The 115,343-nt window shown below is 68.6% G+C and carries 93 protein-coding genes, 1 tRNA gene and 1 pseudogene (2 of these 95 running past the window's edge); 39 read left to right on the top strand and 56 right to left on the bottom strand.

The annotated features are described in order from the left end of the window. On the bottom strand, positions 1-473 hold the 5' portion of the coding sequence (locus tag ACXYX3_RS07130) for a hypothetical protein (RefSeq protein ID WP_458610980.1). 376 nt of this gene lie to the left of the window's left edge; only the first 473 of its 849 coding nucleotides appear in the window; its start codon is at positions 471-473; its stop codon lies beyond the left edge, outside the window. A gap of 227 nt (positions 474-700) precedes the next feature. On the opposite strand from ACXYX3_RS07130, the gene ACXYX3_RS07135 reads away from it, so the two are divergent. Continuing rightward, on the top strand, positions 701-961 hold the full coding sequence (locus tag ACXYX3_RS07135; RefSeq protein ID WP_221355681.1) for a DUF3107 domain-containing protein: 261 nt from the start codon (positions 701-703) through the stop codon (positions 959-961). A 13-nt stretch (positions 962-974) separates the two neighbouring features. Here the strand turns inward: ACXYX3_RS07135 and ACXYX3_RS07140 are convergent, their stop codons facing one another. Then, positions 975-1,655: a TetR/AcrR family transcriptional regulator gene (locus ACXYX3_RS07140; RefSeq protein ID WP_111512423.1), complete on the bottom strand. Its 681-nt coding sequence runs from the start codon at positions 1,653-1,655 to the stop codon at positions 975-977. Positions 1,656-1,807: 152 nt separating this feature from the next. Between ACXYX3_RS07140 and ACXYX3_RS07145 the strand changes: the two genes are divergently transcribed. The 3 genes from ACXYX3_RS07145 (at position 1,808) to ACXYX3_RS07155 (ending at position 5,070) form a co-directional block, all read left to right on the top strand. Then, entirely contained in the window at positions 1,808-2,842 is a 1,035-nt protein-coding gene (locus ACXYX3_RS07145; RefSeq protein ID WP_458610982.1) for a DUF3152 domain-containing protein, read from the top strand. A gap of 158 nt (positions 2,843-3,000) precedes the next feature. Beyond that, positions 3,001-4,179, top strand: a complete 1,179-nt coding sequence (moeZ, locus tag ACXYX3_RS07150) for an adenylyltransferase/sulfurtransferase MoeZ (RefSeq protein WP_458610984.1) — start codon at positions 3,001-3,003, stop codon at positions 4,177-4,179. Between the two features lie 36 nt (positions 4,180-4,215). Then, entirely contained in the window at positions 4,216-5,070 is an 855-nt protein-coding gene (locus tag ACXYX3_RS07155; RefSeq protein ID WP_241202849.1) for a TIGR02569 family protein, read from the top strand. A 73-nt stretch (positions 5,071-5,143) separates the two neighbouring features. On the opposite strand, the gene ACXYX3_RS07160 is transcribed toward ACXYX3_RS07155, so the two are convergent. Next, complete coding sequence (locus ACXYX3_RS07160) at positions 5,144-5,440, bottom strand: MGMT family protein (protein WP_458610986.1); 297 nt, start codon at positions 5,438-5,440, stop codon at positions 5,144-5,146. A 1-nt stretch (position 5,441) separates the two neighbouring features. Further along, the gene (locus ACXYX3_RS07165; RefSeq protein ID WP_458610988.1) at positions 5,442-6,224 is read right to left on the bottom strand and encodes an alpha/beta fold hydrolase; all 783 of its coding nucleotides are present in this window, start codon (positions 6,222-6,224) and stop codon (positions 5,442-5,444) included. Between the two features lie 76 nt (positions 6,225-6,300). Here ACXYX3_RS07165 and ACXYX3_RS07170 point away from each other — a divergent pair, with 76 nt between their 5' ends. Together ACXYX3_RS07170 and ACXYX3_RS07175 are read left to right on the top strand one after the other, a co-directional pair. Further along, a complete protein-coding gene (locus tag ACXYX3_RS07170) occupies positions 6,301-9,441 on the top strand; it encodes an ATP-dependent helicase (RefSeq protein WP_458610990.1) in 3,141 nt (1,046 codons plus the stop codon). Continuing rightward, positions 9,438-12,704, top strand: a complete 3,267-nt coding sequence (locus ACXYX3_RS07175; protein ID WP_458610992.1) for an ATP-dependent helicase — start codon at positions 9,438-9,440, stop codon at positions 12,702-12,704. Before ACXYX3_RS07170 ends, ACXYX3_RS07175 begins: the two co-directional genes overlap by 4 nt. A gap of 2 nt (positions 12,705-12,706) precedes the next feature. Here ACXYX3_RS07175 and ACXYX3_RS07180 read toward each other — a convergent pair whose 3' ends face one another. Further along, positions 12,707-13,111: a DoxX family protein gene (locus ACXYX3_RS07180; RefSeq protein WP_241202844.1), complete on the bottom strand. Its 405-nt coding sequence runs from the start codon at positions 13,109-13,111 to the stop codon at positions 12,707-12,709. 46 nt (positions 13,112-13,157) lie between these two features. Here ACXYX3_RS07180 and ACXYX3_RS07185 point away from each other — a divergent pair, with 46 nt between their 5' ends. Both ACXYX3_RS07185 and nudC read left to right on the top strand, forming a co-directional pair. Further along, the gene (locus tag ACXYX3_RS07185) at positions 13,158-14,237 is read left to right on the top strand and encodes a potassium channel family protein (RefSeq protein ID WP_241202843.1); all 1,080 of its coding nucleotides are present in this window, start codon (positions 13,158-13,160) and stop codon (positions 14,235-14,237) included. A gap of 82 nt (positions 14,238-14,319) precedes the next feature. Then, on the top strand, positions 14,320-15,246 hold the full coding sequence (gene nudC, locus ACXYX3_RS07190; RefSeq protein ID WP_458610995.1) for an NAD(+) diphosphatase: 927 nt from the start codon (positions 14,320-14,322) through the stop codon (positions 15,244-15,246). A gap of 9 nt (positions 15,247-15,255) precedes the next feature. Here the strand turns inward: nudC and mrx1 are convergent, their stop codons facing one another. Then, a complete protein-coding gene (gene mrx1, locus ACXYX3_RS07195; RefSeq protein ID WP_458610997.1) occupies positions 15,256-15,510 on the bottom strand; it encodes a mycoredoxin Mrx1 in 255 nt (84 codons plus the stop codon). Between the two features lie 81 nt (positions 15,511-15,591). Between mrx1 and ACXYX3_RS07200 the strand changes: the two genes are divergently transcribed. Both ACXYX3_RS07200 and ACXYX3_RS07205 read left to right on the top strand, forming a co-directional pair. Beyond that, positions 15,592-17,694, top strand: coding sequence for an ATP-dependent DNA helicase UvrD2 (locus ACXYX3_RS07200; protein WP_458610998.1), 2,103 nt, complete (start codon positions 15,592-15,594; stop codon positions 17,692-17,694). 407 nt (positions 17,695-18,101) lie between these two features. Next, entirely contained in the window at positions 18,102-18,377 is a 276-nt protein-coding gene (locus tag ACXYX3_RS07205; protein ID WP_241202839.1) for a WhiB family transcriptional regulator, read from the top strand. Positions 18,378-18,392: 15 nt separating this feature from the next. Here ACXYX3_RS07205 and ACXYX3_RS07210 read toward each other — a convergent pair whose 3' ends face one another. The 3 genes from ACXYX3_RS07210 to ACXYX3_RS07220 are packed head-to-tail and all read right to left on the bottom strand — an operon-like array spanning position 18,393 to position 22,002. Then, positions 18,393-19,730 (bottom strand): macrolide-binding ATPase MABP-1, encoded by a 1,338-nt coding sequence (locus ACXYX3_RS07210; protein ID WP_458611000.1) that lies wholly within the window; start codon positions 19,728-19,730, stop codon positions 18,393-18,395. Positions 19,731-19,776: 46 nt separating this feature from the next. After that, positions 19,777-20,607: a cyclodehydratase gene (locus ACXYX3_RS07215; RefSeq protein ID WP_458611002.1), complete on the bottom strand. Its 831-nt coding sequence runs from the start codon at positions 20,605-20,607 to the stop codon at positions 19,777-19,779. A 51-nt stretch (positions 20,608-20,658) separates the two neighbouring features. Continuing rightward, the gene (locus tag ACXYX3_RS07220) at positions 20,659-22,002 is read right to left on the bottom strand and encodes a zinc-dependent metalloprotease (RefSeq protein WP_458611004.1); all 1,344 of its coding nucleotides are present in this window, start codon (positions 22,000-22,002) and stop codon (positions 20,659-20,661) included. Between the two features lie 89 nt (positions 22,003-22,091). On the opposite strand from ACXYX3_RS07220, the gene ACXYX3_RS07225 reads away from it, so the two are divergent. The 5 genes from ACXYX3_RS07225 (at position 22,092) to ACXYX3_RS07245 (ending at position 31,464) form a co-directional block, all read left to right on the top strand. Then, a complete protein-coding gene (locus ACXYX3_RS07225; RefSeq protein WP_458611005.1) occupies positions 22,092-23,114 on the top strand; it encodes a YlbL family protein in 1,023 nt (340 codons plus the stop codon). Between the two features lie 71 nt (positions 23,115-23,185). After that, entirely contained in the window at positions 23,186-26,200 is a 3,015-nt protein-coding gene (locus ACXYX3_RS07230) for a UPF0182 family protein (protein WP_458611007.1), read from the top strand. Between the two features lie 13 nt (positions 26,201-26,213). Next, positions 26,214-29,654, top strand: a complete 3,441-nt coding sequence (locus tag ACXYX3_RS07235) for a BTAD domain-containing putative transcriptional regulator (protein WP_458611009.1) — start codon at positions 26,214-26,216, stop codon at positions 29,652-29,654. 201 nt (positions 29,655-29,855) lie between these two features. Then, on the top strand, positions 29,856-31,247 hold the full coding sequence (locus tag ACXYX3_RS07240; protein WP_241202832.1) for an FAD-binding oxidoreductase: 1,392 nt from the start codon (positions 29,856-29,858) through the stop codon (positions 31,245-31,247). 143 nt (positions 31,248-31,390) lie between these two features. Beyond that, a tRNA-Met gene (locus tag ACXYX3_RS07245) sits at positions 31,391-31,464 on the top strand. A gap of 403 nt (positions 31,465-31,867) precedes the next feature. Here the strand turns inward: ACXYX3_RS07245 and ACXYX3_RS07250 are convergent. From ACXYX3_RS07250 to glnT, 4 genes are all read right to left on the bottom strand, one after another. Continuing rightward, positions 31,868-32,902 carry a zinc-dependent alcohol dehydrogenase family protein gene (locus ACXYX3_RS07250; RefSeq protein WP_458611011.1) on the bottom strand — a complete coding sequence of 345 codons (1,035 nt, stop codon included), beginning with the start codon at positions 32,900-32,902 and terminating at the stop codon, positions 31,868-31,870. Positions 32,903-33,223: 321 nt separating this feature from the next. Continuing rightward, positions 33,224-33,961 carry a TetR/AcrR family transcriptional regulator gene (locus ACXYX3_RS07255; RefSeq protein WP_458611013.1) on the bottom strand — a complete coding sequence of 246 codons (738 nt, stop codon included), beginning with the start codon at positions 33,959-33,961 and terminating at the stop codon, positions 33,224-33,226. Positions 33,962-33,980: 19 nt separating this feature from the next. Beyond that, positions 33,981-34,724 (bottom strand): creatininase family protein, encoded by a 744-nt coding sequence (locus ACXYX3_RS07260; RefSeq protein WP_458611015.1) that lies wholly within the window; start codon positions 34,722-34,724, stop codon positions 33,981-33,983. Next, entirely contained in the window at positions 34,721-36,103 is a 1,383-nt protein-coding gene (gene glnT / locus ACXYX3_RS07265; protein ID WP_458611016.1) for a type III glutamate--ammonia ligase, read from the bottom strand. Before glnT ends, ACXYX3_RS07260 begins: the two co-directional genes overlap by 4 nt. Before the next feature lie 585 nt (positions 36,104-36,688). Between glnT and ACXYX3_RS07270 the strand changes: the two genes are divergently transcribed. From ACXYX3_RS07270 to ACXYX3_RS07280, 3 genes are read left to right on the top strand one after another with little or no spacing between them, the layout of a single operon-like run. After that, the gene (locus tag ACXYX3_RS07270) at positions 36,689-37,579 is read left to right on the top strand and encodes a universal stress protein (RefSeq protein WP_458611018.1); all 891 of its coding nucleotides are present in this window, start codon (positions 36,689-36,691) and stop codon (positions 37,577-37,579) included. A gap of 22 nt (positions 37,580-37,601) precedes the next feature. Then, complete coding sequence (locus tag ACXYX3_RS07275; protein WP_458611020.1) at positions 37,602-38,174, top strand: Rv1733c family protein; 573 nt, start codon at positions 37,602-37,604, stop codon at positions 38,172-38,174. Next, positions 38,171-38,914 (top strand): universal stress protein, encoded by a 744-nt coding sequence (locus ACXYX3_RS07280; protein WP_458611022.1) that lies wholly within the window; start codon positions 38,171-38,173, stop codon positions 38,912-38,914. Before ACXYX3_RS07275 ends, ACXYX3_RS07280 begins: the two co-directional genes overlap by 4 nt. Here the strand turns inward: ACXYX3_RS07280 and ACXYX3_RS07285 are convergent. Further along, positions 38,878-39,759, bottom strand: a complete 882-nt coding sequence (locus ACXYX3_RS07285; protein WP_458611024.1) for a universal stress protein — start codon at positions 39,757-39,759, stop codon at positions 38,878-38,880. The genes ACXYX3_RS07280 and ACXYX3_RS07285 overlap by 37 nt on opposite strands. A gap of 6 nt (positions 39,760-39,765) precedes the next feature. Beyond that, positions 39,766-40,758 carry an Acg family FMN-binding oxidoreductase gene (locus ACXYX3_RS07290; protein ID WP_458611026.1) on the bottom strand — a complete coding sequence of 331 codons (993 nt, stop codon included), beginning with the start codon at positions 40,756-40,758 and terminating at the stop codon, positions 39,766-39,768. Between the two features lie 129 nt (positions 40,759-40,887). On the opposite strand from ACXYX3_RS07290, the gene ACXYX3_RS07295 reads away from it, so the two are divergent. Then, positions 40,888-42,420, top strand: coding sequence for a bifunctional aminoglycoside phosphotransferase/ATP-binding protein (locus ACXYX3_RS07295; RefSeq protein ID WP_458611028.1), 1,533 nt, complete (start codon positions 40,888-40,890; stop codon positions 42,418-42,420). Here the strand turns inward: ACXYX3_RS07295 and ACXYX3_RS07300 are convergent. From ACXYX3_RS07300 to ppsA, 4 genes are read right to left on the bottom strand one after another with little or no spacing between them, the layout of a single operon-like run. After that, a complete protein-coding gene (locus ACXYX3_RS07300; RefSeq protein WP_458611030.1) occupies positions 42,362-44,695 on the bottom strand; it encodes a heavy metal translocating P-type ATPase in 2,334 nt (777 codons plus the stop codon). The two genes, ACXYX3_RS07295 and ACXYX3_RS07300, sit on opposite strands and share 59 nt — an antisense overlap. Continuing rightward, positions 44,688-45,590: a universal stress protein gene (locus ACXYX3_RS07305; protein WP_458611032.1), complete on the bottom strand. Its 903-nt coding sequence runs from the start codon at positions 45,588-45,590 to the stop codon at positions 44,688-44,690. Before ACXYX3_RS07305 ends, ACXYX3_RS07300 begins: the two co-directional genes overlap by 8 nt. 13 nt (positions 45,591-45,603) lie before the next feature. Next, the gene (gene mgtA / locus ACXYX3_RS07310; protein WP_458611034.1) at positions 45,604-48,267 is read right to left on the bottom strand and encodes a magnesium-translocating P-type ATPase; all 2,664 of its coding nucleotides are present in this window, start codon (positions 48,265-48,267) and stop codon (positions 45,604-45,606) included. Continuing rightward, a complete protein-coding gene (gene ppsA / locus ACXYX3_RS07315) occupies positions 48,264-50,537 on the bottom strand; it encodes a phosphoenolpyruvate synthase (protein WP_458611036.1) in 2,274 nt (757 codons plus the stop codon). The genes mgtA and ppsA overlap by 4 nt, the downstream gene beginning before the upstream one ends. A gap of 180 nt (positions 50,538-50,717) precedes the next feature. Between ppsA and otsB the strand changes: the two genes are divergently transcribed. Continuing rightward, entirely contained in the window at positions 50,718-54,392 is a 3,675-nt protein-coding gene (gene otsB / locus ACXYX3_RS07320; RefSeq protein ID WP_458611038.1) for a trehalose-phosphatase, read from the top strand. 192 nt (positions 54,393-54,584) lie between these two features. Continuing rightward, positions 54,585-55,571, top strand: coding sequence for a 1-phosphofructokinase family hexose kinase (locus tag ACXYX3_RS07325; RefSeq protein ID WP_458611040.1), 987 nt, complete (start codon positions 54,585-54,587; stop codon positions 55,569-55,571). On the opposite strand, the gene ACXYX3_RS07330 is transcribed toward ACXYX3_RS07325, so the two are convergent. Further along, positions 55,507-55,908 carry a GlcG/HbpS family heme-binding protein gene (locus tag ACXYX3_RS07330; protein ID WP_458611042.1) on the bottom strand — a complete coding sequence of 134 codons (402 nt, stop codon included), beginning with the start codon at positions 55,906-55,908 and terminating at the stop codon, positions 55,507-55,509. The two genes, ACXYX3_RS07325 and ACXYX3_RS07330, sit on opposite strands and share 65 nt — an antisense overlap. A 118-nt stretch (positions 55,909-56,026) precedes the next feature. On the opposite strand from ACXYX3_RS07330, the gene ACXYX3_RS07335 reads away from it, so the two are divergent. The 7 genes from ACXYX3_RS07335 to ACXYX3_RS07365 all read left to right on the top strand — a co-directional run bounded on the left by ACXYX3_RS07335 (position 56,027) and on the right by ACXYX3_RS07365 (position 64,295). After that, positions 56,027-58,525 carry a SpoIIE family protein phosphatase gene (locus ACXYX3_RS07335; RefSeq protein WP_458611044.1) on the top strand — a complete coding sequence of 833 codons (2,499 nt, stop codon included), beginning with the start codon at positions 56,027-56,029 and terminating at the stop codon, positions 58,523-58,525. Further along, complete coding sequence (locus ACXYX3_RS07340; RefSeq protein WP_241202814.1) at positions 58,525-58,860, top strand: STAS domain-containing protein; 336 nt, start codon at positions 58,525-58,527, stop codon at positions 58,858-58,860. The genes ACXYX3_RS07335 and ACXYX3_RS07340 overlap by 1 nt, the downstream gene beginning before the upstream one ends. 119 nt (positions 58,861-58,979) lie before the next feature. Beyond that, entirely contained in the window at positions 58,980-60,251 is a 1,272-nt protein-coding gene (locus ACXYX3_RS07345; protein WP_458612006.1) for a serine hydrolase domain-containing protein, read from the top strand. A gap of 65 nt (positions 60,252-60,316) precedes the next feature. After that, entirely contained in the window at positions 60,317-61,144 is an 828-nt protein-coding gene (locus ACXYX3_RS07350) for a ribosome hibernation promotion factor (protein WP_458611046.1), read from the top strand. Between the two features lie 83 nt (positions 61,145-61,227). Beyond that, positions 61,228-62,220 carry an Acg family FMN-binding oxidoreductase gene (locus tag ACXYX3_RS07355; protein WP_458611048.1) on the top strand — a complete coding sequence of 331 codons (993 nt, stop codon included), beginning with the start codon at positions 61,228-61,230 and terminating at the stop codon, positions 62,218-62,220. A 16-nt stretch (positions 62,221-62,236) separates the two neighbouring features. Next, on the top strand, positions 62,237-62,836 hold the full coding sequence (locus ACXYX3_RS07360) for an Rv1733c family protein (RefSeq protein WP_458611050.1): 600 nt from the start codon (positions 62,237-62,239) through the stop codon (positions 62,834-62,836). Positions 62,837-62,933: 97 nt separating this feature from the next. Beyond that, positions 62,934-64,295, top strand: a complete 1,362-nt coding sequence (locus ACXYX3_RS07365; protein ID WP_458611052.1) for a WS/DGAT/MGAT family O-acyltransferase — start codon at positions 62,934-62,936, stop codon at positions 64,293-64,295. A 36-nt stretch (positions 64,296-64,331) separates the two neighbouring features. Here the strand turns inward: ACXYX3_RS07365 and ACXYX3_RS07370 are convergent, their stop codons facing one another. The 5 genes from ACXYX3_RS07370 to ACXYX3_RS07390 are packed head-to-tail and all read right to left on the bottom strand — an operon-like array spanning position 64,332 to position 68,818. Continuing rightward, complete coding sequence (locus ACXYX3_RS07370; protein WP_458611053.1) at positions 64,332-64,802, bottom strand: hydrogenase maturation protease; 471 nt, start codon at positions 64,800-64,802, stop codon at positions 64,332-64,334. Beyond that, positions 64,799-66,103 carry a Ni/Fe hydrogenase subunit alpha gene (locus ACXYX3_RS07375; protein ID WP_458611055.1) on the bottom strand — a complete coding sequence of 435 codons (1,305 nt, stop codon included), beginning with the start codon at positions 66,101-66,103 and terminating at the stop codon, positions 64,799-64,801. Before ACXYX3_RS07375 ends, ACXYX3_RS07370 begins: the two co-directional genes overlap by 4 nt. After that, entirely contained in the window at positions 66,100-66,858 is a 759-nt protein-coding gene (locus tag ACXYX3_RS07380) for an NADH-quinone oxidoreductase subunit B family protein (protein ID WP_241202807.1), read from the bottom strand. The genes ACXYX3_RS07375 and ACXYX3_RS07380 overlap by 4 nt, the downstream gene beginning before the upstream one ends. Further along, on the bottom strand, positions 66,859-67,722 hold the full coding sequence (locus tag ACXYX3_RS07385) for an FAD/NAD(P)-binding protein (RefSeq protein WP_458611058.1): 864 nt from the start codon (positions 67,720-67,722) through the stop codon (positions 66,859-66,861). Then, positions 67,715-68,818 carry a 4Fe-4S dicluster domain-containing protein gene (locus ACXYX3_RS07390; protein ID WP_458611060.1) on the bottom strand — a complete coding sequence of 368 codons (1,104 nt, stop codon included), beginning with the start codon at positions 68,816-68,818 and terminating at the stop codon, positions 67,715-67,717. The genes ACXYX3_RS07385 and ACXYX3_RS07390 overlap by 8 nt, the downstream gene beginning before the upstream one ends. 106 nt (positions 68,819-68,924) lie before the next feature. Between ACXYX3_RS07390 and ACXYX3_RS07395 the strand changes: the two genes are divergently transcribed. Then, positions 68,925-69,341, top strand: a complete 417-nt coding sequence (locus tag ACXYX3_RS07395) for a pyridoxamine 5'-phosphate oxidase family protein (protein ID WP_458611062.1) — start codon at positions 68,925-68,927, stop codon at positions 69,339-69,341. Between the two features lie 31 nt (positions 69,342-69,372). Further along, entirely contained in the window at positions 69,373-71,088 is a 1,716-nt protein-coding gene (locus ACXYX3_RS07400; protein WP_458611064.1) for a sensor histidine kinase, read from the top strand. 6 nt (positions 71,089-71,094) lie between these two features. On the opposite strand, the gene ACXYX3_RS07405 is transcribed toward ACXYX3_RS07400, so the two are convergent. Continuing rightward, positions 71,095-72,120, bottom strand: coding sequence for an alcohol dehydrogenase catalytic domain-containing protein (locus tag ACXYX3_RS07405; protein ID WP_458611066.1), 1,026 nt, complete (start codon positions 72,118-72,120; stop codon positions 71,095-71,097). Position 72,121: 1 nt separating this feature from the next. After that, complete coding sequence (locus ACXYX3_RS07410) at positions 72,122-74,071, bottom strand: flavin-containing monooxygenase (protein ID WP_458611068.1); 1,950 nt, start codon at positions 74,069-74,071, stop codon at positions 72,122-72,124. A gap of 169 nt (positions 74,072-74,240) precedes the next feature. On the opposite strand from ACXYX3_RS07410, the gene ACXYX3_RS07415 reads away from it, so the two are divergent. Further along, positions 74,241-75,497, top strand: a complete 1,257-nt coding sequence (locus ACXYX3_RS07415) for an integrase catalytic domain-containing protein (protein ID WP_176215952.1) — start codon at positions 74,241-74,243, stop codon at positions 75,495-75,497. 97 nt (positions 75,498-75,594) lie between these two features. Here the strand turns inward: ACXYX3_RS07415 and ACXYX3_RS07420 are convergent, their stop codons facing one another. Next, positions 75,595-76,668 (bottom strand): GGDEF domain-containing protein, encoded by a 1,074-nt coding sequence (locus ACXYX3_RS07420; protein WP_241202800.1) that lies wholly within the window; start codon positions 76,666-76,668, stop codon positions 75,595-75,597. A 234-nt stretch (positions 76,669-76,902) separates the two neighbouring features. On the opposite strand from ACXYX3_RS07420, the gene ACXYX3_RS07425 reads away from it, so the two are divergent. Both ACXYX3_RS07425 and ACXYX3_RS07430 read left to right on the top strand, forming a co-directional pair. Then, a complete protein-coding gene (locus ACXYX3_RS07425; protein ID WP_374238289.1) occupies positions 76,903-77,151 on the top strand; it encodes a CDGP domain-containing protein in 249 nt (82 codons plus the stop codon). Between the two features lie 40 nt (positions 77,152-77,191). Continuing rightward, positions 77,192-77,545 (top strand): Fe-S protein, encoded by a 354-nt coding sequence (locus ACXYX3_RS07430; protein WP_458611070.1) that lies wholly within the window; start codon positions 77,192-77,194, stop codon positions 77,543-77,545. Positions 77,546-77,555: 10 nt separating this feature from the next. On the opposite strand, the gene ACXYX3_RS07435 is transcribed toward ACXYX3_RS07430, so the two are convergent. Next, entirely contained in the window at positions 77,556-78,341 is a 786-nt protein-coding gene (locus tag ACXYX3_RS07435; RefSeq protein WP_458611072.1) for an SDR family NAD(P)-dependent oxidoreductase, read from the bottom strand. A gap of 128 nt (positions 78,342-78,469) precedes the next feature. Here ACXYX3_RS07435 and ACXYX3_RS07440 point away from each other — a divergent pair, with 128 nt between their 5' ends. After that, complete coding sequence (locus ACXYX3_RS07440; RefSeq protein WP_458611074.1) at positions 78,470-79,252, top strand: glucose 1-dehydrogenase; 783 nt, start codon at positions 78,470-78,472, stop codon at positions 79,250-79,252. Here ACXYX3_RS07440 and ACXYX3_RS07445 read toward each other — a convergent pair. Together ACXYX3_RS07445 and ACXYX3_RS07450 are read right to left on the bottom strand one after the other, a co-directional pair. Then, entirely contained in the window at positions 79,249-82,005 is a 2,757-nt protein-coding gene (locus tag ACXYX3_RS07445; RefSeq protein ID WP_458611076.1) for an AAA family ATPase, read from the bottom strand. The two genes, ACXYX3_RS07440 and ACXYX3_RS07445, sit on opposite strands and share 4 nt — an antisense overlap. 74 nt (positions 82,006-82,079) lie before the next feature. Beyond that, the gene (locus ACXYX3_RS07450; RefSeq protein WP_458611078.1) at positions 82,080-83,054 is read right to left on the bottom strand and encodes an NADPH:quinone oxidoreductase family protein; all 975 of its coding nucleotides are present in this window, start codon (positions 83,052-83,054) and stop codon (positions 82,080-82,082) included. 109 nt (positions 83,055-83,163) lie between these two features. On the opposite strand from ACXYX3_RS07450, the gene ACXYX3_RS07455 reads away from it, so the two are divergent. After that, on the top strand, positions 83,164-84,123 hold the full coding sequence (locus ACXYX3_RS07455; protein ID WP_458611080.1) for an alpha/beta fold hydrolase: 960 nt from the start codon (positions 83,164-83,166) through the stop codon (positions 84,121-84,123). On the opposite strand, the gene ACXYX3_RS07460 is transcribed toward ACXYX3_RS07455, so the two are convergent. After that, on the bottom strand, positions 84,099-85,439 hold the full coding sequence (locus ACXYX3_RS07460; RefSeq protein ID WP_458611082.1) for a flavin monoamine oxidase family protein: 1,341 nt from the start codon (positions 85,437-85,439) through the stop codon (positions 84,099-84,101). The two genes, ACXYX3_RS07455 and ACXYX3_RS07460, sit on opposite strands and share 25 nt — an antisense overlap. A gap of 78 nt (positions 85,440-85,517) precedes the next feature. Between ACXYX3_RS07460 and ACXYX3_RS07465 the strand changes: the two are divergent. After that, positions 85,518-87,016: pseudogene (locus ACXYX3_RS07465) on the top strand (PucR family transcriptional regulator). Here the strand turns inward: ACXYX3_RS07465 and ACXYX3_RS07470 are convergent. Genes ACXYX3_RS07470 through ACXYX3_RS07480 form a run of 3 tightly spaced genes read right to left on the bottom strand, consistent with a single transcriptional unit; the run spans position 86,983 to position 90,736 of the window. Then, a complete protein-coding gene (locus ACXYX3_RS07470) occupies positions 86,983-88,089 on the bottom strand; it encodes a CaiB/BaiF CoA transferase family protein (RefSeq protein WP_458611084.1) in 1,107 nt (368 codons plus the stop codon). The pseudogene ACXYX3_RS07465 and the gene ACXYX3_RS07470 sit on opposite strands and share 34 nt — an antisense overlap. Beyond that, entirely contained in the window at positions 88,086-89,543 is a 1,458-nt protein-coding gene (locus tag ACXYX3_RS07475; protein ID WP_458611085.1) for an aldehyde dehydrogenase family protein, read from the bottom strand. Before ACXYX3_RS07475 ends, ACXYX3_RS07470 begins: the two co-directional genes overlap by 4 nt. After that, positions 89,540-90,736, bottom strand: a complete 1,197-nt coding sequence (locus tag ACXYX3_RS07480; protein ID WP_241202789.1) for an acyl-CoA dehydrogenase family protein — start codon at positions 90,734-90,736, stop codon at positions 89,540-89,542. The genes ACXYX3_RS07475 and ACXYX3_RS07480 overlap by 4 nt, the downstream gene beginning before the upstream one ends. A gap of 207 nt (positions 90,737-90,943) precedes the next feature. Between ACXYX3_RS07480 and ACXYX3_RS07485 the strand changes: the two genes are divergently transcribed. Next, a complete protein-coding gene (locus ACXYX3_RS07485) occupies positions 90,944-92,413 on the top strand; it encodes a flavin-containing monooxygenase (RefSeq protein WP_458611087.1) in 1,470 nt (489 codons plus the stop codon). Between the two features lie 9 nt (positions 92,414-92,422). Here the strand turns inward: ACXYX3_RS07485 and ACXYX3_RS07490 are convergent, their stop codons facing one another. Then, on the bottom strand, positions 92,423-93,538 hold the full coding sequence (locus ACXYX3_RS07490; RefSeq protein ID WP_458611089.1) for an Rv3169 family protein: 1,116 nt from the start codon (positions 93,536-93,538) through the stop codon (positions 92,423-92,425). Beyond that, a complete protein-coding gene (locus ACXYX3_RS07495) occupies positions 93,538-94,617 on the bottom strand; it encodes a phosphotransferase family protein (RefSeq protein ID WP_241203182.1) in 1,080 nt (359 codons plus the stop codon). The genes ACXYX3_RS07490 and ACXYX3_RS07495 overlap by 1 nt, the downstream gene beginning before the upstream one ends. Before the next feature lie 147 nt (positions 94,618-94,764). On the opposite strand from ACXYX3_RS07495, the gene ACXYX3_RS07500 reads away from it, so the two are divergent. Beyond that, positions 94,765-95,367 (top strand): TetR/AcrR family transcriptional regulator, encoded by a 603-nt coding sequence (locus tag ACXYX3_RS07500; RefSeq protein ID WP_241202787.1) that lies wholly within the window; start codon positions 94,765-94,767, stop codon positions 95,365-95,367. Between the two features lie 71 nt (positions 95,368-95,438). Here the strand turns inward: ACXYX3_RS07500 and nuoN are convergent, their stop codons facing one another. The 15 genes from nuoN to ACXYX3_RS07575 all read right to left on the bottom strand — a co-directional run bounded on the left by nuoN (position 95,439) and on the right by ACXYX3_RS07575 (position 111,485). Then, positions 95,439-97,013 carry an NADH-quinone oxidoreductase subunit NuoN gene (nuoN, locus tag ACXYX3_RS07505; protein WP_458611091.1) on the bottom strand — a complete coding sequence of 525 codons (1,575 nt, stop codon included), beginning with the start codon at positions 97,011-97,013 and terminating at the stop codon, positions 95,439-95,441. Then, positions 97,010-98,596 carry an NADH-quinone oxidoreductase subunit M gene (locus ACXYX3_RS07510; protein ID WP_458611092.1) on the bottom strand — a complete coding sequence of 529 codons (1,587 nt, stop codon included), beginning with the start codon at positions 98,594-98,596 and terminating at the stop codon, positions 97,010-97,012. The genes nuoN and ACXYX3_RS07510 overlap by 4 nt, the downstream gene beginning before the upstream one ends. After that, positions 98,590-100,470 (bottom strand): NADH-quinone oxidoreductase subunit L, encoded by a 1,881-nt coding sequence (gene nuoL / locus ACXYX3_RS07515; protein ID WP_458611094.1) that lies wholly within the window; start codon positions 100,468-100,470, stop codon positions 98,590-98,592. The genes ACXYX3_RS07510 and nuoL overlap by 7 nt, the downstream gene beginning before the upstream one ends. A gap of 7 nt (positions 100,471-100,477) precedes the next feature. Further along, positions 100,478-100,777 (bottom strand): NADH-quinone oxidoreductase subunit NuoK, encoded by a 300-nt coding sequence (gene nuoK, locus ACXYX3_RS07520; RefSeq protein WP_241202783.1) that lies wholly within the window; start codon positions 100,775-100,777, stop codon positions 100,478-100,480. Further along, a complete protein-coding gene (locus tag ACXYX3_RS07525) occupies positions 100,774-101,553 on the bottom strand; it encodes an NADH-quinone oxidoreductase subunit J (protein ID WP_458611096.1) in 780 nt (259 codons plus the stop codon). Before ACXYX3_RS07525 ends, nuoK begins: the two co-directional genes overlap by 4 nt. A gap of 3 nt (positions 101,554-101,556) precedes the next feature. Then, positions 101,557-102,075 carry an NADH-quinone oxidoreductase subunit NuoI gene (gene nuoI, locus ACXYX3_RS07530; protein ID WP_241202781.1) on the bottom strand — a complete coding sequence of 173 codons (519 nt, stop codon included), beginning with the start codon at positions 102,073-102,075 and terminating at the stop codon, positions 101,557-101,559. Next, entirely contained in the window at positions 102,068-103,315 is a 1,248-nt protein-coding gene (gene nuoH / locus ACXYX3_RS07535) for an NADH-quinone oxidoreductase subunit NuoH (protein WP_458611098.1), read from the bottom strand. Before nuoH ends, nuoI begins: the two co-directional genes overlap by 8 nt. Continuing rightward, positions 103,312-105,699 (bottom strand): NADH-quinone oxidoreductase subunit G, encoded by a 2,388-nt coding sequence (locus ACXYX3_RS07540; RefSeq protein ID WP_458611100.1) that lies wholly within the window; start codon positions 105,697-105,699, stop codon positions 103,312-103,314. Before ACXYX3_RS07540 ends, nuoH begins: the two co-directional genes overlap by 4 nt. A 96-nt stretch (positions 105,700-105,795) precedes the next feature. Next, entirely contained in the window at positions 105,796-107,115 is a 1,320-nt protein-coding gene (gene nuoF, locus ACXYX3_RS07545) for an NADH-quinone oxidoreductase subunit NuoF (protein ID WP_458611102.1), read from the bottom strand. Then, positions 107,112-107,987, bottom strand: a complete 876-nt coding sequence (gene nuoE, locus ACXYX3_RS07550; RefSeq protein WP_458611104.1) for an NADH-quinone oxidoreductase subunit NuoE — start codon at positions 107,985-107,987, stop codon at positions 107,112-107,114. The genes nuoF and nuoE overlap by 4 nt, the downstream gene beginning before the upstream one ends. Continuing rightward, complete coding sequence (nuoD, locus tag ACXYX3_RS07555) at positions 107,984-109,312, bottom strand: NADH dehydrogenase (quinone) subunit D (protein ID WP_241202776.1); 1,329 nt, start codon at positions 109,310-109,312, stop codon at positions 107,984-107,986. The genes nuoE and nuoD overlap by 4 nt, the downstream gene beginning before the upstream one ends. Then, entirely contained in the window at positions 109,312-109,989 is a 678-nt protein-coding gene (locus ACXYX3_RS07560) for an NADH-quinone oxidoreductase subunit C (RefSeq protein WP_458611106.1), read from the bottom strand. The genes nuoD and ACXYX3_RS07560 overlap by 1 nt, the downstream gene beginning before the upstream one ends. After that, entirely contained in the window at positions 109,986-110,540 is a 555-nt protein-coding gene (locus tag ACXYX3_RS07565) for a NuoB/complex I 20 kDa subunit family protein (RefSeq protein WP_458611108.1), read from the bottom strand. The genes ACXYX3_RS07560 and ACXYX3_RS07565 overlap by 4 nt, the downstream gene beginning before the upstream one ends. Next, a complete protein-coding gene (locus tag ACXYX3_RS07570; RefSeq protein WP_241202773.1) occupies positions 110,531-110,905 on the bottom strand; it encodes an NADH-quinone oxidoreductase subunit A in 375 nt (124 codons plus the stop codon). Before ACXYX3_RS07570 ends, ACXYX3_RS07565 begins: the two co-directional genes overlap by 10 nt. A gap of 166 nt (positions 110,906-111,071) precedes the next feature. Further along, positions 111,072-111,485: an Rv3143 family two-component system response regulator gene (locus ACXYX3_RS07575; RefSeq protein ID WP_241202772.1), complete on the bottom strand. Its 414-nt coding sequence runs from the start codon at positions 111,483-111,485 to the stop codon at positions 111,072-111,074. A gap of 92 nt (positions 111,486-111,577) precedes the next feature. Here ACXYX3_RS07575 and ACXYX3_RS07580 point away from each other — a divergent pair, with 92 nt between their 5' ends. Then, positions 111,578-112,207 carry a class I SAM-dependent methyltransferase gene (locus ACXYX3_RS07580; RefSeq protein ID WP_458611111.1) on the top strand — a complete coding sequence of 210 codons (630 nt, stop codon included), beginning with the start codon at positions 111,578-111,580 and terminating at the stop codon, positions 112,205-112,207. An 11-nt stretch (positions 112,208-112,218) separates the two neighbouring features. On the opposite strand, the gene ACXYX3_RS07585 is transcribed toward ACXYX3_RS07580, so the two are convergent. The 4 genes in view from ACXYX3_RS07585 to ACXYX3_RS07600 are tightly spaced (at most 20 nt apart) and all read right to left on the bottom strand, a layout consistent with a single transcriptional unit that may run on beyond the window. Further along, the gene (locus tag ACXYX3_RS07585) at positions 112,219-112,548 is read right to left on the bottom strand and encodes a DUF6285 domain-containing protein (RefSeq protein WP_458611113.1); all 330 of its coding nucleotides are present in this window, start codon (positions 112,546-112,548) and stop codon (positions 112,219-112,221) included. Continuing rightward, on the bottom strand, positions 112,545-113,507 hold the full coding sequence (locus tag ACXYX3_RS07590; RefSeq protein WP_458611115.1) for a phosphotransferase family protein: 963 nt from the start codon (positions 113,505-113,507) through the stop codon (positions 112,545-112,547). The genes ACXYX3_RS07585 and ACXYX3_RS07590 overlap by 4 nt, the downstream gene beginning before the upstream one ends. Then, positions 113,504-114,742: an acyl-CoA dehydrogenase family protein gene (locus ACXYX3_RS07595; protein ID WP_458611117.1), complete on the bottom strand. Its 1,239-nt coding sequence runs from the start codon at positions 114,740-114,742 to the stop codon at positions 113,504-113,506. The genes ACXYX3_RS07590 and ACXYX3_RS07595 overlap by 4 nt, the downstream gene beginning before the upstream one ends. A gap of 20 nt (positions 114,743-114,762) precedes the next feature. After that, on the bottom strand, positions 114,763-115,343 hold the 3' portion of the coding sequence (locus tag ACXYX3_RS07600) for a TetR/AcrR family transcriptional regulator (RefSeq protein WP_458611119.1). Its footprint extends 43 nt past the window's final position; only the last 581 of its 624 coding nucleotides appear in the window; its start codon lies beyond the right edge, outside the window — the gene reads right to left on this strand; it ends in the stop codon at positions 114,763-114,765.

Below are 115,343 nucleotides of genomic sequence, written 5' to 3' on the forward strand. Positions count from 1 at the left end.
GTCTCGGCCGGTAGCGAGGGCTGCAGCGACGGCTGCAGGGGTCGTGCCGGTGCAGCGATACGTGGCGTGGTCGACGGAGAGGGGGCCGACGTGGTGGCGGTGGTGTCCTGAGGGCTGTCCGACGCGACGGTCGCCGACACCGACCCGCTGTCTCCGCCGCCGAGGATCATGCTGGCCATGATCACGGCGATGAACAGGACTGCTCCGGCCGTACCGGCGATCCACATCCAGCGCCGGTCGATGTGCGCCTCGTCGAGGTAGTCCTCGTAATCGGCGTCGTAGTCCTGGTCGTAGTCGGCGTCGTAGTCCTGGCCGAAGTCACCGTCGCGGTGGTCGCGCGGATACACATCGGTGTCGAGGTCGGCGCCGTAGCCGTCGTGGTCCCGGTCGTAGCGGCTGCGCGTGCGCGGGCTACGGGTGCGCTCGGTCGGCGTCAGGGCGTACGGCGATGGTGCGGTGTATGGCCTGTTCATCCCAGCTGTCCCAGTCGTTGCTTGCGTTGCGGGGCCGATGCTACGAAGGCACGAGTGACGGGTGGGGCTGACGCGCCTGCTGTGGCGGTCACGGTCGGGACTCGGTTCGGTCGCTGCACCGTTGTAGAACGGCCGCGTTCGCTGACCGCGTAGGTCCCGGGCACGCACATCGAACGCGTCGTCCACTAGCCTCCTGGGGAGAGATTCGACGACAGAAGGGTTCCACTGTGGAGGTCAAGATCGGTGTCACCGACAGCCCGCGCGAGCTGATCGTCAACAGCGCGCAGACGCCGGCCGAGGTGGAGAAACTGGTCACCGACGCGCTGGAGTCGGGATCGGGCGTGCTGGCCCTCACCGACGAGAAGGGGCGGCGCTACCTGGTGCAGGCAGCGCGCATCGCCTACGTCGAGATCGGTGCCGCGGACGCGCGCCGGGTCGGATTCGGTGTGGGCGCGGTCGGCGCAGAGGTGACACGGACCGCCGGCTGACGCCGGGCGGCGGTCAGGAGCGCGTCAAAGGGACGTGCGACAGGCCGCCCCAGATGAATGCGACGGTGCCTTCGACGGCATCGTCCTTCGCGATCGGACGCTCGTTGTTGAGCCAGTAGCGCGCCGAATCGACGCTGATGCTCACGAGGCCGACGGCGATCATCCGCGCGCGGTGCGGCTCGAGCCCGGAATCGTGGCTGATCAGGTCGAACACCGCGTCGGTGCACGCCTCGGTGGCCACCTTCACCTGAGCCGCGACCTGCGGCTCGGTGACATAGTCGTTCTCGAAGATCAGCCGGTATCCCTGGCTGTCGTGCTCGATGAAGTCGAAGAACGCCTCCACTGCCGCGCGCACCCGCTGCCGGTTGTCGGTCGTGGTGCGCAGGGCCTGCCGCACCCCGGAGACGAGATTGTCGACGTGTCGCTGCAGCACCGCGAGGTACAGCTCCACCTTCGACGTGAAGTGCTGGTAGAGCACGGGTTTGCTGACGCCGGCCCGCTCGGCGATTTCGTCCATCCCCGCCGCGTGGTAGCCACGGTCGACGAAGACTTCGCTCGCCGCGATCAGCAGCTGCCCGCGACGCTCGTCGCGGGGCAGGCGATTGCCACGTTTGGCTGTGCCGGCGCTGGACGGCCCCGTACTGCTGGCCGGCTGCCCACCGCGCCGCTGCGCCGTTCGGGCGAGTTCGCTCATCAGACCCTCGAGTTCTACTGCCGGCGAATGTGCCGTCGTGAGTTCGGTTCCGACGACATTACTACCGTTAGCTGCTCCCAGTCGGGAGGACATCGACCCGGCGACAGGCGCGCCGAAGGCGCCTGTCAGGCAACCTGTGTCATCCTGTGTCGGTGACCTACGACCCGGGGCATCGCGGGAACGGTCGCGCTCCCGTGCTCCGCGACGAATGGCGCGAACCGCTGCGCGCGCAGCGTGATCCGCTGGCCGAAGACTCCGGACGGGCCCGGTCCAATCGCGACGACCACCAGCGCTGGCGCAAGCAGACCTGGCTGGGACGGTTCGTCTCCACATACGGGTGGCGTGCCTACGCGCTACCGCTGCTCATCGCACTGACGGCCGTCGTCGTCTATCAGACCATCACCGGCGCCAGCGTGGCTCCGCCGGTGGCCGAGGACGACGGCCCGGTGCAGGGGCCGCCGACGATCGGCATGGCCAGTACCGCGATCGTCGGGGCCCCGCCCAAGGGGCTCACGCAGTTCGACGCCAATCTGCCGACCGGCATCCTGCCCCAGGGCGGCCCGTTCACCGAGGCCGGTGCGCGCACCTGGCATGTCGTGCCCGGTACCACTCCGCAGGTCGGCGAGGGCACCAGCAAGGTGTTCAGCTACACCGTCGAGGTCGAAGACGGCGTCGACACCACGTCCTTCGGCGGCGACGACGGCTTCGCCCGGATGGTCAGCGAAACGCTGGCCAATCCGAAGAGTTGGACGCACAACCCCCAGTTCGGGTTCGTTCGCGTCGACGACACCTCCGGTGTGCAGCCGGACTTTCGGGTGTCGCTGACCTCTCCGATGACCGTGCGGGAAGGCTGCGGGTACGACATCCAGCTCGAGGCGTCCTGCTACAACCCGGCCTATGAGGGCCAGCCGCGGGTCTTCATCAACGAGGCGCGCTGGGTGCGCGGTGCGGTGCCGTTCCAGGGCGACATCGGCTCCTACCGGCAGTACGTCATCAACCACGAGGTCGGTCATGCGATCGGCTATCCGCGCCACGAGCAGTGCGCGGTCAGTGGCGAACTCGCGCCGGTGATGATGCAGCAGACCTTCTCGACCAGCAACGACGATGCCGCGCGCTTCGACCCCGGTACCGTCACCCCCGACGGGAAGACCTGCCGGTTCAACCCGTGGCCCTATCCGATCGCCTAGGCACCGCGAGCGCGCGCGTCTGTACGCCGACGCGCCGGGAAAACCGTCCCTGGGCGCGCGCTCATCGGCGCTGACCGCGCGGGAAGCGTCGGGGCCTCGTTGCTGTTGCACCCTCTACCTGTTTCGATGGGTCTTGCAAGCCAACCAAGGAGAGTCCGGTGTCCTCACCGCTGCCACCGCTGGTCGAGCCAGCCGCTGAACTGACCCGTGACGAGGTCGCTCGCTACAGCCGCCACCTGATCATTCCCGACCTAGGCCTGGACGGTCAGAAGAGGCTGAAGAACGCGCGGGTGCTGGTGATCGGCGCCGGTGGTCTCGGCTCGCCGACGCTGCTGTACCTCGCCGCCGCCGGGGTGGGCACGATCGGCATCGTCGAGTTCGATGTCGTCGACGAGTCCAACCTGCAGCGCCAGATCATCCACGGCCAGTCCGACATCGGCCGGTCCAAGGCCGAGAGCGCCAAGGACTCGATCCTCGAGGTGAACCCGCTGGTCGACGTCATCCTGCACGAGGTCCGCCTGGAACCGGAGAACGCCGTCGAGATCTTCAGCGACTACGACCTCATCCTCGACGGCACCGACAACTTCGCGACCCGCTACCTGGTCAACGACGCCGCCGTGCTCGCCGGCAAGCCGTACGTGTGGGGATCGATCTACCGCTTCGAAGGCCAGGTGTCGGTGTTCTGGGAGGATGCCCCCGACGGTCTGGGCCTCAACTACCGCGATCTCTATCCCGAGCCCCCGCCACCGGGGATGGTCCCGTCGTGTGCCGAGGGTGGGGTGCTGGGCATCCTGTGCGCCTCGATCGCCTCGGTCATGGGCACCGAAGCGATCAAGCTGATCACGGGAATCGGTGAGCCCCTGCTGGGCCGGCTGATGGTCTACGACGCGCTGGACATGACCTATCGGACGATCAAGATCCGCAAGGATCCCGCGACGCCGAAGATCACCGAGCTGATCGACTACGAGGAGTTCTGCGGCGTGGTCTCCGATGCGGCCGCCGAGGCTGCTGCGGAGTCGACGATCACCCCGCGTGAACTGGCCGAGCTGCTCGACTCCGGGAAGCCGTTGGCGCTGATCGACGTTCGCGAGCCGGTCGAGTGGGACATCAACCACATCGACGGCGCGCAGCTGATCCCCAAGGGCGCCTTCGAGTCCGGTGAGGCGCTGTCGAGGCTGACCGTCGACCGCACACCGGTGTTCTACTGCAAGACCGGGGTGCGCTCGGCGGAGGTCCTGGCGATCGTCAAGAAGGCCGGTTTCTCGGATGCGATGCATGTCCAGGGCGGAATCGTGGCCTGGGGCAAGCAACTCGAACCCGACATGGTGATGTACTAACGCAGGGTTGGCGGCCGCGGCAATTACGCTGATGCGGTGACCTTCGAGCGCCCACCCGAGCATGTCCTCACGGCCTTCGGGCTGTCCGGAGTGCAGCCGGTGCCGCTCGGGTCCAGCTGGGAGGGCGGCTGGCGCTGCGGCGAAGTGGTGCTGTCGATGGTGGCCGACCATGCCCGCGCCGCCTGGTCGGCGAAGGTGCGGGAGACCTTGTTCGTCGACGGCATCCGGCTCGCGCGGCCGGTGCGCTCCACCGATGGGCGCTACGTCGTCGCCGGGTGGCGCGCCGACACCTACGTCGCGGGCACGCCGGAGCCGCGCCACGACGAGGTGGTGTCGGCCGCGGTCCGGCTGCACGAGGCCACCGCGACGCTGGAGCGGCCGCGCTTCCTGACGCAGCCGCCCGTGGCGCCCTGGGCGGATGTGGATGTCTTCATCGCCGCCGACCGTGCGGCGTGGGAGGAACGCCCCCTGCACTCGCTGCCGCCCGGTGCCCGCGTGGCGCCCGGGACGGCGGACGGGCAGAAGTCCGTCGACCTGATCAACCAGCTCGCCTCGCTGCGTAGGCCGACGAAGAGCCCGAGCCAGCTGGTGCACGGAGATCTCTACGGCACAGTGCTTTTCGCCGGTACCGCAGCGCCCGGCATCACCGACATCACCCCCTACTGGCGGCCGCCCGCCTGGGCCGCGGGCGTCGTGGTCGTCGACGCGCTGTCGTGGGGTGAGGCCGACGACGCGTTGATCGAACGCTGGGAGGCGCTACCGGAGTGGCCGCAGATGTTGTTGCGGGCCTTGATGTTCCGCCTCGCCGTGCATGCGCTGCATCCGCGGTCGACGGCGGCTGCCTTCCCGGGCCTGGCGCGTACCGCCGCGCTGGTTCGCCTCGCGGTGTGATTCCTCGTCGCGAAAGTGCTCTGGCGGTAGCTCCAGCGCGAGGATCACTACCGCTCCTGCACTCTCGAGTTCGCTAGAACGTGTGGCGATGCGTCGCCAGGGCGATACGACCGTCGACGGCGAGCACCCCCTCGGCGCGCAGCCGGGCGAGTTGACGCGTAGCCAGGTGTGCCGCGGGGCGGCCGGAGGCGCGAATCACCCGGTGCCACGGCAGATCCGACGAGTCGGTGCGCATGATCCAGGCGACGATGCGTGGACTGGACAGATCGGCGGCCACGGCGAGGTCAGCGTAGGTGGTCACCGATCCGGCGGGCACCGATGCCACGAGCGCGCGGACGGCCTCCACCTGCGCGTCGGTGATCGCCGCCATGTCAGCCCAGCAGGTCTGCGATCAGCGCCGCCGTCTCCGCCGGCATGGCCAACGGCACCATGTGGTCGCAATCCCATTCCAGCACAGTCAGATTCGGTCCCAGTCCCGCGTCGAGCGTGGCGATCAGCTCGTCGGTGGCGTACGGCGGTTCGGTACGGAGCGCACGCACGAGCGTCGTCGGGGTGCCATCGCGCGGGATCGGCACCGGCCGGGTGAGCTCACTCCAGTAGGACAGCATCGCGGGAATGCTGATGCGCCAGCCGACGCGGCCGTTCGGCAGGTCCACCAGGTGCTCGTCGAGTTCGCGATCGAGTTCGGCCTGATCGACCTCCCCCCACGAGCCGCCGGTCTTCTCGTCCCGGGCCTCGGCGCGGTCGGTGTAGTCGGGCGAGGCGAACATGTCGTCGGCCACCTCGCGCATCCATCGGCCGTCGAGAGCCACTGCGGGGTCGAGCAGGACCAGGCCGGTCACCAGGTCCGGCCGCGTCGCAGCCAGATTCAACGCCACCGCACCGCCGAACGAATGACCGGCCACCACCACCGGTTCGCCGCCCTCGGCGTCGAGAAGCGCTGCCAGCGCGCTGACGTTCGCCTCGATGGACCACGGCGCATCCCACGACGAGCGGCCGTGGCCGAGGAGATCGGGTGCAACTACCGGAACGTCGGGAAGATGCCGCTCGAACAGGGTCTCCCACCGCTTACCGTGCCCCGTCAAGCCGTGGATCGCCAGAACCCGGGGGCGCGAGGCCGGTCCGAATCGATACGTGCACAACAGTTCGCTCACCCCTCGATGCTGCCATCGACGCCGGTCGGCGCACCAGCGAGGGCCGTTTGTCAGACCCCCGTGATGTAGTGCGTCCATGTCTGCGCCGCACACCGAGTTGACCCGCGAGGCACTGACCCGTCCCGGGGTGCGTGGCACGGTTCGGCTGCTCGGCGGCCCCGGCACCGGAAAGACGACGGCGCTGGTCGAAACCGCGGCGGCCCACCTGGCGGCAGGCCGCGACGCCGAATCGGTTCTGCTGCTCACCGGCTCGTCGCGATTGAGTGCCCACGCGCGCGCCACCATCACCGCGAAGGTCCTGGCCGCGGGAGAGCAGACCGTCATCCGGGAACCCCTGGTGCGCACCGTGCACTCCTATGCGTTCGCCGTGCTGCGGCTCGCCGCTGCGCGTTCCGGCGGTGCCCCGCCGCGGTTGATCACCGGTGCCGAGCAGGACGGCATCATCCGTGAACTGCTCGCCGGTGATCTCGAGGACGGCGACGCGTCGCCGGTACGCTGGCCCGAGCGGCTGCGGCCGGCACTCGGAACGGTCGGATTCGCCGTCGAGCTGCGGGACCTGATGGCCCGCTGCAACGAACGCGGCGTCGATCCTGTTGCGCTGCAACGCCTCGGGCGGCGGGCGCAACGCCCCGAATGGCAGGCGGCCGGTCGGTTCGCTCAGGCCTACGAGCAGATCATGCTGTTGCGTGCCGCCGTCGGCATGGCGGCTCCGCAGGCCACGGTGCCGGCACTGGGGGCTGCCGAACTCGTGGGTGCCGCCCTCGAGGCGCTCGCAGCTGACGCTGAACTGCTGGCCGCCGAACGGGCGCGGGTGCGGCTTCTCCTGGTCGACGACGCACAACACCTCGACCCGCAGGCGGCGCAGCTGGTGCAGGTGCTGGCCGCCGGCACCGAGCTCTGCGTGATCGCCGGCGATCCGAATCAGACGGTGTTCGGTTACCGCGGCGCGGATCCCGAGCTGCTGCGCACCGATACCCCCGCGATCACGCTGACGAGGTCACATCGGTGTTCGGCGCCGGTGGCGCGCGCCGTCGAGGTGCTGACCCGTCGGTTGCCGGGCGTCGGCAGCACTGCGGCACTGGCCGGGACGGACGAGGCGGGATCGGTGTCGGTGCGCATCGCGGCGTCCCCCCACGCCGAATGCGCGCTGATCGCCGATGCGTTGCGCCGTGCCCATCTGGTCGACGGGGTGCCGTGGTCGGACATGGCGGTGATCGTGCGTTCGGTACCCCGGACGGGTCCCGCGCTGGCCCGCGCCCTGACTGCGGCCGGGGTACCGGTGGACGGCCTGCAGGCTGATGCGCCGCTGGCCGCGGTGCCTGCCGTTCGGGCGCTGATGACCGTCTTGGAGGCGGCGGTCGACGGACTGACCGCCGATCAGGCACAGGCCTTGGTGACGGGGCCGATCGGACGGGTCGACCCGGTGTCGCTGCGTCAATTGCGTCGAGCATTGCGGCGACGGGCGGCCGACCCCGCCGCTGACTTCGGCGACCTCCTGGTCGCGGCGCTGGTCGGCGACGGCGGTGCCCGGTCGCTCGACGGTGTGCCCGACGAGCTCGGCCGCGCGCTGCGACGGGTGCGTTCCGTGCTGTCCGCTGCTCGCGAGAGCACCCGACGCAGCGGCGATCCGCGACATGCGTTGTGGCAGGCCTGGAATCGCAGCGGCCTACAGCGGCGCTGGCTGGCAGCGAGCGAGCGGGGTGGTCCGGTGGCTGAACAGGCCGACCGCGATCTGGATGCGGTGACCGCTCTGTTCGATGTCGCCGAACAGTATGTCGAGCGAACCGCCGGAGCGTCTCTGCGCGGGCTCGTCGATCACGTCGACGGGTTGACGCTGCCGCCGACCCGCCTCGATTCCCGACCGCCGACCGACGCGGTCGCGGTGCTCAGCGCCCACGCAGCGCTGGGCCGCGAATGGGACGTCGTGGTCGTCGCCGGGCTTCAGGAAGGCCTGTGGCCGAACGTGTCCGCACGCGGCGGGATTCTGGGAACCCAGCAGCTCGTCGACGTCCTCGACGGTGTGGCCGATCCCGCCGACCGCACGCTGTCGGGGCGGGCACCTCTGCTGGCCGAGGAGCGGCGTCTGCTCATCGCCGCGGTGGGTCGCGCGCGCCGTCGGCTCCTGGTCACGGCCGTCGACAGCGACACCGGTGATGCCGCTCTACTGCCGTCGCCGTTCTGTCACGAACTCGCCGCGGTGGCCACCGACGAGGACGCCGAGACGGGGGTGCCGGTGCGCGCCCCGCGGGTACTGGCCACCAATGCAGTGGTGGGCCGTTTGCGAGCAGTGGTGTGCGCCTCACCGGAGGACATCGCGGAGAGTCACCGGGCCTGTGCTGCAACCCAACTGGCACGCCTCGCCGAGGCAGGCGTGCACGGGGCGGCCCCGGAATCCTGGTACGGCGTGCGGGAGATCTCCACCCAGGCGCCGCTCTGGGACGGTACCGACGACGCCGTCACGCTGTCGCCGTCGACGGTGCAGATGCTGCTGGACTGTCCGCTGCGGTGGCTGGTCGAACGGCACGGCGGCGGCTCGGTGCGCGATGTGCGTTCGGCGTTGGGTTCGCTGGTGCACGCGCTGGTGGCCGATCCCGCCGTCGCCGAGGCTCATCTGCACACCGAGCTCCGACGGATCTGGGCGGCGCTTCCGTTCGATGCGCAATGGCACGCGGACAACGAGTTCGAGCGCCACCAGGAGATGCTGAGCACGTTCACCCGCTGGCGCGCCGACACCCGCAACCGCTTCACCGAGGTCGGCACCGAGATCGCCGTCGACGGTGAGGTGGTGCCCGCCGCCGACGAACAACCCGCGGTCCGCATCCGTGGTCGCCTGGACCGACTGGAACGCGACAGCGAGGGTCGGCTCGTCGTGGTCGACATCAAGACCGGCAAGAGTCCCGCCACCAAAGACGATGCGCAGGCTCACGCCCAGCTGGCGATGTACCAGCTGGCGGTCTCCGAGGGTCTGCTGGCCGAGAGCGCCGAGCCCGGTGGCGGGCGGCTGGTGTATCTCGGCAAGACCAGCGGTGGCAGTGCCACCGAGCGGGAACAGGATGCGCTGACACCGGAAGGGCACGCGCAGTGGCGCGCCCAGGTGAGTGACGCCGCGGCCGCGACACAGGGACCGCAGTTCGTCGCCCGGATCAACGACGGATGCGCGCATTGCCCGGTCGCGGCGATGTGCCCGACCCGACAGACGACGAGTGAGGATCGATGACGCCGCGCTACAGCCCCGCCGAATTGGCCGACGCTCTCGGTCTTTTCGCACCGACTGACGAGCAGGCTGCCGTCATCTGCGCTCCGCCCGGCCCACTGGTCGTGATCGCCGGCGCCGGGGCAGGAAAGACCGAGACCATGGCCGCGCGGGTGGTGTGGTTGGTGGCCAACGGATTCGCCACCCCCGGCGAGGTCCTGGGGCTCACCTTCACGCGTAAGGCCGCCGGGCAGCTGCTGCGCCGCGTGCGTACACGATTGGCGCGCCTCGCCGGCGCCGGGCTGGCGGTTCCGGATGCTGCGGGCCTCGCCGACGACCCGGTCACGGTGAGCACCTACCACGCTTTCGCCGGCACATTGCTCCGTGAGCACGGGCTCTTGCTGCCTGTCGAACCCGATGTGCGGCTGCTCGGCGAGACGGAGCTGTGGCAGTTGGCTTTTCGCGTCGTGTGCGAGTACCCGGGCCCTCTCGACACCGAGAAGTCGCCCGCCTCGATCACGGCGATGGTGTTGCGCCTGGCCGGTCAGCTCTCCGAACACCTGGTGGACACCGCCTCGCTGCGCGACACCCACGTCGAGCTCGAGCAGTTGGTGCACACGCTGCCTGCAGGCCCCTACCAACGCGATCGGGGGCCCAGCCAGTGGTTGCTGCGGATGCTCGCAACCCAGACCGAGCGCAGCGCGCTGGTGCCACTGATCGACGCGCTGCACCAGCGGATGCGCGAGGAACGCGTGGTGGACTTCGGTACCCAGATGAGTGCGGCGGCCCGGTTGGCCTCGCAGTTCCCCCAGGTAGGCGAGCAGCTGCGGCAGCGGTATCGCGTCGTGCTGCTCGACGAATACCAGGACACCGGCCATGCGCAGCGGGTGGCGCTGACATCGTTGTTCGGCAACGGTGTCGACGACGGCTTGGCGCTGACCGCCGTCGGCGATCCCATCCAGTCGATCTACGGTTGGCGCGGCGCCTCGGCCACCAACCTGCCCCGATTCACCACCGATTTCCCGTTCGCCGACGGCACGCCGGCCCCGACGCTGGAGCTGCGCACGAGCTGGCGCAACCCCCCCGAGGTGCTGCACCTCGCCAACGACGTCTCCACCGAGGCGCGGCGGCGTTCGGTGTCGGTGCGCCCGTTGCTGCCCCGGCCGGATGCCGTGCCCGGACAGGTGCGGTGCGCGCTGCTGTCCGACGTGGAGGCCGAGCGGGAATGGGTCGCGGGTCAGGTCGCCGAGGCGTACCGGGCAGCGTCCACCGCGACGGGCGACGCACCGACAGCGGCAGTGTTGGTGCGGCGCAACGCCGACGCGGCGCCGATGGCCGATGCGCTGGCACGACGTGGCATCGCCGCAGAGGTGGTCGGAGTGGCAGGCTTGCTCGCGGTACCTGAGGTCGCCGACGTCGTGGCGATGCTGCGGCTGGCCGCCGACCCGACCGCAGGAGCGGCGGCGGTGCGGGTGCTGACCGGTCCGCGGTGGCGTCTCGGTGCGGCCGACCTGGTCGCCCTGTGGCGGCGCGCGGTGACTCTCGACGATGCGCCTGCGGCCAAGCGCGGCAGCGTCGAGCACGTGCTGTCCCAGCTCGGACCCGAGGCGGATGCGGCGTGTCTGGCCGACGCCGTGTGCGACCCGGGGCCAGCGGCGGCGTACTCGGCCGACGGCTACGCCCGCATCGTGGAGCTGGGCCGTGAACTCGCGGCGCTACGGGCTCATCTCGACGGGGCGCTCACCGACCTCGTGGCGGAGGTGCGCAGGATGCTGGGCGTGGACGCCGAGGCCAGGGCCGCCCGGCCGGTGTCGGCAGGATGGTCGGGTACCGAGCATCTCGACGCTTTCGCCGATGCCGTCGCGGACTTCTCCAGTCGTTGTGGTGCAACGGTTTCCGGATTCCTGTCCTACTTGGACGCGGCCGAACAGGTCGAGAACGGGCTGGCGCCCGCCGACGTCACGGTCGCTGCAGACCGTGTGCAGATCCTCACCGTGCATGCGGCCAAGGGGCTCGAGTGGCAGATCGTGGCGGTGCCGCATCTGTCCGGTCGGGTCTTCCCGTCGACGTCGTCGCCGCGGACCTGGCTCACCGATGCCGCCGATCTGCCGCCGCTGCTGCGCGGTGATTGCGCCGCGGTGTCCGAGCTCGGCGTTCCGGTTCTCGACACGTCTCGGGTCAACGATCGGAAGTCGTTGTCGGACACGATCTCCGATCACAAGCGCAGCCTGGACCAACGGCGTGCCGATGAGGAGCGGCGGCTGCTGTACGTGGCGCTCACCCGCGCCGAACACACTCTTCTGGTGTCGGGCCACCACTGGGGCGCCACCGAGTCGAAGCCGCGCGGACCGTCGACGTTCCTCACCGAACTCAAGGCCGCGATCGACGCGGCGGCGGAAGCCGGGACACCGTGCGGAGAGGTCGACGTCTGGGCTGATGCGCCGGCCGATGGTGATCCCAATCCGCTGCGTGGCCGCGTGATCGAAGCGTCGTGGCCAGCCGATCCACTCGCGGGGCGGCGTACCCGCGTGCATCAGGGTGCCGCGTTGGTGAGCGCGGCGATGGCGGGCGAGGTGCACACGACGGCAGCAGAAGACGCGCATGGCTGGATCGCGGATGTCGATGCCCTGCTGGCTGAGCGGGAACGAGCAGCGCAGCCCGGGGTTCCGGCGTTGCCCGCACAGGTGTCGGTCAGCGCGATGGTCGATCTTGGCCGTGACCCCGAGGCGGCGGCGCGGCGGCTGCACCGGCGTCTGCCGCGGCCGCCTGCCGCGCACGCGTTGCTGGGCACCGTTTTTCACGAGTGGGTGCAGAGGTTCTATCAAGCCGAGAAGCTCTTCGATCTCGACGATCTGCCCGGCGCCGTGGATGCCGGTCGGCACGACCGCGGTGAGCTCGAGGATCTGCAATCGGCGTTCGCGGTGTCGGAATGGGCGGCCCGCACGCCGATCGACGTCGAGGTCCCGTTCGACATGACGCTCGGCGGCCGGGTCGTCCGTGGCCGTATCGACGCGGTGTTCGCCGACGAGGATGGCGGGGTGACGGTGCTGGACTGGAAGACCGGAGATCCACCCGCGACACAGGAAGAATTGCAGCACAACGCTGTTCAGCTCGCCGTCTATCGGCTCGCGTGGTCTCGGCTGCAGGGCCGCCCGCTGTCATCGGTGCGTGCGGCGTTCCACTATGTCCGGTCAGGGCAGACGATCAGCCCGCAGACGTGGCCGGACGCCGACGAACTCGCCGCGCTGCTCGCCGACCCCGAACAGGCGGGGATCGACGCAGCGTGAGCTCAGCTCTCGCGGTAGACCTTGAGCGCCTGAGTGATCATCGGTATCTGCATCGGCAGCCGCGCGATCGAGATCAGCCGCATCGGCAGCGACTTGCTCGGGTCGGTGAACCACAACCGGCACATGTTGACATTCCCGGGGAGGACGGCGATGAACAGCGCGATGGCGCTCAGCGCGCCGAATCGGCGGGTCGAGGGTGTCACCAGCAGGGCGCCCACGCCGACCTCGGCCACCCCTGAGGCCAACGTGTAGAACCGCTGGCTGCCGGGCAGTTCCTTCGGAACGATCGAGTCGAACGGCTTGGGCGCCAGAAAGTGCAGAACACCCATGCCGATCAGCCAGATGCCCATCTTGGTACCGCGTGATGACGACGCGAGCTGCTGCACTGCAGCGGGGGAAGAGGTCATGATTACATTGTGCTGGTGCGACAGCCTCACATCGTGACTGGCCCCCGTGGCTGAGGGCGCGCTGCGTCGGCGCCTCCGCCGGTTCGATCAGTCGCTGGCCGATCAGCCGGTGCACGCGTTGACCGACCGGGTGCAGATCCCGACCACGCTGGTCAGCCCGTCGAGACGCATCACCGTCCGGGTCATCTACGCACTGACAGCGCTGTTCGCCGCCGTGTTCATCGTGTACCTGGACCGCGACGGCTATCGCGATTCACAAGAGAATCCGCTGTCGTTCCTCGACTGCCTGTACTACGCCACCGTCTCGCTGTCGACCACCGGCTACGGCGACATCACCCCGATCACACCGGCCGCCCGGCTCGTCAACGTCCTGGTGATCACCCCGCTGCGGGTGGCGTTCCTGATCGTGCTGATCGGCACGACCGTCGAGACCCTCACCACGCAGTCGCGCCAGGTCTACCAAATCCAGCGCTGGAGGAGCAGAGTGCGCAACCACATCATCATCGTCGGCTACGGCACCAAGGGCCGCACTGCCGCCGCGGCGATGGTCGGCGACGAGGTCGCGCCCGCCGACATCGTCGTCGTGGACGAGGACATCGCCGCGCTGGAACGGGCCAAGAGCGCCGGGCTGGTCACCGTGCGCGGCTCCGCGACCGATTCGGAGGTGCTGCGGCTGGCCAGCGCGCAACACGCGAAGTCGATCATCGTGGCCACCAATCGCGACGACACCGCGGTTCTCGTCACCCTCACCGCCCGCGAGTTGGCGCCCAACGCCAAGATCATCGCCGCCGTCCGCGAAGCCGAGAACCAGCATCTGCTCAAGCAGTCCGGGGCCGACTCGACCGTCGTCACCTCCGAGACCGCGGGCCGGCTGCTCGGCATCGCGGTGCAGACGCCCAGTGTCGTGGAGGTGATGGAGGACCTGTTGACCCCTGACGCCGGGTTCGCGATCGCCGAGCGGGAGGTGACGCCCAAAGAGGCGGGGGGTTCGCCGCGGCACCAGGCCGACATCGTGCTCGGCGTCGTGCGCGGCGGCACGCTGATCCGCGTCGACGATCCGGAGGTCGACGCGCTCGAACTCGGCGATCGGCTGCTCTACATCCGCTCCGCGGACGCCGAGCGATGACCCTCGCCCCCTTCCCGCCCAAACCGACGTTTGGGCGAGAAAGTTCGAGAAGATCACGCCATTACGTCGAATTCGAGGCCCGATGACGAGCTTCCGCCTGCGCAACATCCCGCTGCTGTCACGGGTGGGCGCCGACCGCGCCGACGCGCTGCGCACCGACGTCGAGGCGGCGGTCGCGGGCTGGACCGATGCGCTGTTGCTGCGCGTGGACCGTCGAAACCAGGTGTTGATCGCCGACGGCAGGGCGGTGCTGCACCGCGCCACCGATGCCGGGGAGGCGCCGCCCGACGACGCCGTGTTCCTTGGCCGGCTCGACGACGGGCGCCACGTCTGGGCGGTGCGCTCGGACCTGCAGCCCCCCGACGACCCGAACACCGACACCCATGTGCTCGACCTCCGTCGCACCGGAGACGTGTTCGACGATGTCAGCGCGCAGCTGGTGGCAACCGCGACCGCGCTGCTGAACTGGCATGACAGCGCCAGGTTCAGCCCCGTCGACGGCTCACCCACCACGGCCGTCAAGGCCGGCTGGTCCCGGGTCAACAGCGTCACCGGTCACGAAGAGTTTCCGCGCATCGATCCGGCCGTCATCTGCCTGGTGCACGACGGCCACGACCGCGCGGTCCTGGCGCGCCAGACGGTGTGGCCGCCTCGGCTGTTCTCGATCCTCGCCGGCTTCGTCGAAGCGGGTGAGTCGTTCGAGTCCTGTGTGGTGCGCGAGATCGCCGAGGAGATCGGCCTCACGGTCACGAACGTGGAGTACCTCGGCTCGCAGCCGTGGCCGTTTCCCCGCTCGCTGATGGTCGGGTTCCACGCCCGAGCAGATCCCGAGCAGCCGTTCGCGTTCAACGACGGCGAGATCGCCGAAGCGGAATGGTTCACCCGCGCCGAGATCCGCGAGGCGCTGGATCAGGGGGATTGGAGTTCGCAGAGCGGTTCGCGGCTGCTGCTGCCCGGCTCAATCTCGATCGCCCGCGAGATCATCGAATCCTGGGCGGCGCTGGACTGACCCCAGTGACTAACTGGCGAGCTTCGCCTTGACCTGCGCGCCGCTGGGATTGGTCAGCGTCGAGCCGTCGGCGAACTTCAGCGTCGGCACCACGTGGTTACCGCCGTTGACCGATCCCACGAACTCCGCCGCGGCCGGGTCCTCTTCGATGTTGACCTCGGTGAACGAGATGCCTTCGTTCTTCAGCACCTTCTTCAGGCGCACGCAGTACCCGCACCACGACGTCGTGTACATGGTCACCGCAGCAGTATCGTCAGCGCTCATAAGGACTTCAACGTAGCTGACCCGGCGAACATGCCCCGGTGCAGCCCGCGTTTGTCGGGCCGCGCTGACATGATGGTCGCCATGTCCCCGACGGCTTCGCGCGACCAGCTGCTCGAGGATCTCGACGAGGAGCAGCGCGAGGCGGTGCTTGCGCCGCGCGGACCGGTGTGCGTGCTCGCGGGCGCCGGCACCGGCAAGACCAGAACCATCACCCGGCGCATCGCACACCTGGTGACGGCTGGGCACGTCGCGCCAGGTCAGGTTCTCGCAGTGACGTTCACCCAGCGTGCGGCGGGGGAGATGCGGGCGCGGTTACGCACCCTCGACGACGGCACCGGCACCGGGGCGGTGCAGGCGCAGACCTTCCACGCCGCGGCGCGGCGCCAGCTCGCCTACTTCTGGCCCCGTGTCGTCGGCAGCACGGACTGGCAGCTTCTCGACTCGAAGTTCGCCGTCGTGGCTCAGGCGGCCAACCGCACCGGGCTGCCCACCGGCACCGACAACGTGCGTGACCTCGCGGGCGAGATCGAGTGGGCGAAGGCGTCGTTGATCAGCCCCGAGGACTACGCGGCGACGGTCGCCCGGTTGGGGCGTGACATTCCGTTCGACGCTGCGAAGGTCGCCGCCGCCTACGCCGGATACGAGGCGCTGAAGGCCCGCGGCAACGACCTGATGCTCCTCGATTTCGACGATCTGCTCCTGCACACCGCCGCCGCCATCGAGAACGACGCGGCGGTCGCGAGTGAGTTCCGGGATCGCTACCGCTGTTTCGTGGTCGACGAGTACCAGGATGTGACGCCGCTTCAGCAGCGGGTGCTCGACGCCTGGCTCGGCAACCGCGACGATCTGACCGTCGTCGGTGACGCCAACCAGACCATCTATTCGTTCACCGGCGCGTCACCCCGCTACCTGCTCGACTTCTCGCGGCGCTTCCCCGAGGCCGCCCTGGTGCGGTTGGAGCGCGACTACCGGTCCACGCCGCAGGTGGTGTCGCTGGCCAACCGGGTGATCGCGGCGGCCCGCGGCCGGATGGCGGGGAGCCGGCTGCATCTGGTCGGTCAGCGGCCGCCCGGTCCGAACCCGACGTTCACCGAGCACCCCGACGAGGTCGCCGAGGCCGCCGCGGTGGCGCTCAGCGTGAAACGGCTCGTCGAATCCGGCACCGCGCCGGCGGAGATCGCGGTGCTGTACCGCATCAACGCGCAGTCGGAGGTGTACGAGGAGGCGCTCACGGCAGCCGGTGTCCCGTTCCAGGTGCGCGGCGGTGAAGGTTTCTTCAGTCGCCAGGAGGTGCGCCAGGCGCTCGTGGCGTTGCAGCGCGCCGCCGAGCGGGGGGTCGACGGCCCGCTGCCCGAGCTCGTTCGCGGGACGCTCGAACCGCTCGGACTGACGGCTGAGCCGCCTGCCGGTACCCGCGCCCGGGATCGCTGGGAAGCGTTGTCCGCCTTGGCCGATCTCGTCGACGACGAGGTCGCGCAACGCCCGCAGCTCGACCTGCGCACACTGCTGACCGAGCTGCGGCAGCGTGCCGATTCCCGGCATCCCCCGGTGGTGCAGGGCGTCACGCTGGCGTCGTTGCACGCCGCGAAAGGCCTGGAGTGGGATGCGGTGTTCCTGGTCGGTCTGGCCGACGGCACCCTGCCGATCTCGCATGCACTGTCCCATGGCCCCGACAGTGAACCCGTCGAGGAGGAACGGCGTCTGTTCTACGTCGGAATCACCAGGGCGCGTGTGCATTTGGCGCTCAGCTGGGCGCTGGCCCGCACGCCGGGCGGGCGTCAGGGGCGCAAACCGTCACGCTTCCTCAACGGCATCGCCCCGCAGTCGCAGCGCGAGGACGGCCCCAGCCGGCCACGCAAACCACGCGGCCCCGCACCGCGGTGCCGGGTCTGCAACACCCCGCTGACCGCGTCGGCTGCGATCATGCTCCGCCGGTGCGAATCCTGCCCCTCCGACATCGACGAGCAGTTGCTCGCGCAACTCAAGGACTGGCGGCTGCGCATCTCGAAGGAGATGAACGTGCCGGCTTTCGTGGTGTTCACCGACAACACGCTGATCGCCATCGCCGAGGCGCTGCCGACCGACGACGCCGCCCTCGTCGCGATCCCCGGGATCGGCGCCCGCAAGCTGGAGCAGTACGGCGCCGACGTGCTCGCCCTGGTCAAAGAGCGCCAGAAAGCGTAAAGATCGCGCCAAAAGCGCTGGTCAAAAATGTGTTGAGAGCTTTCCTGATACCGTCTAGCCTCAGAGCAACACACGTAAGGTCCGCGTGCGAAAGGAGGGTGCCGCCATCATGATCAGCAATCACATGTTTGTCGCCGTAGCCGGCACCCCGTGGTTCCCGCATGCGTTTGTCGGGGTGCATTCCGCGCCCACCGCTGCCGTTGCCGCCGCCACGCGTAAGCGTCGCGCCATTGCCGGCACGGCTGCCGCGTCCGTGAGGGGCTTCCTCTAGAGAGAAGCCTCGACCGCCACCCCAAGGCCACGGACCCGACATCGGATCCGTGGCCTTCGTCTTACGAAGACCTGGTCACCGATCCCTGACAGAACTCACCAAATGACAGAACGACCAGGAAGCGAAAGGACCGGACATGTCTTCCCTGACATGTGAGAGATCGAAGCTCGCGGTGCCGTGTCACGTCGAGGACCCTGACCTGTGGTTCGCCGAGGACCCGCGCGATCTCGAACGCGCCAAGGCGCTGTGCGGAGATTGCCCGTTCCGGCGCGAGTGCCTGACCGCAGCGCTGGAACGGCAGGAGCCGTGGGGTGTGTGGGGCGGCGAGATCCTCGAACGGGGCACGGTCATCGCTCGCAAACGGCCGCGGGGCCGTCCACGCAAAGACGCCAAAGATCCTGTGGCGGCGTGACCGTCGACCCCGGCGCTACACCGCGTCGGGGTCGGCGAAGCCGGGCACCGTGCGTTCGGCGATGCTGCGGGTCGGCACGTGGGCGTCGAGCTGGCAGGAGATCGCGACGATCGACGCGATCACCCGCATCGGAATGGCCAGCTTCGGCGGGATGTCCATCTGCCGGGCGGCCTTGATCTGACCCGCTGCCTTGTCCAGTTCCAGAGTTGTCATGCGCTGCAACCACTTACGCGTGTAGTGGAACTCGGGCACCTCCAGCGGTTCGACGTATTGCTTGAGCATGTCGTCGATCTCGCGGGTGGAGACCTGCTGTCCCTTCTGGATGAAGCCGGCCCTCTCCATCGTGGGCAGCAGCTTGTCGTAGTTCTTGTCCAGCGCGTAGCGCATGATCTGACCCAGCTCGACCGGCCAGCCGCCCGGCATGGGTGCGACGGCGCCGAAGTCGATGACGCCCATCTTCTCGTCGGGCATCAGCATGAAATTGCCGGGGTGGGCGTCGCCGTGCACCATCTCCAGCCGCGTCGGCGCGTCGTTGCAGAACTCGAAGAGCCGCGTGGCCATCAGGTCCCGCTGTTCCTGCGTGCCCTCACGGATGATGTGCGACAGCGGAATTCCCTCGATCCACTCCTGGATCACCACCTTCGGGGCGCTGGCCACCACGTTGGGCACCACGAAGTGCGGATCGCCGGCGTAGGCCTTGGCGAAGGCGCGCTGGTTGTCGGCCTCGAGCCGGTAGTCCAGCTCCATCTCGGTGCGTTCGATCAGCTCGTCGACCACCCCTTGGACGTCGGCGCCGGGGCTGAGCTGCTTGAGCACGCCCACCATGCGCTGCATGGTCTTCAGGTCGGCGCGCAGCGCCTCGTCCGCCCCCGGGTACTGGATCTTGACGGCGACCTCGCGGCCGTCGCCCCACACCGCCTTGTGCACCTGGCCGATGCTGGCGGAGGCGACAGATTTGTCGTCGAACGACTGGAACCGGTCCCGCCACTTGGTGCCCAGCTGCTGGTCGAGCACGCGGTGGACCTTTGCTGCGGGCAGCGGCGGAGCTTCGCGCTGCAGCTTCGTCAGCGCCTCGCGGTAGGGCTTGCCGTACTGCTCGGGGATGGCGGCCTCCATGACCGACAGGGCTTGCCCGACCTTCATCGCGCCACCCTTGAGTTCGCCGAGGACGGTGAACAATTGCTGGGCGGCCTTGTCCATCAGCTCGGCGTTGACCTCGTCCTTGGACTTGCCGGTCAACCGTTTGCCGAAGCCCAGCGCTGCACGCCCTGCCATGCCCACCGGCAAGGAAGCCAGCTTGGCGTTGCGCGCGGCGCGCCCCCGCTTGATGTCGCTCACCAGTCCATCATCCACGACCCAGCTGAACTTCCAACCGCGGACAGTGAACCACAGATGATCTTCAGCACGAGCAGTCCGGGTGCGACGACCACCGACGCGCCGTCACGGCGCCGCTGTCCACGTCGAACTCGAGCGTGGTGTCGACGGTCGCCGGCGCCGGGGTGGCGGGCCCGGCGCCGGGGTGCACGACGCGCAAGATGCGCGTGATCTCGCGCAGCGCCAGACCCGCGGTGGCCAGCACGGTGGCGCGGTCGGCGGTGCCGACGGTGCGGGACAACTGCGTGGCGACCGCCGCCCAGGCGGGATCTTTGTCGCTGCGATGCAGGTCGGCGCACCGTAGGCAGCTGCTCGCGCCGGGGATGACCAGCGGTCCGATGAGGCCGGTGCCGTCGCGGACGCGGACCGCGAGGTGGGGGACACCGGCGTCGTGCAACTCGCGCGCCACCCGGGGGTCGGCCACCAGGTAGTCGGTCAGGACCGCGAGGTCGACTCCGGCGGGCGCGGCGTGCGCCCTGCTGCTGGAGCTGACGCGGACGCCGGACCCGGCCAGCGTGGAGGCGATCAGGTCCGACAGCGGTCCGTCCCCGTGCACCCGCACCGACGGCGACCGGGTGGGCGGAGGCGTCGCGGCGGTGAGGACGCCGGTGTCGACGAGGTGGGTGATCAGGTCGGTGACGACGGCGGCGTCGGCACCGTGGCCGGCGGCCAGCAGCTGCAGTTCGGGCAGGGTCGCGGCGGCTTGCAGGGCGCGCAGCAGGTCAGCGAGGACCCCGGCGGCGAGCCCGGGCGGCGGATGGACGACGACGGCGCGGCGCGGATCCCAGCCGACCTGCACGGTGCCGTCCGGGCGCGACAGCACAGGAGTGGCCGAGTCCAGGGCGTAGCGCGTCATGCGACGACACTGACACGCCGACCCCGCGTCGAGCCGAGTTATCCACAGGCCTCAGGCGTCGCGCGGTGGGTCCTCATCGCCTTCGGCGAGCGCGGCTTCGATCGCGCTGTCGAGATCGCTGGTGTCGCCGCCGATCACCCGGTCGATGAAGCTCGCCGGCTCGTCGAGGTCGGCCGAGCTCGGCAGCAGGTCCGGGTGGGCCCACACGCCGTCGCGGGCGTCGGCGCCGACGGCTTCGGTCAGTTTCTCCCACAGCGCCGCGGCTTCCCGCATCTTGCGGGGCCGAAGTTCCAGGCCGACCAACGTCGCGAACGTCTGCTCGGCCGGCCCACCGCTGGCGCGGCGGCGTCGCAGCATCTCCGACAGTGCCACCGTGCCGGGGATGCGGTCACCCAGCGCCTGCGACACCACCGTCTGAACCCACCCCTCGATCAGGGCGAGCATCGTCTCGAGCCGTTCCAGCGCGGCGGACTGCTCCGGCGTCGCCTTGGGTTCGAAGATGCCCTGGTTGAGCAGCTGCTCCATCTGCGACGGGTCGGTCAGCGACGCCGGGTTGAAGTCGCGGGCGAACTCTTCGATGCCGCTCATGTCGATCTTGGTGCCCTTGGCGAAGGCTTCCACGGCGCCCAGCAGCTGCGCCGAGAGCCACGGCACGTGACTGAACAGCCGGTGGTGCGCGGCCTCCCGCGCGGCCAGGAACGTGACGACCTCGCTGCGCGGCTGCTCGAGCCCGGAGGCCAGCGCCTCGACGGCCTCGGGCATCAACGCCGCGACACCCTTGGGGCCCAGCGGCAGGCCGATGTCGGTCGAGGTCAGCACCTCTTTCGACAGCGTGCCCAGCGCCTGGCCCAGCTGGGAGCCGAACGCCATACCGCTCATCTGCGACATCATCGCCATCAGCGGACCGGCCATCGCCTGGGCTTCCTCGGGCAGCGCCTGCGCCCACACCGTCGAGAGCTGCTGGGCGACGGGGTCGCACAGCCGCTTCCACGTCGGGATCGTGTTGTCGATCCAGTCGGTGGGCGTCCAGGCCACGGTGCGGGTGGTGCCCGCCGGTAACGGCGTCACACCGTCGAGCCACGTCTCGGCCAGGCGCACCGCGTCGCCCAGTGCCGAGGTCGTCTGCTCGGAGACGGGGGCGACGAAGCCGATCGAGTTCGACGCGAGCTGGCGTGCGAGGTCGTAGTTCACCGGGCCGCCGCCGGACTTCGCGGTGCCGCTGAACATCTCACCGAGTTGGGAGAAGATCTGCCCGAGCTGCGACATGTCGAACTGGCCGCCGGGGAACGCGCCGCCGAACGGATCGTTGGGACCGGAGCCCGAACCGGACTCGTCCTTGCGTTTGTCGCGCTCAGGATCGTCCCCGGAAGAGAAGCCGAAAGGCAGGTCAGGCATGGCCTCAACGGTACTCATCGCCGCGCGTCGATGTGGGCGCGCGGGTCACGCTGAGAGTGAACCTGCCCGTGACCTCTACTGTGAACGGCGTGAACAGGCGGATTGCCACCCTGATCGTGGCGCTCGTGCCGATCATCGTGTTCGGCGTGCTCGCGACGACGGTGTCGGTGCCCTATGTCGCGCTCGGGCCCGGGCCGACGTTCAACACGCTCGGCGAGGTGGACGGCAAGGAAGTCGTCGACATCGAGGGCACCGACGTCAAACCCACCAGTGGGCACCTCAACATGACCACGGTCTCGCAGATGGACGGGCTGACGCTGGGTCAGGCGTTGATCTTCTGGGCATCGGGGCGCGATCAGCTGATCCCTCGCGAGCTCGTCTACCCGCCCGACAAGTCGCGCGAAGAGATCGACGAGGCGAACACCACCGACTTCCGCAACTCCGAGGACAGCGCCGAGTACGCCGCCCTGTCCTACCTCAAGTACCCGATGGCGATCACCGTGCAGAGCATCGACGAAAAGGGGCCCTCAAAAGGCAAGTTGCAGGCCGGTGACGCGATCGACGCCGTGAACAACACCCCGGTCGCGAACCTCGAGGAGTTCAGCAAGATCATCGAGGGCACCACACCCGGCCAGAAGGTCGTCGTCGACTACCGGCGCAAGAACGAGCCCGCCGGCATCGCCGAAATCACGCTGGGGTCCCGGCCGGACCGTCCGCACGGCGTCATGGGGGTCAACGTGCTCGACGCGCCGTGGGCGCCGTTCTCCATCGATTTCCATCTCGCCAACATCGGCGGTCCGTCGGCGGGCCTGATGTTCAGCCTGGCGGTTGTCGACAAGCTGACCACCGGCGATCTCAACGACGGCAAGTTCGTGGCGGGCACCGGCACCATCACCCCGGACGGCGAGGTCGGCCCCATCGGCGGCATCACGCACAAGATCACCGCGGCCAAGGAGGCCGGCGCCTCGGTGTTCCTGGTACCTGCCGACAACTGCGACGAGGCGACGTCGGCCGACGAGAAGGACATCGAGTTGATCAAGGTGGACACCCTCACCCACGCCATCGATGGACTGCGGACGCTTTCCGCTGGTGGCGAACCTCCTCGCTGCTGAGGCAGGTCGACGATCTCGATCAGTAGAGTGACTGGACAACTGCTGGGAACATCCGAGAGTGGAGTAGTCGAGTGAGTATGCGGCCGGCGGCCAGAATGCCGAAGCTGACGCGGCGAAGCAGGATCTTGATCGCCATCTCGCTGGTGGTGGTCCTGCTGTTGCTGATCGGACCCCGGTTCGTCGACGCCTACGTCGACTGGCTCTGGTTCGGCGAGCTCGGCTACCGGTCGGTGTTCACCACGCAGATCGTCACCCGTCTCCTCATCTTCCTGGTGGTGGGGCTGGTGATCGGCGCCGTGGTGTTCGCCGCGCTGGCGTTGGCCTACCGCACCCGTCCGGTGTTCGTGCCGACGGCGGGTCCCAACGATCCGATCGCGCGGTACCGCACCGCGGTGATGTCGCGTCTGCGCCTGATCGGCATCGGGGTGCCGGCGTTCATCGGTCTGCTGTCGGGCTTCGTCGCGCAGAGCTATTGGGAGCAGGTGCAGCTGTTCCTGCACGGTGGCCAGTTCGGCATCGCTGACCCGCAGTTCGGCATCGACCTCGGCTTCTACGCCTTCGACCTGCCGTTCTACCGGCTGGTGCTGTCCTACCTGTTCGTCGCCACGTTCCTGGCGTTCATCGCAAACCTGCTGGGGCACTACCTGTTCGGCGGTATTCGTCTGTCGGGCCGCACCGGTGCACTGTCCCGGGCGGCGCGCATCCAGCTGATCACGCTGCTCGGCGTCCTGATGCTGCTCAAGGCGGTGGCCTACTGGTTCGATCGGTACGAGCTGCTGAGCCACACCCGCGGCGGTAAGCCCTTCACCGGCGCCGGCTACACCGACATCAACGCTGTGCTGCCCGCCAAACTGATCCTGATGGCCATCGCGGTCATCTGTGCGGCCGCGGTGTTCTCCGCGATCGTGCTGCGTGATCTGCGGATTCCGGCGATCGGTGTGGTGCTCTTGCTGCTGTCGTCGCTCGTCGTCGGTGCGGGCTGGCCGCTGGTGGTCGAGCAGATCAGCGTGCGCCCCAACGCGGCGCAGAAGGAAAGTGAGTACATCGGCCGCAGCATCGCCGCGACGCGGCAGGCGTATGGCCTGACCGAGGACGAAGTCACCTATCGCGATTACCCGGGCAACGCACCGGCGAGTGCGCAGCAGGTGGCTGCCGACCGGGCCACCACGTCGAACATCCGGGTGCTCGACCCGAACATCGTGAGCCCCGCCTTCACGCAGTTCCAGCAGGGCAAGAACTTCTACTACTTCCCCGATCAGCTGAACATGGACCGCTACCCCGATGCCGACGGCAACCTGCGGGATTACGTGGTGGCTGCGCGTGAACTCAACCCGGACCGGTTGATCGACAACCAGCGCGACTGGATCAACCGACACACCGTGTTCACCCACGGCAACGGCTTCATCGCTTCGCCGGCCAACACCGTGCGCGGGGTGGCCAACGACCCCAACCAGAACGGTGGATACCCGGAGTTCCTCGCCAGCGTCGTCGGCGCCAACGGTGAGGTGCTCTCACCCGGGCCTGCTCCGCTCGATCAGCCGCGGATCTACTTCGGTCCGGTCATCGCCAGCACCTCGGCCGACTACGCGATCGTCGGCAAGAACGGTGCCGATCGCGAGTACGACTACGAGACCAACACCGACACCCGCAACTACACCTACACCGGCGCCGGCGGTGTGCCGCTGGGTAACTGGTTCAACCGCAGCGTGTTCGCGGCCAAGTTCGCCGAGCGGAACTTCCTGTTCTCCAACGTCATCAACAGCAACAGCAAAATCCTGTTCAAGCGCGATCCGTCCGAGCGGGTCAAGGCCGTCGCGCCGTGGCTGACCACCGACACCGCCACCTATCCGGCGATCGTGAACAAGCGCATGGTGTGGATCGTCGACGGTTACACCACGCTGGACAACTACCCGTACTCGGAGTTGACGTCGCTGTCCTCGGTGACCACGGACTCCAACGAGGTCGCGATGAACCGGCTGCTGCCGGACAAGCAGGTGTCCTACATCCGCAACTCGGTGAAGGCCACCGTCGACGCCTACGACGGCACCGTGACGCTGTACGCCCAGGACGAGTCCGATCCGGTGCTGCAGGCGTGGATGAAGGTGTTCCCGGGCACGATCAAGCCGAAGAGCGAGATCAGCCCCGAGTTGCAGCAGCATCTGCGCTACCCCGAGGACCTGTTCAAGGTGCAGCGCGCGTTGCTGGCCAAGTACCACGTGGACGATCCGGTGACGTTCTTCTCGACGTCGGACTTCTGGGACGTGCCGCTGGATCCGAACCCGACTGCGAGCAGCTTCCAGCCGCCGTACTACATCGTCGCGAAAAACCTTGCCGAGAACAACAATTCGACGTCCTTCCAGCTGACCAGTGCGATGAACCGGTTCCGGCGGGACTTCCTGGCGGCCTACATCAGTGCCAGCTCGGATCCGGACACGTACGGCAAGATCACGGTGCTGACGATTCCGGGCCAGGTCAACGGTCCGAAGCTGGCGTTCAACGCGATCAGCACCGACACCGCGGTCAGCCAGGACCTGGGTGTCATCGGTCGCGACAACCAGAACCGGATTCGATGGGGCAACCTGTTGACGCTGCCGATGGGGCAGGGCGGATTGCTCTATGTGGCACCGGTGTACGCCTCGCCGGGGTCCAGCGATGCGGCGTCGTCGTATCCGCGTCTGATCCGTGTCGCGATGATGTACAACGACAAGATCGGTTACGGCCCCACGGTGCGTGACGCGCTGACCGATCTGTTCGGTCCCGGTGCCGACGCCACCGCGACAGGCCCGGCGCCCACCAATGCGCCTGCGGGGCAACCGCAGTCGAACACGCAGGGTGCCGACCAGCCGCCTGCCGCCGCGCCGCCGAATCAGCAGGGTCAGACTCCGCAGAACCGGCCGGAGGTGCCGGTGGCGGTGCCGCCTGCCGGCCCGACGCAGCTCTCCGCGGCCAAATCGGCTGCGCTGGAGCAGGTCAACACCGCGCTGGACGCCCTGCAAGAGGCGCAGCGTAGCGGTGATTTCGCGCGGTACGGCGAGGCGCTGCAACGCCTCGACGACGCGGTGAGCGAATACAAGTCGGCCCCGTAACACGCCTCCGCCGGTGCGGTATCGGTTGCTCGGCCCCCTGCAGGTGGTCGACGAGGACACCCTGGTGGACATCGGTCCGCCCAAGCAGCGGGTGGTCCTGGCGATGCTGGCGCTGGCCGCCGGACGGGTGGTCTCGGTCGACCGCCTCGTCGACGCGGTGTGGGGGGAGGACATCCCGGCCAGTGCGACGGCGAGCCTGCAGGCCTATGTGTCGAACCTGCGGCGCGCCCTGCGCGGCGCGTCGGCCGAGACGCAGATGGCGTCCCCCATCGTGCGCCGTCCACCCGGTTACGTGCTCGACGTCGATCCCAACAGCATTGACCTGACGGTCTTCACCGGTGCATGTCAGCGTGCCGGGGCCGCGATCGAGGCGGAGGACTGGGAGGCGGCGGCCGTTGCCGCTGACTCCGCGCTGAGCTTGATCCGCGGCGGTCTGCTCGATGACATGGCCGACGCGCCGTGGCTGCGCGACGACGCGGCCCGGTTCACCGAGATGCGGATCGAATGTGTCGCGAACAAGGTGGTCGCGCTGCTGGCACTCGGCAAGGTCGCGGCCGCGGTGAGCGAGGCGGCAGCGCTGCGCACGCTCGATCCGTTCGCCGACCGGGGATGCCGGTTGCAGATGCTGGCGCTGTATCGGGCCGGACGGACAGCCGAGGCCCTGGAGGCCTATACCCGGCACGCGCAACGACTCGACGAGGAGCTGGCCCTGGAGCCCGGGCACGAGCTGCGGGAGCTGCAAACGGCGGTGCTGCGGCAGGCCCCCGAGCTGTCCGGGTGGCCGCGCGCGGCGGAATGGACGGGGGCAGCGACCATTCCGGTACCTGCTCCGGTCGGCCTCGACGCTGCGCCGGCGGCCGGGGTGCCGGCCAGGTCGCCGATGGTCGGTCGGCGGCGGGAACTGTCGCGGGTTCGGGAGCTGCTGGCCCGGGTGAACGCGGGCGCGACGCGATGGCTGGTGCTCTCGGGCCCGCCGGGGATCGGCAAGACCCGGCTGGCCGAGGAGGTCGGCGCGATGGCCGCGGCCGGCGGCGGTGACGTGGTGTGGGTCAACTGTCCCGACGAGCGGGCCATCCCACCGTGGTGGCCGATGCGCCAGCTGGTGCGTGCGCTGGGCGGCGACCCGGATGACGTGTTGCAGGTGCCTCCACATGCCGACCCTGATACCGCGCGATTCCTTGTTTACGAAAGGGTCCAGTCGCTCCTCGAGGCCCCACCCCGGATGCTGACGGTGGTGGTCGACGACGTGCAGTGGGCCGACACCGCGTCGGCGAGCTGCCTGGCCTACATCGCGAGTGCGTTGCGTGATCATCGAGTGCTGATGGTGCTGACGGTGCGCGATGGGGACCACGCCGCGGAGGTGGCGCGGCTGTTGAGCACGGTGGCACGCGGCGAGGACAACCGTCACATCGCGGTCCCCGCGCTGTCGTCGGAAGACGTTGCGGCGCTGGCCAATGTCGTGGCCGAGGATCCGGTGACGGCCGACGAGGCCGCGGAGCTGGCCGCGCGCACAGGAGGTAATCCCTTCTTCGTCTCCGAGTACGCGAGATTGCCCCGAGACGAGCGCGCCGCCAACGAGATCCCCCGTGCGGTGCGGTCGGTGCTCGACCGCAGGCTCGCTGCGCTCGATCCCGCGGTGATGGCCGTCTTGCGTACGGCCGCGGTGATCGGTGATGTCATCGACGCCGCCGCGGTCCCGGTGCTGGCGGCGGCGACCGGGCTGGATCTGGATACGCTCGCCGACCACCTCGACGAGGCGGCCGACGAACGCATCGTCGTCGCGGCGCACGCCACCGACGGCTACGAGTTCGCCCACGGCCTCTTGCGCGATCAACTGCTGGCCGGCATCCCCGCGCTGCGCCGACAACGCATGCACGCCAAGGTCGCTGATGTCCTGGCTGACTCTGTGGAACCCGATGCGCCGACTCGCCGGGCGCAACATCTGATCGCCGCGCAGCCGCTGGTGGAGCCGGCGGTCGTGGTGCTGGCCTGTCGGTTGGCGGCCGAACAGGCGACCGCGCAGTGGAGTTCGGACATCGCGGCGCGATGGTGGCAGGCTGCACTCGGCGCCTATGACCGGCTGCCTGCGCATGCGCGTGATGATGCCGAGCGCGACGCACTGACTGTCGAACTGCTGGAAGCACATTCGCGCGCCGGGCGGGGACAGTTGGTTCTCGACAGCGTCCAGCGATCTCTGAGCGAGGCGTTGCGGGCGGGGCGTGCCGCGACGGCGGGCCGGGTGGCCAGCGCGCTGCTGCGAGCCAGCGGGTGCTGGCCGTGGTTGGCCCCGGGGCGCGACCCGGGCGAGCTGTTGGGCCTGTTGTCGCAGGCGGCCGCACTCGTCGGCGACGATTCGGCCGCGGCGGCGCGAGTGCTGCCGGCGCTGGCCGTCGGACACTGCTATCACCCCGATCCGGCTATGGCGGCCGGTCTGCTGCAGCGCGCCGAGCAGGTGGCTGAGCAGACCGGAGACATCGACGTGCTGGCCGACGTGCTCATCGGCCGGCTCATCACCTACTCCGGGGTGAGCAGTGTGAGCGAGCAGATCCTGACCTGGGTCGAGCAGCTGAAAGGTCTGCGGCACAGTCGTTCCCGAGAAGATGCGGTGATCGCCCACTCGGTGGCGACGATGGCGGCGATGTATCTGGGGGACGTGGCGGGCACCCGGGCGCATCTGCGGGCGGGTATCTCCGGCAGCGAGGAGTTACAGCTACCGGTGCTGCGCGCCCAGCTGCGCTGGATGGAGGCAGTGCTGGCGATGTGGAGCGGTGACTTCGCCGAGGCGCGTCGCCATCACGCCACTGCGGCGCATGTACACGAGCAGACCGAGCTGTATGAAGCGGGCAGCGGGCTGCTGGCTGCGGCGTCGTTGTTGCGGGAGACCGGGGGAGCGCTCGATCCGAGTTGGGCCGACCTGCGGGCCAACACCGAGACCGGCGGACAGGGGATGGTCGGCGTGGTGCGCGCCGCGCTGCTGACGATGACGCCGAGTCCCGACGTGCGCGGCGAGGCGACGGCCATGCTGCGCGAGTGGCACGAGACCGTCGACCGGGGTCACATCTGGACGACGCTGGGGCATCAGACCCTTCTTGCGCACCTGGCGGCTGATCATGGTCTGTCCGAGTTCGCTGAACCCCTGCTGGGTCAGCTGAGGCCGCATCGTGAGCGCATTGCGGTCATCGGGCAGGTCGGGCTCGCCGGTCCGGTGGCGCTGGCCACGGCGCGTCTGCACGCCGCGCTCGGTGATGTCGACCAGGCACGCGCCGATCTGGCCACGGCCCGGGCGCTGGCGGAGCGGACCGGGGGAGCGCCCACGCTGCTGCGCTGCCGGCTCCTGGAGTGGGAACTGGCGGACCCGTCGCCGCAGCGCGCAGAAGCGGCCGCCACGCTCGCCGCTGACGCCGAGCGCGCCGGCATGCACGGCGTCGCCGCCTCGGCGAGACTCTTGTTCTGAGCGCCCTTGTTCGGCGAGCGCGCGGGTCTGCACACCGACGCGCCGTGACATGCGTGCCGTGGCGCACGCTCACGGCCGGCGAACGCGCGGCCAAGGCCCGATACTGACGCTTGGATTTCACTTGGTGCGCCGCCCCAAGCCGTTGCCAAGCCCCGTCGGTGATGCTGACCGCACCACCAGGGCTTGAACGAGAGGACTCCGATGACGATGACCACCGACGTGACCCGCGACGACGTGCTGCGCACACTGCGCGACCATGTCGCCACCCATGTGGCGCTGCCGGGGGAGCCCGGCTACGAGCGTTGTGTGCCGTGGAATGTGGCCGCAGCGGTGACGCCCGCGGCGGTGGTCCTGGCGACCTCCCCCGAGGACGTGGCCGGCACGGTGCGGTTTGCAGCGGCGCACGGGTTCACCGTCACGGTGCAGGCGACGGGACACGGCGCCGTCGGGGTGGGGCCGGAGACCATCCTGGTGTCGACCGCGGCGATGAAGCACTGCGCGGTGGACGCGCTGAACCGCACCGCCCGCGTGGGCGCAGGCGCGCGCTGGCAGGACGTGCTGGACGTCGCGACGCCGCACGGTCTGGCGCCTCTGTGCGGGTCCGCGCCCGGCGTCGGTGTGGTCGGCTTCCTGACCGGCGGGGGGATCGGGCCTCTTGTCCGCACCGTCGGATTGTCGTCGGATCATGTGCGGGCCTTCGACGTCGTGACTGGCGAGGGACGCGTGCTGCGCGCGACGCCGGAGGAGAATGCCGACCTGTTCTGGGGTCTGCGCGGAGGGAAGGCGACGCTGGGCATCGTCACGGCTGTGGAGATCGACCTGCTGCCGATCGCCGAGTTCTACGGCGGGGCACTGTTTTTCGACGGTACTGACGCCCGCCCGGTATTGCACGCATGGGCGGCCTGGTGTGCCGACCTGCCGGAGTCGGTGAACACCTCGTTGGCGATCCAGCAGCTGCCGCCGCTGCCCGGCGTGCCAGAAGCGTTGGCGGGCAGGATGACCGTGGCGGTGCGGTACACCGCGCTGTGTGACACGGCCGAGGCGGAGCAGCTGCTGGCGCCGATGCGCGCGGCCGCTACTCCGTTGATGGACACCGTCGGTGTTATGCCGTACGCGGCGATCGGTGCGGTGCACGGGGATCCGGTGGACCCGATGCCGGTCACGGAGAACCACGCGCTGCTCTCGGAGCTGACGCCGGAAGCCGTCGACGCGCTGCTGGCTGCCGCGGGCCCTGGGTCGGGGTCACCGCAGGCAATCGTGGAGCTGCGGATGCTGGGCGGTGCGTTGGCGCGTGAGCCGAGGCATCGCAGCGCGTTCTGCCACCGCGACGCGGCGTACTGCGTGGCGACGATCGGGTTGGCGGTGCCGGAGATCGTCGAGATGGTCGCACAGCACGCGGCGGCGGTGGTCGCAGCTGTCGAGCCGTGGTCGACGGGCGGGCAGATGCCGAACTTCGCGCCGTCCTACGACGCTGCTCGCGCGGCGCGGGTCTACAGCGAGGACACGCTGCACTGGCTGGCTGCGCTGGCCGACCGCTATGACCCCGCAGGGGTGCTCGCGACCGGCCAGGTCATCCGCACCCGCCGGGGGTGATTCCGCTCACGTGAGAGCGCGTGTCTGCGGCGAACACCCCGTTGCAAACAGCGAGGTCGCGCACGCTCGCGTCAGCCGCGCAAGCGTTTGAGCAGGCGATTTGGAGCCTTGCCGACCGCCCCGGTAACCTAGCGTTCACCCGTCGCGGGGTGGAGCAGCTCGGTAGCTCGCTGGGCTCATAACCCAGAGGTCGCAGGTTCGAATCCTGTCCCCGCTACTAATGTGAAACGGCCCTCGGAGGAAACTCCGGGGGCCGTTTTCATGTTCTTTGTGACGCCAGCCATGCTCATTACTTTGTGAGGAGTGGAGGGTCCAGTCCGAGAAGGAACGAGGCGACCTGCTCGCTGGCTCCCGGTCGTCCTCCTTCACCAATGTGCGCAGGTCTCCAGGAAGAAATCCGACGTGGGCATGTCGGCTCCGGCCATTGACCACCATGGGCTACATACCCGCCTCCAACGCCGCTGTGGCGTATGAGCGCCGGAGGTGCTGGACATGGATGCGCGCGGCCCTTGCGCGCAGGTAGGCGGTCGAATCGCCGCCGGATGGTGTCCGGGCGTGGGGTGGGCGCCCGTCTTGGTAGGTGATGACGTTCACCTCTCAAACTCGACGTGAGCATGCCATCACCATGCGGCAGTACTGATTTCGACAACCACCTTGCCGATCGGACCCCGGTCAAGATGATCCAGTGCGGCGGCAAGGTCTTCGAAGTCGTACTTTCGATCGATCACGGGTCGTAGGTGCGCGTCGTCGACGAAGCCGACGAGATCTTCTAGTGCCCGCCGATGCCCGGTTCCGATTCCGTGAATCGTGATGTCCTTGAACAGCAGTGGCTCGACCGCGGTCTCGACGGTCCAGCCGCCGACCGCGCCGATCAGGTAAATGCGCGCACCCACGCTTGCGACTTGTGCTGCCGCATTCAGGTGAGCGCCGCCTACCACCTCGAGGACGTGGTCGACTCCGCGATCGGCAGTGATGCGCCACAGCTCCTCGGCCCAGTCGTCGCGTGTCCGGTCGATGACGTGGTCGGCTCCGAGTTCTTCAGCCCTCGCACGGTTTTCGACGCGGCCTGAGACGATCACCGTGGCTCCGTGCGCTTTGGCGATCTGCAGCCCGAATAGCGCGACGCCACCCGTACCCTCGACGAGCACGGTATCCCCGGAGCGCACACCACCGCGCTCGACAAGTCCGAACCACGCGGTGAGGCCGGCGGTCACGAGGGTGGTTGCTTCACCGGCGTCCAGTGTCGTCGGCGCACGCACCACCCACTCTTCGGGCAGTACCACGTACTCGGCCAGGACACCGGGGTAGAACCCGCCCAGCGTCCGGTACCAGAGGTGGCGAGCGTCGCCCGGGCGGGGGCCATCGGTCCAGTCGGGAGTGATCGTGGACAGCACGCGGTCACCCGTGCGGACCCGGGTTACAGTTTCGCCGACGGTCACCACCGTTCCTGCCATGTCCGACCCGGGGGTGAACGGGAACTCCAAGGGGAGACCGCGGCCGCTGTCGATCACCATCTTGTCGCGGTGGTTCAACGCCACCGCCGCGACGCGGACCAGCACCTCATGTGCCGCCGGAGGCGGGATCGACACATCTCTCAACCGAAGGTGCTCCCGACCCACACCGTCCATCTCCCAGCGCCTCATCGTCCCCGCCATAAAACTCTCCTCCAACGCATCACGCCCGCGGCGACCGCTCAGGCAGCGCTCACCCCATCACGCGGCAACATCGAAGTCCGCCAGGTTGTTCCGACGCCGCGCGGAAGCCATTAAGGACGACTACTGGACCGAGCAGGAGGGCAGCCGCGGACCCGACTTCGCCGCAAACTCCTCGGCCGTCTGCGACCAAATGCGTTCGGCGACTCCCTGAGCTGACACCTACCGGGCGCGACGTTTCGTTTGATCCTGAATTCTCACCGCAACGCCTGTGATGCTGATTCCCGGATCAAAGGCGCTGTCGGACCTCGTGTTTCGGACTCCTCAGTTCTCCGCCGGTTCGGCAGCGCGCAGCGCGATGGCCGCATCGTCGAACTGAGCCGCCTGCGCTTGAATCCGGGCGATCTCACTCGGCCGCTTGAGCAGACCGCGCACGGCGATGATGGCGACCTGCTCGCCGACGCGCACCGCTTCCTCCGCGCGGTCGTCGTGGTCGGTGTGCAGCCGGGTGCGCTTCTGTGCGCCCTCGTCGAAGTTGAGGAGCAGGCCGGCGGTTTCCTCGCGGTCGCACTCGATGAACTTGCCCTCGTTGATCGCGGCACCGATGAGGTCGACCACCCAGTTCTTGAGTCGTTCGTAGTCGGCCCAGAACTGGTGGAAGTCGTCACGCTGCGCGTGAGCAATGCGCTGGATCTCATTGAAGTCGATCGGCGAGAGCGCCAGCTGCATGGTGTCGAACCGCAACAGCCGATAGAGCTTCACTGCGGGCGACCCGGAGCCAGCGCCGACCTCGGCGATGAACCTCAGCGGTGCGCGGTTGACCACCAACGTCTCACCCAGCAGTTGCTCTTTGTTGCGGAACCAGTAGTACAGCGACGACTGTTGCAGACCCGCGGCGCGGGCGATATCGCTCATCGTCGTTTGCGCGTAACCCTTTTCGCTGAACAGCCGAGTCGCGGCGTTGACGATGCCCGCGCGGGGCGATCCCGCGGGTGCTGATTCGGCGTCACGGCGGGGCCGTCCGATTGTGCGGACCTGCGCGCGCCGCTCGGATGGTGGCACGGGTGTCACTTTACGACGGTCAGCTCACCGGCGGCTGTTCGACGTGGGCACGGACGACGACGTCGCGCGCCGCGGACACCACATCGCGCCACAGTTCGAGCCCGAAGCTCTCGGATGCGCGCGACGGATGACCGGTCACTCCGTTCGTCGACACCGACCCCACGGGGTAGCGGAAGACGAGTCCTTCGGTCCGGTCCGGATCGTCTGCGTGCGCCATGGCCTCGACGTCCACCAGTTCCGGCCGCACAACCAGCATCAACGAGGTTTCCGCCGCATTCGCGTGCCAATCGACCGCGTCGGCGGTAGCGCGCCGGGCGATGTCGGCCGTGAGATCCCACCACTGCATGACCCCGATGCGCGCCTGCGGCATCTCGCGCCGGAAGTGATCGCAGGCGATCCACAGAGCGGAGGCGTTTCCGACGTGGCCGTTGACGAACAGCACGCGTCGCACACCGGAGTCGACGCAAGCACGCGCGACGCGGTAGGCGGTCGCCGCCGTCTCCTCACCACTGAACGCCACCGTTCCGGCCAATGCCGACCCGTGGAACATGCTGGAGCCATAGGCAATCGGAGGTAGTACGAGTGCGATGTCACCGGCGGCGGCATCGGCGACCGCGGCAGCCAGGATGGTGTCGGTGCCGACGGGTAGGTGCGGGCCGTGCTGCTCGGTCGCCCCCACCGGGATGAGTGCGACGCAGTCCGGGTCGGCGGCCAGTCGGTGCGTGAGCTGCGTCGAGGTGTGTTCTTCCCAGCGGTGGCTCACCAGAACCTCAGATAGCGGTCGGTCTCCCACGACGACACGTGGGCGGTGAACGAGTTCCACTCGGCCCGCTTCACGGCGATGTAGGAGTCGAACATCGCGTCGCCGAAGACGTTGCGAACCAGAGGATCCGCCTCGAGCGCGTCGATCGCCTCGCCCAGCGATCGAGGCAGCCAACCTATCTGACGGGCGGCCAACTCCTCCTCGGACAAGCTGTAGAGGTTGTCGCGGTTGGGTTCTCCGGGATCCAGGCGCTCGCGGATGCCCTCGATGCCTGCGGCCAGCATCAGTGCGGCGCCGAGGTAGGGGTTGTTCGCGCCGTCGGCGGCGCGGCATTCGACGCGTCCACCGCCCCTGGGTATCCGCATCATGTTGGTGCGGTTGTTGTCGCCGTAGCAGGCGAAGATCGGCGCCCAGGTCAACCCGGACATGCTGCCCTGCTTCACCAGCCGTTTGTAGCTGTTCACGGTCGGGGCGATCACCGCGCAGATCGCCGACGCGTGGCGCAGTATCCCGGCGGTGAAGTGGTAACCCAACTCGGACAGTCCGCATCCCCGCCTGTCGTCATTGTCGGCGAACAGGTTTCGGCCGTCGGTGTCGGCCAGCGACATGTTGTAGTGGGCTCCGCTGCCGGTCCGGTCGGCGAACGGTTTGGGCATCCATGACGCGAACAGACCGTGCTTTCGGGCGATCTCGCCGACCATCATGCGGAAGAACACCAGCCGGTCGGACATGGTGACCGCGTCGGTGTAGGTGAAGTCGGTCTCGAACTGCCCGTTGCCGTCCTCGTGGTCGAACGAGTAGACGTCCCACCCCAGGTCGTTCATCGCCGACACGATCTCGACGACCACCGCATAGTTGTGCAGCAGCCCGCGCAGGTCGTAGCAGGGCTTGTCGAGGTTGTCGTCGGCACTGGCCGGAGCCGGTGTGCCGCTGGCATCGCTGAGCAGAAAGAACTCGGTCTCGATACCCAGGTTGAACGTGTACCCCAGCTCGGCGGCTTCGGCGGTGACCCGCTTGAGAATGCCTCTGCTGCAGGCTTCGAACGGGGTGTCACCGATGTAGAGGTCACCGGGAAACCACGCCACCTCGCGATTGAACGGCGCGATGATCGCCGCGCCCAGATCAGGGTGCGGGGCGACCTCGTCGTCGTTGACGTCCTGCGGCACCCCGTCCAGCGCGGCGCCGGTGAACATCTCAGAGCCGCGTGCCGCTTGTCCCAGGTGCCCGAGCGGCACCATCTTGGCCTTCGGTTTGCCATGCATATCCGCGAAGCTGATCGCGGCGTACTTGACTCCCGCCGCGGTCAACCGCTCGGCAATCTCGGCGACATCGGATGGGGCTTGAGTGTGCGCCGACTGTCCGTTGAGTGTCTCTGTCACGGTGTGCTCCTGTCCGGCCGATACGGGATCTGTTGACGAGTTCGAACCCACGACCGAAGCTCCTGCAGAACTTCCGCAAATGCCGCGAGAGACGACGTCGGAGGGAACGTCCGTCAGGGACGCCATGGCCAGAGACGTTAAGCGTGCTGTGTTTCTGATCTGTTTCCCGCTGGTAAATGAGTTATTGGACATATCCGGGCGCATTGCACCGGAAACAACCCATGTGAACTGGTCAAATACCGCAGATGTCGATGAGTCATCGAAATTCGGCTTGTGGGGTGTTGACCGGCGCGGTGGATCACTCCCGCGCCACCGCATCACTCGCGTTCGCGGCGATGTCGCATGCGTGAGGTAGGTCGACATGCCACTGGTCGAGAGCGTCGCCATGCCGCCAACCACCGTGTGGCCGTGAATGCGCGACACCGGTCACTGGCATCGGTGCGGCGGCAAGGCCCGGTTTTCTCGGACAGCAGCCAGTGCCCCGCAGCCAGCAGAGGTCCTCGTTCCTCGTCGAAGTGACCAAGGACCCGAGACATCACTGCGCCACCGGTCCTAGCGTCGAGAGAGCAGACGAAAGGTGGCGTCATGACCGCACAACACATGCCCAGACCCCGCGGAATCGTTGCCGCAGTGGACGGCTCACCGGAATCCGACACGGCAGTGGCGTGGGCCGCACGTGACGCATCCCTGCGTGACGTTCCGCTCACCGTCGTGCACGTCGCGCCTTCAGATGAAGTCGGCCCGTGGCTCGACCTGCCCATCGCCGAGGAGTACCTCGCCGAAAGAGACCGCGAATCCCAGGAGATCGTCTCGCGGTCGGTCGATCTCGCTGAAGCGGCCTTGACGGGTCGGCGATCCGTTCCCGTCGAGAAGGCCATGGTGCGAGGACCACTGATGCCGGCCCTGCTCGATCTGTCCAAGGACGCGGACATGATGGTGGTCGGATGCCGAGGGCTGGGGCCCCTGGAGGGCCTGCTGCTGGGGTCGACGAGTTCGGCCCTCGTGCACCACGCGCACTGCCCGGTTGCCGTCGTCCACGAGCAATCGGGCGCGGCGACGGCGGTCACCGCGCCGATCGTGGTCGGTGTCGACGCGTCGCCCTCATCCGAGCTGGCGATCGCGATCGCCTACGACGAGGCGTCGCGGCGCGGCGTCGAGTTGGTCGCCGTCCACACCTGGATGAACAGCGCGGACTTCTACGTCGATGTGACCGCCGCCGACATGGCCAAGCAGGCGGATGAGGAACTGGCTCAACGGCTTGCGGGTTGGGGTGAGCGCTATCCCGATGTCGCGGTCCGTCGCGTCGTCGGTCAGGACAGCGCTGCCCACCGGCTCATCGAGGAGTCCGCCTCCGCCCAGCTGCTGGTGGTCGGAAGCCATGGTCGCGGCGGGTTCGCCGGTCTTCTGCTGGGTTCTGTGAGCTGGGCTGTGGTGCAATCGGCGAAGATCCCGGTGATCGTCGCCCGTCAGTCCTGACGCAGACATCATCGGCACGGCGATGGGCGCACTGGGTGTGTGGTGCCGGCGCTTGGCGGGCGTCAATCCACTGATACGAACCACCGACCGCTGGGAGGCGGCGCTGCTCTCTGTGGTCGTTGCCGTTGCCATCGCGACGATTCCCGTCGCAGGTGCGGTGGGCACGGCCACCTACGACCGTCTGTCTCGCACCTACACGGCGGAAAGAGCGGTGCGTCAAGAGATCACGGCGACCGCCCGCGCCGACAGCCGAGAGGTGCCCCAGGCCTACGGAAGTGCCCACGTCACCAGCGTGGCGTGGAGTCACGACGGCGTCGCCCACACCGACGACATCGACACGCCTCGCCTGCGTGCCGGCGATGAGGTCCCCCTCTGGGTCGACGGCGACGGCAACCGTAGCGCACGGGTGCCGAGTGACACCGATGCTGCCGTGCAGGCGGTCGTCACCGCCCTGGGGTTGTGGATCGCTCTCGCCGGCGTCGCCGCGGCCGCATACTCGGCAGCGCGGATGACGTTCAACAGCATGCGTTTCGCGGCGTGGGACCGGGAGCTCGATGATCTCGCGGACAACGGCGGCAGGACGAACATCCCATGAACGCGACCGGTGGGCAACGCTGTGTCGTCGTCGGGGTCGACGGCTCCCTCGCATCATTGAACGCCGTCCGTTGGGCTGCTGCGGAAGCCGTCGCGCACAATGCGGTTCTGCGCCTTGTTCACGTCACGCAGCGGCCTGTCGACGTGGTGGACGGGGACCTGGCATTGATCCGGGCGGAACGGACCGCGGTGGACGCCGTGCCGTCGGTGCGGGTCGAGGTCGCCTCAGCGGTCGGCGTTCCCGGCACGGTCCTCCTGCGCGAGTCCGAACGCGCGGTGATGGTGTGCATCGGAGCCAAACACCGTCCGCACCAGAGCGAGTCGGTTCCGATCGGCCCGACCGGTCGCGCGCTCGCGGAGGGATCTCACTGTCCGGTGGCGATCATCCGAACGCGCCGGGACGGAACGCCGCAGACCGACGGTGTCATCTCGGTCGTGTTGTCTGACGAGGACGGCAACGACGACGTCGTGCATCTCGCCATGCACGAGGGGCGACTTCGCCACGCGACGGTGCGCCAGATCGACCGGCGGGCGGTGAGCTGGATCCGACGCTATCCCGATGTCCACGTCGAGACGGTCGCGGCGGGAACGGGGTACCACTACGACCGCCACGATGACGACGAGGTGGGCCTGGCCGTCGTCGGGATGGGGGACGCGCGCCGACTCGCTTCGGTCGCGACGCCGAACTGCCATCCGGTCCTGGGCTATCCGGACTGCTCGCTGCTGCTCGTCAGGACGTGACGCGCGCGTTCAGGCGGCCCGGCGGGCTCACAGATCATGACGTTGAAGCTGAGATCCGGTTCGGAGGCGGGCGGTGTGGTCGAGACCAGCTCGGTGATGCCGGCGCCGCGGTCATGCGGCACGACCGCGAGTGCGATCTCGTCGCGGTGCCGGGCGAGGTAGTTCAGGATGCTGCCGGGGACGGCCACGGGGCGCATGTCGAGCCCGGGATGCTGTTCGCGCCACGCGGCGAGCCGCCTCTGCAGCCGCGTGCGGACCATGCGCGACACCGCACCGGCCGAACCGTCCTGAATGTCGGGATAGCGGGCCGGCCACGCGGTCACGACCCGCAGTGGGAGCCCTCGCAGAAGCGCTTCGTCGATGCCGCGCCGCAACGCCAGATCACCGGCGGGGGAGTCGTCGACCTCGGCAACCACGCAGCTCGCAGAAGATGCCGCAGTAGGTGAATGGATCACCGCCACAGGGCAGTCCACCGGGGGTACGACAGCCAGCACGGTGGCCCGTCTGTGACCCATTCCCGCATGCTCTCGCCCTGACGAGCCGATGCAGAGCATGGCAGCATGACGGGCCTGCTCGCGCAGAACGTCTGTGACATCGCCTGCGGCCAGCTGAGTTTCGACCTTGACCTGTTTTCCCGTGGCCTCGATCGCTGCGGTGACGGTGTCGACGATGTCGGACGCGCGGTCGATGTCGTGGGCCGTTGTCGGTCGGTCGCGGCGCGGCACGACCTGCAGCAGTCGTACGGGAATGTCCCGACTCACCGCTTCGTCGACCGCCCACAGCGCAGCGGCTGTCGCCGAGCGGGAGCCGTCCACCCCGACGAGTACGGCCGGCGATTGATGCATGACGCCTCACTCCCTGATCCGCAAGACCTCGGACACGGGCCGTCGCGGTGTCTTCGGCGTGAGATCGTCGTGACCGCGTGATGCCCCGATGCGGACCAGCACCTGCGGAATACTCGACGATCCGGTCAGCGCCGCCACGATGCGACGACTTGCGGGCACCTCGGTCAGGTGGGACAGGGTGCAGGTCGCCAGCCCGGCCATCGTCGCGTCGAGCAGGATCGATGACAACATCTCGCCGCACCGCAGGAGACTGTCCCGGGTGCTGTCCTCGGTGGACAGCACGATGACTCTGCTCTCGTCGGTGGCGATGTCGGGCAGACGATCTCCGGTCCCCGGGGTGGGAAAATCACGGCCGAACGCCACGCGTTGGCTTTCCGACGGCGACGCCAGCGTGCCGGCGGGTATGCCCTCGCTGATCGCCAGAGGGGTTGTCCAGCCGAAGAGTTCAGCATGGTAGGCGGAGTCGTATCTGCGTGCCGTCCGGGCCATCTCCGACGCCCTGATCAGGTCCGCTCGGGATTCACCGGGCAACACCGCCATCGACACACCCGGCCAGTCATGGGCGACCGGCAGCTGCTCGAGGAACTCTGCGAAGGCGTCCCAGTGCGGAGGGGCGGCGAAGGGGAGTCTGTCGGTGTGCCGGCGCCGTATCGCCTCGGCTCGCTGACGGTAGGCCTCCGCGACGAACCCGGCGGGTCTGAACTCGATGTCGCACAGGTGATTCGGATTGTTGGGGTTCGGGAACCGATCGGTTGTGGCCTGGTAGCCCACGGCCGCCATGGCCACCCGAAAGTGATCGAGCACAGCGCCGCAGCTGATGACGAGTTCCCTGCCCGAAGTGTCGGTGTGGCGCGGCGCCGAGTCGGGGTCGAGGAACAAGGACACGACGTCGCCGGTGCTGATGAATCGCCAGGGCTGGCTGTTGTGCAGAGACGGGGCGCGGCACGCGAGCGCCACTGCGTCGCTGAGGACGTCGAGGTCGACTGTCACGCTGTTCATCGTCAGCTCTCCTCCCGGGTATCGACCCAACGATCCGCTGGGTGCGCCCGGGCGGCCAGGGTCGATGGTCACCAGTTGTCTGATACGGAGGCCCTGGTCCAGGGTCCGGGGCGCGCGCACAGTCAGAGGATGACGGCAGGGGACGGAACCGCGGCACCGTGGGACACGCCGGGCAACCTGGCGGCCGAGGTGCACGAGACCCACACGGGTCTCGTCGTGTTGGTCGGTGATCGGGCGTTCAAGGCCAAGAAGCCGGTGCGGACCGACTTCCTCGACTTCCGCACCACCGAACAGCGCGAGCGCGTCTGTTGCCGCGAGATCGACTTGAACCGCCGGCTGGCCCCGGCGAGCTACCTGGGATTGGGATACTTCCGGCAACCCGACGGTACCGAGGAGCCCGTGGTGGTCATGCGCAGGTATCCGGAATCAGAACGGCTCGCCCACGTCATCCGCACCGGGGCTCCGGCCGACACGTGGTTGATGATGATCGCGAGCGACCTTGCGCGGTTCCATGCCGGTGCCGAACGCGGCTGCGCCATCGACGCCGAGGCCACCGCGGAGGTGTTGACCGCTCGTTGGCAGGAAAACCTCACGGAATTGCGGCGATTCGTCGGCCCGGTGATCGCGGCTGATGAGCTCGATCGGGTGGAGCGGATGGCGATGCAATTCTTCGCCGGCCGCCAACCTCTGTACGCGAGTCGTATCGCGGATCGCCGTATCGTCGACGGGCACGGAGACCTGCTCAGCCAAGACATCTTCTGCACGCCGCAGGGGCCGGTCCTTCTCGACTGCCTCGAATTCGACGATCGACTGCGATACGTCGACGGCGTCGACGACGCTGCCTTCCTCGCCATGGACGTGGAGTTCCTGGGTGGCCGCGACCTCGCTGAGCGGTTCCTCGCCGAGTACTGCCGGCAGGCCGGCGACGATGCGCCGACCTCCCTGCGGCACGTGTGCATCGCGTATCGCGCCGTCGTCCGCGCCAAGGTCGACGGCGTGCGCGTCGACCAGGGGCATCCAGAGGCCGCGCAGGACGCACGTGCGCATCTGGCCTTGGCATCGGCACACCTGGTCCAGGGTTGCGTCCGTCTTGTCATGGTGGGAGGTGGCCCGGGGACGGGGAAGAGCACCCTGGCGCATGCCGTGGCGGACACCATCGACGCTCGGGTCATCTCGACCGACGAGGTGCGGCGCGAGCTGCAGTCGTGGGGCCACATCGCCGGCTCGGTGGGCGATCTCGACCAGGGGCTCTACTCCCCGGCGAATGTCTCTGCGGTCTACGACGAGGTGCTCAGGAGAGCGCGGAACTGGCTCACGACAGGTCATTCGGTGATCCTCGACGGCACCTGGCGCGATGAGGCGCAGCGCCGTCGGGCCCGCGCTGTGGCTGCCCAAACCTGCTGCCCGCTGGTCGAACTGGTGTGTATCTCTGAAGTCGGTGCTGCTGCAGGCAGGATCGAGCGCAGAGGCCCGACGGCATCGGATGCGACACCGGCGATGGCTGCTGAGCTGAGCGGTTGGACGGCGGAGTGGAGCACCGCAGTGCGGATCGACACCACGCGTCCGCTGACGCGATGTGTGGCTGATGCACACGATGCGTGTGTCAGCGCGGTCGAACTGGCTGCGAGCTGTCCACCGGCCGGTCGTGATCGGACAGAGTGAAGTAATTCTCCTCTTCCTGCACGAAATGCAGGCGCAGCAGGGCGTGGAGGCCGTAGAGGCTTGCGAGAACATCGTCGCGCTGTTCTGGTCGAATGCCGCCGGCGGCCTGAGCGGATCGGAGGTGTTCGCCGATCCGGTCGGAGAGCCGCTGGATCTCTGCGTGCGTCCGACTCATGGTGGCGGTGGCTTCGCTGCTGTGCAGCGGCGCGGCCAGTGCGGGATAAAGGGACGCCTCCTCGGCTCGCTCGTGGGGCAGGATCCGGTCGGTCAGCAGCGCGTAGGCGCGCGACAGCGATTGCAGCGCTTCGGCATCGGCGCCGTCGACGATGTGATCCGCTGCGGCCCGGATCTGGCCCAGACTGTCCCGGAGCTCGTCGTGTTCAGCCGAGAAGAGGTGCACCATCTGTTCGGTGTCCGGGGTCAGCTTGTCCTGGCCATGCCGATCACCCCGTAATGCGCGCAGAGCGTTGAGGATGACGGCGACATCGATGGCTTCCTGCAGCAGCGCGCCCGGAGCCGGCGGAAGCCACCCCAGCGCGGCGACGGCCATCGCCAGCAGCGACAGCGCCATGCCCGCCCCGGCGCTCTGCACGGCGATGCGACGGGACCGTCGCGCAATGTCCATCGCGTCGGCCAGCCGGTCGAGCCGGTCGGTCGTCAGCACGATGTCCGCCGCCTCCGAGGACGCGGTCGCGCCCCGTGCCCCCATCGCGACGCCCACGGTTGCCGCCGCGAGCGCCGGAGCGTCGTTGATGCCGTCACCCACCATCACGGTGACCGCCCGCTCCTTCTCGGCGCGAACCGCGGCGACCTTGTCCGCCGGTGACTGGTGGGCGTACACCTCGTCCAGACCCAGGACGGTCGCGACTTCCCGGGCGGGTTCGAGACGATCGCCGGTGAGCATGACGAGCCTGTCGAAGCCCGCCCCGCGCAGTCGCCGCATGGTTCGGGGGGCCTGCCGGCGCAACGGGTCGTGAAGCAGAATCGCGCCTTTCGGCTCCCCGTCGACGGACACCCACGCGATCGCCGCATTGTCGAGGCGGGCCTGATTCAGCACGGCCTGCGCCCACACAGCGGTCACCGCGTCGTCGGTGAGCTTGCCCACCGCGACCCGTCGGCCATCGAGCATCGCGCTGACTCCGCAACCGGGTTCCTCGGCGGCCGCTGTGGGCATCGACAGTGTCACACCGCGCGCCAGTGCCTCGGTGACGATGGCCTGGGCCAGGACGTGCGGTGACACCTGATCGACGGACGCGGCGACGCACAGGATCTCACGCGCGTCGGCGCCGGGCGCGGTGATCACGTCAGTGATCGCAGGGCGCCCCATCGTGAGCGTACCGGTCTTGTCCATCACCAATGTCGTTGCATGACCCAGGTTTTCCAACGCCCCGCCGTTGCGGACCACGACACCGGCGCGCGAGGCCCGGGACAGTCCGGACACGATCGCGACGGGTGCGGCGAGCAGCAGGGGACACGGTGTCGCAACAACCAACACGGCGACGGCTCGTACCGCCGACCCGCCGGCCAGCCAGGCGCCGCCCGCGACGATCAGTGTGAGGGGTAGAAAATACGCGGCGTACCGGTCGGCGAGGCGAACCACCGGCGAGGTCTCCGCGCCTGCCTGTTCTGCCAGTCTCACGATGCCGGCGTAGGTGCTCTGCTCGGCGGTCGCGCCGGCCCGCAGTTCGAAGACGCCGCCCGCGTTGACCACTCCGCTGCGCACACTGTCACCGGCGCCTCGTTCCACGTGCACCGATTCGCCGGTCAACGCGGACTCGTCGAGCACGGCCGGGGCGTCGACGACTCGACCGTCGACCGGCACCACGTCGCCCGGACTGATGACGAGGACGTCGTCGACGCGGACATCGGCCAGGTCGACGATGTCTACCTGGTCGCCGGTGCGGCGACGCGCGAAACGAGGCGCGCGCTCGAGAAGTGCCCGCAGATCATGTGACGCGCGGCGGGTGGCCGCGGCGTCGAGTGCGCGTCCGCCGGTGAGCATCACCGCGATGAGCGCCCCGGCGAGGTACTCACCGACGAGCAGCGTTCCGCCCAGCGAGAGGACGGCGATCAGGTCGACCCCCAACCGCCCGTGACGCAACGCCGCGAGGACCCACACCACGGCGGGCACGATCGCGATGTAGGTGCCGGTCGCCCAGCAGATCTCGGCTGTGCCGCGTGCGCCGAGCAGCCACGCGATCCCACCGACGGCGAGCGCGGCGACGGTCGCGGCGACAAGTGCCGGCTCGAGGTAGGCCCGGTATCGATCAGGCACGGCGTAGTCCGCCGCGTACGACTGCGACCGGTGTCGTCGCGCGCTCCGCGACCGCGGAACTGACCGAGCCCAGAAGCATGGCCGGAATCCCGCCTCTGCCACGACTTCCCACGACCACGAGTTGTGCGTACTTGGCCTCGTCGATGAGCCAGCGGGCGGCCTTGTCGCAGACGATCCGGCGACTGACATGCACGTCGGGATATGACTCCTGCCATCCTGCGAGCCGTTCGCCGAGGATCTCGTGGCCCTCGTCTTGTCTCTCGTGCCAGTTCATTCCGAGGATCGGGAAGACCGCGACGTCGCTCCACGCGTGCAAGGCGATCAGATCGACGCCGCGCCGAGATGCCTCGTCGAAGGCGAATGCTATCGCCGCCTCGGACGCCGGTGACCCATCGATGCCCAGGAGCACGGGAAGCTCGCGGTCGGTACCGCGCACCGCGCCTTCCTTGACGATGACGACCGGGCACTCCGCGTGCTGCAGCATGGTGCGACTGACCGAACCGAGCGCGACGCCGCCGACCGGTCCGAGACCGCGGCTGCCGAGCACCAGCATGTCGGCTTGGCGGGCCGCGTCAGCCAACTCGGTCACGACGCCGTCGCGACGCAACAAGATCCGCACGTCGATCTCCGCGTCCCCGATCGACTCGAGGGTCTCCTGGCTGCGCCGGAGGACATCGGCGGCGTTGTCTTCCTGCCACTGGTAAAAGTCGGTGATGACTGATTCGATCGGCCAGGTGACGACGATCGGCGCCACGACGTGCATCAGCGTGACCGGTCGGCGGCGCAGAGCGGCTTCCTGGGCGGCGAATCGCAGTGCCGCGTGCGATTCCGGAGAACCGTCCACACCGACGAGGATCCCGACCTCCGGGACCGACGACGCGAGCTGTTCTTTCATCGTGTTCTCCGTTCTACGAACAGGTCAGGGCGGCTGTACCCGGGTTGGTCAGGGCAGTTGGACACTGCTGCAGGGGGAGGCGGCGGGGGAGCTTGTCCGCCTGGCTGAACCGGGAGGCACGTCGATGCACCCGATGGGTGCGCCCGCGGGTGCGGTGCGACCCAGCCGCCGACCGGGACGGCTCGGCGTAGAACATCGTCTTCGTGACATCCACCAGCACCAGGTAGGCCGCGGTCAACGCCGTCAGTGCGGCGAAGAACTGCCAGGGAAGCGGTGTGAAACCCAGGCTGGTGGCAACGGGCGACAGGGTGAGGAGAACACCCGTGGCGATCGCCGCGCTCGTGGTGGCAATCAGCACCGCTGCCGGCCTACTCCGAAGGAATGGCACCCTTCTCGTGCGGATCGCAACGATGATCAGCGTTTGCGTGGCCAGCGACTCCACGAACCATCCGGTGCGGAACTCGACGGGTCCGGCGTGCAGGACGCCGAGCAGCAGCCCGAAGGTGAGGAAGTCGAACAGTGAACTGACGGGACCGAAGGTCAGCATGAAGCGACGGATGAACGCGATGTTCCAATGCGAGGGTGCGCGCAACTGCTCGTCGTCCACCCGGTCGGCGGGGATGGCGAGCTGCGATGCGTCGTAGAGCAGATTGTTGAGCAGGATCTGGCTGGGCAGCATCGGCAGGAACGGCAGCACCGCGGACGCGGCTGCCGCGCTGAACATGTTGCCGAAATTGCTCGACGTGCCCATCAGCACGTACTTGATCGTGTTGGCGAAGATCCGCCGTCCTTCGGCCACCCCGTCGGCCAGCACGCCCAGGTCTTTCTCGAGGAGCACCACGTCGGCGGCGTCCTTGGCGACATCGGTGGCGGTGTCCACCGAGATGCCGACATCCGCAGAATGCAGTGCGAGCGCGTCGTTGACACCGTCACCCATGAAGCCAACCGAGCGCCCGGAGCTCCTCAGCGCCGACACGATGCGGGCCTTCTGAACGGGTGAGACACGTGCGAAGACCGTGTGCTCACGCACAGCGGCGTTAAGGTCGGCTTCGGTCATGTGCGCGAGGTCGGCTCCGAGCAGCGTGCCCTTCGACGCCAATGCCAGCTCCGTGCAGACCTTTTCGGCGACACGCGGGTTGTCGCCGGTGGCGACCTTGACCTCGATGCCGAGTGCGGCCAGTCGATCCAGCGATTCGCGCGCCGCCGCCTTGGGATTGTCGGCGAAGACGACGAAGCCCTCCAGCGTGAGCGCGGTGTCGTCATCGGCTGTGATCGTGGTGGCTTCCGCGTCAGGCCTGGACGCCACCGCGACGACGCGCCTGCCGTCCTCGAACAGCGCGGCGAGTGTCTGACGGGCGTGTGCACCGACGCCGTCGCACCGCGCGATCACCTGTTCCGGTGCCCCTTTGACCACGAGCATCCGTTCACCCTTCGCCTGGACGAGTGCGGACGCGGCCCGGCTGGTGTGATCGAACGGCAGGTATGCCAACCTGGTGACATCCGGCAGGGAAGGCCGACCCGACCACAATGCTGCATCGAGGTCGTTGGCGCTGACACCACCGGTCGACGGATCGAGATCAGTTGCCATCAAGGCGAGTTCGACGACTCTGTCCGAGTGCGTGCCCGAAGGGGCGACGGCGTCGACGAAGTCCACCCGTCCCTCGGTGAGGGTCCCGGTCTTGTCGGTGACGAGGATGTCGATGTCGCCCAGGTCTTCGATGCAGACCAGCCTCTTGACCAACACCTTCGCCGCCGCCAGGCGGCGCGAGCCGGTGGCCAGGCTGGTGCTGACGATGGCGGGAAGCAACTGCGGGGTGATCCCGACGGCGATGGCCAGCCCGAACAGAGCCGAATCGATCACGGGGCGGCCCAGCAGGAGATTGGTGATCACGATGACCACGGTGAGTGTGAGCGCGACGCGCAGAAGCAGGTAGGAGAATCGGCGCAGACCGACCTGAAAGGCGGTTTCGGGCTGACGCTCACCCAATCCCACTGCTATCCGCCCGAATTCGGCGTCCGCTCCCGTTGCGAACACCACGGCGGTGGCCTGACCGGCGCTGACGACCGCGCCCATGAACGCCAGGTTGGTCGAGTTCGGTGCACCCGGTGGCATGGCCTCGGCCGTCTTCTCGACCGGGGTGGACTCGCCTGTCAGGATGCTCTCGTTGCACTCGAAGTCAGTGACGTCGATGAGGCGCGCGTCGGCGGGGACCAACTCGCCGAGCTCGAGACGGATGACGTCCCCGGGCACCAACTCTGCGACGTCGATGCGCACGTCGTGGCCGTCTCTCACCGCCACGGTGGAGTGCCGCATGGCGGAATGCAGCGCTGCAGAGGCTTGTTCGGCGCGGTACTCGTTGGCGAAGCCCAACCCGACGCTGAGCGCGAGAATCGCTCCGATGATGGTGGCCTGTGCGGCGTCGCCGAGAAAGTAGGAGAGCGCAGCGGTCGCAGCCAGCAAACCGAGCACTGCATTCGCGAACTGGCGGCGCAGGACGGCGAACGCGCTCACGTGATGGGTGCGCACCACGTTGGGCCCCGTTCGAGCGCGGCGGACGTGGGCCTCCGATGCCGACAACCCGCGCACCGAGGTGCCCAACATGGAAAGTGCCTCGGTCGGCGTCGCCCCGGCGATCGTGTCCCGAGTCTGTGCCGGTGCGGAGGGGGGAGCCGTCATCGCGCGGCGTCGAGGAGCACGCGACGCTCGGCGGCGGCGACGACGCGCCGCGTCGCCTCCACGGAATCCGGATTCACCGACACTGACGTGATGCCGTAGCGGACGAGATGTTCGGCGAAGGCGGGATTGGCGGACGGAGCTTGCCCGCACAGCGAGGAGGTGATGCCGAACTTGTTGGCGATGGCGATGATTCGGCGGATGGCGTGCAGCACCGCGGGATCGGTCTCGTCGAACAGCTCGGCGCAGGTGTCGGAGTCCCGATCGACACCCAGGAGCAACTGTGTCAGATCGTTGCTTCCGATCGAGACGCCGTCGATGCCCATACCGATGTACTCGGGTAGCCAGTGAACCACCGAGGGCACCTCGGCCATCACCCAGCGGTGCAGACCGCGCTGCTTACCCAGCGGGCTCGCGTCCACCAGCTCCAGGCATTCCTCGAGTTCCCACCGGGTACGGACGAACGGGATCATCAACGCCACGTTCGGCGTCTGCTCCCGCACGCGGGCCAGTGCCTCGAGTTCGAGAGCGAACAGGTCGGGTTCCTTGACATATCGGTAGCAGCCGCGGTACCCGATCATCGGATTGTGCTCGACGGGCTCGTAGGCGGATCCACCGGTGAGGCTGCGGAACTCGTTGGTGCGGAAGTCCGTCGCACGGTAGACGACGGGCCGGGGAGCGAACGCCCGCGCGATCCGCCCGACCGACGACACCATGTGCGTGACCAAGCTCTGTTGCTCGCCGCGGGCGATCAGATCGCGCGGGTGGCGGCCACCCAGCGCATCGGTCAGCATGAACTCCGCCCGCAACAGGCCGACTCCGTCCACCGGCTGGGCCGCCACCGTGTCCGCGGAATCGGGCATAGCGAGATTGACGTAGATGCGGGTCGCGGTGACGTCCGGCGCGGCCGCTAGGTCGGCGATAGGACGCGGGCGAGCGACGACGGTGGCGGCGCGTCCGGAGAGCACCTCGCCGCGGGCGCCGTCGACGGTCACGGCCTCGCCGTCGCGCAGGACACTCGTCGCGGTGCGCGCGCCGACGATGCAGGGGACGCCCAACTCCCGGGCCACGATGGCGGCGTGGCAGGTCATCCCCCCGGAATCGGTGACGAGGGCGACGGCCCGGCGGATCGTGGGCAACCAGTCCGGATTGGTCATCGGGGCGACGAGGACCTCGCCCGGCTCGAGCTGATCGCCGTCCTCGGGTGAGGTCAACACCCGCACCTTTCCGGACGCGACACCGGGGGCGGCGCCGAGGCCCCGTAGGAGCACGGAACCGTGGGCCTCGACCGGCCGTGCCGTGAGCCCGAGCGTCGTGATGGGCCGAGCCTGAACCAGATACGTCGTGCCGCCGCTGATCGCCCATTCCGTGTCTTGGGGGCAGCCGCTGTGATCTTCCATCGCGATCGCCATGCGCGCGATCGTGCGGATCTCGTCGTCGGTCAGGACGCGGGCGTCGGCCTGTGCCTCGTCGAGATCGACGGTGGCGTCTGTGCCGTCGGGGCCGCGAACGATCTGGAAGTTCTGGTGGCCGAGCCGAATGTCGAGTGGCGCGAGTGTGTCCTTGCTGACGACGTAGGTGTCCGGCTCGACCTCCCCGGACACCACGACTTCGCCGAGCCCGAAGGCAGCCTCGATCACCACGCGGTCCCGTGCGCCGGTGCTGGGGTCTGCGGTGAACGCCACCCCCGCCTTCTCGGAATCCACCATCTGCTGCACGACGACGGCCATGGCGGGATCGCCGGTGAAGCCGCGGCTTGCCCGGTAGGAGACGACCCGCGGGCTGAACAGCGAGGCCCAACAGCGCGTCACGGCGTCGAGCAGCTCCACATCGCCGGCGACATTGGTGATCGTCGCGTTCATGCCGGCGAAGGAGGCGTCGGCACCGTCCTCACCCGTCGCCGAGGACCGCACCGCAACCCGTACCTGCGAACCGAGCCCGTGATAGGCCGCCACCACTTCATCGCGCAGGATGGCGTCGACCCCGGCCTTGTGCACGAGCGCCTGCATCCGCTCGCACAGGTCGTCCAGGCGCGCGCTGTCGGCGACGGCGGCCAGCGCCTCACGATGAAGCGCGGCGAGCTCGGTGTCGACGCCACCACCGCGCATCGAATCGCGGTAGCAGCTGCGCAGCAGCACGAAGCCCGGCGGTACCGGCAGCGCCGCCGCGATCATCTCTCCCAGATTGGCCCCCTTGCCGCCGGCCTCCTCGGCGTCGCGGATCGACAGCCTGCCGAGGTCACGAATGCGGGCACCATCGCTTGCATCGGTCATGGCACGAGCCTGCGCCCTGGCAGTGCGCCGCCCTAGCGGCTGACGGCAGCTTGCGACGCGACCAAAGTCCCTCATCGGCAGGGCCGTTGGGCACCACCTCACGCAGGAAGGGACTTCGGCCTCTTTCTCCATTCGACGCCGGTTGCTGGCATGAGCCGCACGACGAAACGGGGACTGGCGATGACCTTGTCGACGACCTTCTCGGTGACACGGCCGATCTTCGTCGATCCGCGGGATCACGACGCGGTGCTGATCGAGCTCGACAGCCTGCTCTCGGCCCCGGGCAGCAGTCACATGTACCGCCGAGTGAGCCGATTCGTGCGCGAGCTGCAATCAGCCGGGGTGAGTGCCGCGCTGTACTGCACCGCCGGTGGCGGTGCACAGAAGCTCACCTCGACCGGGTTGAGCGATCTCTTCGCTGCGGTGTGTGAGGGTCCGGCGTTCGATGCGGCACGGGATCTCGGGCTGTCCCCGAACCGGTGCGTCGTCGTGGACCCGACACCGGCGGGTGTCGCCGCCGCGCACGAGGCCGGTTTCGGGCTCGTGATCGCCGTGGACAGCGCCGGGGATGCCGGCCATCGCCTGACCGTCGACGCCGATGCGGTGGTACCCGACATCACCGTCATCAACATCAGGGGTGGTTTCGGTTCCGTCGCCACAATGCCCGATGCCCTCGCGTCTTTCGATCACATCGCCTCCCTGGTGGCGTTGCGACGCCCCGTGGTGCTCCTGGATTTCGACGGCACGGTGTCCGAGATCGTCGGTGATCCGGCTGCGGCGGTTCTGCTCCCGCGCGCAGCCGAGGCCGTCACCGCCCTGGCATCGCGCTGCCCCGTCGCCTTCCTGAGTGGCCGCCGCCTCGACGATCTGCGCCGGCGGGTAGACCTGAAGGGTGTGTGGTTCGGCGGCAACCACGGTGTCGAGCTGGCGTCCGCCGACGGTGTCTCTCACACCAACCCAAGTGCGACCGAGGCGCTGCGCTCGCTGACGTCCGTCGTCCCCGAGCTGACGGCACGACTCGGTGGCGTGCAGGGCGTGTCCATCGAGAATAAGGGCTTCGCGCTCGCTGTGCACTACCGCCACGTCCCGGACGGGTGCGTGAACTCCGTGATCGCCGCGGTTCGCGACATCGGGCGTGCGTGCGGTTTGAGAATCTCGCAGGGCCGCAAAGTGATCGAGCTCCGTCTCGACATCGACTGGGACAAGGGGCGGGCGGTCGACTGGCTCCTCGACCAGATCGACGGACCGGACCTGATCCTGCCCATCTACATCGGCGACGACAGCACCGACGAGGACGCTTTCGATACGCTGCGACACAAGGGAATCGGTATCGCCGTCCGGCAGGGTGCCGATGACACGCGACGGTCGTCGGCCAGGTTCTGTCTCGCCGACCCGGACGCCGTCTGCACCTTTCTGTCCCGCCTGGCCGATCGACTGACCGACGACGAAGCGAGTGCCGGTGACTCCTGGAGCCTGGTGTTCGACGGTTACCGGCCGGCCGAGGAACGATTGCGAGAGGCGTTGTGTACGACGGGCAACGGGTACGTCGGCGTGCGCGGCGCCGCACCTGAGGCCGACGCCGGGCCCTTTCACTACCCCGGGCACTACGTCGCCGGCCTGTTCAACCGTCTCGCGGACACGGTAGACGGCGCCCCCGTGACCAACGAGAGTGTGGTCAACCTCCCCAGTTGGCTTCCGGTCACCTATCGCATCGACGGCGCAGCGTGGCTGGACCTCGACCGCTGCCCGCCCGCGTCCTATCGCGTGACGTTCGATCTGCGCAGAGCCACGCTGGTGCGCGAATTCACTGTCTGCGACGACGCGGGACGGACGACAGAGATCACACAACGTCGCTTCGTTTCCATGGAACAGCCGCATGTGGCCGCCATGCAGACCGTCATCCGTCCCGTGGACTGGTCCGGCCTGCTCGAAGTCCGGTCGACCGTGGACGGGGGTGTAGCCAACACCGGGGTGGAGCGTTATCGCCAACTGTCGTCACGCCACATCACCGTCACCGACATGCGGGAGCTGTCCGACGACACGGTGCTGCTGACTGCGGAGACGACGCAGTCGCGCATTCGCGTTGCGATCTCCGTCCGTGATGTGGCGCGGTGCGTCGGACGGTTGCCCGGGGAGCGCGAAGTCCGGCGGATGCCGATCGTCGGCGGCGACCGCGTCGGCCATCACCTGTCGGTGGAGGTGGCCGCGGGGGAGGAGACGGTCCTGGAGAAGACCGCCTGTGTGTTCACCGGCCGCGACCACGGGGTCTCGGAGCCCGTGGAGGCGGCCGTCCGCGAGATCCAGCGGGCCGGCAGCTTCGCCGACCTCCACCACCGGCATCAACTGGCCTGGGCCCAGCTGTGGGAGTACTGCAACATCGAGGTCAGCGGTGACGTCGACATGCTGCGGACCGCGCGCCTGCATCAGCTCCATGTGTTGCAGACGTTGTCCAGCCATACCGCGGACCTCGACGTCGGTGTGCCGGCGCGCGGCCTACACGGTGAGGCATACCGTGGTCATGTCTTCTGGGACGAGTTGTTCGTCTTCCCCGTCACGAATGTGCGCATGCCCGAGGTCACGCGTTCCCTGTTGATGTATCGGTATCGGCGACTGCCCGAGGCGCGACTGGCCGCGCGCGAACGCGGATACACCGGCGCCATGTACCCCTGGCAGTCGGGTAGCAGCGGGTGCGAGGAAAGCCCGCGCGTCCATCTCAACCCGCGTTCGGGTCGGTGGAATCCGGATGCCAGTAGTCGCGCACATCATGTCGGCATCGCTGTCGCCTACAACATCTGGCAGTACTACCAGGTGACCGGTGACTCAGGATTTCTGATCGATTACGGCGCGGAGATGCTCGCCGAGATCGCCCGGTTCTGGGTCAGCCTGGCCAGGTTCGACAGCACCCGCGGCCGCTACGTCGTCACCGGCGTCATCGGCCCCGACGAGTTCCATTCCGGTTATCCGGGAGCGGATTACGACGGGATCGACAACAACGCCTACACCAATGTCATGGCCGTCTGGGTGATCCTGCGAGCGCTCGAGACACTGGACCGGTTGCCGTTGTCCTATCGGCTGACGTTGTTGGAGACGTTGGACATCGGAGATGACGAACTCGTGCGATGGGAAGACGTCAGCCGCCGGATGTTCGTCCCGTTCCATGACGGTGTCATCAGTCAGTTCGAAGGGTACGAGACGCTGCGCGAACTCGATTGGGACGCCTACCGGGCCCGGTACGGGAATCTGCAGCGACTGGATCGGATCCTCGATGCCGAGAACGACAGCGTCAACAACTACCGGGCGGCCAAGCAAGCGGACACGTTGATGCTGTTCTATCTCCTGTCGGCCGACGAACTGTACGAGTTGTTCGAGCGGCTCGGCTACTCCTTCACCCCCGATCAGATTCCGGCGACGATCGACTACTACCGGGCGCGCACGTCGCACGGTTCGACGCTGAGCGCGGTCGTGCACTCATGGGTGACCGCCCGCGGTGATCGCGCCGAGGCGATGACGTACTTCAGGCAAGTGCTGGACTCCGACGTCGTCGACATCCAGGGGGGCACCACAGCCGAGGGGATCCACCTCGCCGCCATGGCGGGCACCATCGATCTGCTGCAGCGGTGCTTCACCGGTCTAGAACTGCGCCGAGACCGCGTCGTGGTCGGACCGCTGTGGCCGGAATCGCTGGGTGACTTGGCTTTTCCGTTCAGATATCGCGGGCACCGCCTTCGGTTGAGCGTGCGCGGACGCAGCGCCACACTCAGCGCCGAACCGGGCGACGTCTCACCCGTGGTGGTCGAATGTCGCGGCGCCGAGCAGACCCTCGTCGCCGGTGGGACCGTCCACTTCAGCCGCTGACGCCCGTGCCCAACGGGCCGGGAAAGTGAGGACTTTCGTCCGCAGATCACCGGGGACCGCGCTGTCTAGATTCGGTGGATGACCGCTACCCGCGAGGCGCACAGGGAACAACCGCACCACGTCTTCCGGAGCCGCTGAGATGACCAGTGTGTGGGTCGCCGGTGAGACACCCGAGACCTACCCGTCCGGGCTATGAGCGGTTCGCGCGTCGTCACACTGACGATGAACTCTGCGCTCGATGTTGCCGTCGATGCCGACACCGTGCGTCCCACTGACAAAGTCCGTTGCCGCGCAGCCCGTTACGATGCCGGCGGCGGCGGCATCAACGTGGCGCGCTTCGCTCACGTGCTCGGTGCCGACGTCGCGGCGATCTTCACCGCCGGCGGGTTCACCGGTGCTCGGATCGTCGACATCGTCGAGGCCACGGGAGTGGCGGCGACCCCTGTCCCCATTCTCGGTGCGACTCGGGAGAGCTTCACCGTCAACGAGGGCGCGACCGGCGCACAGTATCGATTCGTCCTACCGGGTCCATTCCTGACCCCCGATGAGCAGATTCTGTGCCTGAACGCGGTACGGGACGCCGCGACCTCAGCGGACTACGTGGTGGCATCGGGAAGCCTGCCGCCGGGCGTGGCACCGGACTTCTACCAACGGGTCTCCGACATCTGCGCGGAAACCGATGCTGCACTGATCCTCGACACCTCGGGGGGCGGACTCGCCCATGTCAGCTCCGGGGTCCATCTGCTCAAACCCAGCCTGCGGGAGCTCCGTGAGTGCGTCGGACGTTCTCTGGACACCGAGGCGGAGCAGCGGGCAGCCGCCCGCGAACTCGTCGACCGAGGAGTCGCCGACGCGGTGGTGGTGTCACTCGGGGCCGAGGGCGCTCTGCTGGTCACGCCCCACCTGACCGAGAGCTTTCCCGCCGTCGAAGTACTCGGTGTCAGCGGCGTCGGCGCAGGCGACGCGATGGTCACCGGCATCGTGGTGGGACTGACACGATCCTGGGATCTACCCGCGGCGGTTCGGTTCGGGATCGCAGCTGCCGCAGCGAAACTGCAGACGCCGGGGACGTCGGAGTTCAGTGCCGACGAGGTGGAGAAGATCTACTCACTTCTCACGGCAGGCAGGTCAGGGCAGCCTGCGCGCACGCATCGTCCTGTGCCGCAGTCGCACCGCTGACGCCGACGCCACCCACCACGACTCCGTCGACGGTGACCGGAACCCCGCCGCCGAAGATGACGAAGCGGCCACCGGCTGCGGCATGGATTCCGAACAGTTCGCCCCCCGGCGCGGCGAGGCTCGCGAGTTCGGAGGTGGAGATGCGGTTGGCCACGGCGGTGAACGCCTTGTCCACCGCCAGCGTGGGCCCGGCTATTTCGGCACCGTCCATGCGGCCGAAGGCGATGAGGTGCCCGCCGGCGTCCACCACCGCGGCCGAGACGAGAACGGCGTGCCGTTCGGCTTCGGCGTGGGCAGCGGCGACCATGCGCAGCGCGGTGGCCAACTCGATCGACATGGGAGTGAACATACTGCGCACGGGGCCTTCCGGGGATGAACCGTGTCCAGCGGGTTTCCCCTCGCGTCCACTGGGTACGGTTGGCCCGATGACGTCGCAGTTCAGGGAGCGGTGACCGGTGAGCACCAGGCGAGAACTCGTCGCCGCGCGCGACGATGCCACGCAACTGGTGCGCGTGATCGTCGGGATCGGTTCTGATCTGAACCTCGGCGTCACGCTCCGGCGCATCGTCGATGCAGCCGTCGAGCTCAGCGGCGCGCGCTACGGGGTGCTCGGTATTCGCGACGGGGACGGCAGCACGCCGACGTTCGTCTGCGCGGGAATCGACGAGGGCGCTCATCAGGATGTGCTTCGACGCCTCGCCCTGCTGTCCGTCGGCGACGGACTGCGGCTCGACGACCTCACCGGGCGGAACCGCTATCTCGATCTGCGCATCTCGGCCGAGCCGTTGCGCGCGTTGTTGGCGGTACCGATCATGGTGCGCGAGAGACACTTCGGCACGCTGTATCTGCTCCACGATGAGCCGGGGCGGACGTTCTCCGACCTCCAAGACGCCGCGGTACGGGCGATGGCCACCGCGGCGGCGTCCGCGATCGACAACGCCCGGCTCTTCGAACGGGAACGCGAAGCGGCGAAATGGACGAAGGCCAGTCGCGAGATCACCACCGCGCTTCTGTCCGGCGACCCACGGACCGGACCGTTGCGGTTGATCGTGGACCTTGCCCTGGAGCTCGCCGACGCCGAGCAGGCCATCCTGCTGGTTCCCCGTGAACCGGACCTTCCCGCCGACGACGTCGCAACGCTGGTCGTCGCCGCCACGGCGGGGCGGTATGCCGCCGAGGTGATCGGCCGTCAGGTCCCGATGGACGGGTCGACCACCGGAGGCGTCGCGAGGCGGGGACTGCCGCTCATCACCGACTCGTTCCAGTATCCGATCGAGGGTTTCACCGACGTGGGGGAGCGCTCGGCGATCGTGATGCCGCTGATCGCCGACGACACGGTGCTCGGTGTGATCGCGGTCGCCCGGCGCCCGCATCAACCCCCCTTCGGCAACGATTATCTCGAGTTGGTCAGCGATTTCGCCCGGCACGCCGCGATCGCCCTCGCGCTGGCCGCCAGCCGAGAGCACGCACTCAACCGTGAACTGGCACAGGCCGAAACGGTCGACGACGCCCTGCGGGCAGCGGTCGACGAACTACGCAGGCTGTGGCGGGCCAGACGAGTGATGGCGGTGATCTTTCCCGACCGGGCCGACACCGAACCCCGGGTGGTCACCTGCACCGAGCCGACACAGTGGCCGGATCTGTCGACACAGGCACGCGACCAACTGCGTGAGGTCCGCGGCGGCGAGCTGCTCACGCCCGTGATGCCGGAGGCGGGCGTGGCGGCGGTCGCGATCGGCCACCCCGACGGAGTGCTCGTGGTCCGTATCGAGTTGGCCGGAGCGCGGGCGTTCACCTTGGAAGACCAAACCCTTTTGACAGTGCTGGCGGGCCGGTTGAGCCAGGGATTGCACCGCGTGCACCAGGTGGATCAGCAGCGCGAAACCGCTCTGGCACTCCAGCACGCGATCCTCGGCCCGGCCCGTCTGCCGCCCGGGTTCGCCGTGCGTTACCAGGCGGCGAGCCGGCCGCTCCAGGTGGGCGGGGACTGGTTCGACGTCGTCGACCTCGACGACAACCATGTCGCACTGATCGTCGGTGACTGCGTGGGCCACGGGCTGACCGCCGCCACCATCATGGGGCAGGTGCGAAGTGCCTGTCGCGCATTGCTTTTCGACAACCCCAGTCCGGCCGCGGCATTGTCGCGACTCGATCGGTTCGCGGCGCGCCTGCCCGGGGCGCAGTGTACGACCGCCGTGTGCGCGATCCTCGACACGGCGTCGGGGGAACTGGTGTACTCCAGCGCCGGTCATCCGCCGCCGGCGCTGGTTCTGGCCGACGGATCGATCGACGTACTGGACGGCGGTCACACGATCGCGCTGGGCGTCCGCACCGGCTGGCCGCGTCCCGAAGCACGTGTCGTCGTGCCCGCGGGGGCCACGCTGATGCTCTACACCGACGGCCTGGTCGAGCGGCGGGGGGCGACGCTGGACGACGGTCTCGCCCGCGCCCTGGACATGGTCGGCGAGCACCGCGGCACCGCGCTCGACGAGCTGGTGGACACCGTCATGTCCGGCCTCGCACCCGACGAGGGATACCACGACGACGTCGTGCTGCTTCTGTACCGGCCCACCGCGCCGCTGGAGCTCTCGTTCCCCGCGCACGCCGATCAGCTGGCGCCCGCCCGCACAGCGTTGCGCGACTGGCTGCACAGCGCCGGCGTCAGTCCCCAGCAGACCGTCGACATTCTCGTCGCCACCGGCGAAGCGGTCGCCAACGCCATCGAGCATGGTCACCGCGACCACCCCGGCGGGACCGTCGTACTGCGCGCGGCCGCATCCGCAGATCGGATTCGCGTAACGATCACCGATACCGGCGCCTGGAAGATCCCCGATGCCGAGCCCGATCCGATGCGCGGCCGCGGGGTCGCGCTGATGCGCCTGCTGATGGACGACATCACCGTCGACCACTGTGAGGCGGGAACCACCGTTGCACTTTCGGCGAGGATCCTCTGATGCCCACACAGTTCTCCTTCGACGTCGTCGTCGACACGAGGCACCGCCGCCTGGTCGCGGCGGGTGAGATCGACCTCAGCAACATCGGCGCCTTCAGGCAGGCCCTGACCGACGCCGCCGCCGACGCCACGAGATCGGGCACCGCATTGGTCGTCGACCTCGCCGCCGTCGGCTACCTGGACAGCGCCGCGATCAACGCGCTGTACGCCGCCGCCGACGACATCGCCCTCATCGTCGCCGCGCCGCTGTTGCTGACGACCCTACGAGTCAGCGGCCTGGCGGAGGTCATCACCGTCGACACGGCGTCGCACGACCCAGGCGATCCGACCGTCTGACCCGGCGCCTTGCCTGGGCGCACCGGCATTGGCACCCTCGGTGGGTGCCCTCCTGCGTCCTGGCCGCCGCGCGACGGCGGTCCCTGCCGATCGCAGGTCTGGTGATCGGCGTGGTCGTCATGCTTGCCGCACCGTCTCCGCTGGGCGTGGACACCTCGGTCGCGATACCCCGGGCACACGCTGCGCCCGCATACGGGTACTCGGCGCCGCAGGCGGACCTGCCGGCGGTCTCGGCGCTGATGTCGTCGGCGATCGCCGCGCGCCACCTGCCCGGGGCGGTGGTGATGGTCGGCCATGACGGGCAGGTCGCGCTACTGCGGGCTTACGGTGTGCGCAAACCCGCGGGTGAACCGGGCGTCGACGGATTCGCCACCCCCGCGGAACCCATGACGGAGGACACCGTGTTCGACGTCGCGTCGTTGACCAAGGTCCTGGCCACCGCCACAGCCGTCATGCAGCTGTACGAGCAGGGGAAGGTGCGCCTCGACGACCCCGTGCAAACGTACCTCCCGGCGTTCAACCCAGCGCACGACCCGCACCGCGCCGCCGTCACCGTCCGGACCCTGCTCACCCACACCTCGGGTCTGCCCGGCGACGTGAACCTCGACGACCCGTGGGGACTCGCCCACACGGACCGGGCCGAAGGGATGAGACGGGCACTGAGCGCGCCGCTGGAGATGCCTCCCGGCGCGGTGTTCCGCTACTCGGACATCAATTTCGAGCTCCTCGGTGCGCTCGTCGAGGCCGTGACCGGCGAACCGGAGGACGTCTATGCGCGGCGAAACGTGTTCGTGCCGTTGGGAATGACAGAGACGCGGTACCTGCCCTCGACCGGTCCGGTGGCGCGCAACCACACGCTGCTGAGTCGCGTCGCTCCCACACGCCTCGACACGGAGGGTCGGCCATCGACCAATCCGCACTTCGGTTCGATGATGCGGGGCATCGTCGACGACCCCACGTCGCGCCGCATGGGTGGGGTGGCCGGACACGCCGGCGTGTTTTCCACGGCGGCCGACGTCGGGCGCTTCGCCCAGGCGCTGCTGGACCGCCTCGCGGGGCGCCCCAGCGCTTTCCCGCTCCGACGATCGACTCTGCAGACCATGACGGCGCCGAATCGGCCGAGCGCTTCCGGCGCCTCGCGCGGCGTGCGCGGGCTCGGGTGGGACATCGACACCGGATACTCCGGGTCGCGCGGCACGGTCTTTCCGGTCGGCAGTTTCGGGCACACCGGTTTCACCGGGACCTCGCTGTGGATCGACCCCGGCTCGGACAGCTACGTGGTGGTCCTGTCCAACGCCGTGCACACCCCCGGCAGCCCGCCGATCTCCCGATTGGCCGGTGCCGTGGCCACCGCGGCCGCCCGCGCGCTGGGCGTCGCGCACCCAGGGTGACCGTCCGACGAACAACGGGACTTCCGGCCCTTAACGACGGCCGGGCAGCAACGTAGCAAGGACATATGAGCCAGAAGGTCACGACTTCCCCGACCATCGACGTCGATGTCACCGTCCGCGGCGATCTGCCCGGTGCCGCCGACTACGCGCGCACGAAGATCGGCGAGCTCGGTCGAGTGTCGCACCGGCGCGTCCTGTCCGCCCGCGTGCGGCTGAGCCGCCACCACGACCCCGCAGTCGACGCGCCGGTCGTCGCCCAGGCCAATCTGATCGTCGGCGGCCGGCTGGTGCGCGCCCAGGTGCACGCGGTCACCGCACGAGAGGCGGTCGATCTCCTCCAGGCCAAATTGCGCCGACAGCTCGAACACTTCGCGCTACGACGGGGTGATCGACGCGCCGGGGTGCCTGCGTGGCGTCGAGAACACCGAGCGGTTCAGCCACCGCCCGACGCCACGCCGGCTGTCGGCCGGGTGCGGATCAGCCGTCGCAAAACCTATGCGATGACGCCCTGCACCGTCGACGACGCCATCGACGAGATGGAGCTCCTCGACTACCGGTTCCACCTGTTCACCGAGATCGGATCGGGAACCGTCGGTCTGCTGTATCGCACCGACGACGGCCGCCACCGGCTCGCGCTGGTGTCACCGTCGGTGCGCGATCAGCTGGCACCGTTCGAGGAACCCGTGACCGTCAGCCCCCATCCGCTTTCGTGTCTGCGTGAACAGGACGCACGGGAACGCCTGAGCCTGCTGGGACTGCCGTTCCTGTTCTACATCGACGCCGAAACCGGTCGTGCCTGCGTGCTCTACCGCCGGTACGACGGGCAGTACGGGTTGATCACCCCGGCGGTCCAGCCGATCCCGCAGGTGAGCCCGCAGGTCCCTCCGCTGTAGGTCTTTAGACCCTCTACATCAATCCCCTCGAGACGACATCCTGTGAGCGGACGACTCCGCCGAATTGATGAGGATGGACACAGATGACCTCGCAGCTGCCCAATTCCGCCATTCTGCGGTGGGCGCTGGCGCAAGCCGTGCAGGCTCCGTCGGTCCACAATTCGCAGCCGTGGCTGTGGCAGGTGGGGGAGCGCAGCGTCGACCTGTACGCGAATCCCGATCTGGCGCTGCCCCATACCGATCCCGACTCCCGCGACCTCATTCTCAGCTGCGGCGCAGCGCTCAACCACGCGCAGATCGCGTTGGCCGCGGTGGGCTGGCAGGCGAAGATCCGCAGGTTCCCCGACGATGCGCAGCCCGATCACCTCGCCACTGTCGAGCTCCATCGATATCGGCCCATCGAAGCGGACATCGCGCTGGCGGCCGCCATCCCGCGGCGCCGTACCGATCGACGCAACTACAGCAGCCGGCCGGTGCCCGGCGCCGCGATCGCGATGATGGGAGCTCGGGCCGCCCGCTCAGGCGTCATGCTCCGCCAATTCGACGAGCTGACCACTCTGAGGCGTCGCGTCATGGAAGCGGAGGGGCGTCACAACACCGATCCCGGCTACGTGGCCGAATTGACCACCTGGAGCGGCCGGTACGGGTCCACCGCCGGCGTGCCTGCCCGTAGCACACCCGACCCCGACCCGCGCGCGGTGATTCCGGCTCGCGTGTTCGCCGGGGCGGCACTGCAGCAACCGGCCGACGCCGAACCCGCACAGGACAACGGCGCGGTCATCGCGTTGGGCACCGTCGCCGACGACCGGCTGTCCCGACTCCGCGCCGGGGAGGCGACCAGCCTGGTGCTCCTCACTGCGACGGTGGCGGGACTCGCGAGCTGTCCCATCACCGGTCCCCTTGAATTCCCCGACCTACGGGCCGCGGTGGCGCAGGACGTGTTCGGCTCCAGCGGCTACGCGCAGATGGTGTTGCGCGTCGGGTGGGCACCGGCCAACGCCGATGCGCTTCCCCCGACGCCGCGTCGCCCGCTGCACCAGGTCGTCAGCTGGTCCGACCACGCGCGAGTCGGATAGTGGCCGCGGAGTCATCGTGCGCCCCAACCCGCATCCCGCAGCGACCGCGTTCAGCGTCTGGCTCAGCCGGCTGTCGGGCCACCACCCGCTGGTTCGGTTCAGTGACCGCGTCGAGGCCATCGGTCTGTTGGTCGTCATCGCCGCAGCGCTGTTCGCTCTGTCACCCGCCGATTCGGTGAGAACCTCTGTCCAGGAACAATTCTCCCAGTCCTTTGCCGCGCAGCGTGCCGAGCGGCGGCCCGTCGAGGCGATCGTCACCGGCGACAGCCGCGTCACGGCGCAGGTGTACGACAACCCGTATCTCACACCGATCCGGTGGCAGGTCGACGGCATCGCCCATACCGACGAGGTGCGTACGGCGAAAATGACCGCCGGCGAGCACCTGACGATCTGGGTCGATGCTGCGGGCAATCGTCGGGCGGCCCCGATGACCGACCGGGATGCGGCCGTGCAGGCCGTGATCGCAGCAGCGGCGGTGTGGTTCACGCTCGCCGGCAGCGCACTCGGAGGGTGGGCGGTCCTGCGGATGCGGCTCGACCGACGCCGCCACGCCGACTGGGACCGCGATCTGCGCCGCCTGACGGACAACGGCGGACGCACGAACAACACTGCGTGATCGCGACGATGCCCGAGCACCGGTAGTGAGGTTGGTCCCGGGGGCAGGGGACATCGTCCCCTTCTGCCGGTGCGCACACTGGCCCGAGAGTGAGAGGGTGGAGCATCTGACCAATCTGGACGCCGGTTTCCTGGAAGCCGAAGACTCCGACCGTCACGTCAGTCTCGCAGTGGGGGGCCTGTCCATCCTCGAAGGTCCCATGCCCGACGTCGACGCGCTCGTCGACGGGATCGCCGACCGGATCGCCGACATCCCCCGGTTCCGGCAGGTGTTGCACACCCATCTGCTCGATCTGGGCCCGCCGGAGTGGGCGGATGACCCGAATTTCGAGCTCTCTCACCATATTCGGCGCGCTGCCCTGCCCAGTCCCGGCGACGAGGACGCGCTCGACCAGTTCGTCGGTGACGTCATGGGACGTCGGCTCGACCGAGACCGACCACTGTGGGAATGCTGGATCATCGAGGGTCTGGCCGACGGCAAGTGGGCGATGCTGATCAAGATCCACCACTGCATCGCCGACGGCATCGCCACCATGCACCTGTTCTCCCGGCTCGTCGACTCCCAGCAGAGGCCCGGCTACGACACCGAGATCCGTGCCGCCCGGCAATCGAAGGAGAACGAGTCGCCTCTTGCACAGTGGGGATTGAATCCTGTGCGCTGGGTGCGCGGTATGGGCCGGGCGGCGATCTCCGCGACCCGGATCTCCGCGCTGGCCGTCGGCGGTGCCGTCGAGGTGACCAGCGGCATCATCAGGCCCGCGCAGACGTCGTCTCTCAACGGCCCGGTGTCGTCGATGCGGCGCTTCAGTTTCGGCGTCGTCCCCTTGAGCGACGTTGCCCGCATTTGTGATTCGTACGGTGTGACCGTGAACGACGTCGCACTCGCCGCGATCACCAGCAGCTACCGCGCGGCGCTGGAGCGACGAGGGGAAACGCCCAAGCGGACATCGCTGCGCACCCTGGTGCCGGTCTCGATCCGCTCGAACGACGCCTCGGCCCGCACCGACAACCGGGTGTCGCTGATGCTGCCGGCATTGCCCGCCGACACAGCGGACCCGGTCGAGCAGTTGCACACGGTGCACCGGCGGCTCTCCCGCGCCAAGGGCAGTGGGCAGCGGGAGGCGGGCGGCGTCTTCGTCGCACTGTCGAACGTGATGCCGTTCCCGCTCACGGCGTGGGCGGTGCGGGCGTTCACCCGGCTGCCGCAACGCGGAATCGTCACCGTGGCGACCAACGTCCCCGGACCCCGGGAGCGGATGACGATACTGGGCCGCAGCATCATTCGCGTGATCCCCATCCCTCCGATCGCGATGCGATTGCGCACCGGGGTGGCGATCCTCACCTACGCCGACGAGTTGGTCTTCGGAATTCTCGGAGATTACGACGCGGCGGCCGACGTCGACCAACTCGCCGCCGGGATCGAATCCGCGGTGCAGACGCTGGCCGCCGCGGTCGGCTGAGGGGGCGGCGGGTAACGCGGTCCAGAAGATCGGGGGCTAGAAGTCCCGTGCATCCCTCTCGATGTCGCGCCTCTCTATTTCGTAGATCACTGCGCCGACGACCCGCGGAACCGCGTCGGCCACCGCAGCGCTCAAGCCACAGCCGTGGCCGACGTCGGCGGCATCGACGGTGAACACCACCGTGTGCGCCGGCGCACGCCCCAGTACCCGGCCCAGCGCGAGCACCGCGGCCAGGTCCACACCGTGCGAACTCACTGCGGTCGGCGGTCGCTGCGGGGGTAGCCAGCGCCGGATTCGGCCGGGGACCGCGCCGTCGCCGGCGGCGGCGTCGACGATGACCGCCAACGTGACGTCCCCGATGGCGTCGAGGATCGCCGCCGGATCATCCTGCGCGACAGCGACTCTGACGCCCGACATCTCGAGGCGCGCCACGGCGGCGGCCACGACCGGCCCGACTCCGTCGTCACGCCGGAACCCGTTACCGATCCCGACCACGGCAGCGCTCATCGCCTTCGGATGTGCAATGTCAGGAAGTGCGCCGAGCACGAGATGCACGGGTCGTGGTTGCGGATCGCCCGCTCGCACAACGCGGTCAGCGCAGCGTCGTCGAGCGTCGGATTCGCGGTGATCAGCAGAGCCATCTCGTGCTCTATCGCGGCCTGATTCTGCGCCGTCGGCGGCACCATCGTCGCCGCGCGCACCAGTCCGTCGTCGTCGATCTCGTACCGGTGGTAGAGCAGTCCGCGTGGCGCTTCGCTGACACCGTGACCGACGCCTGCCCGCACCGGAACCTCGACCGACGGCCGCGCGGGTGGTTCGTACGTCTCGATGATGCGCAGCGCTTCGTCGATCGCGTACACCACCTCGACCGCGCGAACCAGAATGCTGCGGAACGGATTACGACATGCCGCCGAGAGCCCGGCCTCGGCGGCCGCCTGCTTCGCCACGGGAGACAGCTGTGCTGAATTCAGTGAGTAGCGGGCCAGGGGACCGGTGAGGTAGCGGCCACCGTCCAGTGTCGCCTGCAGTGCGGTGGAGTGCGGCACCTGGGATTCGACGACGTGGTCGCTGAATTCGTCGACGACGAAGGGGTCTCCCGCGCTGCGGGCGATGGTTCCGTTCTCGATCGGATAGTGATCGTGATGGGTCAGCGCGACGAACTCGTGATCGACCTCCATGTCGGGGAACTCCAGAGCGCTGAGCCTGCCCAGGGTGTGCATCGCGTCGTCGAGCGCCCGGCGCAGCGTCTGTCCCAGCGGCCGCAATTGCGCCGCCGGGGGAGTCGCATAGAACCCGCCGAGCTTCACGTTCACCGGATGGATCGCCCGCCCGCCGATCTGCTCCATCACCTGGTTGCCGGCCTTTTTCAGCGCCAGACCGCGCTCCACCAACTCCCGGTGGTCGACGGCCATCGTGACCACGTCGGGGTAGCCCAGGAAATCCGGCAGGTGCAGAAGGAACATGTGCAGCGCATGGCTGTGAATCCATTCGCCGCAGTACAGTAGGCGGCGCAGCGCTGCCAGTTGCGGATCGATCGTGACGCCGCAGGCGCTTTCGATCGCGTTGCATGCGCTGATCTGATAGGCGACCGGGCAGATGCCGCACACCCGGGCGGTGATGTCGGGCGGTTCGGTGTAGGACCGCCCGCGCAGCAGTGCCTCGAAGAACCGCGGTGCCTCGTAGATGCTGAGTTCGACGTGCTCGACCACACCGTCGACCATCGTGACATTCAGCGCCCCTTCGCCTTCCACGCGCGTCAGCGCGCCCACGGTGAGCGTGCGGGTCTCGCATTCGCGCGGCCCGCTCATTCCTCGCTCCGCTGCGCGGCGAAACGCGGCGCGTTGAAGGTGGTGAACACCCGCTCGACGTCACCGGAGGACATGCCGTCGCGGTGCAGCAGCGGAATCAGCGCGGCGGTGTTGGGGGTGGCCGCCGGACCGAAGCAGCCGTAGCAGCCCCGCGAGAAGGACGGACACAGCGCGCCACAACCGGCGTGGGTGACCGGACCGAGACAGGGCGTCCCGTCGGCGACGACCACACACGTCACTCCGCGTGCTTTGCACTCGGTGCACACCGTCTTGGCGGGCAACCGCGGCTTACGGCCGACCAGCAGCGCGGCCAGCGTCTCGAGCAGTTGCCCGCGATCGATCGGACACCCCTGCAGCTGGTAGTCGACCGGCACGTGGTCCGACGCCGGCGTCGAGGTGGCCAGGGTGTCGATGTACTCCGGTCGTGCGTAGACCACGGACGTGAACTCGTCGATGTCGGCGAAGTTGCGCAGCGCCTGGATCCCGCCCCCGGTAGCACATGCCCCGATGGTCACCAGAACGCCGGACTGCGAACGGATCTCGACGATCCGCCGTCGGTCGGCGGCGGTGGTGATCGAACCTTCGACCAGCGACACGTCGTACGGGCCCGCCATGATCGCGCTGGACGCCTCGAGGAAAGTGGCGATCTGCACCTGACCCGCCAGGGTCAGCAGGTCATCTTCGCAATCGAGCAGGCTCAGCTGGCACCCGTCGCACGACGCGAACTTCCACACGGCCAGGGTCGGCGCGGTCATCTACAGCTCCCCGATCCTCAGTAGTGGCTCCGCGATGTCGTAGCCGACGACGGCACCGTCACGGCACAGCAGCAGCGGCCCGAGTTGGCAGTGCCCGCACCAGCCGATACCGCAGGCCATGTTGCGTTCGAGGGAGACGCGAATATCGCTGCTTCGCATGCCCTTCCGGGTCAGTTCGGCCGCACCGTTGCGCATCATGACCTCCGGCCCGCACAGGAATGCGGTGGTGATCGCAGGGCGCAGCGGTAGCCTGCGCAGCGGTTCGGTGACGAAGCCGACCTCCCCCGGCCAGCCCTGCACCGGCACGTCGACGGTGAGGTGGACGTCGATCTCGGACCGCCGGCGCCATGAGTCGAGCTCGGCGGCGAACAAGAAGTCCGCGCGTGCGCGCGCACCGGCGATCAGGGTGACGCGACCGAAGCGCTCGCGGGCGCGCAGGGCAGCGAGCACGACCGGGCGCAGCGGTGCCAATCCCACACCGCCCGCGACGATCACGAGATCGCGATCCGCTGCGTCATGCACGTCCCACGCGGTCCCGAACGGGCCGCGCAACCCCACCACCGACCCCGGGTCGGCATCGTGGAGTTTCCGGCTCACCGCGCCGACAGCGCGGATCGTGTGGGTGATGGTGTGATCGCCGCGTTCGGGTACACCGCTGACCGAGATGGCGACCTCACCGACGCCGAAGGCGTACATCATATTGAACTGACCGGGAGCCGGGGCGGGGAGCGCGTCGCCGACGGGGGACAGGCGAAGTGTCGCCGTGTCGCGGTTCTCGGCGACACGATCGAGCACCCGGTAGCGCACCGGCGCCATGGCCGAGATCACGCCGGACGGGGAGGTCGAGATCGAGGCGTCAGGCATCGTCGGCCTGCGCGTGCAGCGTCGCCATTTCTTCCGTGATGTCGATTCCCGTGGGGCACCAGGCGATACACCGCCCGCACCCGACGCATCCCGAGGTGCCGAATTGGTCGTGCCAGGTGCCGAGCTTGTGTGTCAGCCAGTGTCGATAGCGGGAGGAGCCCGACTGCCGGGTACTGCCCTCGTGGATGAACGTGAACTCGAACTCGAAGCACGACGACCACGACATCCACCGCTCGGCGTGGGTGCCGGTGAGATCGGTGACGTCCTCGACGCTGGTGCAAAAACACGTCGGACACACCATCGTGCAGTTGCCGCAGGTGAGACAGCGCGAGGCCACCTCGTCCCACTGCGCCGATTCCCGTGAGTCGACGAGTAGCGACCGGAGGTCACCGTCAGGCATCTGACGGCCCATGTGTCCGGCCGCGTCGGCCACCTCGGCGCGGGCGCTGTCGATCTCGTCGGGGTCCGCGTTGCGGTGAGCCAGCCGGCCCAGCACATCGGCGCCGGCTGGACTGCCCACGTCGACGACGTAGCGGCGACCGTCGGAATCCGTGCGTTCGGTGAGCGCCAGGTCGTACCCGGGCCCGACGGCGGGGCCGGTGCCCATCGACGCGCAGAAGCACAACCCGCCGGGTTCGGTGCAGTTGACCGCGACGATGAAGGCCCGCCCGAGGCGGCCGGTGAAGTGACGGTCGACGTGGGCGCCGGCGCCGAGCACGCCGCCGAGGATCGCCATCGATGCGAGATCGCACGCGCGGACGCCGAGGAACGCGTACCGCGGCGCCTCGTCAGCAGGCTCGGCATCTGGCTCGGTCTCGCTCGACCAGACTTTCTGTCGGGGCGGGTGCAGGAACTGCTTCCACGACCCTGGCCCGGCGGAATGGCCGAACGCCGCGTCGTCGTCGCGTCTGCGCATTCGGTACCGGCCCGGCGCCACGTCCACGCCCCACCCGACGGGAAGTTCGTCGGCGCTGTCGAGCTCGTCGAGCACGATGGCGCTGCCGGACACGGTCGGTCCCACCACGCGATAGCCGAGGTCCTTCAGCACGGACACCAGCTGCTCCAAGCCTGCGGTGTCGATCACCGCCACATCCATGCCGTCATCGTGGGCCGCTTGCCCGAGGTGGGCGAGGGCTCGCAGTCACACGTTTGGGTGACTTTGGACCGCATAGAGCGCTCCCGCTGCGGAGCTAGTGTCAGCTATGGCTCACAAGACCGCGCCCGTGTCGGTGCTCGCCGCGTCGGAATGCTGGGATCGGTTGGCGAGCGTCTCGCTCGGGCGCCTGGTCACCAGCGTCGACGGCGAACCGTCGATCTTCCCGGTGAACTACGCCGTGCAGAATCGGACGATCCTGTTCCGCACCGCCGACGGCACCAAGTTGGTGAGCGCCGCGATCAACAGCTCGGTGCTGTTCGAGGCCGACGATCACACCGTCACCGACGGGTGGAGCGTGATCGTCAAGGGAAGCGCCCGGTCGCTGCGCACCGACGAGGAGATCGCCGAAGCCGAGGCAGCCAACCTGCGTCCGTGGACGGAGCCGAACAAATCTCATTACGTGCGCATCAGACCGCTGAACGTGACCGGCCGGCATTTTGCTTTCGGTGGAGAAGACCGCTGATCTCAACGACAAACAGTGACAAAATGATGACGTGAGTTCTGCCGGTGGCGCGAAGGGAGACCCGGGGGGGCGGCCGCTTCGCGACACCCTCTCCCAGCTTCGTCTGCGGGAACTGCTGATCGAGGTCCAGGAACGCGTCGAGCAGATCGTGGAGGGTCGTGATCGGCTCGACGGGCTGGTCGAGGCGATGCTCGTGGTGACCTCCGGCCTCGAACTCGACGAAACGCTCAAGACGATCGTGCACACCGCGATCGACCTCGTCGACGCCCGCTACGGCGCGCTGGGGGTGCGCGGCGACGACCACGAACTGCTGGAATTCATCTACCAGGGCATCGACGAGGAAGCCCGCGAACTGATCGGCCACCTACCCGAGGGTCGGGGTGTGCTCGGCGTGCTGCTCGACGATCCCAAGCCCATCCGGTTGGACAACATCAGCCACCACGCTGCCTCGGTCGGGTTTCCGGCGAATCATCCGCCGATGCGCACGTTCCTCGGTGTCCCGGTCCGCATCCGGGACGAGGTGTTCGGCAACCTGTACCTCACCGAGAAGGCCGACGGGCAGCCGTTCAGCGAGGACGACGAGGTTCTCGTGCAGGCGCTCGCGGCGGCGGCCGGCATCGCGATCGACAACGCCCGCCTCTACGAGCAGTCCAAGATCCGCCAGTCCTGGATCGAGGCCACCCGCGACATCGGCACCGAACTGTTGGGCGGCACCGATCCCGCCGCGGTCTTTCGCCTGATGGCCGAGGAGTGCCGAGCGCTCAGCGGCGCCGTGGCGTCGATCGTCGCGGTGCGGGCCGACCTCGACGAGCCGGTCGGTGAGGTCGACGAGCTCATCGTCGCGGCCACCAGCGGAACCGGTCCCGGAACAGACCTGGCGTCGATTCCGGTGGCAGGCACCGACATCGGCGCGGTGTTCGCCGAGCAGCGGCCGGACCGATTCGACGTGCTGGAATTGGCGCCCGGATGCGTCGCCGACGGGCCCGCGCTGGTCGTGCCGCTGCGTGCCACCGACACCGTCGCCGGCGTCCTGATCGCGCTGCGGCCTGCCGGAGTTTTCGCATTCAACGCCGGTGAACTGGACATGATGGCCGCGTTCGTGGATCAGGCGGCGCTGGCGTGGCAGCTGGCGACCACGCAGCGCCGGCTGCGCGAACTCGACGTCATCTCCGACCGCGACCGGATCGCCCGCGATCTGCACGATCACGTGATCCAGCGGTTGTTCGCCGTCGGGTTGGCCCTGCAGGGCACCATCCCGCGGGCCCGAAGCGCCGAGGTGCAGCAACGGCTCAGTGCGTCCGTCGACGATCTGCAGCAGGTGATCCAGGAGATCCGGACCGCGATTTTCGATCTGCACGGCGGCCAGTCGGGCATCACCCGCCTGCGTCAGCGGCTCGACGAAGCGATCGCGCAGTTCGCAACCCCGAAGATCCGGACGACCGTGCAGTATTCGGGACCGCTGTCGGTGGTCGAGGCAGGGCTCGCCGACCACGCCGAAGCGGTGGTTCGGGAAGCGGTCAGCAATGCAGTCCGCCACGCGGATGCCACCTCTCTGGCGATTACCGTCGCCGCCAACGACGAGTTGGTCATCGAGGTGATCGACAACGGCCGGGGCATCAGCGGCTCGATCACCGGCTCCGGGTTGACCAACCTGGGCCAGCGCGCCGCGGATGCGGGCGGATCGTTGACGATCGGACCCGCCGACGGTGGCGGCACCCGATTGAGATGGGCTGTGCCACTTCATTAGTGGGTGTCAGGGCGTCAGCTGGATCTTGACGTGGCCCGCCGATCTGGACATCGCGGCCGCATACGCGTCTGCGGCGTCGGTCAACGGCATGGTGGCGGTGAAGATTCCGCTCACATCGAGACGGCCAGAGCGCAGCAGCGGGATCAGCTCCGGCCACGTCTGCTGCACCGGCGCCGTCGTCCATCGGATCGTCAGACTGCGTAACAGTCCCAGCAGTGCCGGAAACGGGTACGGCGCCAAGTCGTGCACCCCGACCACCGACACCGTGCCGCCGACCCGCACGCAGGCGATCGCGTCGTCGAGGGTGGTGTCGGTGCCGACCGCGTCGATCACCGCGTCCGCGCCCAGGCCGTTCGTCGCCTCCAGGACGGTGGCTGCCGCAGGCGGCGGTGCCGGGGTGGCGCCGGCCAGTGCGGCCCGGTCACGCCGATACTCCACCGGGTCGATCGCGAAAACCCGTGCTGCACCCAGGAACAGGGCACTGCGGAGGGCGCACTGGCCGACCGCTCCTGCGCCGATGACCGCGACGGTACCGCCGACCGGGATGTCCGCGCGTCGGGCCGCCGCCCACCCGGTCGCGAGATTGTCGGTGAGCAGCAGCGCCGCCTCGGTGTCGATACCGTCCGGGATGGGCAGCAGCTGGAAATCGGCGGCCGGGACGGCCATCAGATCAGCCTGTGCGCCGCCCAGCACACCCGCACCGAAGATCTGCGGACCCGACACGCAGCGGACCGGATCGGAGGTGGCGCAGCCCGCGCAGCGGCCGCAGCCCGCCACCGACGACACCAGCACTCGCTCTCCGACCGCGACACTTTTTACCTCCGAACCGATCTCGCGTACGACACCGACGGCTTCGTGGCCGACCGACACCGGCTCGGCCATCGGGTAGTGGCCTTCGAGGAAGTGGAGGTCGGATCCGCAGATAGCGGTCGCCGTGACCTCGATGACTGCTCCGTCGGGCCCGGGCAGCACCGGATCGGGTCGGTCGTCGACACGCACCGTGCCACCCGGGTCGACGACCACCGCGCGCATGTCAGGCCGTCCCGTCGCGGTCGATGGATGCGTCGATGCGGAAGTGGCTGAGGTCGGGCCGGGCCACCGCGTCATGGTATTCGCAGAGCCGCCACGGACTCACGGTGTGGATCTCCCCGCTGCTGGTCTTGAAGTAGGAGTGCTCGACGGCCGGGTGCGCCCACACGGTCTGGGTGATCCGCTCCTGCGTGCGTCGGTGCCAGTCCTGCGTCGGTTCGGGCAGCGGTTCCATGGCGCGCGCACCACTGTCGATCAGATGGGCGAGGCAGGCATTGATGTAGCGCATCTGCAGTTCCGAATGCATGATCAGGCTGCCGCCGTGCGCCAGATGCGTTCCCGGGCCGTAGGTCATGAAGAAGTTCGGGAAGCCCGGCACGGTGATGCCGAGGTAGGCGTGCGGCCGCTGCCCCCAGACGTCGTGCAGATCCGCTCCGCCACGCCCGGTCACCGTCATCGGCAGCAGGAGATCGGTGGCTCGAAAACCGGTGGCGTACACGATCACATCGGCGTCGTAGGTGGTGCCGTCCGTCGTCACGACGCCGGCGGGGGTCACCTCCTGTAGCGGTGTGCGGACCAGCGTGACGTTGGGCCTTTTCAATGTGGCGAGCCAGCTTCCGTTGTCCTGCAGGGTGCGCTTCGCGGTGGCCGGATAGTCGGGCAGCACCCGGGCCAGCAGATCGTCGTCGTCGCCGACCTGGGAGGTGATCCATTCGGTGAACATCATGCGCGCCAACGCGTTGACCTCGCTGACCGCGTGGTGTTGGTCTGCGTAGTCGGGGTCGACGCGGGCGGCGTCGAGGCCCTTGTCCGCGCCCGGCCAGAACAGCAGGAAGCGGTACCAGCGGGCGTAACCGGGCAGGTTCTCCAGCGCCCAGCGAGCGCCGTCGGGCACCGGGTCGTGGTACATCGGGTTCGGGAACATCCACTGTGCGGTGCGCTGGAAGACGGTCAGCTGGGCTACCGTGTCGGCGATCGCGGGCGCGATCTGGAACCCGCTGGCGCCGGCGCCGACCAGCGCGACCCGCCGTCCGGTCAGGTCGATAGCGCGATCCCACCGCGCCGAGTGAAATGACGGCCCCGCGAACGATTCTCGGCCGGGGAGGTCGGGCAGAGCGGGGCGGTTGAGTTGACCGACCGCGGTGATCAGCGCGTCAGCGGTCAGGGTCTGCACGGTCTGGCCCGTGCGCACATCGACGTGCCACATCGAGCTCTCGTCGTCCCAGCGTGCTGAGCACACCTCCGTGTTCCACCGCACGTGCTCGCGCAAGCCGTGCCGGTCCATCACGTCGGCGAAGTAGGCGGCCAGTTCCGGCTGCTCGGCAAAGAAGTGTTCCCAGTGCGTGCCGGGTTCGAAGCTGTAGCTGTACAGGTGATTGGCGACGTCGACCCGCGCACCGGGGTAGCGGTTCTCCCACCACGTTCCACCAGGGCCGGCGTTCTTCTCGATGATCTCGAAGGCAATCCCGGCCTGCTGCAGCCGAATCCCGGCCAGGATGCCGGATTCGCCACAGCCGATCACGAGAACCCGCCGGCCCGCCGCGCGGACGGGGTCCACCGGCGCGGGCCGCCGCGGATCGGTGCCTTCGAGATCGAGTTCCTCGAGAACCAGCGCGATGTTGGCTTCGTCGACGGGTTCGCAGGCCGCCCAGTCGAGCATCTCCCTGACCAGTTCGGCGGGCAGCGGCGGCAGGGGCGGGCAGCCGCGGTCGCGATAGTCCACGATCACCGGCAGCGCTGCCGCCCGGGCGCGGGCTTTGTCCTCTTCGCTCATGAAGCCCTGGATCTCGTTGAGAAACAGGCCCGCCTGGGCGAAGTCGCGGATGAAGCGCGGATCGCCCGTGAGGTGAACCATCGACAGCAGCAGCGCGGGGATGCTGACATCGTCCAGCGCAGCGGCGATGTCGTCGGTGGAGGTGTCGAACCGCTGAGCCGCGTGCACCGTCCGTGTCACTGGACCTCCCGATCGCCATATCGCAACGTTGCGTAGCGTAACTGGCGGCTAGGTGTTGCGCAATGACACGGCTTGACTCACGAAAAGTGCCCGCGAAACGCCCTCGGTGCCTCACGTAAGAATGCCCGCGAAATGGTGATCGTCGTGGAGCATGGGAAGTGGGTTGTCGATGGCGTCTCGTGCCGAGGTCACCGCCAGGTACGCCAAGGCGTATGTGAGGGCTTCGAAGAAGGACCGGGGCCGGATTCTGGATCAGGTGGTCGAGGTGACCGGCTGGTCGCGTGATAACGCCCGCCGGCGGCTCACGGTAGCGGCCAGGCGCCCGCCGGGTGCGGGCCGCAGTGTCGCAAAACGGCCGCGCAAACCGCGCTCGCCGAAGTACAGCTATGACACCCGTAAGGTGCTGCAGAAGGTCTGGGCCGCCTCGGGTGGGCAGTGCGGCAAGTACCTGGCTGCTTCGATGGCCCTGCAGCTCGACGGGTTGGAGCGCCACGGCGAGTTGGTCTTTGGCCGTGACCGTTACAGCCCGACGGTGCGCGAGGAGCTGTTGGCGATGAGCGCGGCGTCAATCGACCGCTATCTGGCGCCGGTGAAAGCCAAAGACCAGATCAAGGGCAAGTCCACCACCAAGCCCTCGCCGCTGTTGCGCTCGTCGGTCAAGATTCGCAAGGCCACCGACGAAATCGAAGCTGCGCCAGGCTTTTTCGAAGGAGACACCGTCGCGCACTGCGGGCCGACGTTGAAGGGCGAGTTCGCCCGCACCCTCAACCTCACCGATGTGCACACCGGCTGGACTTTCACGCGGACCGTGCGCAACAACGCCCACACCCACATCCTGGCCGCCCTGAAAGCAGGTGTGCATGAAATACCGTATGAGGTAACTGGTTTGGACTTCGACAACGGCACCGAGTTCCTCAACAAAGCCGTCATCAAATGGGCCGGGCAGATGGAGATCTTCTTCACCCGCTCCCGGCCGTACAAGAAGAACGACCAGGCCACCATCGAGTCCAAGAACAACCATCTCGTCCGCAAGTACGGGTTCTACTACCGCTACGACACCGACGAGGAACGTGCGGTGCTCAACCGGCTCTGGCCTCTGGTCAACGACCGGCTCAACTACCTGACCCCCACCATCAAACCCATCGGCTACGCCAGCAGCGGTGACGGCCGGCGCCGCCGTCTCTACGACCAGCCCAAGACCCCACTGGACCGGCTACTGGCGGCCGGCGTCCTCTCACCAGCCCAAGAATCGGAGCTCCTGACCTACCGCGACAGCCTGAACCCGGCCGCGATGGGACGCCAGATCGCCGACCTGCAGAACCGACTTCTCCAGCTGGCCAAGGAGAAAACCGAACAGCTCTACCTCGCCAGCATCCCCACCGCCCTACCCGACACCCGCAAAGGCATCCGGATCAAGGCCTCCTGACCCAACGCCGTTTCGCGGGCATTCTTACCTGAGGCATGGATCAGATTTCGCGGGCATCTTGATCTGAGGCATCACGTGACACCGACATCGACGCGGCTCAGACGGCAGGAAGGGTCAGCGGTTTGCGCTTCTTGTCCTCGTACATCAGCTGATCGGCGTGGGCGAGCAACTCGTCGAGCGTGCTGACATCGGTCGGCGGAACCTCCAGAACCCCGACGCTGGCGGCCAGTCTGTAGGGTCGCTCGCACAAGCCCTGGAAGTCCCGTAGCGCGTCGGTCAGGCGCTGCTTCAGGGTCGCGCCGTCGCCGCCGTAATCCACGAGCAGCGCGCAGAATTCGTCACCACCGAGGCGTGCCACGATGTCCGACGGTCGGACCGCTGTCCGCAGAACACTGCCCACGTCGGCGATCAGGCGGTCGCCGACTTCGTGGCCTGCCTCGTCATTGACCCGTTTGAGTCCGTCCACGTCGAGATAGGCCAGCAGGCAACGTCGCCCACGACTGCGCGCTATCCGCAGGGCCTCCTCGGCCAGCAGGTGGAATCCACGTCTGTTCGCCAGGCCGGTCAGATCGTCGGTCCGCGAGAGACGATGGATCTCCTCGTTGGCCCGTTCCAGATCTGCAGTGCGGTCCCGGACGCGCTGCTCCAACTCCTCGTTGACGGCCACGTTCTCCATGGCTATCGATGTCGAGTCGGCCAGCGCCTGGAGCAGTGACACCTCCCGGGCGGTGGGTTCGTGTTCCCGGGCCCAGTAGTTGCCGATCGCACCGACGGGATCGAGGGTGCGGATGGGCACCATCACGAGGCTGCGGACGAACGTGGGTCGGTACGCGGCATGAGGGACCCGGGGGTCACTGTAGATGTCGGGAATCACCGCCGGAGTTCGATTCAACATCGCCCAGCCGCTGATGCAGATCTCCATCGGGAACCGGCTGCCCTTCCACAGCGGGGCGATCGCGTCCTCGTCCGCGTAGTAGCACTTGCCGTCGTCGCGGAGTACGAAAGTGGCTCCGTCACAGCCCGTCAGCTCACGAGCGGCGGTACGCACGATCGCCTGGATCTCTGCGAGGCTGCGCGCCAGCGACAGCTCCTGTACGGCGTGCAGAAGGCGGGTGAGGCCGCGTGCGTCGCCGGGGACCTCGGACACATCGGGCACGTTCGGAATCTCCATGCGAACCTCCGCCTGGCGTCGCCGTTCCAGTCCCCGGTGGCCACACGATACACCGCACCGGGTCGGCCGGCCGCCGGAATCGCGGACGAGGCGAAAGATCACGTGACGTAAATCGCCTGCGCAGAGTGGGTTCGCAGGCGCACAATCGAGGAGTCATGTGCCGGCGGTCGGGCGCTGGGGCCAGTCCACCGGCAGGTCCGCGCCAAAGCGCGGAATCGACGAAGGGGACATGACATGACGAGAAAATGGATGATCGCGGGGGCGGCGGCAGCGGTGGCCGGAGCCGGACTTGCGACAGGGGTGTCGGCGGCGCCGGCGGGCGCGCAACCGTGCAGCAATGCGGTGGTGTTCGGAAACGGCGGTGGGCGTTGCGATTCCCTGCCCGGACCGGACGGCACCTTCCAGCGCTGCGACACCGTGTACGTGCTGGGTATCGGGGGCACCAACTGCTATCAGGTACCCGTCGGCCCACCGCCTGCCTGATCGCCGGAAGTGTCGGCGTCCGCTGTTGTAGCCTCACCGCATGGAAGTACTACGGTCCGTAGTGGTCTTGCTGCACCTCGTCGGTTTCGCGGTCACTTTCGGGGCCTGGGTCGCCGAGGCGGCGGCCCGCCGGTTCGTCACCACCCGGCTGATGGACTACGGCCTGCTGGTCTCACTGCTGACCGGCCTTGCGCTCGCCCCGCCGTGGCCGGCCGGGGTCGAGCTGAATTATCCCAAGATCGGGGTGAAGCTCGTCATCCTCGTCGTCCTCGGTGGCGTACTCGGCATGGGCAACGCGCGACAGCGGCGGACGGGAAACCCGGTGCCGCGCCCGCTGTTCCTGTCGGTCGGGGTGCTGGCGCTGACTGCGGCCGCAGTCGCCGTGGTGTGGTGATCGGCTGTCCTCACTGCTCGCCGAGACCCATCAGCTCGGTCACCTGGTGGTCGCGTCCTGCGGTGTAGCCGCCATCCACTGCGATGGCCTGACCGCTGACGAAACTGGCGTCCGCCGACAACAGGAACGCCGCGACGGCGGCGACCTCGTCGGGCCGGCCGAACCTGCGCAGCTTGTGCTCATGGCGCACGCCTTCGCGTGGGCCGGCCATCCCTTCGAGGCCCATCACCGACTCGAACAGCGGCGTCTCGATGAAGCCGGGGCAGATCACGTTGGCACGAATCCCGCTCGGCCCGTAGTCGATCGCAGCGTTCTTGGTGAGCAGGACGACCCCGCCCTTCGACGCGTTGTAGGCACTGCCGCCGGCCGTGCCCTCGAGGCCCTCGACGCTCGACAGGGTCACCACCGCGCCACGCTCTCCGTCGACTCGATCCTGCGTCACCATCTGGGCCAGGGCTGCGCGCAGCACCACGAAGGTGCCCTTGAGGTTCACGTCGATGACGCGGTCCCATTCCCGGTCGGGCAGCAGATGAATGGGTCCGCCACCGCCGACGCCCGCGGAGTGCACCACGCCGTCGAGGCGGCCGGCCAGCTGGACGACGCGCTGCACCGCGGCGTCCACCGCGGCGACGTCGAGCACGTCGCCGCGCACGTGGTCCCCGGCGGGCGGGGCGTCGGCCGCCAGGTCCAATCCGACGACGATCGCGCCTTCGCCCGCCAACCGCCGCACGGTCGCCTCGCCGATGCCCGATGCGGCGCCGGTGACCAGAATCCCTTTGCCCGCAAGCCCGTTCATCGGCACAGTATGGCCGACGGGCCACCGGCGGGGCCGCGGATCCGGCAGCACGGCGAATCGCGACCATCCACCCGCCACGATCTGTATGGTGAGGATGCGCACCGGCACCGCTGAGGCAGGAGATCCCCATGACAGCTCGGTTGGCCGGCAAGGTCGCCCTCATCAGCGGAGCCGCCCGCGGGATGGGGGCCTCGCATGCGCGGGAGATGGTGGCCCACGGCGCCAAGGTGGTGTGCGGCGACATCCTCGACGCCGATGGTGAACGCGTGGCCGCGGAGCTCGGAGAGCACGCGCGTTACGTGCACCTCGACGTCACCGACCCCGACGACTGGCGCTCGGCGGTGGCCGTCGCGCAGGACGCGTTCGGTTCACTCGACGTCCTGGTCAACAACGCCGGGATCCTCAACATCGGAACGGTCGAGGATTACGACATGGCCGAGTGGCAGCGCATCCTCGACATCAATCTCACCGGCGTCTTCCTGGGCATCCGCGCCGCGGCCGGCCCGATGAAGGCGGCGGGCCGTGGATCGATCATCAACATCTCCTCCATCGAGGGGATGGCCGGCACGATCGCCTGCCACGGCTACACCGCCACCAAATTCGCGGTGCGCGGTCTCACCAAATCGACCGCGTTGGAGTTGGGGCCGTTCGGCATCCGGGTGAACTCGGTGCATCCGGGACTCGTGAAGACGCCGATGGCCGACTGGGTGCCCGAGGACATCTTCACCACCGCGCTCGGGCGCATCGCCCAGCCCGTCGAGGTCAGCAACCTGGTGGTGTATCTGGCCAGCGACGAGTCGAGCTACTCGACAGGTGCCGAATTCGTGGTCGACGGCGGCACCATCGCGGGTCTTGCACACAAGGATTTCTCCGCCGTCGACGTCGAGGCCCAGCCCGACTGGATCACCTAATCGGCCGACTGGCGGTCCATCCGTCGACCCAACTCGGCCCGCGACGTGATGCCGAGTTTGCGGTAGATGCGAGTGAGGTTGTGCTCGACGGTCTTGGCGCTGATGAACATGGCCGCGGCGATGTTCTTGTTCGTCGCTCCCGAGGCGGCCATCTCGGCCACCCGGAGCTCCGACGGTGTGAGCGCCGTGAGGTCGTCGGAGGGCGCCACCACCGTTCGGGACAGCTCGGCGCGCGCACGCCGCGCCCACAGTGGGGTTCCGAGGTGCTCGAACGTCTCCAGCGCACCGGTCAATGTCGTTGCCGCGAGCTGCTTTTGCCGCAACCGACGCTGGAGCTGGCCCAGCACCAGGTGGGTGCGCGCCCGTTCGAACGGCATCGGGAGCCGGTCGTGCTCCATCAGCGCCCGGTGCGCAGCCTGCTCGGCGTCGGCCACCTGCCCCGCCGCGGCGAGCACGACGGCGCGACACCGGGCCCCGACCGCCCTCATCCACCCCCGGTCGTGCTCTGCGCCGTCGCGTTCCAACGCGGCGGTCAGCCTGTCGGCCTCGTCGAGTCGGCCCACCGCGACCATGGCCTCGATGACGTCGGGAAGATGCCACCCGTAGGCGATCTCGGTCGACAGGCCGGGTTCGGTCAGAAACGACACATCGAGCGCAGCCAGTGCCTCTCGATGCCGGCCCAGCGATTCCTCGAGGAAGCAGAGCGCCATCCCCGGCCAGTCGGCGATGTGCGAGGCGGTACGACCGCGGGTGGCCGCGACGACGCGACTGGCATCGGTGCGGGCATCGTCCTCGTGCCCCAGGAACGACGAGACCACCGCACGCACCGTCAGCGGGATGATCAGGACGTCCTCGCCGCCGAGCTGCTCGGCCCGTTCCACCGCATCGGCGGCCTCCACCGCGGCCTCGGCGAAGCGCCCACGCCAGATGTGGTTCATCGCAAGGAAACCCGCGATCGCCATCATGTCGCTTTCCGCCCCGCGCTCCGCGCACACCACCCTCAGCGCGGTCAACTGCTCATGGGCTTGGGTGAGCTTTCCCGTCCAGGACAGCGTGAGCGCATGCACCAGCGGCGCCCGGAAGATGATGGGGACGTCGAACGCGCTGTCGTAGCACTCCAGCGCGCGGCGCAGCGCCCGCTGGTCGAGTCCGCGCCCGTTCTGGAAGTCGACGTACACCGACCAGGCCAGCGCCGCGCTGATGATGGCGGGAACGCCGAGCTCCTCGGCCAGCTTCACCGCGTCGCGACCGTGGCGTCGCGCGTCATCCGGCTCGCCGATGTTGTTGAGCGCGAAGGACAATCGCAGAAGCACCTGGATCAGCACGGCGCTGTTGCTCGCGGCGTCGTCCGCCGCGCCGCGCAACAGCTCCACCGCGTCGCTGTGTTGGTTCTGGTACATCAGCACGGTGGCGAGCAGGCTCGCCGCCAACGCGCGCACGATGTCCGGCTCGCCGGGCGGAATGTCGGCGAGCAACTCGCCCGCGCGGGTCACATTGCCGGCCAGGAAATGGTTCTCGGCGGACTTGAGCCGACGCACCGCGGTGTCCCCGCCCAGCCCGATCGCCAGGTCGACCAACTCCGCGGCCGCGGCCGGCGCGCCGCGGGCGCGTGCTGAATCCGCCGCGGCATCCAGCGCGGTGAAGATCTCCTCCGTGCCCGTCGCCGACGCCAGCGCCAGGTGGCGGGCGCGGACCTCGGGCAGCGCCACCGCGGAGGCCAGCCTGCGGTGCATCGCCCGGCGGGCCGGCGATCCGGCGTCGGCATAAACCCCACTGGCCAGCAGGGGATGGCTGAATCGGACCTGATTGCCGGCCAGGGTGAGAACCCCCGCCTCCTCGGCGCGTTCGACGAGGGCGATGACCTCGTCACGGCTCGTGCCGATGGCGTCGGCCAGCACGTCCACGCGTGCGTCGGCCAGGCAGGCCACGCACAGCAGGAATTCGCGCACCCGATCGTCGAGCGAGCCGATGCGGGCTCGTACCACCTCGTTGAGGGTGGGAGGCAGCGCCTGTTCGGCCGGCGCGTGGCCGTCTCCGATCGCGCGGGCCAGCTCCACGGCGAAAAACGGGTTGCCGCCGGAGATCTCGGCGATGCGCAGGATCGTCGGACGGGAGAATGTGCGGCCCGTGCGTTCGGAGATCAGTGTGTGCAACGCGGCGCTGTCGAGCGGACGCACCGCGCTGCGGTGGATGCCGTCGGGTCTGTTCAGCGTCAACCACATCGTCGTCGCGCCGTCACCGGGGTGGCACCGTTCGGTGAGCAACACCCCGAACCGGCCCTGCAGCCGGCGTGCGGCGAAGGCGACCGCTGTGCGGCTCGAGATGTCCATCCACTGGACGTCGTCGATCGCGACCAGGACGGGACCGGCCTCGGCCAGCGCGCGCAGAACCGCGATGAACGCCGCGGCCACCACTCGGTGGTCGGTCGCCGGGCCGTCGTCGCCGGCCCGAAGGAGCACCCGGTCCAGTGCGAGCCGCTGCAGAGGCGGCAGTGCGGCGAGGAGGCCGGTGTCGACATCGGCGAGTAGATCGGCCAGCGCGGCGAACGCCATCACCGATTCCGCCTGCCCTACCCGTGCACTCAGCACCCGGAAGCCATCGGCGCGTGCCTGTTCGACCAGGGAGAGCCACAGGGTGGTCTTCCCGATACCGGCCTCGCCCTCGATGACCAGCCCGGTCGGTCGCTGGGATGCCGCATGGAGAAAGCCAGCAACCTGTGGATCGACCGTCGATCCTCGTGGAGCGGGCGCCATGATGGTCACTATCGTAGCGGGCAAATCAGTGCCCGATGACACAGAATTCGCGCCCGTACCGCCACGGCCGCGAGTCAGCGCAGCGTCACGACGACTTTGCCGCGCGCGGTCCGATCCTCCAGCGATGCGATGGCCTCGCCGGCGCGCTCCAGGGGGTAGACGTCTGGTTCCGGCGGCCGCACCGCGCCGGAGGCCAGCAACGGCGCGAGCTCGGCCCACTGCTCGGTGAGATAACCCGGGTGCGTCATCGTCCACGCGCCCCAGCCCACGCCGACGGCGTCGACATTGTTGAGCAGCAGGCGGTTGACCTTGACCGTCGGGATGTCGCCGCCGGTGAAACCGACGACCAGCAGGCGGCCGCCCGGCGCCAGTGAGCGCAGCGAGTCGGTGAAGCGGTCCCCGCCGACCGGGTCCAGGACGATGTCGACGCCTCTCCCACCGGTCAGCTCCTTCACCGCGTCTTTGAATCCGTCGGCGAGCACCACGTCCGACGCCCCGGCCGCGCGAGCCACCTCGGCCTTCGCGTCCGTGCTGACGACGGCGATCGTGCGAACGGCGCCGAAGGCGGGCGCCAGGCGAAGCGTCGAGGTGCCGATACCACCGGCGGCGCCGTGCACGAGCACGGTCTCGCCGTCCCGCAGCCTCCCGCGAGTGCGCAACGCGAAGTGCACGGTCAAATCGTTGAACAGCAACCCGGCGCCGGCTTCGAAGGACACGGCGTCGGGCAGTGCGAACACCCGCTCCGGTTGCAGTGCAACCACTTCGGCCATCGCGCCGGACAGCATCGTCAGGCCGGCGACCCGATCACCCGGGCGGACGTGGGCGCCGTCGGGCGCGCTGCGGACCACCCCGGCGATCTCGGCACCCGGGACATAGGGGAGTTCGGGCTTGTACTGGTAGAGCCCGCGGGACTGCAGCGCATCGGGAAAGGCGACGCCCGCGGCGTGCACCTCGACGACCACGGATTCCTCGGTGGCAGCAGGTTCGTCGATCTCGACCAGCTCGGCGGCGCTGGGCCCGTCCAGACTGCGGATGTGGATTGCGCGCATGCCGACCATTGAACAACACCGAACAACACCGAACGGCACCGGAGAGTCGCGGCCGCAGCGGTACGGTCGGCAGGGCATCATTGCGCGGATGCAACGACGGGGAGCAGGAATGGCCGCACGCAGCCGGACGAGGGGCACGAGTTTCGCGCCCGCCCGTGACCTGGCGCCCGGCCGCGTCGTCGACGTGCGGTCCCGCGACGGTGTCCGCCTGCACACCGAGGTGTTCGGGCCCGAGGACGCGCCGGCCGTGGTGTTGGCGCACGGCATCACGTGTTCGCTGCGGGTGTGGGCGTGTCAGATCGCCGACCTGGCCCAGGACCACCGCGTGATCGCCTTCGATCACCGTGGACACGGGCGCAGCGGCGTGCCGCCGCGGCGCGGCGGGTACAGCATCGACCACCTCGCCGGTGATCTCGACGCGGTGCTGCGCGCCACGCTGGCCCCCGGTGAACGCGCCGTCATCGCCGGGCACTCCATGGGCGGTATCGCGATCACGTCCTGGGCGGAGCGCTATCCGCACAGCGTCGCCGAGTGTGCGGCTGCGGCGGCGTTGATCAACACCACGACCGGTGATCTCCTGCGGCACGTGAACCTGCTGCCGGTACCGCCGTCGCTCGCCGCTGCGCGGGTGCGGGCGGGCGGCACGCTGCTGCGGACGTTCGGGGGAGCGCCGCTGATGCGCGTGACCGACGGACCCAGCCGCCGGTTCGTGAAGATGATCGCGGTGGGCCGCGACGCCGAATCCGCGGTCAGCGACTTCGTGTTCGAGCTGTTCCGCACCACCCCGCCCGCCGGCCGCGGCGGTTGGGCGCGGGTCCTGGTGGACCACATGGGGCCCCAGCACATCAGCCTGAAGAGCCTCACCGTCCCGACGGTGGTGATCGGGAGCACGAAAGACCGTCTGCTGCCCATCATCTCGTCGCGGCGTATCGCTGCCACGGCGCCGAACCTGGCCCGCTTCGTCGAGGTGCCGGGCGGCCACTGCGCGATTCTGGAGCAGCCCGCCGAGGTCAACGCGCAGCTGCGCTGGCTGATCGGGCAGAGTCAGGATCGTCGCGTCAGCTCCTGATGTGTCTCGGCGGCCGCGCGCTGCCCCGAGCGCACGGCGCCGTCGAGGAAGCCCGGCCACACATCGGCGGTTTCGGTGCCTGCCCAGAAGATCCCGTCGACCGGGGCGCGCAACAACCGTCCGTGGGCCGTCCACGATCCGGGCGGGACCGCCGCCGTCGGGCCGCCCGCGGCGAACGGTTCAGCGCCCCAGCAGTGGTCGAGATAGTCCACCGGGTGCGCGGCCGCGTCGCCGAACAGCGCGGCGAAGTTCGACAGCGCGACCTCGCGACGCTGCTCAGGGGGCAGGGGATCGAACAGGCGCGCGTCGGTGAAGCCGAGCAGCACCCCCGGACCGGCGTCGCCGGGGCTGACGTCGAAGGTGATGAACACCGGGCCCTCGTCGGACAGAGCTTCCCCCGAATAGCCCTTCTCGCGCCAGAACGGCCGCTCGTAGGCGGCATAGGCCTTGCTCAGATGCCCCTGGGGCCAGTGCCGGGCCAGCGCGTCGTAGCCGTCGGGAAGGGCCGGATCGAACGCGATGGCGGTGCGGTGCTCGGGCGGTACCGCGACGATCACGGCGTCACCGGTGAATTCACCGCGGTCGGACACCACGGTCAGGGCGCCGTGGCGGCGTTCGATACGCCGCACCGGGGCGCCCAGCACCACCCGCTCGCCGAGTTCTGCGGCCATCCGGACGGCGATCTGCTGGGTGCCTGCCAGGAAGCGGTCCTGCTGCGCCCCGCCCTTGACGTCGAGCATGCGGTCGAGGCCGCCGGCGGCCTTCACATAGCGCACGGCGTGCAGCATCGACACCGCGTCCGGCTCACATCCCCACGTCACGCGGGCCATGACCGCCATCAGATCGCGCGTCGAGGCACTCGCGTGCATCGACCGCAGCCACCCCTCGAGGGTGAGCGCGTCGAGCTGCCCCGCGAGGGGTGAGGACCACGGATCGGCGACGGGCACCTTCTGGCTGATCCGGCCGAACCGCCACTGGATGCGGGATACGTCGAGGAGTTCGAGGATCGAGAGGCGGGGGATGGTGCTGCGGTAGGTGCGCACCCGACCGCGCCACCGGATCAGGTTCCTGCCGTGGCTGTAGGTCGGCACGGTCTGGCAGCCCAGCTCGCGGGCCAGCGCCAGCACGGCGTCCTGCGTCGGCCCCACGAACGTCGCGCCGAGGTCGACGGGCACTCCGCCGACCTCGCCGGTGTAGGAGCGACCTCCCACGCGGTCGCGGCCCTCGACCACCACGACGTCGCGCCCCAGGCGCGTCAGCTCCCGCGCTGCCGACAGTCCTGCGAAACCGGCTCCCACGATCACCACGTCTGCCATGAAGCGATTCTGGCGTGCCCGTCGTCGCCTGGCGACGATTTGCACGCCGAAGTCGCGGGCACGGGTAAGACTGCAGCCGTGGCGATCACTGTGCGGGAACTGGTCGGGGTCGAGCGCCTCGGGCTGCGGCTGGTCGCGGGTCAGTCGGCGGCGGACAGTCCGATCGCCTGGGCGCATGCGATCGAGCTGGCCGACCCCACGCCCTACCTCGCCGGTGGCGAACTCGTGATGACCACCGGGATCAACATCGGTGCCGACGCCGCCGCGCAGTCCGCGTACGTGACACGGTTGGCCGAGGCGGCAGCGCGGCGCTGGCCGTCGACACCGGCACGACGCTGCGCGAAATCCCCGCCGGCGTACTCGATGCCGGCGACAGGGCGGGCCTGCCGGTGCTCGAAGTCCCACCGTCGACGCCTTTCATCGCGATCACCAAGACCGTCATCGACGCGTTGGCCGACGACGAACTGCGCGCGGTGCAGCAGGTGGTCGATGGTCAGGAGGTGCTCGCCCGGGCGACGGTCAGCGGCGGCATCCCCGGGGTGGTCGACGCGCTGGCCGACCGGCTTGCCGCGACAGTGGTCGTGCTCGGTGCCGATCGCAGCGTGCTGGCGGCGGCGGGGCCGCAGCGGGCCCGACTGCTCGCAGCGCTCACCGACAGCGCGCCCGCGGCGCGGCGCGGCGCCTACGTCACGGGGGACTCCGACGCGTTCATCACTGTGCAGAATCTGTCTGCGGCACAATCACATCGGGGTCGATTGGCGATCCGATCGACGGCCCCCCTGTCCACCGCGGACCGCTTTCTCCTCGCCCATGCCGTGTCGCTGGTCTCGATCGCACTGGAGAAGCCGACGGGTGTCGTCGAGACCGAGCAGCGCCTGCGCAGCACTGTCACCCGCGAGTTGCTGCGGGGGTCGGGTCTGGTCGACGACGGCGTGCTGCGGTACTTCGGGTTCGCGCCGCACGACGAGGTGGTCGTGGTGTTGCTCACCGAGGTGGGCCCGATGCTTGCGGCGCAACAGGAGTGGGGCCGTCGTCTCGCCGCAGCCGGGCCCTACCTGATGGTCCATCTGACGACGACGGGCTCTGAGCTGGTCATCGTGGTGCCCGCTACGGCGCGCCTCGCCGACACCGGATCGGTCCGGGCGCCGGTGGGCGGGGCGAGCGGCCCGGTGCCGCTGAGCGACATCGCCGTTGGCCTCGAGCAGGCTCGTATCGCCTGCCATGCCGGTGGGGCGCGATTCACGCACTTCGCCGAGCTGGGACCCCTCGATGTGCTGCTGGCCGGCCGCACCGCGGCTGAATTGGCCGTTCTCGCTGCCCCTTTGACGGCATTGAGCGTGGACTTGGTGGCGACTCTGGAGGCTTTTCTGCGGCACAACGGTCACCTCGAGGGCGCCGCAACCGCCACCGGGGTGCACCGCCACACGCTGCGCCACCGGATGCGGCGCATCGGCGACGCCCTCGACGACGACCTCGACGACGCCGACACCCGGACGCGGCTGTGGCTCGCGATCAGGGCCAGGCAGCTGCTGGCCGACCGGCCTCAGCCGCCCAGCGGCGGAGGCCCCGAGCGGTAGCTGACCGGGGTGGTCGACAGCGTGATCGGGTTGGCGACCTGCGGGGTGTCCGTATCGGGCATCGCCACCGTGGCTTCGATACCGAGCGAGCGGGCGTAAGCGAACGCCTCGGCGACGTCGTTGATCGGTCCGGCAGGCACCCCCGCTGAGGTCAGTTCGGCATACCAATGATCGGCGCCGAAGCGGGCCATCTGGGCTTCAATCAACGCGCACAACACTTCTCGGTTCTGCACGCGGGCCGGGTTGGTGGCGAACCGCGGGTCTTCACCCCAGTCCGCCTGGCCGAGCGCCGCGGCGAAGGCGCGGAACTGCTTGTCGTTGCCGACCGCCACGGCGATCGGCCGGTCGGCGGTGTCGAATGTCTGATACGGCGCGACGCTGGGGTGGCGATTGCCCATCATCTGTGGCACCACCCCGGCGCCCAGGTATCCCGACGCTTGATTCACCAACGAGGACAGCAGCACCGACAGCAGGTTGGTGTCCACCCGCTGGCCCTCGCCGGTGCGCTCCCGGTGGTTCAGGGCTGCCAGGATGCCGCTGAGTGCGTGCAGGCCGGCGAGGACGTCGACCAGTGCCACACCGACCTTGGTGGGGTCCCCCGGTTCGGTGCCGGTGACGCTCATCAGCCCGCCGACGGCCTGTAGCAGCAGGTCGTATCCGGGGAGGTCGGCTCCCTGCGCGCGCCCGAATCCGGTGATCGAGCAGTAGATGACGTCGGGGCGTACCGCCCGGACGTCGTCGTAGCCGAGCCCGAGTTTCTCCATGGTGCCTGCGCGGAAGTTCTCGACCACGATGTCGGCCCTGCCGACCAGCTCGCGGGCCCGTTGCAGGTCCGCCGGATCGGTCAGATCCAGTGCCAGGGATCGCTTGTTGCGGTTGACCGCGTTGTAATAGGTTGCGACGCCGGCGGAATCGTAGGGCGGCCCCCAGTGCCGGGTGTCGTCACCGATCTGCGGCCGCTCGACCTTGATCACCTCGGCGCCGAAGTCACCGAGCATCATGGTCGCGTAGGGCCCGGCCAGCACACGGCTGAAGTCGACGACGACGATGCCGTCGAGCGCGCCGCCGGTCATGCGACCGGCCTACCGCCGCGCAGGTACACGGTGGTGGTGTGGGTGAAGAAGTCGCGGGCGGCGGCGCCCTGTTCCTTGGGGCCCAGCCCGCTCTTCTTCGCCCCGCCGAACGGTACGTGCGGGTCGGCGCCGGCCGACTCCGAATTGATGTGCAGCACACCGACGTCGATGCGTTCCACCGCGTGCAGGGCCCGGGTGAGATCCTGGGTGAACACCGCCGCGGAGAGCCCGAACTCGCTGTCGTTGGCCAGGGTGAACGCCTCGTCGGCGTCGATGGCCCGCTTGACGGCCAGCACCGGACCGAACAACTCCTCGGTCCACACGTCCGCCCGCCCGGCGCCCAGTTCGAGGACCGTGGGGGCGACGAAGTAGCCGTCGGCGCGGGCGTCGGAGTAGGGCGCGCCTCCCGTGCGCACCGTGGCACCCTGCCCGGTCGCCGTGGCGATCCCGGTGGAGATGCTCCGTTGCGCCTGGGCACTGATGACCGGGCCCATCTCGGTGGCGTCCTCGGTGGGATCGCCGACGCGCAGTGCCGCCGCGCGCTCACACACCGCGTCGACGAATCGATCGGCGATGCCTTCGGTCACGATGAGTCGGGATGTGGCCGTACACTTCTGGCCGGTCGAGCGGAACGCGCCGAGCAGCACCTGCTCCACCGCGAGATCGACATCGGCGTCGTCGAGCACCACAGCGGCGTTCTTGCCACCCATCTCGGCCTGTACCGGAACACCGCGTGCCGCTGCCGCCGCGGCGATCCGGCGCCCGACACCGGTGGAGCCGGTGAACGTGATCGCGTCGATCCGAGGGTGACGGACGAGCGCGTCGCCGATCTCGGAGTCGCCGACCACGAGGTTGAGCACCCCGGGCGGCACTCCCGCCGAGGTGAGTGCGTCGGCGAGGCGCAGCGCCAGCAGCGGCACCGTACTGGCGGGCTTCCACACCACCGTGTTGCCGAACACCAGAGCCGGTGCGATCTTCCACGCCGGGATCGCGATGGGGAAGTTGAACGGTGTGATCACTGCGACCACGCCGAGAGGCTTGCGCGTCACCAGGATCTGTTCGCCCGCGCGCGGGGAGGCATAGATCTCGCCGGCCTGCCGGTCGCCCTCGTTGCCGTAGTAGCGCAGGATCTGCGCCGCCCGGCGTACCTCGCCGACTCCCTCGGCCTTGGTCTTGCCCTCCTCGGCGGCCAGCTCGAGGCCCCACGCCGCGGCGTGGCCGTCGACGATGTCGGCCGCGGCCAGCAGGACCGCACCGCGCTGGTGGATCGGCATCGCCGCCCACGCGGTGGCGGCGTCGCTCGCCGCGGCGACCGCGGCGTCGACGTCGGCCGTCAGGGCTCCGCCGCCCTCGGCGACCACCACGTCCGGCCGGGCCGGGTTGCGGCTGACGATGGTCTCCCCTTGGCCGGGCACCCACTGCCCGGCGATCAGATGCTCGATCGCAGCGGTCATGACCTGAAGGCGGCGTGCCCGGTCAGCGCCTTGCCGATCGAGAGCATGTGCATCTCGGAGGTGCCCTCGTAGGTGAGCACGGATTCGAGGTTGTTGGCGTGCCGAAGCGGTGAGTACTCCAGTGTGATCCCGCTGCCGCCCAACAGGGTTCGGCACTCCCGCGCGATCGCGAGCGCCTCGCGGACGTTGTTGAGCTTGCCGAGGCTGATCTGCTCGGGCCGAACGCCGTCGCTGTCCTTGATCCGGCCCAGGTGCAGTGCCAGCAACATGCCCTTGCCGAGCTCCACCGTCATGTTGGCGAGCTTCTCCTGCGTGAGCTGGTAGCTCGACAGCGGCTTGTCGAACACGTCGCGCGACTGGGTGTAGGCGATCGCGGTCTCGAGGCAGTCGCGCGCCGCACCGAGCGAGCCGAAGACGATGCCGAAGCGGGCTTCGTTGAGGCACGACAGCGGCGCGCCGAGACCGTGGGCGTGCGGCAGCTGCGCCGAGGCGGGCAGGCGGACCTCGTCGAGCACCAGCTCCGAGGTCACCGACGCGCGCAGCGACAGCTTGCGATGAATCGCGTTGGCGGTGAAGCCGGGAGTGTCGGTGGGCACCAGGAAGCCGCGAATGCCGTCGTCGGTCTGTGCCCACACGGTCGCGACGTCGGCCAGGTTGCCGTTCGTGATCCACATCTTCGTGCCGGTGAGCACCCAGTCCGACCCGTCGCGGCGGGCCCGGGTACGCATCCCGGCGGGATTGGAGCCGAAGTCCGGCTCGGTCAGGCCGAAGCAGCCGACGGCGTCCCCGGTCGCGAGCCTGGGCAGCCACTCCTGCTTCTGCTCGTCGGAGCCGTAGCGGTGGATCGAGAACATCGACAGCGACCCCTGGACCGAGACGAAGCTGCGGAACCCGCTGTCACCGGCTTCGAGCTCCATGCACGCCAGGCCGTAGCTGACCGCGTTGGTGCCGGCGCAGCCGTACCCCTGAAGGTGCATGCCCAGCAACCCCAGCGAGCCGAACTCCTTGGCCAGCTCCCTGGGCAGGGTGGCCGACTCGAACCAGTTCTCGACCTCCGGTCGCAGCGTGGTGTCGACGAATTTGCGCACCGTCGCGGCGATCTCTCGCTCCTCGTCGTCGAGCAGGCGTGCGATGTCGAACAGCTCCAACGGCGCGTAGGTGCTCTTCGTCGCTGCGGGGGCGGTGGCGGTCATGGGGACTCCGTTCGGTCTCGAGCGTCGCCGGCGTGCGCTCGGCTACCACGGTAGACACCGGGGCCGCCGCGGTACATGTCCAGGGTGTACACCGGATGGCTGTTGCTTGTACGCGATGGCCCAGTAGCTATTGCGGTGGATCATGGCCACGGTGTGGTCTGGATCTCCTACAGTGGGCGGTACGCCTGCGGACCACAGGAGGTACGGGTGGAGGACATCTCGGACGTCGTGATCATCGGTGCCGGCATCTCGGGCATCGGCGCGGCCTACCGGATCTCGGAACGCAACCCCGGCGTGCGGTACACGATCCTGGAACGACGCTCCCGCATCGGCGGCACCTGGGACCTGTTCCGCTATCCCGGAATCCGCTCCGACAGCGACATCTTCACCCTCTCGTTCCCGTGGGAGCCATGGACCCGCCGGGAGAACGTCGCCGACGGCGAGCACATCCGCGACTACCTGACCGAGACCGCGCGCAAGCACGGCATCGACCGGCACATCCAGTTCGACACCCACGTCACCTCCGTCGAATGGGACTCGGGCAGCGACACCTGGACGGTGCGGGCCCGACAGCACGGGCAGGAGAAGGTGTTCCGCGGTCGGTTCCTGTTCTGCGGGACCGGCTACTACAGCTACGACGACCCCTACCGGCCCGACATCGCCGGGCTCGATTCCTTCGGCGGACAGGTGATCCACCCGCAGTTCTGGCCCGAGGATCTCGACCTCACCGGCAAGCGCGCGGTGGTGATCGGCAGCGGCGCCACCGCGATCAGCCTGATCCCCGCCCTCAGCGACAAGGCCGCGCACGTCACGATGCTGCAGCGCTCACCGACCTACATGATGTCGATGGCGCGCATCGACCCCATGGTCGACGCCATTCGCAGGCTGCTGCCGCGCCGGCTGTCCCATACGGTGGTGCGCTTCCGGAACGCGATGTTCCACGTGCTGACGTATTTCATGTTCCGCAAGGCGCCCCGCTTCGGGCGCTGGCTGATCCGCAACCGGACGGCGGCGGCACTGCCTCCCGGTTACGACGTCGACGTGCATTTCAAGCCGCGATACAACCCCTGGGACCAGCGGATGTGCCTGGTGCTCGACCATGACCTGTTCGAGCACATCAGCGCGGGTCGGGCCGAGGTCGTCACCGACACCATCGACCACGTCGACGAGAGCGGCATCGTGCTGACGTCCGGCAGGCGCCTCGACGCCGACGTCATCGTGACCGCGACCGGCCTGCAACTGCAGGCCCTCGGCGGCATCCGGGTGTTGGTCGACGGTGCGGAGATCGAGCCGACCGACCGGTTCGTCTACAAGGAGTACCTGCTGGAGGATCTGCCGAACATGGCGTGGTGCATCGGCTACACGAACGCGTCGTGGACGCTGCGGGCCGACATGACGGCGAAGGCCGTGGCGAAGCTGATCGCCTACATGCGAACTCACGGCTACACGCACGCCTATCCGCATCGCGGCGACGCCCCGATCACCGAGAAGCCGACGTTCGATCTCGAGGCCGGCTACATCAAACGCGCACCGCACGCGCTGCCCCGATCCGGCACGCGCCGTCCCTGGAACGTGCGCCACAACTACGTGCTCGACGTCATCGATCACCGCTTCGACCGCATCGAGGAGTCGATGGTGTTCGGCCGCGCCGCCGTGCGGGAACCGCACCCCGCCTGAGCGCTGGGCTCAGGGCGCGACGGAGAGCCAGTCGGCGAAGCCGGACGGATCGTGGCGGCCGAGCGCGCCGTGCTCGAACAGGCCCCAGCCTTCACGCTCGGTGCCGTCGGCGTCGCGGCACACAGCGCGGCCGACATGATCGATCACCCCGAACCCCGCGCGGCCGATGATCGCCGGATCGGTCATGTCGTAGGTCAGACGCTCGGTGAAGCGCTCGCCCCGCCACATGCCGTGCAGCCAGTCGGAGTCCCCGCCGTAGCCACCGCCGATGTGGATCGGCACCGGAAGTTTCGACTCGACGTCGAAATGCACTGCACTGCCGTCACTTCCGGTCGCCTCGATGGTGGCACTGGTGGGGATCCGGGTGCCGGAGCGGTAGTGGATGGTCACCCGCGGCCAGCCGAGCTGTTCGACACGGCCGTCCTTCCAGATCCGCGTGCAGTCGTTGAGTGAGCGGAAGCCCTGCGGATCCTCCTGGATGATGATCACGATCCCGAAGTCGTCGAAGGCCATCGGCACATAGAGCCACCACATGCCCTCGAACGGTGGGTCGTCGGGTCGTCCCGCGGGTTCCGCTTCGCCGACGGGACGGATTCCCCAGGACCGGTCGCGGGTGCCGATCCAGCGCGCGGGATCGACCGTGATGTCCTCACCATCGATCGACAGCTGCCCGCTCCAGGACCCCACCTGGGCGAAACGCTGGGCGTCCAACGTGACCCGGGTGCCGCGCCGCATGATGTGCGGCTGCTCCTGGACGACGTCGAACAACCCCTCCCAGGTGAGATCGGCCGCGATGCCCTCGGTGTCGTCGCAGACGATGCGCAGCTTGCGCAGCGGTTCGATCACCTCGACGCGGTAGCCGCCGACGTTCTGGTTGAGCCGATCCTGGTCGATGGCGTCGGACAGATGGACCGCGGTCTGGGTGTCGCCGCGCCTCACGAGGAGGAAAGCGTCCTTCACGCCGAGGTTGGGGTAGTAGCCGATGCCGCTGATCACGAAGATGTCGCCGGTGCGGTCGTGGGCGTTGAAATACGACCGGTCGTAGAAGTTGCGGTCCGAGGACCCCGGCCACGCGATCGGCTGCGGAAGTTGATGTACCGGATATTCGTCCATGGGTCCGAGCATCACGCGGTCTCTCCTAACAACTTCTTCAGCAGTGAGGCGTGGTAGAAGAGCGACTCGACGTCGTCGGGCTGCTCGATCTCGCCGAAGTGCACGCGCCGCGCCCCGGTCCGCATGAACACACAGCACCACACCACCGCGGAGTAGACGTGGAACCAGCGCAGGTCGCCGACCTCGACGCCGGTGAGCTCCCGATACGTGGCGCGGATGTCGTCCTCGGTCAGGAAGTCCGGCATCCCGGGCAGGCCGGCGAGCTTGGTCAGCTCCTGGAACACCATGTGCGCGAAGCCGAGCCACGCCACGTCGAGTTCGCGGGGGCCGACGGTGGCCATCTCCCAGTCGAGGACGGCGACGGGGGAGAAGTCGCGGTAGATCACATTGCCGATGCGTGAATCACCCCATGCGAGAACGGGTTCGGCCGCTGCGACGTCGGAGGGGAAATGCTGCTCGAGCCACGTCAGCGCGCGCTCGACCAGGGGTGCGCGACCGATGTCGGGCACGCAGAACTCGTACCAGTGCCTCAACCACCCGAAGTGGCGGTGCAGTGCGGTCTCGCCGGGGGGATCGACGTCCTGCAGGAAGCCGAATGTCTGCTGTGCGTTGGGGATCGAATGGAGCTTCGCCAGCACCGCGATCGTCTCGTCCTGGAGGCGGCGCTGCTGGGCCGGGTCGGCGTCGAACAGCCAGTTGCCACCGAAGGTGTAGGGCATGACGTCGGGTGGGACGACTCCGTCAACGCGATCCATCAGGAAGAACGGCCGGCCGAGGACGTCACCGGTCGGCTCGAGCCACCGCACCTGGGGCACCGGCACGTCGGTCAGCTCACCGACCAGCCGGATGACCTCGTGCTGGTGATCGAGTCGATAGTGGCCGAACACCGGAACGTCGGCGTCCGACGGTGCGACGCGGGCCACCCAGCGCTGCTCGACAGGGCGGCCGCCGTGGGTCCAGCGACCCGATAGCAGGATGGTCTCCGACGACATACCGTTGGCGTCGATGCCGCTGTCGACGGTGATCTCAGGGATGGTGTCGGGCATCAGGGACGACAGCCAGCGCGACAGCTGGGCCGGCACATCGGTCATGTCGCGGCTCGACCGCTGGAGTCGCTCGACGTCTTCGACTGCGGGCTCGCCGCCGGTGACGCCGCTGGTGTGGCTGGGCACGAGAAGCTCCTTCCCGCCACGGATTCGACGCCGCGGCACCGCGAATACGTTACGGTGGGTAGCGTTATGAAAGCAGACCCGCCGTCGGCTGACAAGCCCCCGAGCGCCGGACGTCCACGCGATCCCCGCATCGACGCCGCCATTCTGCGTGCCACCGCCGACCTGCTGGTCGAGATCGGTTATCCCAACGTGACGATGGCCGCTGTCGCCGAGCGGGCGGGAACGACCAAAACCGCGCTCTACCGCCGGTGGTCGAGCAAGGCGGAACTCATCCACGAGGCGGTGTTCCCGGTGACGCCGACGGCGATCGACGCGCCGCCGGGCGACATCGCCGCCGATCTACGAGCGATGGTGGCGGCCGCGCGAGACGTGTTCACCAGCCCGGTCGTCGCGGCCGCGCTCCCGGGGTTGATCTCCGACGTGTCGGCGGACCCTGCGCTGCTGGGCCGCGTCAGCGCCCGCTTCACGGGTCTGTTCGACGCGGTGCGGACACGGTTGCGCGACGCCGTGGATCGCGGCGAGGTCCGCGCGGACGTCGACCCCGACGGCCTCGTCCATTTGATCGGCGGGGCAACGATGTTGGCGATGCTGCAGGCTCCCGACCACCTGGCGAGCCCGGCGTGGGTGGACAGCACCACCTCGATCCTGCTGCACGGGGTGGTCACCTAGTTTCGGCGAAAGCGCGCGTCTGCACGCTGACGCGCCGCCACAGCTGGCATTTCGCGCGCGCTCGCGGCCCGTCAGGGCAGGAAACGGCCCGCCGCGTCGACCACGTCGAGCAGCGGTTGCGGCAGCGCGCCGAGCAGGAACGTCACGATCGCGGTGACCGCGACGACGCCCGTCGTCAGCACACTGGGGACCACCACCGTCGGGGCGTCATCGGGTCGGTCGGTGAAGAACATCAGCACGATCACCCGCACGTAGAAGTACGCCGCGATCGCACTGGCGATCACACCGACGACCACCAACGGGATCGCGCCGCCCTCGCCGGCCGCCTTGAACACCGCGAACTTGCTGACGAACCCACTCGTCAGAGGAATGCCGGCGAATGCCAACAGGAACAGTGAGAACACGATGCCCACCAATGGGTATCGCTTGCCCAGCCCGGCCCACCGTGCCAGCGCGGTGTCCTCCTCGCCGTCGGCGTCACGCACCAGACCCACCACCGCGAACGCGCCCACCGTGGAGAACCCGTAGGCGAACAGATAGAACAGCGTCGCGGAGAGGCCCGATTCGGTGCCTGCGACCACGCCCGTCAGGATGAATCCGCTGTGCGCGACCGCCGAGTACGCCAGGATGCGCTTGACGTCGTTCTGTGTGACGGCCGTGATTGTGCCCACTGCCATCGTGGCGATCGCCACCGCCCACAGCACCGGGCGCCAGTCGTCGTGAAGTCCGGGCACCGCCACGGAGAACACCCGCAGCATTGCGCCGAATGCGGCGATCTTGGTGGCGGCGGCCATGAACGCCGTGATCGGTGTCGGCGCTCCTTGATAGACGTCGGGAATCCAGGAATGGAACGGCACCGCGCCGACTTTGAACAGCACCCCGACCAGCAGCAGGGCGATGCCCACCAGTGCGAGCGACGGAGTGTCCGAATCGTCGGACACCGCTGCCGCGATGCCCGGCAGAGACAGCGTTCCCGCGTAGCCGTACAGCATCGCTGCGCCGTAGAGAAAGAACGCCGACGAGAAGGCGCCCAGCAGAAAGTACTTCAGCGACGACTCCTGCGACAGCAACCGCCGCCGGCGGGCCAACCCGCACAGCAGATACAGCGGCAGCGACAGCACCTCCAGCGCGATGAACATCGTCAGCAGGTCGTTGGCCGCGGGGAACAGCAGCATGCCGCCGACGGCGAACATGGTCAGTGGAAAGACCTCGGTCTGGATGACACCCGCTGTGGTTGCTTGTTTCTCGGCGACGCTGCCGGCCACCGCCGAGGCCTGCGGGGTGAACGCGTCCAGCCCTCCGCCCCGGTCGGCCCGGTCCGGCATCGCGATGCGGCGCTCGCCGATGAGCAGCACGCCGAGAACAGCCACCAGCAGGATGGTGCCCTGGAGGAACACCCCGGGCTTGTCGACCGCGACCGCGCCCATCACCGCGGCTACGCCGTCGCCGCCCGCGATGTCTCGCGCCGCCAGCAGGACCGCGACGAACGCGCCGACCAGCGCCACCAGGCTGAGCGCGATCTGCGCGCGATACCGATGCTCGCGCGGCAGAAGAGCTTCCAGCAGGACGCCGAGCACCGCCGCGCCGAACACGATCAACATCGGGGCGATCAAGCTGTACTCGACCGACGGCGTCGGAATGGTCATCGCACCGGTCCTTCCGCCGTCCCCGTGGCCGGTGTCGGGTCGGGTCGGTCGATCGTGGTGAGCGTGTGGGTGACCGCCGGATCGATGACGTCGAGCGCCGGTTTGGGATACACGCCGAGGACCAGCAGCAGCGCGAGCAGCGGTGCGACGACGGCGAGTTCGCGGGGCCGCAGGTCGGGCAGGCGCGACTCGCCGTCGGTCAGCGCCTCCGGGGTGGGGCCGGTCATCATCCGCTGATACGTCCACAGGATGTAGATCGCCGACAGCACGAGCGCGCTCGCGGCCAGCACGCCGAACACCGGATAGCGGGTGAACGTGCCGATCAGGACCAGGAACTCACTGATGAACGGAGCCAGACCCGGCAGCGACAGCGTCGCCAGGCCGGCGACCAGGAAGGTGCCGGCCAGCACCGGTGCGACCTTCTGCACCCCGCCGTAGGCGCTGATGAGGCGAGACCCCCGCCGCGACACCAGGAATCCGGCGATCAGGAACAGTGCAGCCGTCGAGATGCCGTGGTTGACCATGTACAGCGTCGACCCCGCCTGACCCTGGCTGGTCATCACGAAGATGCCCAGGATGATGAAACCGAAATGCGAGATCGACGTGTAGGCGATCAGCCTCATCACATCGGTCTGACCGATCGCGACGACCGCGCCGTAGATGATCCCGATCACTGCCAGCGTGATGATCAGCGGACTGAAATAGGTTGCGGAGTCGGGGAACAGGGGCAGGCAGTACCGGATCATGCCGAACGTGCCGACCTTGTCCATGATCGCCATCATCAGGACCGCGCTCGCCGGGGTCGCCTCGACCGCGGCGTCGGGCAGCCAACGGTGCAGCGGCCACAGCGGCGCCTTGATCGCGAATGCGAACATGAACCCACCGAACAGCAGGTGCATGACGATCGGGTTCATCACGAAGTCGCCGGCCGCGACCGCGGCGACGATCGCCCGCAGGTCGAAGGTGCCGGCATCGAACGCGTCGCTCGACGCGGTCGCGACGTAGAGGCCGACCACGGCGGCGAGCATGATGAGGCCGCCGAAGAGGTTGTACAGCAGGAACTTTACCGCGGCCCGGCTGCGCTCGCGGCCACCGAACCCGCCGATGAGGAAGTACATCGGGATGAGCATGGCCTCGAAGAACACATAGAACAGCAGGATGTCCAGTGACACCAGCGAGATCAGGACCATGCCCTCGACGGCCAGCGTCAGCGCGACGTAGACGTGCACCGAACGGCCGCCCCAGCTGATCCGGTCACCCGCGTCGTTCCAGCCGGCGACCATCAACAAAGGAACCAGCACCGCGGTGAGCACCACCAGGGCGAGCGCGATGCCGTCGACGCCGAGGATGTAACCGGTGCCGAAAGACGGTATCCAGCGGTAGTTCTCGACGAACTGGTACTGCTCCCCGCCGGGGTCGAAGCCGACCGCGACGACAACGGTGACCGCGAGGACCACCAGTGACACCGCGAGCGCGACCCACTTCGCCAGCGACCGCGCCGTCGCGGGCAGCAGCATGACCGCCACCGCACCCACCATCGGAACCGCCCACAGGACCGTCAACCACGGCACGGTCGTCACCACAGGTTCACCGCCAAGATCAGGGCGACCACGAACGTCGCGCCGGCGAGCATGGACAACGCGTACGAGCGGGCGAATCCCGTCTGCACGCCGCGCAGACCGTCGGACACCCGGCCGATCGCCGCGGCGAGCCCGCCCGCGGCGCCGTCGACCACCTCGTCGTCCAGTTCGGTGAGCCCCCTGGTCAGTTGGGCGCCCGGCGCCATCAGCACGCGTTCGTTGAACGCGTCGCCGTACAGGTCGCGCCGCGCCGCGACCGTGAGCGCCGAGCCCTGCGGCGCCTCGTCAGGTACCGAGCGGGCGCCGTACATCCGGTAGGCGACCGCGATGCCGACCGCGACGACAGCCAGCACGATCACGGTGACCACCCACACGGGCAGCACATGATGCACCTCGTGCGCGCCGACCACCGGTTCCAGCCAGTGCTCCAACGTGCCCCCGATCGCCAGCGCGGCCCCCGCGCCCACCGAGCCGATGGCCAGCAGGATCATCGGCCACGTCATCACCGCGGGCGCCTCGTGCGGATGCGCCGTTGACGCCCCGCGCTTCTCCCCGAAGAACGTCATCAGCATCACCCGTGTCATGTAGAACGCGGTGATACCGGCGCCGAGAATCGTTGCCGAGCCGAGGATCACGCCCTTCGCGCCGCCGGCGCCGAGGGCCGCCTCGATGATGCCGTCCTTGGAGAAGAACCCGGCCAGCGGCGGGATGCCGATGATCGCGAGATAGCCGAGGCCGAACGTCGCGAACGTGATCGGCAGCGCCGTGCGCAGACCGCCGTAGCGGCGCATGTTCACCTCGTCGTCCATGGCGTGCATCACCGAGCCGGCGCCGAGGAACAGCCCGGCCTTGAAGAAGCCGTGGGTCAGCAGGTGCATGATCGCGAACGCGTAGCCGGCCGGGCCGAGACCGGCGGCCAGCACCATGTAACCGATCTGGCTCATCGTCGACGCGGCGAGCGCCTTCTTGATGTCGTCCTTGGCGCAGCCGATGACAGCCCCGAACAACAGCGTGACCGCACCGACGACCACCACGGCGGTCTGCGCGTGCGGCGCGAGGTCGTAGACCGGCGCCGAGCGCACGATCAGGTACACCCCGGCGGTGACCATCGTGGCGGCGTGGATGAGCGCCGACACCGGGGTGGGGCCCTCCATCGCGTCACCGAGCCACGACTGCAGCGGCACCTGCGCGGACTTGCCGCATGCGGCGAGCAGCAGCATGAAGCCGATCGCCGTCAGCGTCCCCTCGCCCAGTTGCGGTGCCGCGCTGAACACCGCCTCGAACGACACGGCCCCCAGCGCCGAGAACATCACCATCAGCGCCACCGCGAGACCGATGTCACCGACCCGGTTGACGACGAACGCCTTCTTGGCGGCCGTGGCGGCCGACGGCTTGTGCGACCAGAAGCCGATCAGGAGGTAGGACGCCAGACCCACGCCCTCCCAGCCCATGTAGAGCCCGAGGTAGTTGTCGGCCAGCACCAGCAGCAGCATCGCCGACAGGAACAGATTGAGATAGCCGAAGAACCGCCGGCGGTCCGGGTCGTCGGCCATGTAGCCGATCGAGTAGATGTGGATCAGCGAGCCCACACCGGTGATCAGCAGCGCGAAGCACATCGACAACTGATCCAGTTGCAGGCCGAAGTCCACCTGCAGGCCGCCGACCGGAACCCAGCGGAACAGCGTCTCGTGCACGGCGCGCTGCTCGGTGGCGCGGCCCAGCATCGCGACGAAGAGCGTTGCGGCGCAGGCGAATGATGCCAGCGCCGCGGCCGTGCCCAGGAGGTGACCCCATCGGTCGGTCCGGCGTCCGCCCAGCAACAGCACAGCCGCGCCGCCCAGCGGCAGGGCGATCAGGAGCCACACGGGAAGTGTCATCGGTGCCCTAGTGCCTCAGCAGGCTGGCGTCGTCGACGTTGGCGGAGCGTCGTGTCCGGAAGATCGTCATGATGATCGCCAACCCGATCACGACCTCACAGGCGGCGACCACCATCGTGAAGAAGGCCACCACCTGACCGTCGAGGGTGCCGTGGACGCGGGAGAAGGTGACGAACGCAAGGTTGCAGGCGTTGAGCATCAGCTCGACGCACATGAACATCACGATCGCGTTGCGGCGCAGCAGGACTCCGGCGGCGCCGATGGTGAACAGCAGCGCCGACAGATAGAGGTAGTTGTCCGGGCTCACCGCAGTTCCCGATTCCCGTCCCGGCCACCCCGGCTGGGCTCGGTCGGTCCTGTGTCGCTGGGGACGGGACGTAGCTGCAGGATCGCGCTGACCGACAGCTCCGACCCGCGCCCGTCGGGCAGCCGCGCGGGGATGTCGACCGCGTTGTGCCTGGCGTAGACGCCGGGGTTGGGCAGCGTGGTGGGGTGACCGCCGGGCGCGAACCGCTCGATCGCCAACTCCCGCTGAGTTTTCCGGCGCTCGAACCGCTCTCGGTGTGCGAGCACCATGGCTCCCAGCGCGGCCGTGATGAGCAGTGCGCCGGTCAGCTCGAACGCCCACAGATATTTCGTGAACAGCAGTGCAGCCAGACCTTCGACGTTGCCTTCGGAGAGGCTCGCCGAGCGACCCGAGGATGGAGCATTCGCCTGCGCAAGACCGGTGAACCCGGTCGTCGACACCGTGCCGATCCCCGCGATCAGGAGCACCCCGAAGCCGATGCCGACCACGATCGCCGCGATGCGTTGCCCCCGCAGCGTCTCCACCAACGACTCCGAGGAATCCACCCCGATCAGCATCAGCACGAACAGGAACAGCATCATCACCGCGCCGGTGTACACCACCACCTGTACGACGCCGAGGAACGGGGCGTCGGCGGCGATGTAGAGCACCGCGAGGGCGATCATCGTCACCGCGAGCGAGATCGCCGAATACACCGCCTTCGGCGCTGACACGACGCCGAGTGCGCCGATCACCGCGACCACGGCGAGCACCCAGAACAGAACCGCCTCACCCATGGGTCACCGTGCTTCCAGGGGCTTGATGTGGCCCAGGTAGTAGTCGTCGTCTGTGCTGCCCGGGGCCATGGCGTGCGGGGGTGCTTCCATGCCGGGACTCAGCGGGGCGAGCAGTTTGTCCTTGCCGTAGATCAGATCCGACCGGTTGTCGTCGGCCAGCTCGTAGTCGTTGGTCATGGTCAGCGCGCGGGTCGGGCAGGCCTCGATGCACAGCCCGCAGCCGATGCATCGCAGATAGTTGATCTGATAGACCCTGCCGTAACGCTCACCGGGGGAGAATCGCTCCTCCTCGGTGTTGTCGGCGCCCTCGACGAAGATCGCGTCGGCCGGGCAGGCCCAGGCGCACAACTCGCAGCCGATGCACTTCTCGAGGCCATCGGGGTAGCGGTTCAGTTGGTGCCGGCCGTGGTAGCGCTTCGCGACCGGGCCTGGCTTCTCCGGATATTCCTCGGTGACAGGCTTTTTGAACATCGCCCCGAAGGTGACGGCGAATCCTGCGATCGCGTCGAGGAACCTAGGCATCGGCACGCTCCTTCCGGGACGTCTGAGGCATCGGGGGCACCGGGAAGGCACCGGACACTGCCGGGGGGACAGGGGCGGGGGAGGACGCCTCCCGGCGCGCCCGCCGGGATCGCCACGAGAACATCACCAGTGCCGCAAGGGCGACCGCGGCGAGACCGATCAGCGCGGTCACCCAGGTCGGCAGGCCCTCCTCGCCGAGCGAGCGGGTGACGGCGACGACCATGATCCACGCCAGTGACACGGGGATCAGGATCTTCCAGCCCAGCGCCATGAACTGGTCGTAGCGCAACCGGGGCAGGGTCGCGCGCAGCCACATGAACACGAACAGGAACATCCAGACCTTGGCGGTGAACCACAGCAGCGGCCACCAGCCGTGATTCGCGCCGTCCCACAGGCTCAGCGGTAGCGGCGCGTGCCACCCGCCGAGGAACAGGGTGGTGGCCAACGCCGACACGGTGGTCATGTTGACGTACTCGGCGAGCATGAACATCGCGAACTTGAGCGACGAGTACTCGGTGTGGAAGCCGCCGACGAGCTCGCCTTCGGCTTCGGGCAGATCGAAGGGCGCCCGGTTGGTTTCGCCCACCATCGAGGTCAGATACACCAGGAACGACGGCAGCAGCAGGAACACGAACCAGGTGTTCTCCTGCGCGGCGACGATGCCCGAGGTCGACATGGTGCCGGAGTAGATGAACACCGCCGCGAACGACAGTGCCATCGCGATCTCGTACGAGACCACCTGCGCCGACGACCGCAGCCCACCGAGCAGCGGGTACACCGACCCCGATGCCCAGCCCGCGAGCACGATGCCGTACACCCCGATCGAGGTGACCGCGAGGATGTAGAGCACCGCCACCGGCAGATCCGTCAGCTGCAACGCGGTGCGGTGCCCGAACACCGAGGTCTCCCCACCCAGAGGGATCACGGCGAACGCCATGAACGCGGGGATCACCGAGATGACCGGCGCGGCCAGGTAGATCCACTTGTCGACCCCCGCCGGGATGAGCCCTTCCTTGAGTGCGAGTTTCACCCCGTCGGCCAGCGACTGCAGCAGCCCGTGCGGACCCACCCGATTGGGGCCCAGCCGCATCTGCATGCGGCCCAAGATCTTTCGCTCCAGCAGGATTGCGACGAGCACGGTCAGCACCAGGAACACGAAGATCCCGAGGGCCTTGGCGAGGATCAGCCACCACGGGTCATGGCCGAACAACGTGGGATCGGGGTAGGTCGTCGGCGTCACGGCTGCTCCCGCCCGATCCGCACCACGGCACCCGATGACACACCCAGCGTCGCGTGCACCGTGCAGCCCGGGGAATTGGTCGGGAGCCAGACCACCCGGTCGGCCATCTCGGTCACCACCAGTGGCAGCGTGATCGAGCCCCGCTCGGTGGACACGGTCACCGGATCGCCCGGCTGGACGGCGATCTCGGCGGCCGTGGTCGCTGACATCCGTGCCACCGGAGCGTGTGCGGTGCCGGCGAGGTGCGGTTCGCCGTCCTGCAACCGACCGTGGTCGAGCAGGAGCCGCCAGGTCGCCAGGATCGCCTCGCCCGCGGCCGCTTCCGGCTGCGGCGTCGAGATCGGGCCGTCGTTGCCGGTCCGGTCGCCCGACCACAACCCGATGCGGGCCCGCTCGTCGGCGACGACCGCCGCCGAGGGGGTGCCCAGGTCGATGCCGAGCTCGTCGGCGAGGAATCCGAGCACCCCGAAATCGGGTAGCGCGTTGGTCTGCAGCGACGGCTCGAAGGGACGGATGCGGCCCTCCCAGTTGACGAAGGAGCCGGCCTTCTCCACGACAGGCGCGACGGGGAACACCACGTCCGCGCGGTCGGTGACAGCGCTGCGGCGCATCTCGAGGCTGACGACGAACGGCGCCGTGTCCAGAGCCGCGCGTGCGGCCGCGGGGTCGGGCAGGTCGTCGAGCTCCACACCGCCGATCACCAGCGCATCGAGGTCACCGGCGGCAGCGGCCGCCAGGATTCCGGTGGTGTCGCGTCCGCGCCCCGCAGGCAGCGCGTCGACGTTCCATTTCTTCGCCATCAGCGTCCGGGCGGCGTCGTCGTGCACGGGGTGGCCGCCGGGCAGCAGGGTGGGCAGCGCACCGGCGTCCACGGCGCCGCGGTCGCCGGCCCGGCGCGGTACCCATGCCAGCCGCGCTCCGGTGCCGGCCGCGAGCCGCGCCGCCGCGGACAGCGCGCCGGGTGCGCTCGCGAGCCGTTCACCGACCAGGATCACCGCGCCGGGCATCGCCATCAGAACGTTGCCGGCGAGCCCGTCGATTGCGGCGGCCTCCGCGCCGGGTACGGCGCAGACCAGTTCGCCGGACAGTTTGCGCAGACCGCGCGAGGCGAACGGCGCCACCGACAGCACCTGTAGACCCCGCTTGCGGACCGCCTTGCGCAGCCGCAGGAAGACGATCGGCGATTCGTCTTCGGGCTCGAAGCCGGCGAGCAGCACTGCCGGTGCGTTCTCCAGATCCGCATACGTGACGTCCATCGGCAGCCCGGCGACATGCGTACCGAGGAAAGCCGTCTCCTCATCGCTGTGCGGACGACTACGGAAGTCGATGTCGTTGCTGTTCAACATGATTCGGGCGAATTTCGAGTAGATGTAGGCGTCCTCCGCCGTGCAGCGCCCACCGACGAGCACGCCGGCGCGTCCCTCCGCCGCGGCGAGCCGCCGGGCCGTGACACTGAGCGCCTCGGACCACGACGCGGGACGTAGGGCGCCGTCCTCGCGCATCAGCGGTGTGGTGATGCGGTCGCCGACCGTCGCGTAGGTGAACGCCCAGCGGCCCTTGTCGCAGTTCCACTCCTCGTTGACCTCGGGATCGTCACCGGCCAGGCGGCGCAACACCTTTCCCCGACGATGGTCGGTGCGCTGCGCGCAGCCCGACGCGCAGTGTTCACACACGCTCGGGCTGGACACGAGATCGAAGGGCCGCGCGCGGAACCGGTAGGCGGTGCCCGTCAGCGCGCCGACCGGGCAGATCTGCACCGTGTTGCCGGAGAAGTACGACTGGAACGGTTCACCGGTCGCGATCCCGACCTGCTGGCTCGCGCCGCGCTCGAGCAGGTCGATGAACCGGTCGCCGGCGATCTGATCGGAGAACCGGGTGCACCGCGCGCACAGCACGCAGCGTTCGCGGTCGAGCAGCACCTGCGACGAGATCGCGATCGGCTTGGGGAAGGTTCGCTTGACGTCGTCGAAGCGGGTTTCGGTGCGGCCGTGTGACATCGCCTGGTTCTGCAGCGGGCATTCACCGCCCTTGTCGCAGATCGGGCAGTCCAGCGGATGGTTGATCAGCAGCAGTTCCATGACACCGTGCTGCGCCTTGTCGGCCGCTTCGGAGGTGTGCTGGGTGCGCACCACCATGTCGGGGGAGACCGTGGTGGTGCACGACGCCAACGGCTTCCGCTGTCCTTCGACCTCCACCAGGCACTGCCGGCAGGCGCCGACGGGGTCGAGCAGGGGGTGGTCGCAGAAGCGGGGGATCTGCACGCCCATCAGTTCGGCAGCGCGGATCACCAACGTGCCCTTGGGCACGCTCACCTCGGTGCCGTCGATGGTCAGCGTGACCATCTCGACCGCCGGGGCGTCGTGACTGTGCTCAGCCAGCGTCATACGTGCCCCCCTTTGTTCCGGCGAGCAGACGCGAACTCGAGCAATCTCGCGGCGTGTCCACTCGAGTTCGCGTCTGCTCGCGCGAAAGAAGGTGCGTCATGCGCCCACTCCCTCCGGTGCGGCCAGCATCGACGCGTACGGGTCGAAGGGGCACCCCGCCCCGCCCAGATGGGCCTCGTACTCGTCGCGGAAGTACCTCAGCGACGACAGAATCGGGCTCGCCGCGCCGTCACCCAACGCACAGAACGACTTGCCGAAGATGTTGTCGGAGATGTCGAGCAGCTTGTCGAGATCCGCCTCGGTGCCCCGGCCCGTCTCCAGCCGCTCGTAGATCTGCGCCAGCCAGTAGGTGCCCTCCCGGCACGGCGTGCACTTGCCGCACGACTCGTGGGCGTAGAACTGCGTCCACCGCCGGACCGCGCGCACCACGCACGTGGTGTCGTCGAAGATCTGCAGTGCCTTGGTGCCCAGCATCGATCCGACGCCGGCCATCCCTTCGTAATCCAGGGGCACGTCGAGATGCTCGGCCGTCAACAGTGGCGTCGACGAGCCGCCCGGCGTCCAGAACTTCAGCTCGTGGCCGGCCCGCACCCCGCCGGCATAGTCGAGCAACTCCCGCAGCGTGATGCCCAGGGGTGCCTCGTACTGGCCGGGCGTCGTGACATGACCGGACAGTGAGTACAGCGTGAACCCCGGCGACTTCTCCGAGCCCATCGACCGGAACCAGTCCACGCCGTTGCGCAGGATCGGCGGCACGCTCGCGATCGACTCGACGTTGTTGACCACCGTCGGGCACGCGTACAGACCGGCGACGGCCGGGAACGGCGGCCGCAGTCGCGGCTGACCCCGCCGCCCCTCCAGCGAGTCCAGCAGTGCGGTCTCCTCGCCGCAGATGTAGGCGCCTGCGCCGGCGTGCACCACGAGCTCGAGATCGAATCCCGATCCGCCGATGTCGGTGCCCAGGTAACCGGCCGCATATGCCTCCGCGACGGCGGCCTGCAGCCGGCGCAGCACCGGAAGCACCTCACCGCGCAGATAGATGAACGCATGGTGGGCTCGGATCGCGTACGCGGCGATGATGGCACCCTCGACCAGGAAGTGCGGCGTGGTCAGCATCAGCGGCATGTCTTTGCAGGTGCCGGGTTCCGATTCGTCGGCGTTGATCACCAGGTAGTGCGGTTTGGCAGCCGCGCCCTCGTCGCCCTGGGGAATGAACGACCACTTCGTTCCCGTCGGGAAGCCCGCGCCGCCGCGGCCGCGCAGTCCCGAGTCCTTGACCAGGGTGATGACCTCGTCGGGGCCCATCGCCAGGGCTTTACCGAGCGCTTCGTAGCCGCCGTGGCGACGATAGGTGTCCATGGTCCACGGCTGCGGTTCGTCCCAGAAGCTGCTCAGTACCGGAGTCAGTGCAGTCATGAGGCATCCGTCGCGGTCGGATCGGTGTCGGCGGTGTCCCCGCGCGCGGGGACCTCGGCCGACGGTGCGGGTGCAGGCTCGTCTTTGACGGCCTCGGTGGCCGCGGCCTGCTCGTGGCCCGGGGCCGGGGAGGTGCTGTCGGTGGCGGGCGCGTCGGCCTCCGGCGCGCTCATCCCACGCTCCCGGGCGATCCGCAGACCGGCCAGCGTCGCAGCCCCCGGACCCGCCGCGTCAGCACCGGCGGCGGAATGGCCAACGCCAGCAAGGATTCTCGCCGTCTCGCGGAACGTGCACAGCGAGCCGCTGCGCGACGGCGTCGGCGGCTGACCCGCCTGCAATGCGTCCACGAGATCACGCGCCGACGACGGGGTCTGGTTGTCGAAGAACTCCCAGTTCACCATCACCACGGGGGCGTAGTCGCAGGCCGCATTGCACTCGACGTGCTCGAGGGTGATCCGACCGTCCAGGGTGTTCTGCCCGGCGAGGATTCCGAGGTGCTCCTGCAGCGTGTCCAGGATCGCGTCCCCGCCCATCACCGCGCACAGCGTGTTGGTGCACACGCCCACCAGGTAGTCGCCCGTGGGCGTGCGGCGGTACATCGAATAGAACGTCGCGACAGCCGTCACCTCGGCCGGTGTCAAGCCCAGACGTTCTGCGCAGAAAGCGATTCCGGCCGGAGTGAGATAGCCGTCCTCGGCCTGCACCAGGTGCAGCAGCGGCAGCAGCGCCGACCGCGCGTCGGGGTAGCGGCCGACGATCTCCTCGGCATCGCGTGTCAACCGCGCCGTGACGTCGGCCGGATACGTGGCCGGCCCGTGGATCGGCGGACCGGGTTCGTCGGGACGCTGGCCGAGCTCCAAAAAAACACTCACCGGTCCACCCCGCCCATTACCGGATCGATCGACGCGACCGCCGCGATCGCGTCGGCCACCATGCCGCCTTCGCACATCGCCGCCACCGCCTGCAGATTCGTGAACGAGGGGTCGCGGTAGTGCACGCGATACGGCCGGGTCCCGCCGTCGGAGACCATGTGTACCCCGAGTTCGCCTCGGGGCGATTCGACGGCGGCGTACACCTGCCCGGCCGGCACCCGGAAACCCTCGGTGACGATCTTGAAGTGATGGATCAGGCCCTCCATCGACCGTCCCATGATCTTCGCGATGTGCTCATCGGAGTTACCCAGACCATCCGGACCCACCTTCAGGTCCGCAGGCCACGCGAGCTTCTTGTCGTCGATCATCACCGGGGCCCCGGCCAGCCTCTCGAGGCGCTCCACGCACTGCTCGACGATCCTGAGGGACTCGCGCATCTCTTTGACCCGAATCAGATAGCGGCCGTACGAATCACAGCGATCGTCAGTGATGACGTCGAAGTCGTACGTCTCGTACCCGCAGTACGGCTGCGCTTTGCGCAGATCGTGCGGAAGTCCTGTCGAGCGCAGCACCGGCCCGGTGATGCCCAGCGCCATGCATCCCGTCAGATCCAGGTAGCCGACGCCGAGAGTGCGCGCTTTCCAGATGTAGTTCTCGTTGAGCAGGTTCTCCAGGTCGCGCAGCCGCTGGGGCAGCAGCGTCAACAGCTCGTGCAGCTGCGGCATGGCCTCGTCCGGCAGATCGACAGCGACACCGCCGGGCCGGATGTAGGCATGGTTCATCCGCAGGCCGGTGATCGTCTCGAACACCGAGAGGATGAGTTCGCGCTCGCGGAAACCGAGGAACATCGCCGTCATCGCGCCGAGTTCCATGCCGCCGGTCGCCAGCGCGACCAGATGGCTGGAGATGCGGTTGAGCTCCATCATCATCACCCGGATCACCGAGGCTCGTTCGGGGATCTCGTCGGTGACGTCGAGGAGCTTCTCGACTCCCAGGCAGTACACCGTCTCGTTGAAGAACGGGGACAGGTAGTCCATCCGGGTCACGAAGGTGACACCCTGTGTCCACGTCCGGAATTCGAGATTCTTCTCGATACCGGTGTGCAGATAGCCGATACCGCAACGGGCCTCGACGATCGTCTCACCCTCGATCTCGAGGATGAGCCGCAGCACCCCGTGGGTCGACGGATGTTGCGGACCCATGTTGACCACGATCCGTTCGCCGGCGTGCTCGCCGGCATTCTCGCGTGCGGCGGTGACGACCTGGTCCCAATCCTGGCCGCCGACGACGACCACCCTCTCCGGGCGGTGTTCTGAGATGGTCATCAGTTGTAGGACCTCCGCTGATCGGGCGGCGGGATCTGGGCCCCGTGGTACTCGACCGGCACGCCGCCCAGCGGGTAGTCCTTGCGTTGCGGGTGGCCGACCCAGTCGTCGGGCATCTCGATCCTGGTCAGCGACGGATGTCCGTCGAAGACGATGCCGAAGAAGTCGTAGGTCTCCCGCTCATGCCAGTCGGTGGTCGGGTACACCGAGAACAGAGACGGGATGTGCGGATCACCGTCCGGCGCAGTCACTTCCACGCGGATGCGGCGGTTGTGGGTGATCGACATCAGCGGATACACCGCATGCAGCTCCCGCCCCGTGTCATCGGGGTAGTGCACGCCGCTGACCCCCAGGCAGAGCTCGAAGCGCAGAGCGGCATCGTCGCGCAGGGCCTGCGCGACGTCGACCAGTCGTGCGCGGTGTACCTCGAGGGTGAGCTCTCCCCGGAACACGACGACCCTCTCGATCGCCTCGGCCGTCACGTCCTCACCGAGGGCGGCGGTCACCGCGTCGACGACCTCGTCGAAGTAGCCACCGTAGGGCCGAGGGCTGCTACCCGGCAGCGCGACCGGCCGGATCAGCCGACCGTAACCGGACGTGTCCCCACTACCCTTCGCGCCGAACATGCCGCGCCGCACGCCGATCACCTCGGGGCCGGTGCCCTCGGTGCCGGTCACCTCAGCAGGCCTTTCAGCTCGATCGTCGGCGGCACCGCGAGCGCCGCCTGCTCGGCCTCCCTGATGGCCTCCTCGCGGTTGACCCCGAGCGGCATCTGCTGAATCTTGTCGTGCAGCTTGAGGATCGCGTGCAACAGCATCTCCGGACGGGGCGGGCAGCCGGGCAGGTAGATGTCCACCGGCACCACGTGGTCGACGCCCTGCACCACCGCGTAGTTGTTGAACATCCCGCCCGACGACGCGCACACACCCATGGCCAGCACCCATTTCGGCTCGGCCATCTGGTCGTAGATCTGGCGCAGCACTGGGGCCATCTTCTGGCTGACCCGGCCCGCCACGATCATCAGATCGGCCTGCCGCGGTGTCGCGGAGAACCGCTCCATGCCGAAGCGGGAGATGTCGAACCGAGGTCCCGCCGTCGCCATCATCTCGATCGCGCAGCACGCCAACCCGAAGGTCGCCGGCCACAGCGAGCCCTTGCGGACGTAGCCGGCGACCGCCTCGACCGTGGAGAGCAGGATGCCGCCGGGCAACCGTTCCTCTAGTCCCATTGCAGGCCTCCTCTGCGCCACACGTAGGCGTAGGCGACGAAGACGATCACCATGAACAGCAGCATCTCGACCAGCGCGAACACGCCGAGACTGTCGAACGCGACGGCCCACGGGTACAGGAACACGATCTCGATGTCGAAGACGATGAACAGCATCGCGGTCAGGTAGTAGCGAATGGGGAATCGCTGACCGGTGGCGGCGGCCGCGGGATCGCCGGCGTCCATCGGCTCGATGCCGCACTCGTAGGCCTCGAGCTTGGCGCGGTTGTAGCGACGTGGACCGATGAGGACCGCGATGCCCACCGAACCGACCGCGAACACGGCAGCTATCGCACCAAGCACCAGGATCGGGGTGTACAGGCTCATGCTGCGTAGGAGCTCCTCGCGGGCTGTCGATGTGAGCTTTCACACACCCTAACCCTGATAGCGACCTGCGCCACACATTTTGATGAGTATCTCTAAAGGAGTGTCAGTCGGCCCCGGTGACGTCCCGAAAAAGCAAGCGTGACAGGGCGTTAACGTGCGGCTCTGGTCACTGACGGGGCCGTAAGAGCGACACGACGGCGTCGCCGAGCCGGATCGGGTCGATGGGGTGGGGTACCGCGGCCTCGGCACGTGACCAGCGTGCGAGCCAGGCGTCGTCCGGTCGCCCGGTGAGCACCAGCACCGGCGGGCAGTCGTCGACCTCGTCCTTGAGCTGTTTCGCGATTCCCATTCCGCCCACCGGGGTGGCCTCGCCGTCGAGGATCGCCAGGTCGAAGCCACCCGCGTCCATCTGCTGGATCACCATCGGCCCGGTGGCGACCTCGACGTAGTTCAGTTCGGGGAGGTCCGGATGCACCCGTTTTCCGAGCGTCAGCTGCACCTGCTCGCGCGTGCGCGGGTTGCTGCTGTAGACGAGGACCCTCAGCGCGAGTTGCGGCTCGGACGACGACGGCAGCACCATGAGCGCGATGGTAGCCGCGGCGCGTGCGTCGGAGATGCCGTTCGGAGCTCGACCGTTGACCTCAACATTCGTTCAGGTTGAACACTGGGCGGATGGACCAGACACCCGCCCTCGCCCGATTCGACGACTCCTATAAGAACCGGACCCCACCATGGGTCATCGGCGAGCCGCAGCCGGCGATCGTCGCGCTCGAACGCGACGGCCACATCCGCGGCCGCGTGCTCGACATCGGCTGCGGAACCGGCGAGCACACCATCCTGCTCACCCGGCTCGGCTACGACGTGCTGGGCGTCGACGGCGCCCCCACGGCCGTCGAGCAGGCCCGGCGCAATGCCGCCGCCCACGGCGTCGACGCGCGGTTCGCTGTCCGCGACGCCCTCGACCTCGGCGCATCGCCGACCTTCGACACCGTGATCGACAGCGCCCTGTTCCACATCTTCGATGCCGAGGACCGGGTGCGGACCGTGCGCAGCCTGCGCACCGCCACGCTGCCGGGCGCGCTGGTGGCGGTGCTCGCGCTCTCCGACGCGGGGCGCGGGTTCGGACCGCAGGTCAGCGAGGAGGATCTGCGCGGCGCGTTCGCCGAGGGCTGGTCGGTCGAAGAGCTCAGCCCGACGACGTATCGCGGCGTGGTCACCGACCTGCACGCCGACGCGCTCGGCCTCGAGGTGGGCAGCCGGGTCGACGAGCCTGCCCTGCTGTTGCGGGCGCGCCGCGACTGACCGGTCGACCGTCAGCGCTCACCGTAGCCGGGGTGGTCGATCGACAACCGGTGCGCCACCAGCAGTCGCAGGCAGGACATGACGTCCTCGGTGCGGTCGTCGAGGTCGCCGGCGCGGATGGCGTCGGCGAGTTCGGCCTCGTCGGCAACCCCCAGTGCGGTCAGTGCGTCCTGCACCGAAGACGCCGTCTCGCAGAGCAATTCGCGTTCGACGATGCGCAGGACGTTCGCCGCGACCCGGGCGTGGAAGCCGACCTGGCCACCGCACGCGGCCCGAACGTCGGTCTCCAGGAACATCGCGACGGCGGCGACGAGCTCGGCGGCGGTGGGACGGGCGGTCATGCCGGACCCCCACCGGAGAGCAGATCGAGCAGATCCCATTCCGTTTCGCTGACCCGTCGCCCGATCGCGGCGAGTTCGACCGACGGCGTCTCCCCGCAGAGATGACGTTCGGCCTGGTGCCGGCAGATCACTCCCCAGCGCAGCGTGGCCACGGTCAGCCACCAGCGCAGCGCGGACCGGTCGACGTGGATGCCTGCCGCATCTTCGTAGGCCCGCACGAACGTCTCGACGCTGCCGAGGCCGCCGGCGCCGAGCGCGGCCGGCGCGCCGAAGCGCCAGGCGCGGATGCAGAACCAGGCCAGGTCCTCATAGACCTCGCCGATGTGAGTCAGTTCCCAGTCGAGGACGGCCGCCAGGCCGGTGTCGTCGACGATCAGGTTTCCCATCCGAAAGTCGCCGTGCACGAGCCGCATCGGCGACGGGGCCGGTCGCTGATCGGCGAGCCGGCGGAAGGTCCACTCGAATGTGGCTGTGGTGTCTCCGATCTCGTCGAGCCGGGCACGCCAGCCGGCGAGGTCATCGGGGGCGCTCAAGCCCGCACCGTCGATGTCGGCCCGGTGGATCGCGGCGAGCGCTTCGGCGCACTGGCGCAACAGCCGGGCCCGGCCGTCGTCGTCGAGCGCGCGGAAGATGCGCCGCACGATCGTCTCCCCGGGTACCGCGTCGCAGATCAGATACGGGCTGCCGACGTCGTCCGCGGAATCGCTGGCCGTCAGGATGTGCGGCACCGGGGCGCCGGCGGCCGCGGCGCGCTGCTGCACCGTGGCCTCGAGCTCCATCCCGGCGTGGATGTCGTCCGGGGGTCCGGTGCGCAGGATCAGAGCCCGCCGGGTCTCGCCCACCGCGTCGAACGCCCACGTGGTGCGGCTCGCGCCGCCGGTCAGCCGGGTCAGGTTGTCGACCGTGACGTCGCCGAGCAGCGGGGTCAACACCTCGCGCAGCTGGTCGGCCAGTGTCATTTCCGGCCGAATCCGAAGAGCCGCTGGGCGACGCGACGGATCTGGATCTCCTCGGCGCCCTCGGTGATGCGGTACCGGCGGTGGTGGCGGTAGATGTGCTCGAATGGTTCGTGTCTGCTGTATCCGACCCCGCCGTGCACCTGCATCGCGCGGTCGGCCGCCTCGCAGACCAGGCGATTGGCGCGGTAGTTGGCCATCGACACCTTGTCGGAGACCTCCATGTGGTGGTTGGCGTCGAGCTGGGTGGCCGCGTAGTACACCAGCAGCCGCACCATCTGGGCCTCGGTCTGCAACTCCACCAGCGGCCACTGCACGGCCTGGTTGACCGCCAGCGGCTTGCCGAACACCGACCGCTGGTTCGCGTAGCCGACTGCCCGATCGATGCAGTACTGGGCTGCCCCCAGGCTGCTCGCCGCCTGTCGAATCCTGTTCTCGTGCAGGAATGTCTGCCCGACGTCGAGGCCGTGGCCGACCTCACCGAGGACGGCGTCGGAGGGGACCCGAACGTTGTCGAGGACGACCTCACCGTGGTCGGTGGGCATGTTGAACGTCCACCAGTAGTACGGCACGGTGAAGCCGGGCGAGTCGGTCGGCACGAGGAACGCGGTGATGCCGCGGGCCTGGCCGGGTTCCCCCGAGGTGCGCGCGAAGATCAGGTCGTGGGTGGCCCGGTGTACGCCGGTGTTCCAGCGTTTGGCGCCGTTGATCACCCAGTCGTTTCCGTCGCGCACCGCCGTCGTCTCCAGCCAGGTGGCGTCGGAGCCGTGGTTCGGTTCGGTCAGCCCGAAGGCCATCGACCGCTCGCCGGTGATCAACGCCTCGGTCCACGCGGCCTTCTGCTCGTCGGCACCGAACCGGTCCATCATGATGACCTGCGGGAAGTTCCCCACGATCGACGACTCGTCCTGCAGGTCGTTGTGCAGCCCGAGCCCCTTGTGCGCCAGGTGTTCCCGGATGACGGCCATGTCGATGTTGCTGCCGCCGCGCCCTCCGAACTGGGCCGGCAACCCGTAGCGCAGCCACCCCGCCGCGTCCGCGCGCCGCCGCATCTCGTCGAGCAGGTCCTCCCATTCGCGGCGTGGCACTCCACCGTTGTCCCAATCGGTGCGAGCGTGCTCGCGCCGGTGGTCGAAGTACTGGATGTGTTCGCGCTCGAGCGGCGCGATCTCGGCCTCGATGAACGCGTCCATCTCCGCCAGCAGCCCCGGAAGGTGTTCGGGGAGGCTGAAATCCACGGTGATCTCCTTGCTGGTCGTTACTGCCCGTACAGTGTCTTCTTCCAGATTCGCGACAGCGTGGCGATCGCGTCGTCGTCGCTCATCGTGATCCCGACGCCCGCCCCGGTGTCGCCGACGAACACGGTGGTGAAGTTCTCGAACAGCAGCGCGATGGCCGCTGCGGTGTGCTCGGGGTCCAGGTCGGCGGCGAAGCCCTGGTCCTGCGCGCGGCGCACCGACGCGGCGACGATGTCGATGCCGAAGCGGCGGAACTCGTTCTGCAGGGCGGCGAACCTCGGCTGGGTGGCCGCGAGTTGTGCGACCGCGATCATGATGCCGATGTTCTGCGTGAACATCGTCCAGTAACCGGTGACGACGGTGGTGAAGAACGCGTCGTCGTCGGGGGACTGGGGGAGCGGCACGCTCAGGCCCGACGGCGCCACGACCTCGTGCAGGAAGGATTCGGCGAGGTCGGCCAACAGGTCTTCCTTGTCGGCGAAGTACCGGTAGAACGCGGCGGTGGACCGGCCGGCCGCCGAGGTGATGTCACCCAGCGTGGTGCCGTGGAAGCCGCGCTCGGCGAACAGCTTTCGGGCGGCCTGCTCGATCGCCAGGCGGG

The organism is Mycobacterium sp. Panama NTM2, from assembly GCF_054355555.1.

Bases quoted from the DNA above. Each gene is read 5' to 3' on its own strand.
- ACXYX3_RS07140 (WP_111512423.1), bottom strand. From the start codon at position 1,655: ATGAGCGAACTCGCCCGAACGGCGCAGCGGCGCGGTGGGCAGCCGGCC.
- ACXYX3_RS07160 (WP_458610986.1), bottom strand. From the start codon at position 5,440: ATGGCGGCGATCACCGACGCGCAGGTGGAGGCCGTCCGCGCGCTCGTG.
- ACXYX3_RS07170 (WP_458610990.1), top strand. From the start codon at position 6,301: ATGTCTGCGCCGCACACCGAGTTGACCCGCGAGGCACTGACCCGTCCC.
- ACXYX3_RS07175 (WP_458610992.1), top strand. From the start codon at position 9,438: ATGACGCCGCGCTACAGCCCCGCCGAATTGGCCGACGCTCTCGGTCTT.
- ACXYX3_RS07180 (WP_241202844.1), bottom strand. From the start codon at position 13,111: ATGACCTCTTCCCCCGCTGCAGTGCAGCAGCTCGCGTCGTCATCACGC.
- nudC (WP_458610995.1), top strand. From the start codon at position 14,320: ATGACGAGCTTCCGCCTGCGCAACATCCCGCTGCTGTCACGGGTGGGC.
- mrx1 (WP_458610997.1), bottom strand. From the start codon at position 15,510: ATGAGCGCTGACGATACTGCTGCGGTGACCATGTACACGACGTCGTGG.
- ACXYX3_RS07200 (WP_458610998.1), top strand. From the start codon at position 15,592: ATGTCCCCGACGGCTTCGCGCGACCAGCTGCTCGAGGATCTCGACGAG.
- ACXYX3_RS07205 (WP_241202839.1), top strand. From the start codon at position 18,102: ATGTCTTCCCTGACATGTGAGAGATCGAAGCTCGCGGTGCCGTGTCAC.
- ACXYX3_RS07215 (WP_458611002.1), bottom strand. From the start codon at position 20,607: ATGACGCGCTACGCCCTGGACTCGGCCACTCCTGTGCTGTCGCGCCCG.
- ACXYX3_RS07220 (WP_458611004.1), bottom strand. From the start codon at position 22,002: ATGCCTGACCTGCCTTTCGGCTTCTCTTCCGGGGACGATCCTGAGCGC.
- ACXYX3_RS07240 (WP_241202832.1), top strand. From the start codon at position 29,856: ATGACGATGACCACCGACGTGACCCGCGACGACGTGCTGCGCACACTG.
- ACXYX3_RS07250 (WP_458611011.1), bottom strand. From the start codon at position 32,902: ATGGCGGGGACGATGAGGCGCTGGGAGATGGACGGTGTGGGTCGGGAG.
- ACXYX3_RS07270 (WP_458611018.1), top strand. From the start codon at position 36,689: ATGACCGCACAACACATGCCCAGACCCCGCGGAATCGTTGCCGCAGTG.
- ACXYX3_RS07275 (WP_458611020.1), top strand. From the start codon at position 37,602: ATGGGCGCACTGGGTGTGTGGTGCCGGCGCTTGGCGGGCGTCAATCCA.
- ACXYX3_RS07280 (WP_458611022.1), top strand. From the start codon at position 38,171: ATGAACGCGACCGGTGGGCAACGCTGTGTCGTCGTCGGGGTCGACGGC.
- ACXYX3_RS07285 (WP_458611024.1), bottom strand. From the start codon at position 39,759: ATGCATCAATCGCCGGCCGTACTCGTCGGGGTGGACGGCTCCCGCTCG.
- ACXYX3_RS07290 (WP_458611026.1), bottom strand. From the start codon at position 40,758: ATGAACAGCGTGACAGTCGACCTCGACGTCCTCAGCGACGCAGTGGCG.
- ACXYX3_RS07295 (WP_458611028.1), top strand. From the start codon at position 40,888: ATGACGGCAGGGGACGGAACCGCGGCACCGTGGGACACGCCGGGCAAC.
- ACXYX3_RS07305 (WP_458611032.1), bottom strand. From the start codon at position 45,590: ATGAAAGAACAGCTCGCGTCGTCGGTCCCGGAGGTCGGGATCCTCGTC.
- mgtA (WP_458611034.1), bottom strand. From the start codon at position 48,267: ATGACGGCTCCCCCCTCCGCACCGGCACAGACTCGGGACACGATCGCC.
- ppsA (WP_458611036.1), bottom strand. From the start codon at position 50,537: ATGACCGATGCAAGCGATGGTGCCCGCATTCGTGACCTCGGCAGGCTG.
- otsB (WP_458611038.1), top strand. From the start codon at position 50,718: ATGACCTTGTCGACGACCTTCTCGGTGACACGGCCGATCTTCGTCGAT.
- ACXYX3_RS07325 (WP_458611040.1), top strand. From the start codon at position 54,585: ATGAGCGGTTCGCGCGTCGTCACACTGACGATGAACTCTGCGCTCGAT.
- ACXYX3_RS07330 (WP_458611042.1), bottom strand. From the start codon at position 55,908: ATGTCGATCGAGTTGGCCACCGCGCTGCGCATGGTCGCCGCTGCCCAC.
- ACXYX3_RS07340 (WP_241202814.1), top strand. From the start codon at position 58,525: ATGCCCACACAGTTCTCCTTCGACGTCGTCGTCGACACGAGGCACCGC.
- ACXYX3_RS07345 (WP_458612006.1), top strand. From the start codon at position 58,980: ATGCTTGCCGCACCGTCTCCGCTGGGCGTGGACACCTCGGTCGCGATA.
- ACXYX3_RS07350 (WP_458611046.1), top strand. From the start codon at position 60,317: ATGAGCCAGAAGGTCACGACTTCCCCGACCATCGACGTCGATGTCACC.
- ACXYX3_RS07355 (WP_458611048.1), top strand. From the start codon at position 61,228: ATGACCTCGCAGCTGCCCAATTCCGCCATTCTGCGGTGGGCGCTGGCG.
- ACXYX3_RS07370 (WP_458611053.1), bottom strand. From the start codon at position 64,802: ATGAGCGCTGCCGTGGTCGGGATCGGTAACGGGTTCCGGCGTGACGAC.
- ACXYX3_RS07375 (WP_458611055.1), bottom strand. From the start codon at position 66,103: ATGAGCGGGCCGCGCGAATGCGAGACCCGCACGCTCACCGTGGGCGCG.
- ACXYX3_RS07380 (WP_241202807.1), bottom strand. From the start codon at position 66,858: ATGACCGCGCCGACCCTGGCCGTGTGGAAGTTCGCGTCGTGCGACGGG.
- ACXYX3_RS07385 (WP_458611058.1), bottom strand. From the start codon at position 67,722: ATGCCTGACGCCTCGATCTCGACCTCCCCGTCCGGCGTGATCTCGGCC.
- ACXYX3_RS07390 (WP_458611060.1), bottom strand. From the start codon at position 68,818: ATGGATGTGGCGGTGATCGACACCGCAGGCTTGGAGCAGCTGGTGTCC.
- ACXYX3_RS07395 (WP_458611062.1), top strand. From the start codon at position 68,925: ATGGCTCACAAGACCGCGCCCGTGTCGGTGCTCGCCGCGTCGGAATGC.
- ACXYX3_RS07405 (WP_458611066.1), bottom strand. From the start codon at position 72,120: ATGCGCGCGGTGGTCGTCGACCCGGGTGGCACGGTGCGTGTCGACGAC.
- ACXYX3_RS07415 (WP_176215952.1), top strand. From the start codon at position 74,241: ATGGCGTCTCGTGCCGAGGTCACCGCCAGGTACGCCAAGGCGTATGTG.
- ACXYX3_RS07420 (WP_241202800.1), bottom strand. From the start codon at position 76,668: ATGGAGATTCCGAACGTGCCCGATGTGTCCGAGGTCCCCGGCGACGCA.
- ACXYX3_RS07425 (WP_374238289.1), top strand. From the start codon at position 76,903: ATGACGAGAAAATGGATGATCGCGGGGGCGGCGGCAGCGGTGGCCGGA.
- ACXYX3_RS07430 (WP_458611070.1), top strand. From the start codon at position 77,192: ATGGAAGTACTACGGTCCGTAGTGGTCTTGCTGCACCTCGTCGGTTTC.
- ACXYX3_RS07435 (WP_458611072.1), bottom strand. From the start codon at position 78,341: ATGAACGGGCTTGCGGGCAAAGGGATTCTGGTCACCGGCGCCGCATCG.
- ACXYX3_RS07440 (WP_458611074.1), top strand. From the start codon at position 78,470: ATGACAGCTCGGTTGGCCGGCAAGGTCGCCCTCATCAGCGGAGCCGCC.
- ACXYX3_RS07445 (WP_458611076.1), bottom strand. From the start codon at position 82,005: ATGGCGCCCGCTCCACGAGGATCGACGGTCGATCCACAGGTTGCTGGC.
- ACXYX3_RS07450 (WP_458611078.1), bottom strand. From the start codon at position 83,054: ATGCGCGCAATCCACATCCGCAGTCTGGACGGGCCCAGCGCCGCCGAG.
- ACXYX3_RS07455 (WP_458611080.1), top strand. From the start codon at position 83,164: ATGGCCGCACGCAGCCGGACGAGGGGCACGAGTTTCGCGCCCGCCCGT.
- ACXYX3_RS07460 (WP_458611082.1), bottom strand. From the start codon at position 85,439: ATGGCAGACGTGGTGATCGTGGGAGCCGGTTTCGCAGGACTGTCGGCA.
- ACXYX3_RS07470 (WP_458611084.1), bottom strand. From the start codon at position 88,089: ATGACCGGCGGCGCGCTCGACGGCATCGTCGTCGTCGACTTCAGCCGT.
- ACXYX3_RS07475 (WP_458611085.1), bottom strand. From the start codon at position 89,543: ATGACCGCTGCGATCGAGCATCTGATCGCCGGGCAGTGGGTGCCCGGC.
- ACXYX3_RS07480 (WP_241202789.1), bottom strand. From the start codon at position 90,736: ATGACCGCCACCGCCCCCGCAGCGACGAAGAGCACCTACGCGCCGTTG.
- ACXYX3_RS07490 (WP_458611089.1), bottom strand. From the start codon at position 93,538: ATGCTCGGACCCATGGACGAATATCCGGTACATCAACTTCCGCAGCCG.
- ACXYX3_RS07495 (WP_241203182.1), bottom strand. From the start codon at position 94,617: ATGACCGATGTGCCGGCCCAGCTGTCGCGCTGGCTGTCGTCCCTGATG.
- ACXYX3_RS07500 (WP_241202787.1), top strand. From the start codon at position 94,765: ATGAAAGCAGACCCGCCGTCGGCTGACAAGCCCCCGAGCGCCGGACGT.
- nuoN (WP_458611091.1), bottom strand. From the start codon at position 97,013: ATGACCATTCCGACGCCGTCGGTCGAGTACAGCTTGATCGCCCCGATG.
- nuoL (WP_458611094.1), bottom strand. From the start codon at position 100,470: ATGACACTTCCCGTGTGGCTCCTGATCGCCCTGCCGCTGGGCGGCGCG.
- ACXYX3_RS07525 (WP_458611096.1), bottom strand. From the start codon at position 101,553: ATGGGTGAGGCGGTTCTGTTCTGGGTGCTCGCCGTGGTCGCGGTGATC.
- nuoI (WP_241202781.1), bottom strand. From the start codon at position 102,075: ATGCCTAGGTTCCTCGACGCGATCGCAGGATTCGCCGTCACCTTCGGG.
- ACXYX3_RS07540 (WP_458611100.1), bottom strand. From the start codon at position 105,699: ATGACGCTGGCTGAGCACAGTCACGACGCCCCGGCGGTCGAGATGGTC.
- nuoF (WP_458611102.1), bottom strand. From the start codon at position 107,115: ATGACTGCACTGACTCCGGTACTGAGCAGCTTCTGGGACGAACCGCAG.
- nuoD (WP_241202776.1), bottom strand. From the start codon at position 109,312: ATGACCATCTCAGAACACCGCCCGGAGAGGGTGGTCGTCGTCGGCGGC.
- ACXYX3_RS07565 (WP_458611108.1), bottom strand. From the start codon at position 110,540: ATGGGACTAGAGGAACGGTTGCCCGGCGGCATCCTGCTCTCCACGGTC.
- ACXYX3_RS07570 (WP_241202773.1), bottom strand. From the start codon at position 110,905: ATGAGCCTGTACACCCCGATCCTGGTGCTTGGTGCGATAGCTGCCGTG.
- ACXYX3_RS07575 (WP_241202772.1), bottom strand. From the start codon at position 111,485: ATGGTGCTGCCGTCGTCGTCCGAGCCGCAACTCGCGCTGAGGGTCCTC.
- ACXYX3_RS07580 (WP_458611111.1), top strand. From the start codon at position 111,578: ATGGACCAGACACCCGCCCTCGCCCGATTCGACGACTCCTATAAGAAC.
- ACXYX3_RS07585 (WP_458611113.1), bottom strand. From the start codon at position 112,548: ATGACCGCCCGTCCCACCGCCGCCGAGCTCGTCGCCGCCGTCGCGATG.
- ACXYX3_RS07590 (WP_458611115.1), bottom strand. From the start codon at position 113,507: ATGACACTGGCCGACCAGCTGCGCGAGGTGTTGACCCCGCTGCTCGGC.